102 protein-coding genes, 1 tRNA gene and 1 riboswitch (2 of these 104 running past the window's edge) are annotated in these 114,040 nt (G+C 60.2%); of the genes, 50 read left to right on the top strand and 53 right to left on the bottom strand.

All coding sequences use genetic code 11. The features are described from left to right. Positions 1–287: the final stretch of a methyl-accepting chemotaxis protein gene (locus I6L40_RS16395; RefSeq protein ID WP_216994589.1), read on the top strand. It extends 1,363 nt beyond the left edge of the window; the window shows 287 of its 1,650 coding nt (coding positions 1,364–1,650); its start codon lies beyond the left edge, outside the window; it ends in the stop codon at positions 285–287. Between the two features lie 110 nt (positions 288–397). Here the strand turns inward: I6L40_RS16395 and I6L40_RS16390 are convergent, their stop codons facing one another. Beyond that, entirely contained in the window at positions 398–2,128 is a 1,731-nt protein-coding gene (locus tag I6L40_RS16390) for a formate--tetrahydrofolate ligase (protein WP_216994588.1), read from the bottom strand. 66 nt (positions 2,129–2,194) lie between these two features. Between I6L40_RS16390 and I6L40_RS16385 the strand changes: the two genes are divergently transcribed. After that, a complete protein-coding gene (locus I6L40_RS16385) occupies positions 2,195–2,608 on the top strand; it encodes a hypothetical protein (protein ID WP_216994587.1) in 414 nt (137 codons plus the stop codon). On the opposite strand, the gene I6L40_RS16380 is transcribed toward I6L40_RS16385, so the two are convergent. Further along, the gene (locus I6L40_RS16380; protein ID WP_071910953.1) at positions 2,605–3,501 is read right to left on the bottom strand and encodes a LysR family transcriptional regulator; all 897 of its coding nucleotides are present in this window, start codon (positions 3,499–3,501) and stop codon (positions 2,605–2,607) included. The genes I6L40_RS16385 and I6L40_RS16380 overlap by 4 nt on opposite strands. Positions 3,502–3,610: 109 nt before the next feature. On the opposite strand from I6L40_RS16380, the gene I6L40_RS16375 reads away from it, so the two are divergent. The 4 genes from I6L40_RS16375 to I6L40_RS16360 all read left to right on the top strand — a co-directional run bounded on the left by I6L40_RS16375 (position 3,611) and on the right by I6L40_RS16360 (position 6,579). Beyond that, complete coding sequence (locus I6L40_RS16375; protein ID WP_041208710.1) at positions 3,611–4,171, top strand: YceI family protein; 561 nt, start codon at positions 3,611–3,613, stop codon at positions 4,169–4,171. Continuing rightward, the gene (locus I6L40_RS16370; RefSeq protein ID WP_216994586.1) at positions 4,171–4,908 is read left to right on the top strand and encodes a hypothetical protein; all 738 of its coding nucleotides are present in this window, start codon (positions 4,171–4,173) and stop codon (positions 4,906–4,908) included. The genes I6L40_RS16375 and I6L40_RS16370 overlap by 1 nt, the downstream gene beginning before the upstream one ends. A gap of 197 nt (positions 4,909–5,105) precedes the next feature. Continuing rightward, positions 5,106–6,227, top strand: coding sequence for an adenosylhomocysteinase (locus I6L40_RS16365; protein WP_043851246.1), 1,122 nt, complete (start codon positions 5,106–5,108; stop codon positions 6,225–6,227). 40 nt (positions 6,228–6,267) lie between these two features. After that, positions 6,268–6,579, top strand: coding sequence for a SelT/SelW/SelH family protein (locus tag I6L40_RS16360; protein ID WP_041208704.1), 312 nt, complete (start codon positions 6,268–6,270; stop codon positions 6,577–6,579). A 77-nt stretch (positions 6,580–6,656) separates the two neighbouring features. On the opposite strand, the gene I6L40_RS16355 is transcribed toward I6L40_RS16360, so the two are convergent. Both I6L40_RS16355 and pepT read right to left on the bottom strand, forming a co-directional pair. After that, positions 6,657–8,369 (bottom strand): lysophospholipid acyltransferase family protein, encoded by a 1,713-nt coding sequence (locus I6L40_RS16355; RefSeq protein WP_216994585.1) that lies wholly within the window; start codon positions 8,367–8,369, stop codon positions 6,657–6,659. A 143-nt stretch (positions 8,370–8,512) separates the two neighbouring features. Next, positions 8,513–9,736 (bottom strand): peptidase T, encoded by a 1,224-nt coding sequence (gene pepT / locus I6L40_RS16350; RefSeq protein ID WP_216994584.1) that lies wholly within the window; start codon positions 9,734–9,736, stop codon positions 8,513–8,515. 966 nt (positions 9,737–10,702) lie between these two features. Here pepT and speA point away from each other — a divergent pair. Both speA and I6L40_RS16340 read left to right on the top strand, forming a co-directional pair. Beyond that, entirely contained in the window at positions 10,703–12,604 is a 1,902-nt protein-coding gene (speA, locus tag I6L40_RS16345; RefSeq protein WP_041208699.1) for a biosynthetic arginine decarboxylase, read from the top strand. A gap of 269 nt (positions 12,605–12,873) precedes the next feature. Next, positions 12,874–13,062 (top strand): hypothetical protein, encoded by a 189-nt coding sequence (locus I6L40_RS16340; protein ID WP_201960632.1) that lies wholly within the window; start codon positions 12,874–12,876, stop codon positions 13,060–13,062. Positions 13,063–13,127: 65 nt separating this feature from the next. On the opposite strand, the gene I6L40_RS16335 is transcribed toward I6L40_RS16340, so the two are convergent. The 3 genes from I6L40_RS16335 to I6L40_RS16325 form a co-directional block, all read right to left on the bottom strand. After that, a complete protein-coding gene (locus I6L40_RS16335; protein WP_216994583.1) occupies positions 13,128–13,418 on the bottom strand; it encodes a hypothetical protein in 291 nt (96 codons plus the stop codon). Positions 13,419–13,695: 277 nt separating this feature from the next. Beyond that, a complete protein-coding gene (locus tag I6L40_RS16330; protein WP_216994582.1) occupies positions 13,696–15,702 on the bottom strand; it encodes a methyl-accepting chemotaxis protein in 2,007 nt (668 codons plus the stop codon). 192 nt (positions 15,703–15,894) lie between these two features. Beyond that, entirely contained in the window at positions 15,895–17,190 is a 1,296-nt protein-coding gene (locus tag I6L40_RS16325) for an amino acid permease (protein ID WP_216994581.1), read from the bottom strand. 250 nt (positions 17,191–17,440) lie between these two features. On the opposite strand from I6L40_RS16325, the gene I6L40_RS16320 reads away from it, so the two are divergent. From I6L40_RS16320 to I6L40_RS16305, 4 genes are all read left to right on the top strand, one after another. Beyond that, positions 17,441–17,824 carry a Rid family detoxifying hydrolase gene (locus tag I6L40_RS16320; protein ID WP_203975567.1) on the top strand — a complete coding sequence of 128 codons (384 nt, stop codon included), beginning with the start codon at positions 17,441–17,443 and terminating at the stop codon, positions 17,822–17,824. 22 nt (positions 17,825–17,846) lie between these two features. Then, positions 17,847–19,136, top strand: coding sequence for a serine dehydratase subunit alpha family protein (locus tag I6L40_RS16315; protein WP_216994580.1), 1,290 nt, complete (start codon positions 17,847–17,849; stop codon positions 19,134–19,136). A 65-nt stretch (positions 19,137–19,201) separates the two neighbouring features. Continuing rightward, complete coding sequence (locus tag I6L40_RS16310) at positions 19,202–19,855, top strand: transcriptional regulator (protein ID WP_216994579.1); 654 nt, start codon at positions 19,202–19,204, stop codon at positions 19,853–19,855. A 161-nt stretch (positions 19,856–20,016) separates the two neighbouring features. Continuing rightward, positions 20,017–20,604 carry a histidine phosphatase family protein gene (locus I6L40_RS16305; protein WP_216994578.1) on the top strand — a complete coding sequence of 196 codons (588 nt, stop codon included), beginning with the start codon at positions 20,017–20,019 and terminating at the stop codon, positions 20,602–20,604. Between the two features lie 124 nt (positions 20,605–20,728). Here I6L40_RS16305 and I6L40_RS16300 read toward each other — a convergent pair whose 3' ends face one another. Together I6L40_RS16300 and I6L40_RS16295 are read right to left on the bottom strand one after the other, a co-directional pair. After that, on the bottom strand, positions 20,729–21,478 hold the full coding sequence (locus tag I6L40_RS16300; RefSeq protein ID WP_216994577.1) for an ABC transporter substrate-binding protein: 750 nt from the start codon (positions 21,476–21,478) through the stop codon (positions 20,729–20,731). Positions 21,479–21,486: 8 nt separating this feature from the next. Further along, positions 21,487–22,380: a sugar ABC transporter substrate-binding protein gene (locus I6L40_RS16295; protein ID WP_232097825.1), complete on the bottom strand. Its 894-nt coding sequence runs from the start codon at positions 22,378–22,380 to the stop codon at positions 21,487–21,489. 299 nt (positions 22,381–22,679) lie between these two features. Between I6L40_RS16295 and fabV the strand changes: the two genes are divergently transcribed. Both fabV and I6L40_RS16285 read left to right on the top strand, forming a co-directional pair. Then, positions 22,680–23,873, top strand: coding sequence for an enoyl-ACP reductase FabV (gene fabV / locus I6L40_RS16290; RefSeq protein ID WP_021229323.1), 1,194 nt, complete (start codon positions 22,680–22,682; stop codon positions 23,871–23,873). A gap of 163 nt (positions 23,874–24,036) precedes the next feature. Beyond that, positions 24,037–25,512, top strand: coding sequence for a YfcC family protein (locus I6L40_RS16285; RefSeq protein ID WP_216994576.1), 1,476 nt, complete (start codon positions 24,037–24,039; stop codon positions 25,510–25,512). A gap of 65 nt (positions 25,513–25,577) precedes the next feature. Here I6L40_RS16285 and I6L40_RS16280 read toward each other — a convergent pair whose 3' ends face one another. Then, positions 25,578–26,792: a pyridoxal phosphate-dependent aminotransferase gene (locus tag I6L40_RS16280; protein WP_043851260.1), complete on the bottom strand. Its 1,215-nt coding sequence runs from the start codon at positions 26,790–26,792 to the stop codon at positions 25,578–25,580. Positions 26,793–27,179: 387 nt separating this feature from the next. Between I6L40_RS16280 and I6L40_RS16275 the strand changes: the two genes are divergently transcribed. Then, positions 27,180–27,389, top strand: a complete 210-nt coding sequence (locus I6L40_RS16275) for a DUF1653 domain-containing protein (protein ID WP_033115029.1) — start codon at positions 27,180–27,182, stop codon at positions 27,387–27,389. Positions 27,390–27,663: 274 nt separating this feature from the next. After that, positions 27,664–28,353 carry an aquaporin Z gene (aqpZ, locus tag I6L40_RS16270; RefSeq protein ID WP_033115030.1) on the top strand — a complete coding sequence of 230 codons (690 nt, stop codon included), beginning with the start codon at positions 27,664–27,666 and terminating at the stop codon, positions 28,351–28,353. 80 nt (positions 28,354–28,433) lie between these two features. Here the strand turns inward: aqpZ and I6L40_RS16265 are convergent, their stop codons facing one another. Next, on the bottom strand, positions 28,434–29,210 hold the full coding sequence (locus I6L40_RS16265) for a lytic transglycosylase domain-containing protein (RefSeq protein ID WP_216994575.1): 777 nt from the start codon (positions 29,208–29,210) through the stop codon (positions 28,434–28,436). 271 nt (positions 29,211–29,481) lie between these two features. On the opposite strand from I6L40_RS16265, the gene I6L40_RS16260 reads away from it, so the two are divergent. Then, positions 29,482–29,922 (top strand): GNAT family N-acetyltransferase, encoded by a 441-nt coding sequence (locus tag I6L40_RS16260; RefSeq protein ID WP_042058211.1) that lies wholly within the window; start codon positions 29,482–29,484, stop codon positions 29,920–29,922. Positions 29,923–29,930: 8 nt separating this feature from the next. On the opposite strand, the gene I6L40_RS16255 is transcribed toward I6L40_RS16260, so the two are convergent. Continuing rightward, positions 29,931–30,473: a DUF1439 domain-containing protein gene (locus I6L40_RS16255; protein ID WP_033115032.1), complete on the bottom strand. Its 543-nt coding sequence runs from the start codon at positions 30,471–30,473 to the stop codon at positions 29,931–29,933. Positions 30,474–30,568: 95 nt separating this feature from the next. Between I6L40_RS16255 and cls the strand changes: the two genes are divergently transcribed. Together cls and I6L40_RS16245 are read left to right on the top strand one after the other, a co-directional pair. Then, positions 30,569–32,050, top strand: a complete 1,482-nt coding sequence (gene cls / locus I6L40_RS16250; protein WP_042031325.1) for a cardiolipin synthase — start codon at positions 30,569–30,571, stop codon at positions 32,048–32,050. Between the two features lie 103 nt (positions 32,051–32,153). Beyond that, positions 32,154–33,416, top strand: a complete 1,263-nt coding sequence (locus I6L40_RS16245) for a DUF945 family protein (protein WP_071910988.1) — start codon at positions 32,154–32,156, stop codon at positions 33,414–33,416. 67 nt (positions 33,417–33,483) lie between these two features. Here I6L40_RS16245 and purU read toward each other — a convergent pair whose 3' ends face one another. Then, entirely contained in the window at positions 33,484–34,320 is an 837-nt protein-coding gene (gene purU / locus I6L40_RS16240; RefSeq protein ID WP_041208675.1) for a formyltetrahydrofolate deformylase, read from the bottom strand. A 229-nt stretch (positions 34,321–34,549) separates the two neighbouring features. Then, a riboswitch (FMN riboswitch) is annotated at positions 34,550–34,705 on the top strand. Between the two features lie 106 nt (positions 34,706–34,811). Between purU and ribB the strand changes: the two genes are divergently transcribed. Together ribB and I6L40_RS16230 are read left to right on the top strand one after the other, a co-directional pair. Next, positions 34,812–35,465 carry a 3,4-dihydroxy-2-butanone-4-phosphate synthase gene (gene ribB, locus I6L40_RS16235; RefSeq protein WP_071910991.1) on the top strand — a complete coding sequence of 218 codons (654 nt, stop codon included), beginning with the start codon at positions 34,812–34,814 and terminating at the stop codon, positions 35,463–35,465. A 225-nt stretch (positions 35,466–35,690) separates the two neighbouring features. Next, the gene (locus tag I6L40_RS16230) at positions 35,691–35,933 is read left to right on the top strand and encodes an Lpp/OprI family alanine-zipper lipoprotein (protein ID WP_033115038.1); all 243 of its coding nucleotides are present in this window, start codon (positions 35,691–35,693) and stop codon (positions 35,931–35,933) included. A 133-nt stretch (positions 35,934–36,066) separates the two neighbouring features. Here I6L40_RS16230 and I6L40_RS16225 read toward each other — a convergent pair whose 3' ends face one another. Then, positions 36,067–36,915 (bottom strand): tetratricopeptide repeat protein, encoded by an 849-nt coding sequence (locus I6L40_RS16225; protein WP_071910993.1) that lies wholly within the window; start codon positions 36,913–36,915, stop codon positions 36,067–36,069. Continuing rightward, positions 36,915–37,634: a 4'-phosphopantetheinyl transferase superfamily protein gene (locus tag I6L40_RS16220; RefSeq protein WP_071910995.1), complete on the bottom strand. Its 720-nt coding sequence runs from the start codon at positions 37,632–37,634 to the stop codon at positions 36,915–36,917. Before I6L40_RS16220 ends, I6L40_RS16225 begins: the two co-directional genes overlap by 1 nt. Before the next feature lie 275 nt (positions 37,635–37,909). On the opposite strand from I6L40_RS16220, the gene I6L40_RS16215 reads away from it, so the two are divergent. The 4 genes from I6L40_RS16215 (at position 37,910) to I6L40_RS16200 (ending at position 42,102) form a co-directional block, all read left to right on the top strand. Beyond that, positions 37,910–38,398 carry a C40 family peptidase gene (locus I6L40_RS16215; protein WP_033114246.1) on the top strand — a complete coding sequence of 163 codons (489 nt, stop codon included), beginning with the start codon at positions 37,910–37,912 and terminating at the stop codon, positions 38,396–38,398. A gap of 150 nt (positions 38,399–38,548) precedes the next feature. After that, positions 38,549–39,493: a 23S rRNA (adenine(1618)-N(6))-methyltransferase RlmF gene (rlmF, locus tag I6L40_RS16210; protein WP_043852161.1), complete on the top strand. Its 945-nt coding sequence runs from the start codon at positions 38,549–38,551 to the stop codon at positions 39,491–39,493. A gap of 243 nt (positions 39,494–39,736) precedes the next feature. After that, positions 39,737–40,462 (top strand): MaoC family dehydratase, encoded by a 726-nt coding sequence (locus tag I6L40_RS16205; RefSeq protein ID WP_041208669.1) that lies wholly within the window; start codon positions 39,737–39,739, stop codon positions 40,460–40,462. A 224-nt stretch (positions 40,463–40,686) separates the two neighbouring features. Then, positions 40,687–42,102: a DASS family sodium-coupled anion symporter gene (locus tag I6L40_RS16200; protein WP_041208667.1), complete on the top strand. Its 1,416-nt coding sequence runs from the start codon at positions 40,687–40,689 to the stop codon at positions 42,100–42,102. A gap of 65 nt (positions 42,103–42,167) precedes the next feature. Here the strand turns inward: I6L40_RS16200 and I6L40_RS16195 are convergent, their stop codons facing one another. Both I6L40_RS16195 and I6L40_RS16190 read right to left on the bottom strand, forming a co-directional pair. After that, on the bottom strand, positions 42,168–43,154 hold the full coding sequence (locus I6L40_RS16195) for a DUF481 domain-containing protein (protein ID WP_071910997.1): 987 nt from the start codon (positions 43,152–43,154) through the stop codon (positions 42,168–42,170). Positions 43,155–43,178: 24 nt separating this feature from the next. Next, entirely contained in the window at positions 43,179–44,090 is a 912-nt protein-coding gene (locus tag I6L40_RS16190) for a L,D-transpeptidase family protein (RefSeq protein ID WP_071910999.1), read from the bottom strand. A 398-nt stretch (positions 44,091–44,488) separates the two neighbouring features. Between I6L40_RS16190 and I6L40_RS16185 the strand changes: the two genes are divergently transcribed. Then, positions 44,489–44,578: transfer RNA gene (locus I6L40_RS16185), tRNA-Ser, on the top strand. Positions 44,579–44,664: 86 nt separating this feature from the next. Here the strand turns inward: I6L40_RS16185 and I6L40_RS16180 are convergent. Beyond that, complete coding sequence (locus I6L40_RS16180; protein WP_216994574.1) at positions 44,665–47,799, bottom strand: multidrug efflux RND transporter permease subunit; 3,135 nt, start codon at positions 47,797–47,799, stop codon at positions 44,665–44,667. Between the two features lie 15 nt (positions 47,800–47,814). Continuing rightward, on the bottom strand, positions 47,815–48,972 hold the full coding sequence (locus I6L40_RS16175; protein WP_216994573.1) for an efflux RND transporter periplasmic adaptor subunit: 1,158 nt from the start codon (positions 48,970–48,972) through the stop codon (positions 47,815–47,817). A gap of 155 nt (positions 48,973–49,127) precedes the next feature. Here I6L40_RS16175 and I6L40_RS16170 point away from each other — a divergent pair, with 155 nt between their 5' ends. The 3 genes from I6L40_RS16170 (at position 49,128) to I6L40_RS16160 (ending at position 55,211) form a co-directional block, all read left to right on the top strand. Then, on the top strand, positions 49,128–49,856 hold the full coding sequence (locus tag I6L40_RS16170) for a response regulator (protein WP_216994572.1): 729 nt from the start codon (positions 49,128–49,130) through the stop codon (positions 49,854–49,856). Continuing rightward, entirely contained in the window at positions 49,853–50,938 is a 1,086-nt protein-coding gene (locus I6L40_RS16165) for an ATP-binding protein (protein ID WP_216994571.1), read from the top strand. The genes I6L40_RS16170 and I6L40_RS16165 overlap by 4 nt, the downstream gene beginning before the upstream one ends. Before the next feature lie 436 nt (positions 50,939–51,374). After that, positions 51,375–55,211, top strand: a complete 3,837-nt coding sequence (locus I6L40_RS16160; protein ID WP_216994570.1) for a DEAD/DEAH box helicase — start codon at positions 51,375–51,377, stop codon at positions 55,209–55,211. Between the two features lie 110 nt (positions 55,212–55,321). Here I6L40_RS16160 and I6L40_RS16155 read toward each other — a convergent pair whose 3' ends face one another. Further along, positions 55,322–56,215 carry a DNA replication terminus site-binding protein gene (locus I6L40_RS16155; RefSeq protein ID WP_216994569.1) on the bottom strand — a complete coding sequence of 298 codons (894 nt, stop codon included), beginning with the start codon at positions 56,213–56,215 and terminating at the stop codon, positions 55,322–55,324. A gap of 526 nt (positions 56,216–56,741) precedes the next feature. Here I6L40_RS16155 and I6L40_RS16150 point away from each other — a divergent pair. Both I6L40_RS16150 and astE read left to right on the top strand, forming a co-directional pair. Continuing rightward, the gene (locus I6L40_RS16150; protein WP_005337823.1) at positions 56,742–56,951 is read left to right on the top strand and encodes a DUF1127 domain-containing protein; all 210 of its coding nucleotides are present in this window, start codon (positions 56,742–56,744) and stop codon (positions 56,949–56,951) included. Positions 56,952–57,223: 272 nt separating this feature from the next. Next, the gene (gene astE, locus I6L40_RS16145) at positions 57,224–58,249 is read left to right on the top strand and encodes a succinylglutamate desuccinylase (RefSeq protein ID WP_071911013.1); all 1,026 of its coding nucleotides are present in this window, start codon (positions 57,224–57,226) and stop codon (positions 58,247–58,249) included. A gap of 368 nt (positions 58,250–58,617) precedes the next feature. On the opposite strand, the gene I6L40_RS16140 is transcribed toward astE, so the two are convergent. Both I6L40_RS16140 and gloB read right to left on the bottom strand, forming a co-directional pair. After that, positions 58,618–60,168 carry a LysM peptidoglycan-binding domain-containing protein gene (locus I6L40_RS16140; RefSeq protein ID WP_201929461.1) on the bottom strand — a complete coding sequence of 517 codons (1,551 nt, stop codon included), beginning with the start codon at positions 60,166–60,168 and terminating at the stop codon, positions 58,618–58,620. 70 nt (positions 60,169–60,238) lie between these two features. Next, a complete protein-coding gene (gene gloB, locus I6L40_RS16135) occupies positions 60,239–61,003 on the bottom strand; it encodes a hydroxyacylglutathione hydrolase (protein WP_156853363.1) in 765 nt (254 codons plus the stop codon). A 72-nt stretch (positions 61,004–61,075) separates the two neighbouring features. On the opposite strand from gloB, the gene I6L40_RS16130 reads away from it, so the two are divergent. Further along, complete coding sequence (locus I6L40_RS16130) at positions 61,076–61,798, top strand: methyltransferase domain-containing protein (RefSeq protein WP_041208657.1); 723 nt, start codon at positions 61,076–61,078, stop codon at positions 61,796–61,798. Here the strand turns inward: I6L40_RS16130 and rnhA are convergent. Next, entirely contained in the window at positions 61,786–62,250 is a 465-nt protein-coding gene (gene rnhA / locus I6L40_RS16125) for a ribonuclease HI (RefSeq protein ID WP_043849545.1), read from the bottom strand. The two genes, I6L40_RS16130 and rnhA, sit on opposite strands and share 13 nt — an antisense overlap. A gap of 52 nt (positions 62,251–62,302) precedes the next feature. On the opposite strand from rnhA, the gene dnaQ reads away from it, so the two are divergent. Continuing rightward, the gene (gene dnaQ / locus I6L40_RS16120) at positions 62,303–63,037 is read left to right on the top strand and encodes a DNA polymerase III subunit epsilon (protein WP_043849544.1); all 735 of its coding nucleotides are present in this window, start codon (positions 62,303–62,305) and stop codon (positions 63,035–63,037) included. Beyond that, positions 63,034–64,299 (top strand): TIGR03503 family protein, encoded by a 1,266-nt coding sequence (locus tag I6L40_RS16115; protein WP_071911017.1) that lies wholly within the window; start codon positions 63,034–63,036, stop codon positions 64,297–64,299. The genes dnaQ and I6L40_RS16115 overlap by 4 nt, the downstream gene beginning before the upstream one ends. Before the next feature lie 81 nt (positions 64,300–64,380). Here I6L40_RS16115 and I6L40_RS16110 read toward each other — a convergent pair whose 3' ends face one another. Beyond that, entirely contained in the window at positions 64,381–65,898 is a 1,518-nt protein-coding gene (locus tag I6L40_RS16110) for an HD domain-containing phosphohydrolase (RefSeq protein WP_071911019.1), read from the bottom strand. 322 nt (positions 65,899–66,220) lie between these two features. On the opposite strand from I6L40_RS16110, the gene I6L40_RS16105 reads away from it, so the two are divergent. From I6L40_RS16105 to I6L40_RS16085, 5 genes are all read left to right on the top strand, one after another. Beyond that, entirely contained in the window at positions 66,221–67,024 is an 804-nt protein-coding gene (locus tag I6L40_RS16105) for a siderophore-interacting protein (RefSeq protein ID WP_216994568.1), read from the top strand. Positions 67,025–67,200: 176 nt separating this feature from the next. After that, on the top strand, positions 67,201–68,217 hold the full coding sequence (locus I6L40_RS16100; protein ID WP_071911023.1) for an iron ABC transporter permease: 1,017 nt from the start codon (positions 67,201–67,203) through the stop codon (positions 68,215–68,217). Between the two features lie 7 nt (positions 68,218–68,224). After that, the gene (locus I6L40_RS16095; protein ID WP_216994567.1) at positions 68,225–69,262 is read left to right on the top strand and encodes an iron chelate uptake ABC transporter family permease subunit; all 1,038 of its coding nucleotides are present in this window, start codon (positions 68,225–68,227) and stop codon (positions 69,260–69,262) included. Continuing rightward, a complete protein-coding gene (locus I6L40_RS16090) occupies positions 69,262–70,065 on the top strand; it encodes an ABC transporter ATP-binding protein (RefSeq protein WP_216994566.1) in 804 nt (267 codons plus the stop codon). The genes I6L40_RS16095 and I6L40_RS16090 overlap by 1 nt, the downstream gene beginning before the upstream one ends. A gap of 85 nt (positions 70,066–70,150) precedes the next feature. Further along, a complete protein-coding gene (locus I6L40_RS16085) occupies positions 70,151–71,068 on the top strand; it encodes an iron-siderophore ABC transporter substrate-binding protein (protein WP_216994565.1) in 918 nt (305 codons plus the stop codon). Positions 71,069–71,173: 105 nt separating this feature from the next. On the opposite strand, the gene I6L40_RS16080 is transcribed toward I6L40_RS16085, so the two are convergent. The 15 genes from I6L40_RS16080 to I6L40_RS16010 all read right to left on the bottom strand — a co-directional run bounded on the left by I6L40_RS16080 (position 71,174) and on the right by I6L40_RS16010 (position 89,981). Further along, positions 71,174–71,536: a copper-binding protein gene (locus I6L40_RS16080; RefSeq protein WP_216994564.1), complete on the bottom strand. Its 363-nt coding sequence runs from the start codon at positions 71,534–71,536 to the stop codon at positions 71,174–71,176. Between the two features lie 71 nt (positions 71,537–71,607). Further along, positions 71,608–74,748: an efflux RND transporter permease subunit gene (locus I6L40_RS16075; protein ID WP_216994563.1), complete on the bottom strand. Its 3,141-nt coding sequence runs from the start codon at positions 74,746–74,748 to the stop codon at positions 71,608–71,610. 73 nt (positions 74,749–74,821) lie between these two features. Further along, the gene (locus I6L40_RS16070) at positions 74,822–76,354 is read right to left on the bottom strand and encodes an efflux RND transporter periplasmic adaptor subunit (RefSeq protein WP_216994562.1); all 1,533 of its coding nucleotides are present in this window, start codon (positions 76,352–76,354) and stop codon (positions 74,822–74,824) included. A gap of 272 nt (positions 76,355–76,626) precedes the next feature. After that, entirely contained in the window at positions 76,627–77,127 is a 501-nt protein-coding gene (locus I6L40_RS16065) for a hypothetical protein (protein WP_216994561.1), read from the bottom strand. A 150-nt stretch (positions 77,128–77,277) separates the two neighbouring features. Next, positions 77,278–80,388 (bottom strand): efflux RND transporter permease subunit, encoded by a 3,111-nt coding sequence (locus I6L40_RS16060; protein ID WP_216994560.1) that lies wholly within the window; start codon positions 80,386–80,388, stop codon positions 77,278–77,280. Between the two features lie 9 nt (positions 80,389–80,397). Beyond that, positions 80,398–81,660: an efflux RND transporter periplasmic adaptor subunit gene (locus I6L40_RS16055; protein ID WP_254204045.1), complete on the bottom strand. Its 1,263-nt coding sequence runs from the start codon at positions 81,658–81,660 to the stop codon at positions 80,398–80,400. A 129-nt stretch (positions 81,661–81,789) separates the two neighbouring features. Beyond that, complete coding sequence (locus I6L40_RS16050) at positions 81,790–82,530, bottom strand: energy-coupling factor ABC transporter ATP-binding protein (protein ID WP_216994559.1); 741 nt, start codon at positions 82,528–82,530, stop codon at positions 81,790–81,792. Further along, on the bottom strand, positions 82,517–83,335 hold the full coding sequence (locus I6L40_RS16045) for an energy-coupling factor ABC transporter ATP-binding protein (RefSeq protein ID WP_216994558.1): 819 nt from the start codon (positions 83,333–83,335) through the stop codon (positions 82,517–82,519). The genes I6L40_RS16050 and I6L40_RS16045 overlap by 14 nt, the downstream gene beginning before the upstream one ends. Further along, the gene (locus I6L40_RS16040; RefSeq protein WP_216994557.1) at positions 83,332–84,033 is read right to left on the bottom strand and encodes an energy-coupling factor transporter transmembrane component T; all 702 of its coding nucleotides are present in this window, start codon (positions 84,031–84,033) and stop codon (positions 83,332–83,334) included. Before I6L40_RS16040 ends, I6L40_RS16045 begins: the two co-directional genes overlap by 4 nt. Continuing rightward, positions 84,033–84,611, bottom strand: a complete 579-nt coding sequence (locus I6L40_RS16035) for an ECF transporter S component (protein WP_139395977.1) — start codon at positions 84,609–84,611, stop codon at positions 84,033–84,035. The genes I6L40_RS16040 and I6L40_RS16035 overlap by 1 nt, the downstream gene beginning before the upstream one ends. Before the next feature lie 8 nt (positions 84,612–84,619). Continuing rightward, positions 84,620–85,051, bottom strand: coding sequence for a PPC domain-containing DNA-binding protein (locus tag I6L40_RS16030; protein WP_182925784.1), 432 nt, complete (start codon positions 85,049–85,051; stop codon positions 84,620–84,622). Positions 85,052–85,185: 134 nt separating this feature from the next. Beyond that, entirely contained in the window at positions 85,186–85,992 is an 807-nt protein-coding gene (gene xthA, locus I6L40_RS16025; RefSeq protein ID WP_124251078.1) for an exodeoxyribonuclease III, read from the bottom strand. Positions 85,993–86,107: 115 nt separating this feature from the next. Then, positions 86,108–87,070 (bottom strand): ion channel, encoded by a 963-nt coding sequence (locus I6L40_RS16020; RefSeq protein ID WP_216994556.1) that lies wholly within the window; start codon positions 87,068–87,070, stop codon positions 86,108–86,110. A gap of 61 nt (positions 87,071–87,131) precedes the next feature. Further along, the gene (locus I6L40_RS16015; protein WP_216994555.1) at positions 87,132–88,778 is read right to left on the bottom strand and encodes a response regulator; all 1,647 of its coding nucleotides are present in this window, start codon (positions 88,776–88,778) and stop codon (positions 87,132–87,134) included. Between the two features lie 156 nt (positions 88,779–88,934). Next, positions 88,935–89,981: an FAD:protein FMN transferase gene (locus I6L40_RS16010; protein WP_216994554.1), complete on the bottom strand. Its 1,047-nt coding sequence runs from the start codon at positions 89,979–89,981 to the stop codon at positions 88,935–88,937. Positions 89,982–90,252: 271 nt separating this feature from the next. Between I6L40_RS16010 and azu the strand changes: the two genes are divergently transcribed. Further along, positions 90,253–90,693 carry an azurin gene (gene azu, locus I6L40_RS16005; RefSeq protein ID WP_041208630.1) on the top strand — a complete coding sequence of 147 codons (441 nt, stop codon included), beginning with the start codon at positions 90,253–90,255 and terminating at the stop codon, positions 90,691–90,693. A gap of 84 nt (positions 90,694–90,777) precedes the next feature. Here azu and I6L40_RS16000 read toward each other — a convergent pair whose 3' ends face one another. From I6L40_RS16000 to I6L40_RS15945, 12 genes are all read right to left on the bottom strand, one after another. Continuing rightward, positions 90,778–91,335, bottom strand: coding sequence for a HutD family protein (locus tag I6L40_RS16000; protein ID WP_216994553.1), 558 nt, complete (start codon positions 91,333–91,335; stop codon positions 90,778–90,780). Between the two features lie 86 nt (positions 91,336–91,421). After that, complete coding sequence (locus I6L40_RS15995; RefSeq protein ID WP_041208627.1) at positions 91,422–92,081, bottom strand: YceH family protein; 660 nt, start codon at positions 92,079–92,081, stop codon at positions 91,422–91,424. A 240-nt stretch (positions 92,082–92,321) separates the two neighbouring features. Then, positions 92,322–92,537 carry a YdcH family protein gene (locus I6L40_RS15990; RefSeq protein ID WP_041208625.1) on the bottom strand — a complete coding sequence of 72 codons (216 nt, stop codon included), beginning with the start codon at positions 92,535–92,537 and terminating at the stop codon, positions 92,322–92,324. Between the two features lie 272 nt (positions 92,538–92,809). Further along, entirely contained in the window at positions 92,810–93,421 is a 612-nt protein-coding gene (locus tag I6L40_RS15985) for a hypothetical protein (RefSeq protein WP_071911053.1), read from the bottom strand. A gap of 11 nt (positions 93,422–93,432) precedes the next feature. Then, positions 93,433–94,779, bottom strand: coding sequence for an MATE family efflux transporter (locus tag I6L40_RS15980; protein ID WP_071911357.1), 1,347 nt, complete (start codon positions 94,777–94,779; stop codon positions 93,433–93,435). Positions 94,780–94,900: 121 nt separating this feature from the next. Then, the gene (locus I6L40_RS15975) at positions 94,901–96,724 is read right to left on the bottom strand and encodes a SulP family inorganic anion transporter (protein ID WP_216994552.1); all 1,824 of its coding nucleotides are present in this window, start codon (positions 96,722–96,724) and stop codon (positions 94,901–94,903) included. Between the two features lie 71 nt (positions 96,725–96,795). Continuing rightward, positions 96,796–97,386 carry a nucleotidyltransferase family protein gene (locus I6L40_RS15970; protein ID WP_071911059.1) on the bottom strand — a complete coding sequence of 197 codons (591 nt, stop codon included), beginning with the start codon at positions 97,384–97,386 and terminating at the stop codon, positions 96,796–96,798. After that, on the bottom strand, positions 97,373–97,633 hold the full coding sequence (locus tag I6L40_RS15965) for a GNAT family N-acetyltransferase (RefSeq protein WP_033114285.1): 261 nt from the start codon (positions 97,631–97,633) through the stop codon (positions 97,373–97,375). Before I6L40_RS15965 ends, I6L40_RS15970 begins: the two co-directional genes overlap by 14 nt. 176 nt (positions 97,634–97,809) lie before the next feature. Continuing rightward, positions 97,810–98,994, bottom strand: a complete 1,185-nt coding sequence (locus I6L40_RS15960) for an iron-containing alcohol dehydrogenase (RefSeq protein WP_071911062.1) — start codon at positions 98,992–98,994, stop codon at positions 97,810–97,812. Between the two features lie 17 nt (positions 98,995–99,011). Further along, positions 99,012–99,530: a hypothetical protein gene (locus tag I6L40_RS15955; RefSeq protein ID WP_071911064.1), complete on the bottom strand. Its 519-nt coding sequence runs from the start codon at positions 99,528–99,530 to the stop codon at positions 99,012–99,014. After that, positions 99,511–100,101, bottom strand: coding sequence for a TetR/AcrR family transcriptional regulator (locus I6L40_RS15950; protein WP_071911066.1), 591 nt, complete (start codon positions 100,099–100,101; stop codon positions 99,511–99,513). The genes I6L40_RS15955 and I6L40_RS15950 overlap by 20 nt, the downstream gene beginning before the upstream one ends. An 11-nt stretch (positions 100,102–100,112) precedes the next feature. Further along, entirely contained in the window at positions 100,113–101,558 is a 1,446-nt protein-coding gene (locus I6L40_RS15945; RefSeq protein ID WP_071911068.1) for a coniferyl aldehyde dehydrogenase, read from the bottom strand. 212 nt (positions 101,559–101,770) lie between these two features. Here I6L40_RS15945 and I6L40_RS15940 point away from each other — a divergent pair, with 212 nt between their 5' ends. From I6L40_RS15940 to I6L40_RS15930, 3 genes are all read left to right on the top strand, one after another. Beyond that, positions 101,771–102,064, top strand: coding sequence for a hypothetical protein (locus tag I6L40_RS15940; protein WP_019446630.1), 294 nt, complete (start codon positions 101,771–101,773; stop codon positions 102,062–102,064). Positions 102,065–102,274: 210 nt separating this feature from the next. Further along, positions 102,275–103,258 (top strand): nucleoside hydrolase, encoded by a 984-nt coding sequence (locus I6L40_RS15935; RefSeq protein WP_216994551.1) that lies wholly within the window; start codon positions 102,275–102,277, stop codon positions 103,256–103,258. 126 nt (positions 103,259–103,384) lie between these two features. Next, positions 103,385–103,714 carry a DUF3634 family protein gene (locus I6L40_RS15930; protein ID WP_033114291.1) on the top strand — a complete coding sequence of 110 codons (330 nt, stop codon included), beginning with the start codon at positions 103,385–103,387 and terminating at the stop codon, positions 103,712–103,714. 88 nt (positions 103,715–103,802) lie between these two features. Here the strand turns inward: I6L40_RS15930 and I6L40_RS15925 are convergent, their stop codons facing one another. Both I6L40_RS15925 and I6L40_RS15920 read right to left on the bottom strand, forming a co-directional pair. Then, positions 103,803–105,008 carry a c-type cytochrome gene (locus I6L40_RS15925; RefSeq protein WP_156853386.1) on the bottom strand — a complete coding sequence of 402 codons (1,206 nt, stop codon included), beginning with the start codon at positions 105,006–105,008 and terminating at the stop codon, positions 103,803–103,805. Beyond that, positions 105,005–106,930, bottom strand: coding sequence for an FAD/NAD(P)-binding protein (locus I6L40_RS15920; RefSeq protein WP_216994550.1), 1,926 nt, complete (start codon positions 106,928–106,930; stop codon positions 105,005–105,007). The genes I6L40_RS15925 and I6L40_RS15920 overlap by 4 nt, the downstream gene beginning before the upstream one ends. A 613-nt stretch (positions 106,931–107,543) precedes the next feature. Between I6L40_RS15920 and cyoA the strand changes: the two genes are divergently transcribed. The 7 genes from cyoA to I6L40_RS15885 all read left to right on the top strand — a co-directional run. Next, on the top strand, positions 107,544–108,587 hold the full coding sequence (cyoA, locus tag I6L40_RS15915; RefSeq protein ID WP_082044032.1) for a cytochrome o ubiquinol oxidase subunit II: 1,044 nt from the start codon (positions 107,544–107,546) through the stop codon (positions 108,585–108,587). Between the two features lie 2 nt (positions 108,588–108,589). Beyond that, positions 108,590–110,566 (top strand): cytochrome o ubiquinol oxidase subunit I, encoded by a 1,977-nt coding sequence (gene cyoB / locus I6L40_RS15910; protein ID WP_216994549.1) that lies wholly within the window; start codon positions 108,590–108,592, stop codon positions 110,564–110,566. Positions 110,567–110,570: 4 nt separating this feature from the next. Beyond that, complete coding sequence (locus tag I6L40_RS15905) at positions 110,571–111,185, top strand: cytochrome o ubiquinol oxidase subunit III (RefSeq protein ID WP_198505975.1); 615 nt, start codon at positions 110,571–110,573, stop codon at positions 111,183–111,185. After that, entirely contained in the window at positions 111,186–111,515 is a 330-nt protein-coding gene (locus I6L40_RS15900; RefSeq protein ID WP_201908008.1) for a cytochrome o ubiquinol oxidase subunit IV, read from the top strand. It abuts the gene before it with no gap. A gap of 11 nt (positions 111,516–111,526) precedes the next feature. Further along, entirely contained in the window at positions 111,527–112,420 is an 894-nt protein-coding gene (gene cyoE / locus I6L40_RS15895) for a heme o synthase (protein ID WP_005347202.1), read from the top strand. Between the two features lie 167 nt (positions 112,421–112,587). Next, on the top strand, positions 112,588–113,958 hold the full coding sequence (locus I6L40_RS15890; protein ID WP_216994548.1) for an MFS transporter: 1,371 nt from the start codon (positions 112,588–112,590) through the stop codon (positions 113,956–113,958). 60 nt (positions 113,959–114,018) lie between these two features. Continuing rightward, positions 114,019–114,040, top strand: partial view of a DUF805 domain-containing protein gene (locus I6L40_RS15885; protein WP_216994547.1) — the 5' portion only. The gene runs 353 nt beyond the window's last position; 22 of the gene's 375 nt are visible here — the first part of the coding sequence; its start codon is at positions 114,019–114,021; the stop codon falls past the right edge of the window.

The raw sequence follows: 114,040 nt of genomic DNA, 5'->3' as shown, positions 1-114,040 counted from the left end.
TGAGCCGTCAGCAGATGCAGGAGAGTGTGGGGCTGGCACGGGAAGCGGGACACAGTATCGATACCATCAACGGTGCCGTGGTGCACATCACCGACATGAACACCCTGATCGCTACCGCTACCGAAGAGCAGAATGCGGTGACCGAAGAGCTCAACCGCAGCATCGTCAACATCCATAACGCGGCTGATGAGAATGCCCAGGGGGCGCAGCAGATCGCTCAGGCCTGCATCGAGCTGAGCAAACTGGCCACCTCGCTGCATCATATGACCCAGCGCTTTACCCTCTAAGAGCGTTTGGCAGATAGCAAAAGGCCCCGTCCAGTGACGGGGCCTTGTTGTTTCTGGCAGTTTTTTTATCGCAGACTAATCAGCCGGAACCAGACCCTTTATCCGACCATTCAGCTCAGGCCGACGATGTCGCCGTTATCATCGATGTCGATGTGACGATAGGCCGGCAGGCTGCCAAGGCCCGGCATGGTCATGATGGGGCCCGCCAGTGCATAGACGAAACCGGCACCGGCGCAGAGCTTCACCTCGTCGATGGGCACTTCGAAGTCGGTCGGTACCCCCTTGAGGGACGGGTCATGGCTGATGGAAAGCGGTGTCTTGGCCACGCAGACCGGCAAGTGATCCCACCCCTCGGCAGAGAGTTGTGCCAGCTGCTGGTGCGCTTTGTCCGACAGCTGCACTCCGCGGCCACCGTAGCCGCACTCCACCAGAGTCGCCAGCTTGGCTTCGAGACTCGCCTCGTCGGGGTAGAGCAATTTGACTTTGCCCGGCTGTTCACAGGCGGCAACCACGGCGCGAGCCAGCTCGCTGGCACCGGCACCACCCTGAGTGAAGGCGTTGGAGATGGCCGCGCCACAGGCACCGGCTTGCTGCGCTTCATGGGCCAGCAACGCCAGTTCGGCCTCGCTGTCGGTGGGGAAGCGGTTGATGGCGACCACCACGGGCACACCGTAACGACGGGCATTGGCGATGTGCCAGGCGAGGTTGGCGCAACCCCGCTCAAGAGTCGGCAGATCCTCACGCAGCAGGCTTTCCGGCAGCGGCTGGCCCGGGCGGATATCGAGCAGGCCGCTGTTGGCCTTGAGGCCGCGCACTGTGGCCACCAGCACCACGCAGGAGGGGGTCAGACCGGATTGGCGGCTCTTGATGTTGAAGAACTTCTCCAGCCCCATGTCGGAGCCAAAACCCGCTTCGGTCACCACATAATCGGTGAGGCCAAGGGCCATGCGGTCGGCGATCACCGAGGAGTTGCCGTGGGCGATATTGGCAAAGGGACCTGCGTGTACCAGCACCGGGGTCTGCTCTGTGGTCTGCATCAGGGTCGGCTGCAGGGCGTCTTTCAGCAGCACAGTCATGGCGCCCGCCACTTCCAGTTGCTCGGCTGTGATGGGCTTGCCGTGGATATCACGGGCCAGCTGGATGCGGCCGATGCGCTGGCGCAGGTCTTTCAGATCGCTTGCCAGCGCCAGAATGGCCATCAGCTCGGAGGCGGCGGTGATGACGAAGCGATCGCTGCGCTCCACCCCGTCGGCGGCGCCACCCTGACCGATGGTGAGGTGGCGCAGGGCGCGATCGTTCATGTCGAGGGTGCGTGGCCAGAGAATGTTGTCTGCATCGATATCAAGTCGCGGCAGGCCGGTTTTGGCGCTGAACTGGTCACCGAGTTTGCGCTCATGGAACAGGCGAGCATCGAGGGCGGCCGCCGCCAGATTGTGGGCTGCGGTGAGGGCGTGAAAATCGCCGGTGAGGTGGAGGTTCATCTCCTCCATCGGCACTACCTGGGCATGACCGCCGCCGGCTGCCCCTCCCTTGACCCCGAACACCGGGCCGAGGCTCGGCTGGCGAATGGTGGCGATGCTGGGTTGACCGATATGGTTGAGCCCCATGGAGAGGCCTAGCGTGGTCACCGTCTTACCTTCACCGAGCGGGGTGGGGGTGATGGCGCTCACCAGCACCAGCTTGCCATTCTGTTCGGGCGGCGACTTGAGCAGGTCGAGGCTGAGTTTGCCTTTGTAGTGGCCATGGGGGCTGAGCAGGTCGGTCGGGATGGCGAGGCGCTTGGCCAGTTCATGAATGAGGAGGCGGGGGGAGTGGCGGGAGATCTCGATATCGCTTAGCATCAGCACCTCGTTGGCATGGCGGGCTTAATATGCGGCGCAGTCTAGTGGAATATAATGGGTAATCCAATGACGAAAACGATTTTATTTGGTGGTGGTGAGCAGATGCAGGAGCCTCTTCTGCTGGATCTCAACGCGCTCTATCATCCACCCAAACGGCCCCTGACTGCCCTTGGCATTGTCAGTGCGCTGGTGCCCCTGTTTGGTTTTGGCTGGCAGGCGATGACCGAGGATCCGCAAACCCAGCTGCGCCAGGAAATTGCCAAGCGGGTCAACAATCGCCGCAGTGATGAGGCCAACCTCATCCTGATCCTGCAACTGGCCGCCATGTTCGATTGTCCCGAGGTGACGGTCGCTCTTCCCTATGCGTTGAGCGAACAACAGCTTGCCACCATCCGCACCCGACTGCCGCGCTGGCAGCTGATCCCGGATGAGCTGCAACTGCGGGCACTCCTGTCCCCGGCAACGCCCACCAAGGCTTAAGCTTCCCACTGCTGCGGGGCGAGATAGCGCTCCTGCACGAACTCGATAAAGCAGCGCACCTTGGCCGAGACGAAGCGGCGGTGCGGATAGACCGCATAGAGCCCCACCTCGCCCTTCTCCCACTCTGGCAGCAGGCTGACTAGCCTGCCATCCTGCAAGGCTTCTCCGACGATGAAGGTGGGCTGCAATATGATGCCCTGATCATCACAAGCGGCGCGGGTCAGCGCCACCCCGTTGTTGGCGCGCAGCGGCCCCTGTGGCCGGATGCTCTGCTGCTCGCTTTCCCGTTTGAAGTGCCACTCCGGCTGGGTCAGGGTGTAGACCAGACAGTCGTGTTGCTTGAGATCTTCGGGCTTCTCCGGCCACCCCTTGCGTGCCAGATAGCCGGGGCTGGCGCAAAGCTCGACCCGAATGGTGGCAAGCTGGCGCGCCACCAGCGAGGAGTCGCTGAGGTGGCCGATGCGCAGCGCCAGATCAAACCCCTCTTCCACCAGCGCAACCCGCCGGTCGCTGTACTCGATATCGAGCTTGAGATCGGGGAAGCGCTCGCGAAACAGCGGCAGGGCGGGGGAGAGGTGGAGGTAGCCAAAATCCATCGGCACCGAGAGCTTGAGGGTGCCGTTGGGCTGCTGGTTGTGGTGGGTCAGCTGGCTGTGGGTCTCTTCCAGTTCCGCCAGCAGGGCGAGGGAGCGCTGGTAGTAGAACTGGCCCGCTTCGGTGGGGTTGACCTGACGGGTGGTGCGCGACAGCAGCCGGGTGGCGAGCGACTCCTCCAGCTGCTGCATCAGTTTGGAGGTCATGGCCACCGAGATGCCAAGCTGGTTGGCGGCCTTGGTAAAGCTCTGGCACTCCACCACCTTGATGAAGGTGCGCATGGCGGCGATCTGATCCATTTTCCATCCTCAGTAAATAATGAATTTAATGAATCACTGATTATTCATTCTGACGACGAGGTTAGCATGTCAGCCAACGATGTGAACCCCAAGATGAAGGAACGAACGGATGAAAATGAGCAAAGCCCTGCTGGCCTCCTGCCTCTTTATGGCTGCCCCCCTGATGGCGGCGGAGTACGATGTCGACCCGGCGCACACCACAGTGCAGTTCAAGGTGGGCCACCTTGGCTTCTCCGAGCTGGTGGGTCGTTTCAACACCTTCAGCGGCACTTTCAGCATGGATGATGCCAATCCGGCTGCCGCCAAGGCGAGCTTCGAGGTGGATGCTGCCAGCGTGGACTCCAACCATGAGCCCCGTGACAAGCACCTGCGCAGCCCCGATTTTCTCGACGTGAAGCAGTATCCGAAGATGACTTTCGTCAGCTCTGCTTACGAAGGAACCAAGGATAAAGGCGTACTGAAAGGCACCCTGACCCTGCACGGCGTCTCCAAAGAGGTGGCCTTCAATCTGGTGAAGGTTGGTGAAGGCAAGGATCCCTGGGGTGGCTACCGCAGCGGCTTCAACGCCACCACCACCATCAAGCGCAGCGATTTTGGCGTGAACTACATGGTGCCGAACATCCCGGACGAGATGAGCATCAATCTGTTTGTTGAAGGTGTGCGCAAGTAATGGGCGCTTCACTTCTGCTGCAAACCCTGGCGGCTCCTCTGGGAGCCGCTTTGCTGTCGTGGCGCTGGCCACGGCTGGGCTATCTCTGGGGCGCGCTGGCGATCTGGCTGGTGGGATCCTTGCTGGGCGGAGCCTATGGTCTGCCGGTCAAGGCGTGGCAGTGGCTGCCGCTCGCGCTGCTGGTGCCGGCCATCGCGGTGCAGGTGAGCGATCTGCGTGGTTCGCTGCTGCTCTTTGCCGTGGTCGGCGCCCTGATCTGGTGGCAGGGGCTGGCCTCGGTGCTGACAAGCGAGCCGATGATCTGGCTGGCGCTGTTGCCCGCCATCCTCTGGTTTGGCTGGGTGGGCCTGCGTGGTGACAGCCGCGAGGGGCTTGGTTTTGCCCTTGGTTTCATCTGGCTGGCGCTGGTGATCGGTATCGATGGCAGCCTGTTGATTGCCCAGCTGGCCGGTGCCTTGGCCGCCTTCGCCGGTTTTCGGGCACTGCTTGCCACGTTTGCCGGGGTCAATGTGGCGCCTGCCGGTCTGGCGCTGGCGCTCGCCTTCGTCCAGATGCTCGCCTGGCAATATGTGGAGGTTCCGCTGGTGGTTCTGCTGCCGGTCTGGTTGCTGCCGCTGCTGGAGTGGTTATTGTGCGGCAAGGGAGCACCTCTGCGCTGGGGCGCTCTGATCCTGTTGGCCGGGGTGGGGAGCGGACTCAGTCAGTGGCATGTCTGGCCTGCCGCTTCTTTGTACTGATTTTCGCATGAAAAACAGCCAATTACGGTCATTTTTGCATACCTGCTCATACTCTTGAGATATAAAGATTGAGCCCTCCTATGTGTTTAAGATAAAAAGGATTTTCACTTATCTGGACACACACAGAACCCGGCTGCGCCGGGTTCTGTTTGCTTGCTTTGCAGCACACATTTTGGGGCAAATTAAGGAGGCCACAGTTGCGCAGTCAAGGATCTGAGCATCTGTTTTTTCGCCATTTCACCGGGCAGGGCCGTATCGAAGGTCTCTGCATTCTGCTGGTTACCCACCTGCTTCCTGATCGTCCCCGTTTTATCGAGGCTCTCAGCCAGATTGGCCGTATCGGCGCCATCCTGCCCAAACCCAAATCGGTACACGGCCCGACCCTGGAGTGGGTCTCCCGCCACTATCCGGTCGTACCACTCAATCGCCAGTGGACCAACTGTCCGCAGGGCGTCATCGAGCAGATCGCGCCGCTGGTGGCCCCCCATGAGAGGCTGTTGATCCTCGATATCGGTGGCTACTTTGCCACGACTCAGGTGACCCTGAGCGAATACTTTGGCCCCCGTCTGCTCGGGGTGGTGGAGATGACCGAAAACGGCCATCAACGCTACGAGCAGGAGGTGCTGGCTACCCCGGTGGTCTCGGTTGCGCGCAGCCCCCTGAAACAGGCCGAAGATATCCAGATCGGTCTGAGCGTGGTCTACTCCGCCGAGTCGCTGGCCCGCAATCTCAACCGCACCTTCAACGTCTGCGAGGCGGCGCTGTTTGGCTATGGCAAGGTGGGGCGCAGCATCGCACGCGATCTGCGCTGTCGCAACCTTCACCTCGGGCTGGTGGAGACCGACGTTTTGCGTCAGGTGGAGGCGCTCTCCCACGGTTTTCGTCTCATCAGCAAGGCGGAGGCCCTGAGCCGCGCCGAACTGGTGATCTGCTCCACCGGCAACGGTTCACTCGATCTGGCGGATCTGCAACTGCTGCGCCCCGGCACCATGGTCGCCTCGGTCACCTCCGCCGACGACGAGTTCGCCTTCTCGCTGGCCCAGCTCCCCTGGCCGACGGAGGAGGTGTGCCCCCATGTGCTGGCCCTCAACAGGCCCGATGGCACCCAGATCTATCTGCTCAACCGGGGCGAGGCGGTCAATTTCGTCCACGGCGCCGTCATCGGCGAGTATGTCTATCTGGTGCTGGCTGAGATCATGGAGGGGATCCGCATGCTGGCCGCCGGCCCGCTGGCGCCCGGCCTGTTCGAGCTGCCGGAGTCTACTATGCGTACCATTGCCCGTTACTGGCTGGCCGACTTCCACGGGGTCGAGCAGTGAGCTACCCTGCTCCCTTTCGATGCCCTTGATGGAGAACCGCATGAGCGACATGACCCTTTCCCCAGTTAAACCGCGGATCGAGATCCGTTACTGCACCCTCTGCCGCTGGATGCTGCGCGCTGCATGGCTGGCGCAGGAGCTGCTCTCCACCTTCGACAGCGAGCTGGGCGAGGTGGCGCTGGTGCCCGCCAGCAAGGGGGAGTTCCGCATTCTGGTGGACGGTGTGCTGGTGTGGGATCGGGTGGTCGACGAGGGCTTCCCCGAGGCCAAGGAGATCAAGCAGCGGGTGCGCGATGTCATTGCACCCGAGCGGGATCTGGGTCACTCGGATCGCAAACCTGCTGCCGAGTAAGAGCGGATTGCCGGACAAGATGAGAGAGGGAGGCGCTGGCCTCCCTCTCTTTTTCCTTTGTGGCCTCTCAGCCTCGGCTATTCGCCGGTTTCAGTGCTTGCGAGGGGGCCGATATAGCGTGCCTGTTTGTGGGGCTTGATGCGGCTCACATCGACCCACACCAGGCCATCGATGCAGTGGTTGAAGTCGGGGTCGATGCCAAAGTCCATGAACTGGACGCCGCCCGGTTCGCACAGCTCGGAGTACTGCTTGTAGAGGGTTGGGATGGCGCAACCCAGATTGCCGAGACGCTCCTTGAGCTCCTTGAGGTCGGCGCCGTAGTCGAGACCGGTAAACAGCGCTGGCGTGGCGGGATAGGGGCGGCGAGAGGGGGCGAGCGCCAGCTCGGGAGCAAAGTGCTGGCGGTAGAAGCTCACCAGCAGATCCTTGGCCTGTGGTGGCAGGCTGCCGGAGAGTGACACCGGGCCAAACAGGTAGCGGTAGCGAGGATAACGGGCCAGATAGGCACCTATGCCGAACCAGAGATAATCGAGCCCCCGTTTACCCCAGTAGGCGGGTTGGATAAAGCTGCGGCCAAGCTCGATGGCAAGCTCCAGCCGCGGCAGCAGCTTCTCTTCAAAGCCGAACAGGGTGTGGCTGTAGAGGCCGCCAAGCCCCTTGCTTGCCAGCAACTCGGCCACCGGCGCGAAACGGTAGGCGCCGATGATGTCGAGCCGGGCAGGATCCCAGAGTATGAGGTGGTGGTAGTCATCATCGAAGGGGTCGAGATCCCGCCTTTTGCCCGAACCTTCCCCCACCGCGCGAAAGGCGATCTCCCGCAGCCGACCCAGTTCGCGCAGGATCACCGAGTGGCTCGCCTCGTGGCGGCGGTAGAGGTAGATCCCCTGTCCATCCGGGGTGGTGCCGAGCAGCTCGCAGCTTTCGATGGCCTGTTTGAGCTGGCGACGCTCCTCCGGCAGGGCGATGGGGGCTTCGGTCTGCAGCCGTCCCGGCTTGCCGCGGCCAATCCGGTAGAGGTGGCTGCGCACCAGTTTTGCCGCGCTCTTGGCCGGCAGCTCCTGAAAACCGGTGATCGGGATGCGCGCCCCTATGGTGAGCGGCAGGGTCTGCCCCTGCTGGCGAAACAGCTGGCGCACCAGCAGCAGGGCTGAGGCGGGTTTGTTGAGCCAGGAGGCGAGATAGAAGGCGGCGCTGTTGCTCCCTCCCACGTGGATGGGCACCAGCGGGGTGGCGGTGCGTTTGGCCAGCTTGATAAAACCGCCCTGCCAGGGGCCATCCTTGATTCCGCCGGGGCCGAGGCGCGACACTTCGCCGGCGGGGAAGATCACCAGTGCCCCCTCCCTGGCAAGATGCTCCCCCATGGCCAGAATGGCCTGCCGGTCGGTCTTGCCCTCCATGTTGTCCACCGGCAGCAGCAGGGGGCGCAGTGGCGTCAGTTGCGCCAGCAGCTGATTGGCCACTATCTTGACGTCCGGCCGGATGCGACCGAGCAGGCGCAGCAATGCCAGCCCGTCGATGGAGCCGATGGGGTGATTGGCAACGATAATGACCCGGCCACTGGCGGGAATGTGCTCAAGCTGCGCCTCGTTCACCCGGCAATCTACCGCCAGCTCCGCCAGCGCCTGCTCGACAAAGTCGAGGCCGCGCAGGTGAGGATGGCGCTTGGCAAAGTCGTTAAAGGCGGGTTCGTTGAGCAGCCAGCCCAGGGCTCGTTTGCCGAGGCTGGCAAGCCGGGGATGGCCATTGAGGCGCGGGAAGTGCTGGGCAAGCAGGGTATCGATAGTGAACATCTGGGGGCTCCGGCGATCCTTTGCCCCCAGCATGGCGGGTTACTGTTCCCGGCAGATGTCGATGGGATGACAGTTTGATGGCAAAGAGGGGAGCCGGTTAAGCGGCTCCCCTCTTGGGTGTCACTGTGGTGACGATGGCCGGTTTAGCCGCGCCAGGCCGAGGTGAGGCGCACCAGCTCGACCAGGGTGGCGACCGCTTTTTCCATGGATTGCAACGGGATGAACTCGTGCTTGCCGTGGAAGTTGTGACCACCGGTGAAGAGGTTGGGGCAGGGCAGACCCATAAAGGAGAGGCGGGCGCCATCGGTACCACCGCGAATGGGTTTGATCTTGGGCACTACGTCGGCGGCCTCCATGGCGGTGCGAGCAAGCTCGACGATATGCATGTGCGGCTCAATTTGGCTGCGCATGTTGCGATAGCTGTCGGTCAGGGTCAGCTCGATGCGTGCCTTGGGATGCTCGGCCTGCATGGCGGCCACCCGGCTCTCCATCAAGGCTTTGCGCTCGGCAAAACGCTGGTCGTCAAAGTCGCGGATGATGTAGTGCAGGCTGCTCTCCTCCACGGTGCCGCTCATCTGGGCCAGATGGAAGAAGCCCTCATATCCCTCGGTGCACTCCGGGGTCTCGTCGGCCGGCATGGCGGCGTGGAAGCGGGCGGCCAGGGTCTGGCTGTTGATCATGCTCCCCTTGGCGGTGCCGGGGTGGACGTTGTTGCCGACGAAGCGGATGTTGGCGCTGGCGGCGTTGAAGTTCTCGAACTCCAGCTCGCCGAGCTCGCCACCATCGACGGTGTAGGCCCACTTGGCCGGGAATCTGTCGAGCGGGAAGAGGTTGGCGCCACGGCCAATCTCTTCGTCCGGGGTAAAGCCGACCCAGACATCACCGCGCGGGATCTCGGGGTGCGCCTGCAGATGGTCGATGGCGCTGAGGATTTCGGCGATACCCGCCTTGTCGTCGGCGCCCAGCAGGGTGGTGCCGTCGGTGGTGATGAGGTCCTGCCCCAGATAGTTTTTCAGGAAGCGGTAGTCACGGATGGCGAGTACCTCGTCACCCTTGCCAAGACAGATATCGCCGCCCTGATAGTTCTCGATGATCTGCGGCACCACGTGCTCCGCTTCATAATCGGCGGTGTCCATGTGGGCAATCAGGCCGATGGCGGGAGCATCCGGCTGGTTGCCCGGCAGGCAGCCGGTGAGGTAGCCGTGCTCATCCAGAGTGACCTGAGTCAGCCCCAGCGCTTCCATCTCTTCTTGCAGGGCGCGGGCGAAGATCAGTTGTCCCTCGCTGCTCGGGCAGGCGGGATTGGTCTCGTCAGAGCGGGTATGAAAAGTCACGTAACGCAAAAAACGCTCAAGCAGGGTATCCATTAATCAGCCTCCGGTTGTGAGCGCTCATTTTGCGTCAATCCAGCCCTACCACTCATTGCGTCAGCGCAGGTTTTTCCCATTTTTTGTCTTGGTCCTACCAGCGGGCACAAGCACAGCTGCTGCCGGTTTATTGCGCATAAAAGTCGCCACTTCGGGGATTTTTAATCATGGTCGGCAACGGGGTGTTTGGCCTGCAAGTCTCGCATCACAAGGGCTGCCTCTTTGGAGGGGGAAAAGCGACTCTTTTCATCGCGCATAACGGGGTGGGGCGATCATGCGCTATCCCAGCCCCCGCCTGCCCGCCAGCAAGATTTGAGTGGCTTATTAAAAGAGGATTTTGAGCACTATTTTTTATTGTCACCGCCCGCGGTAAGTGTGTACACTCCGCGCCGATCCGAAGGTAACCCTGAAGCAGGCAGAGCCGCCAGAAACCGGAAGGATCATACGCCTATAGGGCGAGGCACGCAGAAACGACAGACACTGCTGGGGAATGGTTTCTTTAATACCGGTTAGGCTCCGGTATCAGGGAGAACAACAGACACTCATCTTTCTTTTGACCGAGTGGGCCAACGGCTCATCATCTTCCCTTGTCATGGGCGGTCACTGGATATGAGCTGGGCTGTGGTTGTTGTCGTCTATCAACACGCATGCGTGCTGGCGCCTTCGCTTCTCTTCCTTGGAACCCTCTCCTGCTGTCGTGATGGCTGCCGAATGATGAACGGACGACGTGGCTGATGTCGTTTGTCATCAAAGTACCGCGGCGCAACGTAAAGTAGCACCGCATACCGTTGAGCTTGATGTAAAGCCACCAGCCCCACATCAAGACTCGTTACTTCCCAAGATCCACCAGGCAGCCTCTGGCTTGCCGCGATGTGCAAAGCGCAACACTGCTTTGCACAAGATGGTCTGGATGTGATTGAGGGTAACGAAGGCGACTTCCCGTCGCTCATTTGCGAGGCATAGCCCATGACTAACTGGTCCAGCAAGGACTCCTTGAAGGTCTACAACGTTCCCTACTGGGGTGCGGGTTTTTTCAATATCAATGACGCCGGTCATGTGACCGTTGCTCCCGACAAGTCACGCCCTGACGCACAGATCGTGCTTTCTGACGCCATCGAACAGTTGCGCCAGTCCGGGCTGACCACCCCCGTGCTGCTGCGCTTCCCCGACATCCTCAAGAGCCGGGTCGATGCGCTGTTCAATGCCTTCGGTCAGGCCATCGAAAAGTCAGGCTATGAAGGGGACTACCTCTGCGTTTACCCGATCAAGGTAAACCAACAGCGTCGAGTCATCGAGACCATCAGCCAGTCCTACAGCGACAAGCCCCGGCTTGGCCTGGAAGCTGGTTCCAAACCGGAACTGCTGGCCGTGCTTTCCCATCACCATGAGCAAGGCTCGGTGATCGTCTGCAACGGTTACAAAGACCGCGAATATATCCGCCACGCTCTGCTCGGCAACCTGATGGGCCACAAGGTCTACATCGTGGTAGAGAAGCCCTCCGAGCTGGAGATGGTGCTGGACGAGTCAGCTCGTCTCAACATCAAGCCCAATATTGGCGTGCGCGCCAAGCTCGCCTCCACCGGCTCCGGCATGTGGGAGTCGAGCGGCGGCTCCATGTCCAAATTCGGTCTGTCAGCCTCCCAGATCCTGGCGCTGATCGAGCGTCTGCGCAGTGTCGGCAAGCTGGATTGCCTGCAACTGCTGCACTTCCATCTGGGCTCCCAGATCGCCAACATCCGCGACATTCAGGGCGGTATCCGCGAGTGCGGCCGTTTCTACGCTGAACTGCGTCGTCTCGGTGCCAACATCGAAGTCGTTGACGTCGGTGGCGGCCTGGGCGTGGACTACGAGGGAACCCGTTCCCAGAGCCACTGCTCCGCCAACTACAGCCTCTCCGAGTACGCCAACAACGTGGTCTGGGGTATCGGCGATGTCTGCCGCGAGTTCGACTTGCCGCACCCGACCATCATCAGCGAATCCGGCCGAGCCCTGACCGCTCACCACGCCGTACTGGTCACCAACATCATTGGTGCCGAAGGGGTGGAGATGAACGACATCAGCGCGCCGGGCGAAGATGCGCCGACCATTCTGCAGAACATGTGGAAAGGGTGGCAGGATCTGAGCGGTGAAGATCCCTCCCTGCTGGAGATCTTCCACGACTCGGTAGCCGATCTGGCTGACGTCAACACCCAGTACACCATGGGTCTGCTCAACCTCGAACAGCGTGCCTGGGCCGAGATGCTGCACCAGAACACCTGTCTGGCGCTCAAAGAGCTGCTCAATCCGGTCAACCGCAACCACCGTGCGCTGGCTGACGAACTGAGTGAAAAGCTGGCTGACAAGTGCTTTGCCAACTTCTCCCTGTTCCAGTCCCTGCCGGATGCCTGGGGTATCGGTCAGGTATTCCCGGTGATGCCGCTGGCCGGTCTCGAGCGTCCGCTCAGCCGTCGCGGCATCCTGATGGATATCACCTGTGACTCCGACGGTCAGGTCGAGCACTACGTCGACGGTCTGGGGGTCGAGAGCACCCTGCCGATGCCGGTTTACGGCGAGAACGAAGAGTGCCACGTCGGCTTCTTCCTGGTGGGTGCCTATCAGGAGATCCTGGGCGACCTGCACAACCTGTTCGGTGACACCCACTGCGCGGAAGTGTGGCTGGACGAAGAGGGCAAGATGGACATTCGCAACGTGGTGCGCGGCGATACCGTCGACCAGCTGCTGCGTTACGTCAACATCGACCCGTCCGTCATTCGCGAGAACTATCAGCGGATCGCCTCCCACCCGGCGCTGGACGACGCAACCCGTAAAGCCCTGCTCGACGAGCTGGAGCTGGGTCTGCAAGGCTACGCCTATCTGGAAGACGAATAAGCCTTTTGGCTTGCCCCTCGCTTTGGCGGGGAGATGAAAAAACGGCGCCTGCGGGCGCCGTTTTTGTTGTGGAACGCCCGCAATGCTGTCGCGGGGCTTTCCCCATCTTCATTCGGATAGCAATGGGCCACTCCGGGCCGTGCAGGCCACAGATCCGTCAGATATCTGCGGTTGTCAGCCGCTTCTCTTGATCTGCATCAAGTGTGATCCTCGGCGGTTACTTTACGGTCAGAAGTGATGTTGTGGAGATGTAACAAAAGGATGTGAATATGGAACTGGAAAGGGATCCGAGGTGCTATACCGACGTCTGCATCAATGGTAAGTGGTATCACTACGACCACTGCAGCACCAATGTCTACATGTTGATGGGGGGCGCGGCCCCCTGTCTGCAGCTTGCTTATGAGCCGAGCAGCGAAGAGGAGCTGATCGAGATGCTCCGCCAGCTGGCCCGCTGCTGAACTACATTGCCAGCATTGCCTGCGGCCATCGGCAGCTTGCCGATAGCCGCACTTCATTTATCAGCTCAATTGCTCCGCTTCTGCCCCTGCAGTGCCTTGCCGAGCGCCTGCACGGCGATGGCCGCGGCGTAACCAGCGTCCGACTTGCCTATCTCATCGGCCACGTAGATAAAGTTGGAGCGGTACTTCTCCACCGCTTCTTGCGGACTCCGGGCATCGATAAAATCCTCCTCGACTTCAAATCCCTGCGCCAGTAGCGCCTCTTTTTCTGGCAGAAAGGTGGGGGAGGCCATGTCGATAAAGGTGTAGTGCTGCCGGTTGGAGTCCGGCATGGTGAAAAACTGGTACTTCGCCATCTGCGATACCTCGCCTGAACGGGTTTGTCGTGATGTGACCTTCCGCGGGTTGAACTGCTTTTCCACTTTCTTGCCGGTATCTTGTACTTGTGCAGGAAAGAGGTAGCGTTCGACTCTTTTTATTGCATCCGAGCTTACTCTGGCGGCACTCTTGCACGCAACAGCGATGGCGGTTTTTGCATCATACCGCTCGGGGTTAGCGGGGCAGAAGCAGAGCATTAAAAAACCAGCCCGACGAGGCTGGTTTTAACTGATGGCTGACCCGGATCAGGCTGGTTTAGAGGATGAAGCTCTGTACCATGCTGCGCAGCTGCTCGGTAAGCTGGTGGATCTGGCGAGCGGCATCGCGCGCCTCGTTGGCGACCTGCAGCGCCTCGTCACTGCCATCGGAGATGCGCACCACATTGCGCTCGATCTCGTTGACCACTGCGCCCTGCTGCTCGATGGCGCTGGCGATGATGGCATTGGTATCGACCATCCGATCCACCTTCTCGGTGATGGCGCCGAAAGCGTGCTGGGCTTCCTGGGCGAGACCGACCCCTTCCTGCGCTTCGCGGCTGGCGGCAGACATGGCATTGACCGAGGCGCGGGCGCCGGATTGCAGCTGTTCAATCATCTGCTGGATCTCGACGGTGGCCCCCTGGGTGCGACTGGCCAGCGAGCGCACTTCATCGGCCACCACGGCGAAGCCGCGCCCCTGTTCACCCGCCCGGGCGGCCTCGATGGCGGCGTTGAGTGCCAGCAGGTTGGTCTGCTCGGCGATACCGCGTATCACGCTGATGACACCACCAATCTGGCTGCACTGCTGCTCCAGTTGACCAATGCTCTCGGCGGTGCGCAGTACTTCGCGGTTGATATGGTCGATCGCCTTGATGGTGCGATCGACCACGGCCTCGCCCTGACCCACCACCTGCTGGGCTTCCTGAGTCATGCGGGCAGCCTGCAGGGCGTTGCCTGCCATGTCTTGTGAAGTCGCAGCCAGCTCCTTGATGGCGGTGGCTACCTGATGGGTCTCCCCTTGCTGGGCGGCGATCACCTCCTGCGAGCGGCAGGTGCGATCCTCGATCTCGGTGGCGCTCTCCACCACGGTGACGCCGTTTTCCCGTACCCGCCGCATCAGGGTGCGCAGGGTCTCCAGGGTGACGTTGTAATCCCGGCTGATGGCGGCCAGCTCATCCTGACCGACAATCTCGATATGCTGGCTGAGATCCTGGGCGTTGACCCGGGCTGCGATCTCCCGTACCCGGCCCACCGTGTCTCGCAGGGAGAGATAGGCGCCGATCATCAGGTAGATATAGAGCAGCAGGATGGCGGTCAGTGGCGCCGTGACCCACCAGAAGTGGCGCTGGTTGGCTGCCATGCGCTGATGCAGGTCTGCTTCCAGCCGCTGGCGCACCTGGCCTGCCAGCTTGGTGATGGTGTTGTCGAGCCCATCTCCCAGCGCCAGCACCTCCTTGGTTGAGAGCTGTACCAGCTGATCCTTCATCATCTTGTTTTCCATGGTATCGACCCCCTGACGCACCTGTTGCAGCAGGGCGTCGGTCTGCTGACCCAGCTCGGCGCGATAGGCGGGTTCAATCTGGTAGAGCAGGGTCAGGTCGGCTTCCAGCTCCTGCAGGGTGGCGTTGATGAGGTCAAGGCGAAAGCGCAGGCCGCTGTAGCCTTCCGCCTGAAACAGGCCGAAGTCGGCGATGGTGGCGGCGCGATCCCGCACCTGAGCCAGCAGGTCGCGCAGTTGCGGCAGCCGTTCGCTGGTGAGGATCACCATGTAATAGGTGCCGAGTGCCGGATCCTGGATCAGGCTGCTGGCGGCGGTGATGTTCTTGTAGAGGTGGCGCACTTCGGTCAGTAGCTTGTCGTGGCGAAGATTGCTCTGATCAACCTCCAGCTTGCCCCCTTCGCTCTGCAGGGCAGTCCACCCCTGTTTGAGGGCGTCGAAAGCGGGATTTTCCTGACGAGTATCGGCAAAGGCGCGCAGACTATCTTCCACCGCTTGAGCGGCGCCTTTGACCTTATCCTCTCCCACCGGGTTCTGCTCATAGGCGTGCTGGGTGACCAGATTGCGGTGGGTCAGCAGTGCCTGCTCGATGGCGGGCACCGGGGCTAGATTGATGACACCGGCAAGCTCCTTGCGGGCCTGTTCGTTGTCATCCTGCAGCCGTCCCAGCAGATTGGCCATGCTGTAGGCAAGCGGCAGCAGCATCAGACAGGACCAGAGCAGAAATTTGTATTTGAAGGAGAGCTGGTTGCCCAGCCTGATAGCCGGGTTGAAAATCCATTTCATATGAGGCCTCGATACCCGAAAAGACGGGTGCATGCGGTTATGGCTGAATATTACTCCTCGCAGCTGCACTTCGGTCAGGGAGAGGGGGAAGTTGTGATCCCCTTGGCTTTTTGTTCTGTTACCAGCGCAATAGCAATGAAAACGGGCCACCCGAAGGTGACCCGTCTGTTGGCTGTCTGGTTATCTGGCTAATCAGTTGAACGCTAGGAAGGGCGAGACACAGAGCAGCAGGCCGGTGACGATGATGATGTAGAGGGAAGTGCCCTTGTACTTGTGCAGCGCTGGTACCTGATAAACCAGATAGGCCGGGATGAGGCAACCCACCATACCGAAGATGGGGCTGCAGATGGAGGTGAAGCTCAGCACCGGGGCGTTGAGCACGATTGCCCCCCAGGAGAGCATGACGGTGAACACCATGATCCCTTTGCCCACCAACCCCTTGTTGATGCGGTTGTCCGGCAACACCCGGCGCAGCAGGTTCATTGCCAGCCCCTGACAGGCTTCACGAAAGCCCAGATAGACGCCGAAGTAGGCGGTCATTACCGCAAAGATGTTGAGGGTGAGGCTGAGCAGCTTGAGGGTCTGGCCGGGCATCCCCTGTGCCACCATCGCCAGTGCAGAGATGTTCTCCTCGGAGGCTTTGACCGCCTGATCGTGACCCATGGCCAGGGTGAAGGAGACGGCGTAGAAGAACACCACCACAAACAGGATGCCGAAGGCGATATTCATGGCGCGCATCGCCTTGAAGCGGGCAACTTCCAGCGATTTCTCCCGCGAGCGGTAGGAGATCACCATTGGGCTCAGGCTCTGGATAAAGAGAATGGAGGTGAGAGTGAAGGGGAGCATGATGATGGCATCCTTCATCCAGTCACCGGCGGCAGGTATGGCGGTGATGTTGGCCGCATCCCACTTGTCCACCATCATCAGGCCGAGCACGGCCACCACGCTGATCTTGGTCAGCACCATAAAGGTGGAGATCTTGAACAGCAGGTTTTCGCCGCGCGAGGCCAGCGCCACCAGACCGCAAATCAGCACCAGACCGTAGAGGGGATTTTCCGAGAGCAGGCCGTCGGTGACGCCGAAGCTCTGCAGGAAGGAGGCGCTGTCGTTGGTGATGGCGGTGGAGTAGACGAAGACCCAGATCACCAGCATCACGAAGTAGAGGGCGCCGAGCAGCATACCCCAGTTCTTGCCAAGGTAGCCGGTGATGACGCTGGGGTAATCCTTGCATTCGGGCGAGGTGGCCAGGGTATTGATAAAGAGGCGCTGGAACATATACATGGCCGGATAGCCTATTACTGCCGAGAGCAGAAAGACCCACAACCCCATCAGCCCCACCTGTACCGGCAGGAAGACGATCCCCGCGCCGATGGCCATGCCGATGCTCATGATGATCCAGCCCCAGTCGGTGCTGTCGAAGCGAACCGCCTCTTTCCATTCCAGGGTGCCCATCATGGGGCCGTTGAGTGTGGTGCTATGCGCGTCCATTAGAACCTTCTTGTTGTTGTAAGGGTAAGAGCGGGCGCAAATATAGTTGAATGAATGCGTTGCAAACAATGCGTCCGCGCTCTCTTTTATTCAAATCAGGAGGGTGATCACGGTTTACTATGAGACCTAAAGATGCCTTTTTAGGCCATTTTTCTATCTTTTTGTTGAATGGATAAACAAAAAAGCAAATAATGTTGAGCGAAAGTAGAGCTATAAATGCAAAAATAATTGCAATTACGGAGTGGGTAATATGAAAAAAATCATCACTGCGGCCTCGGCTCCCGACGCTATCGGACCTTACAGCCATGGCACTGCCTATGGCGACCTCATCTTTACCTCCGGCCAGCTGCCGGTGTGCAAACAGCAGGGCGGCGTGGTTGCCGGCGGTATTGAGGCACAGAGTCGTCAGGCACTCGAAAACCTGAAAGCGGTGCTGGAGGCGGGCGGCGGCTCGCTGGCGACAGTCCTCAAGACTACCTGCTATCTCGCCGAGATCAGCGATTTTGCCGCGTTTAACGAGGTTTACAAAGCCTATTTCCAGAAAGATTGTCCGGCGCGCAGCTGCTTCGCGGTGAAGGATCTGCCGATGGGCGTCAAGGTTGAAGTGGAAGCGATCGCCCATATCGCTCGGTAACGGATAGAGAAAGGTTCAATCAATGAAACAAGCGTGGCAGCAGTATCTGCAGATTATTCAACAGGTTGTCAAACCGGCGCTGGGCTGTACCGAGCCTATCGCTGCCGCTTATGCCGCCGCAGTTGCCGCCCGGCAACTGGGCTGCGCACCGCGTCGTATCGAGGTGGCGGTGTCGGATAATCTCTACAAGAACTCGATGGGTGTCTATGTGCCGGGTACCGGCAAGATTGGTCTGGCGATCGCAGCCGCGGCCGGCGCCCTCGGTGGCAATGCCGATGGTGGGCTGGAGGTGCTGGCCGCCATCACCGCAGATCAGGTGGCACGTGCCCAGGCCCTGATCGATGCCGGTGGCGTGCTGGTCAGCCGCACTTCTGCCCCCGAGTTTATCTTCTGCCGCGTGACTATTCATGGCTCTGATGAAAAAGGTGAAGAGCACAGCGCCGAAGTGACCCTGTGCGGTGGCCATACCCGCATCGTCGAGCAGCGTCGCGATGGCGAGGTGACCTTCACCGCCGATCAGAACCAGAGCGGTGCCACCGGCGCAATCTGCGATGGTGTGGATATCAGCATCGCCGCCATCTATGAGTTCGCCACCCAGGTGGAGTTCGAGCAGATCAGGTTCATCCTCAAGGCCTCCGAACTGAATGGCAAGCTCTCCGCCGAGGGGATGAACAACCCCTATGGTCTCGAGATCGGTCGTACCATGCAGCAGAACATCGATGCCGGTCTTATCGGCGAGGATGTGATGAACCGCATCGTGATGATGACGGCGGCTGCCTCCGATGCCCGTATGGGGGGCGCCACCTTGCCAGCCATGAGCAACTTCGGCAGCGGCAATCAGGGGATCGCGGCCACCATCCCGGTGATGGTGATTGCCGAGCGCTATGGTGCCAGTGAAGAGCAGCTGGCTCGCGCCCTCATCATGAGCCATCTGGGCGCCATCTATATCAAGTCCCACTATCCGCCGCTGTCGGCCTTCTGCGGCAATACCGTGACCAGCGCGGCAGCCGCCATGGCCATGGTCTATCTGGCGGGCGGCAGCTTCGAGCAATCCTGCTTCGCCATCCAGAACGTGCTGAGCGACAGTGCCGGTATGGTGTGTGACGGAGCCAAAGCCTCCTGCGCCATGAAGGTGAGCACCTCCTCCGGTGCGGCGGTACGTGGCTTCCTGATGGCGCTTAACAGCCACTCGGTGTCGGGGCAGGGGATCGTTTCAGACAACGTGGATCAGACCATTCGCAACGTGGGTCAGATGGTGAAGGACGGCATGTCTGCCACAGACAGCACCATTATTGATATCATGTCCGCCTGAGTGTCCCTGTCGGCTGCTGCCCTGCGTTCATCGCCCGGCAGCAGCCCTTGCAAGAAGGTCCGAATGTGAAGCTGCAAGAGTTGAGTCAGAACGATTTCCAGATCCTCAAATCGATGGAGATCATCGTGGATGGCATCGCCGCCATGTATGGTCAGCACACCGAGGTACTGCTCCACAGTCTGGATGTGCGCAATCCCTCGATCATCAAGATTGCCAACGGTCATATCACCGGCCGCAGCGTCGGCGCCCCCATCACCAACCTGGCGATGATCAAGCTCAAGAGCGGGCAGGATATCTCCAGCCCCTACATGACCAAGTGTGCGACCGGCAAGACCCTGCGTTCGCTCACCACTGTCATCCGCAACGGGGAGCACAAGGCGATCGGACTGCTCTGCATCAACACCGATATGGATGCCCCGCTGCAATCCGTGTTGCGTGCCATGATGCCCGAGTGCATGCATGCCAGCGAGAACCACGCTACCCCCGAGGTGTTTGCCCGCAACATCGACGAAGCGCTCAACAGCACTATAGATACCGTCAGTGCCGAGGTGCGTGGCAATGAGGCCGTACCGCCCTCCCAGAAGACCCGGGTTATCGTCAATCAGCTGCACGACATGGGGATCTTCGAGCTTAAAGACAGTGCCCAGATCGCCGCGCGCCAGCTCGGCATCTCGGTCCACTCCATCTACCGCTACCTGCGGGAGATCAAGAAGGGGTAGGTGCATGACACCTGCCTCCCCATACTCTGCACAAGCGACAACAGCCAGAGTCACAGGCCGTAACGCTGGCTGTGCGTTACCCTGCATGGGCAATGAAAGCCGTTACCGCCCCACTCTGGTTGTCACCTTGTTCCCATCTCGTTGAATCAGCTGGAAATCACATGTCACGAATCATCTATCTGCTGCGCCATGGCCAGACCCTTTTCAATGCCGAACAGCGCCTGCAGGGTCGCTGCAACTCCGATCTGACCGAGAAGGGTCAAGCGCAAGCTATTGCCATGGGGCGGCGGCTACGAGACGAGCTGGCCGATCCGGCACGCTGGAGTGTCTATGCCAGCCCGCTCGGGCGCGCCCGTCAGACCGCCCTGCTGGTGTGCGAGCAGTTGGGTTTTCCCGCCGATCGCATCATCTGGGATGAGCGGCTGATGGAGTTTGGCATGGGGGAGTGGGAAGGGTGCCGGATCCCCGAGCTCTGCCAGGCTCACCCTGAACTCGATACCGGCAGGGGTGATTGGTATCTGCAGGCGCCGGGGGCCGAGAGCGTCCTCAGCATTCAGCGCCGCGCCCAGCAGTGGCTGCTGGATCCGAAGGTCGCCGAGCGCGCCATCGTCATTTCCCACGGTCTGCTCGGCGCCATGCTGCGTGGCGTCTATGCCGACCTCGATGAGGCGGCGATCTGGACTCAGGAGTTGCCGCAGGATGCCTTCTACAAGCTGCAAGCGGGCAAGATCACCCGGATAGCCTGCTGACTGCCTCAAGCGGGGGCACCATTGATCGCTCAAGGTGAAAGGTAGGAGAGAGCGAAAACAGGCGAGGAAACCTGTACCGACGTTGCTGAAGTTGGCCGCGAGAGAAGGTTGAATAGGGATGTGGTCAGGGAATAACAATCCACTCCCGTCTGACCCCCTCATATACCGAGCTCAAACCATACCCTTGCCAGATATCGGCCATGGTATCGCCAAAGACTCCAAGGGAGAGCGATGCACGCAGGCGTTTCACTGTATCGGGCGGGAGTTGTGGATGGCAGGCTAGCCACCTTTCCACCCGGGCAAGGATCATCACTCGCTGGAGCCTGTTTTTATGTCTGGGGGCGGTGATCAGCTCGGGGAGCTCGTCGCTAATCAGCAGGTCGAAGCGCCCGGCTTGCAGCATGGCGATCCCAAGACTGGCCTTGGGCAGCAGCTCGTAGCGGATCGCTGCGTTATCAAGCAGCTCCCTCAGCTCTGCCACATCGATGGCACCAATCCGGTAGTTGCGCAGCGCCTCTATGTTGCTCAGGGGCGGAATAGTTTCTTGCCGGGCGTAGACTGCGAGGGTGATGGGGGCGATGCGCGCAACGTAGCGCAGGGTTTCGGCATTCTCGGCCGAGAAGTGCACACCAAGTCCGCAGCTGTTTGGCTCGGTAGCCACTATCTTGAGCAGGCGCCGCATGGGCTTGGCTTGCAAATTAATCTCTATCCCTTGCTGCTTGGCCAAGCGGGCAAAGACATCGACATAAGGGCCGCTCAGCTGTTCTCCGGTAACCTGAATGAAAGGGGGGTAGGCATCGGCATAGATGTTTAGCACTGGCCCGGCCGATGCAAGTTGGCACCACAATAGCAGCAATACCCACCACCCCTTCATCTAGCCTCCTAAGGATGTGTGACCAGCTCCACAGGGGTTTGCACTATGCCGGGCAGATCGGCTTGCGTTATCTTCTGCGCCAGCGCTTTCAGGGCGAGGTCGAGCGCATATTGTGCCTGCTTGCCCGGATACTGGTCTGCGGTTGCCACCACAGAGCCATCGCTGAGATAGGGGTGGATCCCCGGAATATTGTCATAGCCACCGATCAGCACCTTGCCCTTTAGCCCCAGCTCGGTCAGAGCTTGAGCCGCACCGATAGCCATATTGTCGTTACCGCAGAGCAGCGCCTTGACGTCCGGGGTTGCCTTGAGGAGATCGATAGTGGCGCTCTTGCCCTGAGCTGTGTCCCAATAGCCGCTGCGCACGCCGGCGACAACCATGTCAGCAGCGCGCAGGGCAGCCCGGAATCCGTCACTACGAGCCCGGCTGTTGATGGCACCGGGGGGGCCCTCTATCAGCCCGACTTTACTGCCCGCAGGGAGTTTTTTGGCGACATATTCGCCGACACTGCGCGCACCGGCAAAGTTGCTGGGGCCGACGAAGGGGACATTGACCCCTTCCAGCACCAGTGCCCTGTCATCGAGCTTGTTGTCCATGTTGATGACCAGAATGCCGGCACGAATTGCCTCCATCAGAACGGGCAGCATGGCGACCGAATCGGTCGGTACCACCACCAGGGCATCCACTTTTTGGCCGATCATTTTGCGGATGATCGCCTCCTGACCTGTGACATCCACCTCCTGCTGGATGCCTTCTAGCTGTAGTGTCAGGGCGTCGGGGTGGGCCGTTGCGTAGGTCTCTGCCCCTTTCGCCATCTCGATGAAAAATTCGTTGCGGACCGATTTCAGTACCATGCCGACCGTCGGTTTGGCTGATACCTCACTGGCTGCAAACAGTGCCACAGCCGCCCACAACAAGCATCTTTGCCAACATCTGGTCATGTTACCTCCGCCCTGTTGGGCCAATCATCCAGCGCCACGATGTTGTCCAAGTATATGCCAGTCATGGGCGGGCAATCGGCTTCTGGCAAGTGCCCGAATGTGCCGTGGGGCAACCAAAGCTCTGGGAGGCTATTTCTCTTTCATTTCTGTCGTGGGCTTGTGGATTTTTGTCACCGTTCAACACATCAGAGCACCTTATCGCGGCAAGATGAGGTATCTTATGCCCCGATTTCATCCATTAAACGGATCCGAGACCCCATATGATTATCAAACCCAAGGTTCGCGGCTTTATCTGCACCACCACTCACCCGGTTGGCTGTGAAGCCAATGTTCGTCGCCAGATTGCTTATACCAAAGCCAAGGGCACCATCGAGAATGGTCCCAAGAAGGTGCTGGTGATCGGCGCTTCCACCGGTTATGGTCTGGCCTCCCGCATTGCTGCCGCCTTTGGCTCCGGCGCCGCCACCCTCGGCGTCTTCTTTGAAAAAGCGGGCACCGAGTCCAAGACCGGTACCGCTGGCTGGTACAACTCCGCCGCCTTCGACAAGGCTGCCAAAGAGGCAGGCCTCTACGCCAAAAGCGTCAATGGCGATGCCTTCTCCAACGAGTGCCGCGCCAAGGTGATCGAGCTCATCAAGCAGGATCTGGGTCAGATTGATCTGGTGGTCTACTCCCTGGCCTCTCCGGTGCGCAAGATGCCGGAAACCGGCGAAGTGGTGCGCTCCGCTCTGAAACCGATCGGCGAGGTCTACACCACTACCGCCATTGATACCAACAAGGATCAGATCATCACCGCCACCGTTGAGCCGGCGAATGAGGAAGAGATCCAGAACACCATCACCGTCATGGGCGGTCAGGATTGGGAGTTGTGGATGGCAGCCCTGCGCGATGCCGGCGTGCTGGCTGACGGCGCCAAGTCCGTGGCTTACTCCTACATCGGTACCGATCTGACCTGGCCAATCTACTGGCATGGCACTCTGGGTCGCGCCAAGGAAGATCTGGACCGCGCCGCTGCCGCCATCCGAGGCGATCTGGCTGCCAAGGGCGGCACCGCTCACGTGGCCGTGCTGAAATCCGTGGTGACTCAAGCCTCTTCCGCCATTCCGGTGATGCCGCTCTATATCTCCATGGCCTTCAAGATCATGAAGGAAAAGGGTATTCACGAGGGGTGCATGGAGCAGGTGGATCGCATGATGCGCACCCGTCTCTACGCATCCGACATGGCGCTGGACGATCAGGCCCGCATCCGCATGGATGACTGGGAACTGCGTGAAGACGTGCAGCAGACCTGCCGCGACCTGTGGCCATCCATCACCAGCGAGAACCTCTCCGACCTGACCGATTACACCGGCTACAAGCAGGAGTTCCTGCGCTTGTTCGGTTTCGGTCTGGACGAGGTCGATTACGATGCGGATGTGAATCCGGACGTGAAATTCGACGTGGTCGAGCTCTGAGTCTGACTCAAGTGAAAACGGGGCCCCGCGGGGCCCTGTTTTTTTGGCAAAAATACCGCTAAGTTACGGAATTTTATTATCAGCGATCACCTTTTTCCCATATCAAACCCGCTAGTCTGGCGGTGATCGGATCACATGACGGCATTGCCGAGGTACGGAAGCTATGACCACTCCAAATGAAGCGCCCAAAAAGCGCCAACTCCCCACTGTCTATACCCTGCTTTTCATCATCATCGCCCTGATGGCGGCCCTCACCTGGGTGCTGCCGGCGGGCAAATACAACTATGTGACGGCCAAGACCCAGCAGCCGGTGGCGGCCGCGGCCGTGGCTGACTACAGCGGTGATGAGCGACTGTTGCCGGTGCCCGGCAGCTACACCGAGCTGCCCTCTCATCCGCAGGGGGTATTCGATGTGCTCAAGGCCCCCATTCAGGGCTTTCACAAGGCGGCCGACGTGGCACTGTTCGTGCTCATCATCGGTGGTTTTCTCGCGGTGACCATGCAGAGCGGGGCGCTGGATGCCGGTGTCGGAGCCATTGTGCGCGGCTTTGCCGGGCGCGAACGGCTGCTGATCCCGGTGCTGATCGCTCTCTTTGCCCTCGGCGGATCCACCTTTGGCATGGCGGAGGAGACGGTTGCCTTCTGGGCACTCATCGTGCCGGTGATGATGGCGGCGGGCTTTGATCGCATGGTGGCGGCGGGGATTATCCTGCTTGGCTCCGGGGTCGGGGTGCTAGCCTCCACCGTCAACCCGTTTGCTACCGGCATCGCCTCCGGTTTTGCCGGCATTCCCATCGGTGAGGGGATTGGCCTGCGGGTCATCCAGTGGTTGTTGCTGGTGATCTTCGCCTCCTGGTTCGTGATGCGTTACGCCAAGCAGGTGCAGCAGGATAAGTCCCGCTCTGTGCTGGCCGACATTGTCTATGACGACGAGTTCTCCCAGATGAAGAGCTGCAACCTCGCCTTCACCGGCAAGCAGAAGCTTACCATGCTGGTATTCTTCGGCACCTTCCTGCTGATGATCTATGCGGTGGTGCCCTGGTCAGATCTGGGCATCGATCTGCTGCCTACCCTAGGCTGGTGGTTCGACGAGCTCTCCACCCTGTTCTTCAGCGCCTCCATCCTGATCGCGCTGATCAACCGGATGCCGGAGTCCAACTATGTGGCGACCTTCCTCAACGGGGCGCGAGACCTCATCGGGGTGGCGCTGGTGGTAGCGGTGGCACGCGGCATCTATGTGGTGATGGAACATGGGGTCATCATCGACACCATCTTGCACTGGGCCGAGGGGCTGGTGAGCGGGCTCTCCTCGTCGGTATTTATCCTGATGGCCTATCTGGTGCACATCATCCTGAGCTTCTTCATCCCCTCCACCTCGGGGCTGGCGACTGTCTCCATGCCGCTGATGGGGCCGCTGGCTGACTTCTCCGGCATCTCGCGGGATCTGGTGATCACGGCCTATCAGTCCGCCTCCGGCTGGATCAACCTGTTTGCCCCCACTGCTGCCCATCTGGTGGCTGGTCTGGCGCTGGCCAAGATCCCCTACGATCGCTTCGTGCGTTGGGTGCTGCCCTTTATCATCGGGGTGGCTCTTATCACCATGGCGGTACTGGTGGCCGGTGCCCTGCTACACGGCTGATGGTGCGGATAGAAAACGACAGATAACAAAAAGGCTCCCGCGGGAGCCTTTTTCATGAGCCTTGCTTACTGCTTGTAGCCCTTGAGGAAGCGGGCGAGGCGGCCGATGGCATCCTCCAGCTCCTCTTCCCGGGGCAGGAACACCAGTCGGAAGTGATCCGGCGCCGGCCAGTTGAAGCCGGTGCCTTGCACCAGCAGCAATTTTTCTTGCTGCAACAGGTCGAACACCATCTTCTGGTCGTCGCGGATGTCGTACACCTTGGGGTCAAGGCGTGGGAACATGTAGAGCGCCCCCTTGGGTTTGACGCAGGAGACCCCCGGGATCTCGTTCAAAAGCTCCCACGCTTTGTCCCGCTGCTTGCGCAGGCGGCCGCCCGGCAGGATCAGCTCGTTGATGCTCTGGTAACCGCCGAGCGCAGTCTGGATGGCGTGCTGCATCGGCACGTTGGCACACAGCCGCATGGAGGCCAGCATCTCCAGCCCTTCAATGTAACCGCGGGCACGGCCTTTGGGGCCGGTGATGACCATCCAGCCCTGACGGAAGCCGCAGGCACGGTAAGCCTTGGAGAGGCCGTTGAAGGTCACCACCATCACATCGTCACACAGGGTGCAGACGCTGGTGTGGGAGATATCGTCGTAGAGGATCTTGTCGTAGATCTCGTCGGCGAAGATGATGAGGTTGTGCTGGCGGGCGATCTCGATCACCTCGAGCAGGAACTCGCTGCCGTAAACGGCGCCGGTCGGGTTGTTGGGGTTGATCAGCACCAGGCCGCGGGTGCGCGGGGTAATGCGGGCGCGGATGTCGTCGAGATCAGGGTACCAGTCAGCCCCTTCGTCGCAGCGATAGTGCACCGCATGGCCACCGGAGAGAGTGACGGCGGCGGTCCAGAGCGGGTAGTCGGGGGAGGGCACCAGCATCTCGTCGCCGTTGTTGAGCAGCGCCTGCATCGCCATCACGATAAGCTCGCTGGCGCCATTGCCGATGTAGATGTCGTCGATGTCGACCTTGCGCATCCCTTTTTGCTGGTAGTACTGCATCACCGCCTTGCGGGCGGAGAAGAGCCCCTTGGAGTCGCAGTAGCCCTGGCTCTGGGGCATGTTGAGGATCACATCCTTGATGATCTCTTCCGGCGCATCAAAGCCGAACGGGGCCGGGTTGCCGATGTTGAGCTTGAGAATGCGGTGGCCTTCGTCTTCGAGACGGCGAGCTTCTTTATGCACCGGGCCGCGGATGTCATAGCAGACATCGTCGAGCTTGTGCGACTTGTCGATAGTGAACATGGTGACAGTGATTCCTTCCCCACAGGGACGCATTGGCGAAAAAGGCGGTTTTTAGTATCAAATATCTTTTCCCCTATTCTTCACAGAATTGAATGCTAGAACAATCTTCTTTTTAGTAGAAATTCCTGATTTTTAGCCCAAAAACAGAGTTATTAAAAGGTTAAATTCAGCACGATCGTTTGTGCTTGGCAAGGTTCACCAGTGAAAGATGGGGGAGTGATTAACAAAGCTACTCTACTGTGTTGAAATCTTCACGCTCTCTGGCACGATTGGCTTGTGTAAAAAAGCCTCTTCATCGTCATTTCCGACGAGAAAAAGCTGATACAACTGGCACTGGCCAGCGCATATTTCTCCTTTCCCGTCCTGTTCCATCTGCAGAGGTATCCCATGCATGCACCCACACCCGGCCGCTATCGACACTTCAAGGGGGGTTACTATCAGGTGCTGACCCTGGCCAGCCATACCGAGACAGGCGAGCAGCTGGTGATCTATCAGTCGGAGCAGGATGGCACCGTCTATGCCCGCCCCGTCGCCATGTTCATGGAGTGGATTGAGCATCAGGGTCAGGTGGTCAGCCGATTTTCGCCGATCAAGTGATCCGCTGGTGTGGCCCTGAATTGTTGATCAACAAATAGACAGAACAGGTCTTTGGAGTCACAAGTTGTCGCATGAGGCTCCTTGTTGGCAACAGCCTCTGTGTGGCTTACTACTGATAAATACCTCTATTAATCAACTAATTGTGACCTGAATCACGTTTTGTGACGGCTGGTAACCGGGTTCGCATCGGCCATTGCTCCTCCCATAATGCTGCGCGTGTTAACGCATGGCCCCTTTGTGGGCCTTTTTATCTCATCTTATCGGGAGACATAGTGTGAAACCTGTAGCAGCAGAGTTTTTGGGAACCTTCTGGCTGGTATTGGGAGGTTGTGGCAGTGCCGTGCTGGCTGCAGCCTTCCCCCATGTGGGGATCGGCCTCTTGGGCGTATCGCTGGCATTCGGCCTGACCGTGCTGACCATGGCATATGCCATCGGCCATATCTCCGGTTGCCATCTCAACCCGGCAGTCACCATCGGTCTGTGGGCTGGCGGTCGTTTTCCAGCTTCCGGCGTGTTCTCTTACATAGTGGCGCAGGTGCTGGGGGCAATTGCCGCCGCTGCCGTACTCTATGTGATTGCCAGTGGCCAGGCCGGTTTTGATCTCTCCGCCGGCTTTGCCTCCAATGGCTACGGTGAGCACTCTCCGGGCGGCTACAGCATGATGGCAGCACTGGTGTGCGAAGCTGTGATGACCGGCTTCTTCCTGTTCGTCATCATGGGCGCTACCGACAGCCGTGCGCCAGCTGCGCTTGCCCCGGTTGCCATCGGCCTGTGCCTGACCCTGATCCATCTGGTGAGCATTCCGGTGACCAATACCTCGGTCAACCCGGCCCGCAGCACCGGCGTTGCGCTGTTTGTCGGTGACTGGGCTATCGGCCAGTTGTGGCTGTTCTGGGTTGCCCCGATCGTCGGTGCCATTCTGGGTGCGCTGGCTTATCGCCTGGTGGCGGCTGAGCAGAAGTAATCGTTCGCGAAACAAAGTGTGGTATCGACACGCCCAAGGGCGTGTTTTTTGTTTTCTGGCGGTGGGAAAAACCTGAGGGCCTATAGCCCCTTGGCCTGCAGCATCTCTTTGTATCGCTGATGCAGCAGCTGGACACGCTCCACATAGGCGCGAGTTTCGGCGTAGGGGGGGATGCCGCCATGTTTTTGCACGGCGCCAGCACCCGCGTTATAGGCTGCGGTAGCCAGCGCTATGTTGCCGTCATACTGCTTGAGCAATCCCGCCAGATATTTTACCCCGCCGAAGATGTTCTGCTCTGCCAGCAGGGCATTGCCAACCCCCAGCTCCCGCGCCGTTTCCGGCATCAGCTGGGTAAGACCCATGGCCCCTTTGCGAGAAATCGCCATCGGATTGAAGGCCGATTCGGCGTGGATGAGTGCCCGGATGAGGGCTGGTTCTACGTGATAGGTGTCTGCCGCCGCCTTGATAGTGCTGGCATAGTCATAGAGAAAAAGCTCGGTAGTGTGCCAGTTGACGTCCGATTTCGGGTCGCAGGCGAAGCAGTCGTTAAAGAGCAGCAACTCGTAGTTGCCCTGCTCCGGCACCATGTCCGAGTAGCGGATTACGCCGTTCTTCTGCACCGACTTGTAAACATGGATCTGCTTGTTCCCCTGTTGTGCCTGTGCCTGTGCCTGTGCCTGTGCCTGTGCCTGTGCCTGTGCCTGTGCCTGTGGTTCTGGCTCGGGAGTTGCAAGCGGCAGGCGCAGAGGCGGAACGGGGGCTGCCGACAGAAAAACCACCTCGGCAGGAGGCGGCGCTTCGCACCATCCTGCCAGGGGGATCAACCACAGATGGCCTGCCAGCTTCCATGCTTTCAAACCGCAAACTCCTTCCTCTATGCGTGTGTTGAGTAAAGCATCATGAGGGGGGCAGAACAAGCGGGAAAACAGGGTGAGCGTTGCCGGCAGGTGAGCGGGATCACGGCGTGCAACAGAGCTGCTTCTGCTCTTGCTGGCCTCTGGTGGATATCGACTTTTTTGTTAATGAAAGGCGTGCTATCTTGCTCTCGTCATCTGGTCGGATTAGCAGCAACCACATGGCACTACTCATTGATTGCAAAAGGATTTGTTTGTGGCAAGCTCGCTGGCGATGGAACTCACCTTCGAAGAGTACTGTGACGCCGACCTCTCTCTGATCAGGGACTATTACGAAACGACTTTCTCCCACTACGTGCCGGATCTGGCCGAGCGGATCTTTGTCGTGCGCGATGCTCACTGGCTGGTCGGGGCGGTCAGGGTGCGGGACGAAGAGGATTTTTACCATCTGTGTGGCTTTCGTCTGCTGCCCCACTATCAGTCACTCGGGCTGGGATCACGCCTGCTGCAGCATGCCTGCGACGGACTCGACGACAAGCCGGTGGTGTGTCAGGCCCTGCCATTCGAGAAACCCTTCTACATCAAAGCCGGTTTTGCCGATCTGCCACTGCACAGATTGCGAGGCTCTCTCTTCTCTCTTTTTGAGCGGCAACAGCAACAGGGATATCAGGTGGAGCTGCTGGTGCGGGAGACCACCCAGCCCCTCCCGAATTGAACGTGGGTTCAGCGTTCTTTGGTAAGCAGATGGATCTTTCCCGGTGACAGCTCCAGCCCCAGCAGATTCTCTTTGAGCCATGCCTGCTGCGGATCCTTGTCATTGAGCTTGTAGACGGGCTGGCTCTCCAGCCTTTTTTCCATGCTTTGCAGCAGCATGCCGAGCATCAGACCAAACTTCTTCTCCGCCGCCTCCGGCTCCAGCTTGTACTCCACCAGTTTCATGTTGTCGAGAAACAGTGCACTCTGGCTCTTGTCGTAACGGGGTCTCGCTTCATAGGTCATCTGCAGGCGAGCGTCATATTCGGTGTTGTCGGGCAGGGCTATCTTGAGCTTGCCCTTGCCATAGACCCGGGCAGTATCCGGACGCTGGCGGCCGAGTTGTACATCGCTCTGCTCAAGTTTCACATGGGCCTTGATGATACCGGGCAGCTCCAGCTGTTTGTCGACTTGAACCTGGGATTGCAGGTACTGGTTTATCTGTTGCTCATTGATGTCATATGAGCCTTGGCCTAGCATGGCCAGGCTGAGCAGCATAGATTGCAGAATCATGCGTGCGACCTGATAGAATGGATTTGCCCTACAGCATACCATTCCTGCCGTGTGGGATCTGCCCACCGCCCCTTGTCGATTAGAAGGAGTTCCCGTTGCTCGACGGTCTCGAATACGATCTCCACCTGCTGTTTTCCCGTTTTCTCGGCTGGTTACTGCTGCTGTTTCACACCGTCATCGTCACCGGTGTTTCAATTCGGGTGGTGATGAAGCGGCGCCCCATCGGCGTATCGCTGGCCTGGCTGGCCCTCATCTATGCCATCCCCTTTGCCGGGGTTGGTTTCTACGTCCTGTTTGGCGAGATCAAGCTGGGGCGGCGCCGTGGTGAGCGGGCGCAAGCCATGTATCGCCCTTATGCCATCTGGATCCGCCAGCTGGCTCGTCTCTTCCCCCAGCACTGCTGCGAAGTGGGAGAGAAGGCCCAGCCGCTGCATGACCTCATCCAGGGGCGGCTCGCCATGCCGATGCTCTCCGGCAACCGGATGACCCTGCTCAGCAGACCCGATCAAATATTGCGCGAGATTGCTCAGGATATCCGCAAGTCGACTCTCTCTTGCTATATGGAGTTCTACATCTGGCACCCCGGCGGCGATGCCGACGATGTGTGCGAAGCGCTGATGGAGGTGGCCCAACGCGGCGTGGATTGTCGTTTGCTACTGGATTCGGTGGGGAGCAAGCACTTCTTCCGCTCGGGCTGGCCGAAAAAGCTGCGCAAGGCTGGGGTCAAGCTGGTGGAGGTACTGCCGGTCGGTGCCTGGCGCATCCCCTTCCAGCGCCAGGATTTGCGAATGCACCGCAAACTGGTAGTCATCGATGACCGGGTCGGTTACACCGGCTCGATGAACATGGTGGATCCCCGTTTCTTCAAGCAGGATGCCGGGGTCGGCCAGTGGGTTGATATCATGATCCGGGTGCAGGGGCCCATAGTGCCGCTGATGTGGTCCATCTTTGTCTGGGACTGGGAAGTGGAGACCGGCGAGCGGTTGCTCGACAGCCTGCAGCACGAGCCGGAAGTGTGGCCACAGACCAACTATCGCGCCCAGCTTATCCCGTCCGGCCCCTTCGTCGGTGGCGACTGCATCCAGCAAAGCCTGCTGCTTGCCATCTATCAGGCACGCAGTCATCTGGTGCTGACCACGCCCTATTTCGTGCCGGATGATCCGCTGGCTGCGGCGCTCAGCTCGGCGGCCGCGCGCGGAGTACAGGTGCAGCTGGTGCTGCCGGCTCGCAACGACTCCATCATGGCCAACTATGCCTGCAACGCCTTTATGGAGGAGCTGCTGGCGGCCGGAGTGGAGATCTATCGCTACGATGCCGGTCTGCTCCATACCAAGAGCGTGCTGGTGGACGACGATTTTGCTCTGGTTGGGACAGTCAATCTGGACAGGCGCAGCCTCTGGCTCAACTTCGAGGTAACCCTGCTGGTAGACAACCCGCACTTCGTTGCCCAGATGACTCAGCTGGTGCAGGGTTACATGGCGGAAGCCACGCCAATGACGCTTGCCAGCTGGCAGGCTCGCCCCTGGTACAAGAGGGTGATGGAGAATATCTTCTACCTTTTCAGTCCCTTGTTGTAATGGCCGGTTACAGAAGATTACAGACGGAGCCTCTGATCGGACTTGCCTAGTGCCGAGCTTGCCCCGTAGAGTGCAGCGACAACTCCTGGAGAGACATGGATATATGAAAAAAATAGTGGTCCTTGCCGTGGGTGCGGCACTGGTAGGTGGTGGTTTGGCTGCATGCTGGTACACGGGCAACAGTTTCGACCGCATCATGGCGGAGCAGATCGCCAAGGTCGAAAACGAGAGCGGTCTGGATCTGCAGTGGCAACCCGGCAGCAGCAACCTCTTTACCCGTGATGGGGTTTTGAAGCTCGTGGTCACTCCCCAGGAGCTGGCGGCGCTCGACAGCGAGCTGGAAGGGGGGCAACCCCTTGAGCTGGAGTTTGCCGTGAAGAGCCGCATCATGCCGCTCTATATCAAGAGCCACTTCCTGCTCGACACCAAACAGGGCTCACTGGCGCCGGTCTTCACTGCGCTCGGCATGGAGCAGTGGCAGTTTGGCCTGGAGTCGGTCAGCAGCCTCTGGACCCGGGGCAACAGCAGCCGTTTCTGGGCTGACGAGTTCAAGGTGAAACAGGGGCTGGACGAGTTCCACTTCCTGCCGCTCACCGGTGATTTCCACGGCGATCTGGAGGGGACTGGCCATGTCGCCATGACCTGGCAGGGAATGACGGTGCACGAAGAGCAGAGCAAGATGGATCTGGTGCTGGCCGAGATGAAGGGTAGCGCCGATCTGGCCGAGATCAGCGGGGTCTGGCTCTCTCCGCAAAGCGAGATGAGCCTTTCAGCTCTGACCATGCAACTGCCTGAGGGCGTCAAGGTGTCCCTGCAGGGGATGACTACCGAGACCCAGCTCAAGGGTGACAACGCCCAGACCCTCTCCAGCAGCTACCGGATGAAGCTGGCCAAGCTCAATCTGGAGAACGAGGCAGACTCGCTGGCGGTGACCGACAGTAATCTGGAGCTGCACCTCAACGGACTGGATCTGGAAGGGTATCAGGGGTTGCAGGCTGCCGGCGGCAAAGGGGTGGAGGATACTGCGATCCAGCAAGCGCTGGACAAGATGCTGGCGCGCGGCGCGACTCTGGAGCTGGCGGATCTGAGCGCCAGGTTCAATGGCGAAGTGGCAGCCATGAAGGGAGAGGTAAAACTTGCCTCTACCTCGCTCGACAAGCTCTTCAACGGCGAAGAGGGAATGCAGGCGCTGAGCGGCCAGCTCCACGCCTCACTCAGCGACAAGCTGGGCAAGGTGGTGCCGCAGCTTGCCCCCATGCTGGAGCAGTTGGCTGCCATGGGTTATCTGAAGGCCGATCAGCAAAAGCTCAATGCCGAGCTGAAGCTGGACAAAGGAGTGATGACGGTCAACGACCTGCCGCTCTGACCGGTTTTCACACTAACAACAAAGGCTCCCACGGGAGCCTTTGTTGTTTCCGGATTATCGGGTGTTGTTACTTGAACACCACCGTCTTGTTGCCATAGACGAACACCCGTTCGTTCAGTACCAGCTCCAGCGCCCGGCTCAGTACCGACTTCTCTACATCGCGACCCGCCTTGGCCATGTCATCAGCGCTGAAGGTGTGATCAACGTGGATCACGTCCTGCTCGACGATGGGGCCCTCATCCAGATCGTCGGTGACAAAGTGGGCGGTGGCGCCGATCAGTTTGACCCCGCGATCGAATGCCTGGCGATAGGGGCGGGCTCCGATGAAGGCGGGCAGGAAGGAGTGGTGGATGTTGATGATCTTGCGCGGATAAGCTTCGACGAAGCTGGGGGTCAGTACCCGCATGTACTTGGCCAGGATCACGTAGTCCGGCGCATAGCCGTCGATGATGGCGCGTACCTGCTCTTCGTGTTCGGTGCGGCTCAGCTCATCGTGGCTGACGGTGTGGAACGGAATATCGAACTTGCCGGTCAGTTCGGCGAGGGTGTCGTAGTTGCCGATCACCGCGACTATGTCCATATCCAGCGCGCCGGCGTAGTTCTTCATCAGGATGTCGCCGAGGCAGTGAGTCTCCTTGGTCACCAGAATGACGATGCGCTTCTTGCCCGCCTTTACCAGACGGCGCTGGGCGCCAGCGGGCAGGGCATCATCGAGATCGGCCAGCAGGGTCTCGTCATTGAAACGTCCCTCCAGCTCGGTACGCATGAAGAAGCGGCCATTCTCGTGATCCACGAACTCATCGTTCTTGATGATGTTGAGCTGATGCTTGTAGCAGATGTTGGTGATCTTGGCGATGAGGCCCTTGGCGTCCGGGCAGTCCGTTAGCAGTATTTTCTTTTCCATCTCTGTCATTTTCCGTTTGTGGTGTTGGCGCCTGTCTCTGCGCAGGCTGCGCGTTTTTGGGCACTATGCCACAAACAAATTGTGGCCAGAAAGAAATTCGGTGAGCGTTACAGCCACAAGCGGAGTGCGATGGGACAAGGGGAGAACATCGAATCCGACTGGCAAAGGTTTTTCAGCTTGAGCCGGTTTTTGGCTGGTATCTGCCAGCGCTTTTCTTTAGGCTGTCAGCGCTTATTCTCAGGGCGGGGTGAAATTCCCCACCGGCGGTATCCCGATCTGACTCGGGGAGCCCGCGAGCGCCCGACCCCGGTCTGCCGGGGCGGGGTCAGCAGATCCGGTGAGATGCCGGAGCCGACGGTCATAGTCCGGATGAAAGAGGATAAGACAGACATTGCACTCTCCGCCCCCTTGGGGGCTGGCTGCTGCATGGCCATTTCTGTCTGCCTTTCCATGCCCTGATTCTGGTCCTTTTCTTGTTTGGGAGCTTTACCATGAATCAGTCTCTACTCAGTGAATTTGGTGATCCAATTGCCCGTGTCGAAGCGGCTCTGACTGCCTTGCGGGCCGGTCAGGGTGTGCTGGTGGCCGATGATGAAGATCGGGAGAACGAGGGCGACCTCATTTTTGCCGCCGAATCCATGACCAATGAACAGATGGCGCTGATGATCCGCGAGTGCTCCGGCATAGTCTGTCTCTGCCTGACCGATGAGCGGGTGCGTCAGCTCGAATTGCCGATGATGGTGGAAGCCAACTCCAGCCACTATCAGACCGCGTTTACCGTCACCATCGAAGCGGCGCAGGGGGTCACTACCGGTGTCTCGGCGGCTGATCGCATCACAACCATTCGTGCCGCCATTGCCGATGGGGCCAAACCGGGTGATCTCAACCGGCCTGGCCATGTATTCCCGTTGCGTGCCCGTACCGGAGGCGTGCTGGTGCGCCGTGGTCACACCGAAGCGACGGTCGATCTGATGCAGCTTGCCGGACTGAAACCGTTCGGGGTGTTGTGTGAATTGACCAGGGAAGATGGCTCCATGGCCCGCTTGCCAGACCTGATTTCTTTCGGTCGTCAGCACCGGATGCCCGTGATCACCATCGAAGATTTGGTGCAATATCGCCAATTGCTGTCAGAACGAACAGCCTGAGGCTCATACGAAATTGTAATAAGCGAAAATTTTGGTTAGTCTTTGTCCGTGTCCTCATCACGCGGCACTCATTTTTTAGCCGAATCTGAACAAAAACTGTTCATTCAAAAAAAAATGAGGGTTTTAATGCATTTATCTGTGCTGGGGACTATGCAAAGTATGATTTTTTTGTGCCATAATCACGCCGCTTGCTAAACGTCTGGCGAGTTCAAGGGAGCTTTAAAAATGAAAAAATTGTTGTTGGTAGGTGTTGTTGGTCTGTCCGCTCTGCTGGGTGGTTGCGCAAACACTAGCGAACTGGAAACTTCCGTTCAGAATCTGTCTAACAAAGTTGACCAGCTGGCTCAAGATGTTAGCGCTGTTCGTGCTGATCAGTCCAAGATCGCTGCTGATGTTGCTGAAGCCAAGCAAGAAGCTATGCGTGCTAACCAGCGCATCGACAACATGGCTACTAAGTACAAGAAGTAAGCCATGCGAAAAAAATGGCGCAGTTATGCGCCATTTTTTTTTGCCTGAAATTCCCCATCCCCGTTTTCTCTTTTGACCTCAGAGGTCATGCCGGTCTCCCGGCACGCCCCTTCTTCATCCCTTCAAGACTCGATCAATAGAGCAGGCTATAGAGCTTGCGACGGTAATTTTGTGCCACCGGTGTGCTGCCCATGGTTGCCAGAATGTCGAGATAGGTCTTTCTGGCATCGCCAAAAGCGAGATCCCGCTTGAGGATGGCAAGCAGCAGTCCCAGCGCCTCTTCCTGACGACCTGCCTGGTTGTATTGCACCGCCAGCTCCTGCGCCAGCGCAAAGTCATCCGGATTTTCGGCATGGCGAGCTTCCAGAGCACGCAACTCCGGGCTGTCCGCCGCTTGCAGGGCCAGTGCCAGCCGTGAGGTCAGGGCATGGAAATGGCTATCCTGTGCCACCATCGGAATGTTGCCGAGCCGCTCCTGTGCTTCATCGAGCAGGTTAAGATCGAGCGCGGCCTGAATGAGCCAGAGGCTGATGTCGTGGCGCTCCGGAGCGATCTGATGAGCTTTGCCCAGATGGGCATAAGCCTCGCCGGGCTGGCCATCGGCCAGTGCCTGTTGCCCCTTGGCAAACAGCTCCTCTTCCTCTTTTGGTGCGAAGGCTGCGAAGAACTGGCGCAGGGTCGCTTCATCCTGCGGCCCCTCAATGATCCCCTGTTCATCCGGGCGTCCCTGATGGAACAGCACCAGTGCCGGCAGGGCGCGCAGGCCGAGCTGGCTGGCCAGCGGTTGCAGCTGGGGATTGTTCATGTCCACTTTGGCCAGCGTGACCTGTTCGTTGGCTGGCCCAACCAGCGATTCGATCAACGGCGTCATTCCCTGGCACTCCGGCATCTGCGGCGCATGGAAATAGATGACGACCGGCTTCTTCATGGAGGCATCGATCAGTTCTGCGTGAAAATTCTGGGGAGTAATGTCGACGATCATCAGTTGGACTCTTCCGAAAGGGTGTGGAACAACATGGGGGTGAGGGGATGGCAATTCAAGCGCTCATCCAGCCGGTAGCCATTGACCGCTGTCGTGGCGGCGGCAAGGCTGAGCCAGCCACTGGCAAAGGGCCAATCCTGAACCTGATAGTGCCGTTCATCGAGCTGGTTATCGAGGCGCCACGCCTCGTCAGGGATGAAGCGTACTTTCTCAAGCCCGGCGGCGATGCCGCCACCGTGGGCCTTGAGCACGGCTTCCTTGCGTGACCAGAGCCGGTAGAAGGCGCTCTCCTGTTCATTCTCCGGCAGGGCGCAGAGCCACTCATATTCACTCTGTGCATAAAACCGCCGGGCAAGGGGCAGGGGAGAGTGCCGTCTTTTACCCAGCTCGATATCAACCCCTAGCGGCCCTTGCTGACAAAGCGCCAGTACCAGCCAGGATCCACTGTGGCTGAGATTGAAATGCCAGCGCCCATCTTGCAGCTGCGGCTTGCCGTGTTCCCCGTTGCTAAATTGCAACGCGGATGGCGAAGTGGCCAGTCTCTGTGCCAGAAGCTGGCGCAGCACGGCCCGGCTGACCAGATACTCCTGACGGCGCGAATTGTGGCTCATTTGCTGCCAAATATGGTGTTCATCGGCCGATAACAGCTCGGGCAGGGTAGCGAGTAATTCCTGAGCAATCAGGGCCGGATTTAACAAAAAAAGATCGGTGGCGATCATAATTTTTCACTTAAAAAGGGTGGTGAAGCAGGGATAAATGCCACTTATCTCTGAGCTGGATGGCCGCTTTTGCGATTGTATATTGTTTGGCCATGATCACATTAATTATGAAAAATCGTGCATTTCCTTGCAAAAATGTGAGCCCGATAGGGATTTTCACTTGCCTCGATAGAATTCTTGGATATAGTCGGGTGCTGTTGCCTTATTAATTGCCTTTCGGGGCCGTATTTTAACAAAATTTCTATTTTTGCGGGGATAAAGGATTGCGCCACCTGATGCTACTGCTGGTCGCGCTCGGAATGGTGGGTTGTGCCTCGGCACCCCAAACCGAGGTCGCGAGCAAGATCGAAGTTTCCATGATGGAACCCGTTATTGAACCGGAAGCTTCGCAAACACCTGATGTGAATGAAATCCTGACAGTTTATAAAGAGTGGCGTGGCGTTCCGTACCGGATGGGTGGCAGTAGCCAGCGTGGTATCGATTGTTCCGCCTTTGCCCGTGAAGTGTTCCGCAATGCCGTCGGTGTCGAGTTACCCCGAGACACCCGCTCTCAAGTCCATGAAGGGACTCGTGTTTCCAAGAAGGATCTGGTCGAGGGTGATCTGGTCTTCTTCAAAATCAATCGTCGTCTCAATCATGTCGGCATCTATGTCGGGAATGGCGAGTTTATCCACGCCTCGACCCGAGCCGGTGTGACCCGCTCCAAGCTGGACAGCCAATACTGGCGCAGCAAGTTCTGGCAAGCGCGCCGGATCGATATCTGAGTCAGGCTGGACAAACGGCTCGCAGTACGGACTGTTTTTCCAACCTCACTTGAACCGGGCTCCTGAAGCCCGGTTTTTTATGGCTGCGATTTAGACTTTCGCAGGCCAAATCACTATAGTGTGGGCCCGTTTTTCTTCGGCAGGCCCAGCATGACATCCCGCAATGACCGCAAATCCGGACTCCATCCCCGCAATCGCCATCTCGATGGTTACGATTTTGAGGCGCTCTGCCGGCAGACTCCGGAGCTGGCCACCCATCTCTTTACCAACGACTACGGCAATCTCACCATCGATTTTGCCGATCCCGCTGCGGTCAAGGCCCTGAACCGGGCGTTGCTGGCCCACCACTACGGCATTGTTCACTGGGATCTGCCCGCCGGTTACCTCTGTCCACCCATTCCGGGGCGGGTCGATTATCTGCACCGGGTTGCCGATCTGCTGGCCGAGAGTGCCGGCAAAGTACCTGCTGGCAAAGGGGTGAGGGTGCTGGACATCGGGGTTGGAGCTAACTGCATCTATCCGCTGCTCGGTAGCCGTGAGTATGGCTGGCGTTTTGTCGGCTCCGATATCGATCCGGTATCGGTGAAAGCGGCGGCTCTGCTGGCCAAAAGCAACGGACTTGGCAACCAGATCGAGTGTCGCCTGCAGGGCAATGCCGAACATGTCTTTCGCGGCATCATAGGGCCTAAGGAGCGCTTTGCGCTGACCCTTTGCAATCCGCCCTTCCACGCCTCGCTGGCAGAGGCTAGCAAGGGGAGCGAGCGCAAGCTGCGCAATCTGGGCAAAGAGGTGAAGGGGGCGCCGGTACTCAATTTTGGCGGTCAGAAAGCCGAGCTTTGGTGTGACGGGGGCGAGGCGGCGTTTCTGACCAGGATGATCAATCAGAGCAAGGAGTTTGCCAGCCAGTGCCTCTGGTTCAGCTCGCTGGTCTCCAAGAAGGAGAATCTGCCGGTTGCCAAAAAGGCATTGACCCGGGTCGGGGCACGTCAGGTTCGGGTGCTTGAGATGGCGCAGGGCAACAAGGTGAGCCGGGTATTGGCCTGGACCTTCTTCGATGATGCCGGCATGCGTGAATGGTGGTCAGCCCCGCGCTGAGCTGATTGAACAAGGCCCGTTGCGGGCCTTTTTTGATCGCCACAGGGATAGAAGGGAAGGCGAGATCTCTGTTGGAAATCGATTTCCTCATTGGTAGATAATGCTTTTTGATGTGATATGAGTAGTGACTTCTGCCTTGGTACAGGTGTACGCCGAGATTTTTTTGCACTTTCAGCTGTAACTTTAATAAAATAGGACTGGTTAGACCTCTTTACCGGCATTGAATCACATAGGGATCGGAACATGAAAGTTGTCGATTTTCTGAAGCGCAAGCGCGAAATTCTGGCGCAGCACCCCTTTGAGCTCAAGGATTGGCTCTCTCCGGCTATCCGCGACTACTGGCGTGAGTTTCAGCAAAAGGCACATCTTCACCCTCTGCTGGGACGGGTGCTGGACCTGCAAAGCGAAGCCCAGAACGCACAGCAGCAGAATGCCGACACCGTGGCTCAGGTGGCTAACGGTCAGCCTGCTGTGGCGCAGGATCCTGCCATCGAGCTGGAAGGCGAAGCCGCTGCGCTCTATGCCGAGCTGCAGGGCAAGATCGGCGAAGAGACCCATGTCGGCGAGTGGCTCCATATCAGCCAGCAGATGATCGATCAGTTTGCCGCGGTGACCGGCGATCATCAGTGGATCCACACCAATCCGGAGCGCGCGGCTGCCGAGTCGCCCTTCAAGACCACCATTGCCCACGGTTTTCTGACGCTGGCTCTGCTGCCACAGCTGACCGGCTCGGTGGATGAGTCCACCCCCGAGTTTCCGACTGCTCGCATGGTAGTGAACTTCGGGCTGGATCAGGTGCGCTTCCCGTACCCCATCAAGGTGGAGAGCAACATCCGCGCTCGCACCAAGCTGGCACGGGTTACCCCCATCAAGGGCGGTTTGGAGCTGCTCAAGGAGATCAAGGTGGAGATCGAAGGGATCCGGCGCCCGGGTTGCGTGATTGAGTCGGTGACTCGCATCTACTTCTGATCCCTCGTCGTTGAAGATGAGCAAACGGGTTCGCAATAGCGAGCCCGTTTTCATTTTGGCCGTCAGGCGCGGCATGAACGTTCAGAGACGCTACTTGTGCTTGATATGACTCACAAAATCGCGTTGTATGCGGTTAGCCAGCTCTCATTTTGGCAAGTCCGTTTCCTGAAACGGCAGCATGTTATGCCACTATCGATTTCTCAATCCCTATTCTGGAGACGATAGTGCCCATCAATCACAAGATTATTCTGCCACTGTTGTTCAGTCTCTTTATCCTGCTGATCCCGACGCACTGGATCCCGCTCGAGGGAATTACTGTGGTCGAGCAGCGGGTTGTCGCTATTTTCGTGCTGGCAGCGCTCTGCTGGATCCTGGAGCCCATCCCCATCTTTGCCACCTCTGTGCTGATCATCGTGCTGGAGCTACTGTTGCTCTCCGATAAGGGGCTCTGGTTTATGACGGCAGGCAAGAGCGAGCCCGGGTTTGGTTCGCTGCTCAAGTCGACCGAGGTGATGGCAACCTTTGCCTCACCGGTCATCATGCTCTTTCTCGGCGGCTTTTTTCTGGCCATCGCTGCAACCAAATACCATCTGGATGTGAATCTGGCGCGGGTGCTGCTGCGCCCCTTCGGTCGCAACCCCAGAGTCGTGATGCTGGGGCTGATGCTCATTACCGCCACCTTCTCCATGTTCATGAGCAATACCGCTACCACGGCCATGATGCTGGCCATTCTGGCTCCGGTGCTGGCGGTATTCCCGGAGCGGGATCCGGCCAAGGTGGGATTTGTGCTGGCCATTCCGCTGGCGGCCAATCTGGGCGGAATTGGTACCCCCATAGGTACGCCGCCCAACGCGGTGGCTCTCAAGTATCTTACTGGCGAGCATGCCATCTCGTTTGGTCAGTGGATGGGTTTTGCGGTGCCCTTCGTCGCGCTCTTACTGCTGCTTGGCTGGTTTCTGCTGGGGCGTTTCTTCCCGAGCCCACTCAAACAGATCGAGCTGAAAATCGAGGGGCGCTTCATGCAGACGCCCCGGGCCTGGGTGGTCTATCTCACCTTCATTACCACCATAGTGCTCTGGCTGCTCGGTGATCTGCACGGCATGAACTCCTACGTCGTCGCCATGATCCCGGTCGCCGTATTCCTGACGACAGGGATCATCACCAAGGATGACCTGCACAAGATCTCCCTCGATGTGCTCTGGCTGGTGTCGGGCGGGATTGCGCTGGGTCTGGCACTGGAAGACTCAGGGCTGGCAGAGCGTCTCATTACTCACATACCGTTCCATGAGTACTCCACACTCGCCGTGCTGGTCGGGGCCTGTTTGCTGGCGGTAGTGATGGCCAACTTTATGTCCAATACCGCAACCGCCAACCTGTTGCTGCCGCTGGTGGCTGCACTGGCGGTCAGCATGCCGGAGCTTGCCGAGTGGGGCGGCAGCCATACCCTGATCCTGGCGGTGACCATCTCGGTATCGCTGGGCATGTCGCTCCCCATCAGTACGCCGCCCAATGCGCTGGCCCACGCCACCGGTCTGGTGGAGAGCCGTCAGATGGTGCGGATCGGCGTCATTATGGGGATGGTGGGCACAATGCTGGCGATGCTGTGGATCTACCAGATCGCTGCCTGGGGGCTGATCTAGTTGCCACTCTGTTGGTCTAATAAAAAGGAGGAGCCAATGTGGCTCCTCCTTTTTATTTTTGGGGCCTAGAAACTGGCACCCAGACTGAGGAGGTGCTTGTAATCGGTCTTGTTGAGAGACTGGCTGAACGGGCCCAGGTTTAACTCCCCTTCCTCTCGCTCGACTTCAGTGCTCCATGAGAGGCGCAGATGGTCGTTGAAGTAGTAACGCATGCCAATGCTGCCAGAGATATCCTGGTTGAGAGTGATATAGGGGGAGGGCTGAGCCAGATACTTGGTATAGCTTCCTTTGCTGAACAGCTCGAATGGCTGCTGCCAGAAGGATAGCGGTTGGCGGTAGTCCCAGATTAGCTCTCCAATGGGATAGCTGATGGTATGTGAGCTTGAATAAAATATGGCCACCCACTCATTGTTGCGATAGTAGGCTCGCTGCATGCCACCCTGGGTAATAAGCTCGAGCCGCCGTTTTTTGTCATTCCAGAAGCGATAACCGGGGCCCGAACCAAAATCGAGTTTCAGATAGTTGTCGTCAAGCATGTCATATTCGGCATTGACCGAGCTGCGAATAAACCAGTGTTGATCGAAGAAATAGTCGAGGGTGGGCGTCACCTTGTAGTCATGGCTATCGGTGACGTTGTTGGAGGTCTCGTAGTTATATTCTCCCGACAGGGTGTAACGCCAGTCGAGATTGGCCACTTCGGTCGTGCCTTTGACGTTGACGTTGTTGGTCTTCTTGTCGTTGTCCTTGATCTTGACGTTGAGATCGCCGCTACCGCTCCAGAGCCAGGCATTGCGCTCATCACTCCCATCCTCGAACAGTTTTATGCCTCCCTTGGCTGTCGCCTTGGGCTTCTCCTGCTTTTCGAGTCGCCAGCGTTTTATGGCATCACGTTTGACGGTCACTGACCCGCTATAGGGCAGGGCAATCCGTACCGACTGGTCGGTGATCTCTTCAATGGTACCGGTTAGGCGATCACCATTTTGCATCCATAGGATGTCTTTGGCCCAAAGCGGCGGGCAGGAGAACAGCAAAAAGAGCAGCAGGTATCTCATGGTTTGGGGCAACTCCGCGCAGTGTCAGCCGCTGATGGGCTTGGGCAAGCCATTCTTCAGTGCCAGAGTCTCAGCGACTGCACTCTGTTCTACTTCGGGGGCTGCAATAAATTGTTCCACCTCCGGGGTGAGAACAAGAGGAGCGCCCTGCTCCATCTCCTCCTCCGTGCGTGACAGAGGAGAGTGCACCTCAAGCCAGCGACGACCGTCAGGCTCGATGGCAACCTTGACCGGTTGATTGATGACCCGTACCGGCGTACCGATCGGCACCATCTTGAAGAGGGCCTCGATATCGTCAGGTCGCAGGCGGATGCAGCCCGCGCTCACCCGCAGGCCTACACCAAAATCCTTGTTGGTACCGTGAATGAGATAGTCCCGTTTGCCATAACCGAGGCGCATGGCGAATTTGCCGAGAGGATTGTCAGGTCCCGGCGGTACAACCGCTGGCAGCGTGATCCCCTGCTGCTCCAGCCAGGATTTTCGCACCATGGGGCCGGGAACCCAACTCGGATCGGGATTTTTCTCGATGATGGTGGTGGTCATCTCGGGTGTCTCGCGGCCGATGTCGCCGATCCCGATGGGCAGCACGATCACTTCCTGCTTCCCTTTCGGGAAGTAGTAGAGGCGCAGCTCGGGCAGATTGATGACGATCCCCTCGCGCGGGACATCGGGCAGCAGCATCTGGGTCGGCAGGGTCAAGCGGGTGCCCGGCTTGGGTAAATAGGGATCAACACCGGGATTTGCTTCAAGCAATGCCAAAAAGCCAATTTGGGTATGTTTGCCAACTAGCTCCAGATACTCATCCTGCTGGATGAAGTAATCCTCCAGCTCACCAATCAGGCGGCTACCAGTCGGTGGAAGTGGATAGCTTCTGGCCTGTACGGGCAGTGCAGACATCAGGGCCAGCAGCAGAAAGAGGAGGGGTTTTATCGGCATCGGTATTCCATCGGTTGGCGTGGGGCAAGGTGATTGCGACTAATGCCCCGACAGTCATCTCTGTTCTTTTTTGGCCTTGTTGCGCAAGGCTATTTGCGACAAAAGCGCGTTGAGGCGACAGTAAACCAGCCAAAAGCGGCGACTGTCACCTTTTTTGTCGCAAGGGGCTGATAAACCACGAAAAACTGACTCGAATGGCGAACAGGACAAGATGGATGAATCTTTTCGCAACACGAGCAGGAGGTCCTCTGGCTGGCAATCCTCTCTGGCTTGTTTGGTGTCGACAGGGTTTGCATGGAGAGTAAGGGGAGATTGCTGGCTAAAAAGCATTCACTCGATTGATAAGTAAGAAATTTTCATTGCATTATTCCCCTTGCTTGGGTAAAAAATCATCCCACGGAGAGATGCCGGAGTGGCCGAACGGGATTGACTCGAAATCAATTGTGGCAGCAATGCCACCCAGGGTTCGAATCCCTGTCTCTCCGCCACATACCAAGCCCAACCTGTTTCGCAGGTTGGGCTTTTTCTTTTGGTGATGTGCTGAGGGACTATCCGGCCGCCTGTGTATCTGTGGTCATCGAGCCGGATGAATGCGGTTGGATGCTCGCCGTGCCCGCCAGGCCTGAATGCGCGCCTGGGTGCCGATGACGAAGACGAAGAAGACCGGCACGAAGAAGATGGCCAGCAGGGTGCCGCTGATCATGCCGCCAAACACGCCGGTGCCGATGGCGTGCTGGGTCTCCGCGCTGGCGCCACTGGCGAGCATCAAGGGCACCACCCCGAGGGTGAAGGCTAGCGACGTCATCAGAATGGGGCGCAGGCGCAGGCGGGCAGCAGTGACAGCAGCATCAAGCAGCGAGCGCCCTTCGCCGTGCAACTGGCGCGCAAACTCCACGATGAGGATGGCGTTCTTGGCCGACAGACCGATGATGGTGATCATGCCTACTTTAAAGAAGACGTCGTTGGGCATGCCGCGCAGCATCACGGCCGCGACGGCACCGAGCAGGCCCAGCGGCACCACCAGCATCACCGAGAGCGGGATCGACCAGCTCTCGTAGAGTGCCGCCAGCACCAGGAAGACCACCAGCGCGGACAACAGCATCAGCAGGGGTGCCTGCTCGGCCGACTGGCGCTCTTGCAACGACTGTCCCGTCCAGGACAATGCGAAGCCTGGCGGCAATTGCGCCACCAGACGCTCCATCTCCGCCATCGCCGCTCCGCTGGAGATGCCGGGCGCTGCCCCCCCGGCAATACGCACGGCAGGGAAGCCATCGAAGCGCATCATCTGTTGCGGCGATTCGCGCCATTCCGGTGTCACCACCTCCCGCAGGGGCACCATGCCGCCGCTGGCATTGCGCACCCGCAGGCCGAGCACGTCATCGAGCTGCATGCGCGCCGACGCGTCTGCCTGCAGAATGACCTGCTGCATGTGCCCGCCGTTTGGGAAGTCGTTGACGTAGAGCGATCCCATCGCGGCCGACAGGGTACTGCTTACGCTGGCGAACGAGAGTCCCATGGCTTCGGCCTTCTGTCGGTTGATCTCGAGGTGAATGCTCTCGCCGGGAGGCAGGTTGTCGGGATACACATCACTGACCACCTTGCTGTTGGCGGCCAGTTCCAGCAGTTGGGCCTGAGCGGCCAGCAGCGCGGCGTCCCCCCGGTTGGCTCTGTCTTGCAGGAACAGGGTGAAGCCGGAGGCGGTGCCCAGCTCGTCGATAGCGGGCGGCAGCAGGCTCATTACCGTGCCTTCAGGAATATTTGCCATGGCTGCTTGTGCCAGATCTGCCTCTTCGGCTGCCGTGGCGCCATGACGCTGATCCCAATCTTTGAGCATGGTGAAGGCCATGGCGGCATTGGGGCCAGCGCCGGAGAAGCTGAAGCCCTGCACCACCAGGTTGGTGTCTAGCGTCTCGCGAGAGGCGACGTGAGCCTCGAAGGCCTTGACCACCTCAAGAGTACGCTCGCTGGTGGCGCCGGTTGGCAGCTGGATGGAGGTCATGAAGTAACCCTGATCCTCGTCCGGCAGGAAAGAGGAGGGCAGCTGGGCGGCAGCGAGGGCCAGCACTGCGCAGAGGGCGGCAAAGGTTGCCATCATCCGTCCACTGCGCCCGACCAGCCGGGTTACCCGCGCACCGTAGCCTGCCGTGAACCGCTCGAAACCCCGGTTGAAGGCACCGAAGAAGCCGCGCTTCTCATGATGACTCGGACTGACCGGACGCAGCAAGGTGGCGCAGAGCGCAGGCGTCAGGGTCAGGGCGAGGAAGGCCGAAATGAGGATCGACACCGCCATCGACAGGGTGAACTGCTGGTAGATGACCCCCACCGAGCCGCTGCCAAACGCCATGGGGAGGAACACCGCCGTGAGCACCAAGGTGATGCCGATCACCGCTCCGGTGATCTCCTTCATGGCCTGCGAGGTCGCCTCACGGGGCGACAGCCCCCGGGTGGCCATCAGGCGCTCGACATTCTCCACTACTACGATGGCGTCGTCGACTATGATGCCGATGGCCAGCACCATGCCGAACATGGTGAGGGAGTTGATCGAAAAACCGGCCAGCAGCATCACCGCGAAGGTGCCAAGCAGAGCGATGGGGGCGACGATGGCCGGGATCAGGGTGTAGCGCAGGTTCTGCAGGAAGAGAAACATCACCAGAAACACCAGCACCATGGCTTCCAGCAAGGTGTGGATCACCTTTTCGATGGAGACCTTGACGAAGGGGGCCGAGTCAAACGGGATCGAATAGGCCATGCCCGCCGGCAGCGTGGGGGCGAGCTGGGCGAGACGGGTGCGCACCGCATCTGCGGTACGCACGGCGTTGGCGCCGGGGGAGAGCTGGATGGCGGCGCTGGTGGCGGCCACGTCGTTCTCCCGATTGGAAAAGGCGTAAGATTGCGCCCCCAGCTCGACCCGGGCGACATCACCCAGCACCAGCTTGGCGCCATCGCCACCGGCTCGCAGCACGATGGCGGCGAATGCCTCGGGGGTCGTCAGTTGGCCTTGAACCGTGAGGGGAACCGTCAGGCGCTGTCCCGGCAGGGCGGGTTCATCACCGAGGCGCCCCGGTGCAATCTGGATGTTCTGCTGCTCGATGGCCTGCGCCACCTCGCTGATGGTCAGCCCATAGGCGGCGAGTTTGGCCGGATCTACCCAGATGCGCATGGCCTGCTCGGCGCCAAACAGTTGCACTCGTCCTACCCCGTCGATGCGGCGCAACTCCGGCACAATATTGCGTGCCATGTAGTCGTTGAGGGCAACCTCATCGAAGCGGCCATCCGGTGAGGTCATGCCGACCATCATCAGAAAGCCGGATGTGGCGGACTCCACCTGCAGGCCGGTTTGCCGCACCGTTTGTGGCAAGCGAGGCTCGACCGCCTTGATGCGGTTTTGCACGTCCATCTGGGCCAGCTCCGGATCGGTGCCCGGCTTGAAGGTGGCGGTGATCTGCGCGCTGCCCGAGGCGTCCACAGAGGACTCGAAGTAGAGCAGGTTCTTCACTCCCGACAGCTCGCGCTCGATAAGGCTCACCACCGCATCGTTCAGGGTCTGCGGTGTGGCGCCCGGATAGGCGGCATAGAGGGTCACCGACACCGGCGCCACCGAGGGATAGTGGGAGATGGGGAGCTTGGGGATGGCGATGACCCCTGCCAGCACGATGAACAGGGCGATCACCCAGGCAAACACCGGGCGATGGATAAAAAACTGCGGCATGGATAACTCTCCGATTCAGCGAATGCCACCGTCAGCCGGTTGGCTGACAGCGGGTGGTTGCCAGGGGGAAGCTGTGACCTGAATCCCCGGGGTCAGACGGTCGAGCCCTTCGATCACCACCTGTTGCCCGGCACTGAGCCCGGACGCGATGCGGTACTGGCTATTCACCAGTTCAGCGGTGTTGACCGGAACCAGTTGTGCCTGCCTCTGGCCATCCACCACCCATACGCTGGTCTGGCCCGATGTGCGCACCACCGCCTGCTGAGGCACGCTCAGGGCGTTGGCATAGCGGGCACGGGGAATGCGCGCCTGTACGTAGAGGCCGGGCAAGAGCCGCCGCTCCGGGTTGTCCACCAGTACCCGCAGCAGTACGTCACCGGTACCGGCATCCACCTCGATGCCGGAGAAGAGGATGTGCCCCTGCATGCCGAGCGGCTTGCCGTCGCTGCCGAGGATGTCCACCGCCAGTTCCGGTGCCGTCGAGCCAGCTTGCTGGCGCAGGGTGTCCAGCACAGAGGCCGGTTGACGCACATCGACGTAGACCTGATCGATCTGCTGGATCCTGGCCATGGGGGTGGCGTCGGTGGGGGACACCAGGGCCCCTTCACTCACCAGAGCCTGATCGATGCGCCCGGTGATGGGGGCTTCCACGCTGGCAAATTGCAGGTTCAGCTGGTGCCGGGCCAGGGTCGCTCTGGCCTGAGCCACGTCGGCGGCCGCCTGATCCCGCTGGGAGACAGCATCGTCATAGGTCTGGCGGCTGATGGCCTCGGTGCGCAGCAGCGGCACCAGACGGTCAATCTGGATACGGGCGCGGGCCAGCACGGCCTCCGCGCGCTGCAATGCTGCGGCGGCGCTGTCGACATCCGCCTTGAAGGGGGCTGGATTTATCTGGAACAGCACGGTGCCTGCGCCGATTTCGGCGCCCTGCTCGAACAGGCGGCGCTGCACGATGCCGCTAATCTGGGCCCGAATTTCGGCGCTTCGCACCGCAGCCACCCGGGCGGGCAGATCCTCGCTGATGACCAGGTCCTGACCTGCCAGCGTCATCACCGACACCTGAGGAAGGGTCGGCGCATCTTGCGCTTGCGTCGCCCCATCGCAACCTGCCAACCCGAATGCGGCAATGACGGCGAGCAGGGTGCCCGCATACCGCTGTTTGACAAACATCATACTCACCTCGTTAAACCGTCTCCCCGGCATGGTGTTGCCGCGAGAGCACATCGAGCGGGCATTATGGAGAGGGGCTATTGCGAATGATTCGAGGCTTTGTGGAGAATCCATGGAGGCGGTGATAAAGTTCAAGCCCACCATTTTCGAGGCCGACCATGTCGTATCTTCCTGCTTCCGCCAACCCGGCGGCCCAGTCACTGGTTCTGATTGCAGAGGATGAAGCAGAGATCGCCGACATCCTCGCCGCTTACCTGCAACGCCACGGATTGCGCACTTTGCATGCCGCCGATGGCCGCGAAGCCCTGGCCATGCACCAGACATGCAAACCCGATCTCCTGCTGCTGGATGTGCAGATGCCGCAGCTCGACGGCTGGCAGGTGCTCAGCGAGATCCGGGCCCGTGGCGACACGCCGGTGATCATGCTGACCGCCCTGGATCAGGACCTCGACAAGCTGATGGGGCTGCGCATGGGGGCGGATGACTATGTGGTCAAACCCTTCAACCCGGCCGAAGTGGTGGCTCGGGTACAGGCGGTGCTCAGACGCAGCCAGGCTGCGAAACAGACCACGGCCCGGGTGCTGCGGGTCGGCCAGTTCCAGATCGATCTGGAGAGCCACGAGGCCAGCATTTGCCGCGATGAGGGGCAGCAGGTGCTGGATCTGACCCTGACCGAGTTCAAGTTGCTCGCCTCCCTGATGCGGGCGCCGAAACGGGTGTTCAGCCGCGCCGAACTGCTGACTCACTGCCTGCCGGAGGGGGATACCCAGGAGCGTACAGTGGATAGCCACATCAGCAAGTTGCGCAAAAAACTGGAGACACACGGCATTCAGGGGGTCCCCGCCAGTGTCTGGGGCGTTGGCTATCGCTTCGGGGGCGATGCATGAAATTGACACCAGGCTTGCGCAAGCAGATCATTCACTCCCTGGGGCTTATGGCGCTATGTATCATCTCTCTTGAAGTGATTGGAACCTATGTGTTCTATGCCGTCACTACGGCGTATTTGCCTAACAGTATCTCCGAGACCTGGGTACCTTCGAGAGTCGAGATGTTATGGATCGGCTCTACCATCCTGCTTTCATTGGGAATGGCGCTGTACGTGGCGGTTCGCCTCTCTCGCCGCATCCTGACTCCGCTCAACTCGGTTGCAACCAGCCTGCGCGAGGTAGCCGAGGGCAAGCTCGATGCGCGCGTGCCGGAGGATGAGCAGGCGATCGGGGAGACGGCGCAACTGGTGCGCGACTTCAACACCATGGCCGAGCGGCTGCAGAACATGACCCGCGAGCGGGAGTTCTGGAATGCCGCCATTGCCCACGAATTGCGCACACCGGTGACCATTTTGCGTGGCCGCTTGCAGGGGCTGGCCGAAGGGGTATTTCCTCCCAGCAGCGAACTCTTCGAGGGGTTGCTGCGTCAGGTGGAGGGGCTCAATCACCTGATCGAGGATTTGCGGGTATTGAGCCTCAACGACAGCGGCCATCTGGAATTGCAGCGGACCGAGGTCAGGTTGGCCGACGAGCTTGCCGTGGTGCTTGAGGCATTTGCCAGCCCTCTGGCGGCGAGCGGATTTGTGTTGCAGCGGGAGCTGGATAGCGAACTTCATGTTTGCTGCGATCTGTTTCGTATCCGTCAGGCCCTGATGGCGCTGTTGGAAAATGCCCAGAAGCACGCGCTGCCGGGCCTGCTGACCGTGCGGCTGCATCGCTCGGAGAGTGTGTGCGTTCTGAGTGTGGAAGATGAGGGGCCAGGCATCAGCGAGGAGATCGCCGCCTGTATCTTCGATGCGTTTCGTCGGGGAGATCCGTCACGCTCGCGCAAGAGCGGTGGTAGCGGACTTGGGCTCGCCGTGGTCAAGGCGATTGCAGAGGCGCACGGCGGCAGCGCGGTTTGCCAACCGACCGGTCGTGGAGGCAGCCGATTCGTGCTCTCCTGGCCCATATCGGCCATTTCCGGTTGCCCTGAAACATAGCCAGCGGGTAGCAGGTTATGGCGAAGCTATGCTTCTGACCGCTGCCTACACAGTGGCATTCGACAAGCTAGTGCCATACAGACTTTCCACCGCTTGTGCAGGGGGAACAAGGGAGGTTGGTGCATGGCTCATTTGGTGCGAAATCATGGTTTCTTGCTGTCAAAAATTGAAACCGTTTTCAGAAATCCTTTTCAACTGTGATCCGCTTCAAAGCTTTTTGAAGCGCCAACCTCTAGCATTGGCTCCACGAATTAGGGGCTAGCGCTCCCGATTTTCCCGCTGTGGGAGATAACTGGTAAATCCGGCTATTTCCTTCGTTACTTTCGACGGTCATCACGGATGGCCGTTTTTTTTTTTGAGTTATTTCACTGTAAAGGGTCGAGTGGCTGGCGCTTTACCGTTAAAATTCCGCTTTTGCATCTGCCCGTGAGTTTTGATGTCTGCCTCCACCCTCTCTTCGGATAGTTATCTCCTGCTCAGTACCTTGCAACTGCAGCGTGTCGCCAGTACCCGTCTGTTACAAGAGACGCTGGAGGCGGGCCATGAGCTCGCCAGCCTCCTGACCCGGCTCCATGACGCCGGCCTTGTCAGATTGCGTGGGGAGCAGCAGTGGAGCCTGACTGCCGAGGGGACGCTGGCGCTGATCCTGGGCGTGCGGGCCGGTGTGTGCGCCGCTCCAGACTGGAGCCGGGTCTCCTCGGTGACCGGTCAGGATCTGGTTCACGGAGTGGTGCGCGAACTGTGCCGGGGCAAGGCGGGCGAGATCCCGGCCTTCTTCTCTCCCGGCGATCTGCTCACCCTGCTCGATACCCCCGATGCCCATCAGCTGCTGGCCGGCTCCAGCCCTGCCTGGCAGCAACTGCTGCTGGAGCACTTCTCGCTGCAACTCTTGCTCGATGCCCCCTATGAAGAGCGCTGGCCATTGGCGAGTGCTCTGACCCGCTGTGCCCCCGAGGTACAAGCGCAAGGGCGGGCATTCGAGGCGGAGTGGCGCTGGCTCTGCGGTGATGGCGAGAGCTCCGACTCCAGTCTCTTGTGGCCTGCCTTGCAGGCGGTTGCCTCGCAAGGAGAGAGCGGCCCGCTGGGTGAGCGGCTGCTCACGGCCCTTGGCCAGTGGCAGGCCGAGGGTCATGAGGGGCAGTGGCCCCGAGCCTTCAGTGCCCTGCTCTGGCTTGGCTGGCTGCAACAGGCTGACCCCGTTATCGCCAGCGAGCAGCGCAAGAAGTGGCAGCGCAGCCTCGGCGGGCAGTTTCCGCTGCTGGCCGACTTGCTTAGCCAGTGGGCCGGGGAGCGGCACGGTCAGGCGGTCGGGCTGTTCGATACCCTGCAACTGCCGGTAGAGGAGCTGCACTGGGGCTACCTCTGGCTCGATCTCTGCGCGCTGGCCCGTCACGGTGCCCAGAGCGCGCAGGTGGCCATGCTGCACAAGTGGGATCTCTCCCACCTGCTCGATGCCGAACCCCATCATCGGTTGATGGCGTTTTGTCAGGATCTGCTGCGCCTGCTGCTGGGCGAGGCGGCCACAGGGGCGCCGCTTGGCCAGCTGCGCAGCAGCGATGCCGATGATGACGCGGAAGATGAAGATACCGGCGAGGAGAAGGGGGCTGCCTCCGCCAGCTGGCTCAACTGGCTGCAGGGGCTGGGCCGCGCCAGTGGCGTTCGCAAGCCGCAGGAGCGGCTGGTGTGGCTGCTCCACGCCGATGGCCCCGAGCTGGAGTGCAAGATCCAGAAGCTCAGCACCAAGGGGGAGTGGACGGCGGGCCGCCGGGTCGATCCCACCCTGCTCTCCACCCAGTATGCAGCGCTGCTTGATGAGCACGACTGGGCGGTGGTTCGCACCCTGCCGCGGGTGATGGGGCGCTTGCCCCGGGATGTCTGGGCGCCGCTCGCCGACCATCCGCGCCTGTTCAACGCCAAGGGGCAGAAGCTGCAGCTCGCCATCACGGCGCCGCTGCTGCAAATTGTGGCGACCGAAGAGGGGATGAGCGCTTTGCTGATCCCCGCTGCAGCCGCGCGCGGCGCTCACATCATGCCGCTGGCACAGGATCTGTGGCAGCTCATCCTCACCCCGCAGCCGCTGCTCGACCGCTTGCCGGCGCTCGAATCCATCCCGCTGTTGCCCGCCGAGGGGATGAGCGAGTTGCAGCGCACCCTTGACGGGATCGCCGATCTGCCCTGGCACAGCCAGGTTGAGGGATTGCACGGCAATGCCGAATTGGCCCCCTGGCCGGGCATTCCTTCGGTGCAACTCGATTGGCAGGATGGCCAGCTGGCGGTCAAGCTGGTGACCCGTTTTGACGAGCTGCCTCCCCAGCCTCTGGGCAAGGGGGAGACCATCATCCGTCAGGGGATCAAGGGCAACCACTACTGGCAGCGCGATCTTGCCGCCGAGAAGGGGCAGGCCCAACTGCTGCGCAACCAGCTTCCCATCGATCTGCCCGGCAGCGAGTGGCGCCTCGAAGGCGAGCAGGCACTGGCGCTGGTCAATGCCCTGCCCGAGCTGGTGGATGCCGGTGTGGTCATTCACTGGCATCAGGACAGCGCGCGCCTCAAGAGTCTCGATGAGGCGGCCCTGAGCCTGCGCATCGAGCGGCGTCAGGACTGGTTTCAGGTAGAGGGGGCGCTCGCCCTTGATGAACACCAGATCCTCGACTTGCGCCTGATCCTGCGCCAGCTGACCCCGGGCCAGCGCACCGTCCAGCTCGACGAAAAGACCAGCCTGATGCTGAGCGACAAGCTGGTGGAGCGGCTCTCCATGCTGGGGGCCATGCTCGACGACGAGCAGCGGATCAACCACAAGCTGGCTTACCCGCTCACCCGTCTGCTCTCGGTCATTACCACCGAGGGGGACGCGGCGTGGCAATCCCTGCAGCAGGAGTGGCAGCAGGAGGTGGCCTGTCCGCCCGAGCTGCTCACCGCGCTGCGGGATTACCAGAAGGAGGGGGTGCGCTGGATGGCGACCCTGGCCCATCACGGCTTTGGCGCCTGTCTGGCCGATGACATGGGGCTTGGCAAGACGCTGCAGGCCCTGATCGTCCTGCGGATGCGCCAGCATCTGGGGCCGGCGCTGGTGGTGGTGCCCAAGTCGGTGGTCACCAACTGGCAGGAGGAGGTCGCCCGTTTCGCCCCCGAGCTGGAGGTGGTGATCTTTGACAATCCCGCCGAGCGCGAGCGCATTATTCGCAATGCCAAAGCGGGGCAGGTGATCCTCATCAACTACGGCATGCTCGGCAGTCTGGCGGAGGCGCTCAAGGCGCGGCGCTGGTCCTCCATGGTGCTCGATGAGGCGCAGCAGATCAAAAACGCCGGTACCCAGCGCGCCAAGCTGCTGTTCCAGCTCGACGGCGATTTCCGCCTTGCCCTCTCCGGCACCCCCATCGAGAACCATCTGGGCGAGTTGTGGAGCCTCTTCACCTTTATCAATCCGGGGCTGCTCGGCAGCCTCGGCGAGTTCAAGCGCCGTTTTGGCAAGGCGGTCAAGGATCCCCAGCACATGGCCTTGCTGCGGGCGGTGATCAGCCCCTTTATCCTGCGCCGTCTCAAGCAGGAGGTGCTGACCGAGCTGCCGGACAAGACCGAGATCATCCACCACATCAGCCTCTCCCCCGAGGAGCGTCAGCTCTACGAGGCAACCCGGCGCGAAGTGGTGCAGCAGGTGCAAAGTGCCGATGGCCGTGCCCTGATGCACGTATTGAGCGGGTTAACCCGACTGCGCCGGCTCTGCTGTTCGCCGGAGCTGGTGATGCCCGAGTGGTCGCAGACCAGCAGCAAGCTGGATGAGGCGATGGCGCTGCTGGAGGAGGCGATCGATGGCGGCCATCGGGTGCTGGTGTTCAGTCAGTTTGTCGATCTGCTGAGCCTGCTGCGTGCCCGCATCGAGCAGAAGTCCTGGGACTACTGCTATCTGGATGGCGGCTGTTCGGCCAAGGCGCGGCAGGACTCCATCCTGCGTTTTCGCCACGAGGCGGTACCGCTGTTTCTTATCAGCCTCAAGGCGGGGGGCACCGGTCTCAACCTCACCCAGGCTGATACCGTGCTGCACCTCGATCCCTGGTGGAACCCGGCGGTGGAAGATCAGGCGAGCGATCGGGCCCACCGGATGGGCCAGACCCAGCCGGTGACCGTCTATCGGCTGGTGTGCGAGCAGACGGTGGAGGAGAAGATTGTCGCCCTGCACGACGAGAAGCGGGCGCTGGCCGATGGTCTGCTGAGCGGCCAGTCCGAGGTGCGCGGGCTGGATGTGGAGAGCCTGCGGGCCCTGCTGATGAGCTGATCCGCTGTAGCACCAGCGACATGGCCATGCCATATGAAAGAGGGGAGCACATCTTGCCGATGTGCTCCCCTCTGTCGTTTCTGCGTGCCGGTTTTAGCAGGCTCGTCGCGTCAGCCCTGATAGAGGTAGAGATGCAGCCGCTCGATGATGGGCTCGCCGCCAATCTTGCGATCCCGCCGCGCCTGCCGGCTCTTGGGGGGATAGTTGCCCAGATGTGTGACCGCGGGCTGGCTGTCCGAGCAGAGCAGCAGCGGCAGGCTCGCCTTGATCTGCTGCTTGCGCGGGGTGCGATCCTGCCAGAGCAGGTTGATCATCGGGTGGGTCTTGACCGGGCGGCGGATCCGCAGCTCGGCATCGGCGGGCAGGCGGCGAATGTCGTACACCTCCTGATCCACCATCTTGCTCCACTCCTCGTTGTTGGAGAGAGCCGGTATGTAGCGGCGACTGCGCTCCAGCATCTCCAGCACCTGTTCGCGGGTGAGGCGATTGATGGTCTGCTTGTCGGCCCAGGTAAAACCGAGGGAGTGGAGCTCTCCATGTAGCCACGTCAGCTTGCGGTAGACCTGCAGGGTGATCACCCCGGGCAGGGCGGTATGTACCAGCTCGAACTTCTCGTCCCGTCCGCCCGCCTGCTGCACCAGCGCCTTGAAATCGAGCTTGCGCTGATTGATCTCCTCAACCAGCGGCTGGATCAGCGGGGCGGCGGCGGCGGGAAAGCGCAGCCAGCCCGGCAGACGACGGGTGGCCTTGGTGGAGCAGCCGGGGCGGGCGCTGTGATCCCGATAGGCCGACAGGGTGGTGGCCAGTGCCTCGTCGCCGCTCAGGTAACCCACCTCAATCTGGCTGATGGGATCGTGCTCTTCGCCCTGCGCGACCGGGGGGAGGGGATAGACATGGGCCTCCTGCAGTTCGAGCTGGCCGAGCAGGGTGGCCAGCTGATCCAGAGAGGCTTCAATGGCCTCCATCTGTTGACGCAGGGCGGCGGTAGGGGTAAAGGTATCCATCGATGATCCTGTGGTCTGACCCGCTGTTGACGACATCAGGTATGACATCGCTGCGGGTAGCAAAACTACTGTATAAATAAACATACCAGTATGCGGCTGGAGTGCCAAGAGGCACTTTGGGGAGGGGGCAATGTGCGCCTCTGAATGGGGATGTGGTGATGGTTTTATTTATGTTTCATGGTGTTAAATAAAGATCGCTACAAGATCATTAAATTAACAATTTCGTGTAACTCCGCTGTTGCCAGCTGTTCACACCTTGCTCGTCCCTGCATATGTAAAGCAGTAAAATGCATATATAGATGGGTGCCATGCAGCACAATATGCTGTGCGACTCCGCTGGCCAACCGTTAAAATAATTAGTTGTTTAAAATCAAAGCGTTAAAATTAAATCCTGCCGTTTTTAGACATTAGATTTACTAATGTAACGTATCAAAATTCGTCAATTGAGTCGGTCTGACTCCCTGACTAAGCTTTGCGCATCAAATTGAAGCCCAGTGCGTAAACAAATATTCAGAGGAGCCACATCATGGCCAACATGACTTATACCGAAACCGGTTACCAGCATTCCAGCCAATTGAATCTGGTTGCTCGCGTTAAAATGACCGTTCTGACCTGGCTGGAGCGCAGCCGCAGCCGTCGCCAGCTCTCCGAGCTGCCCGAGTACCTGCTCAAAGACATCGGCCTGAACGAAGCTGACCGTTATCAAGAGACCACCAAGCCGTTCTGGCGTGGTTGATCAGCCGGGCATGGATGCCTCGTTTATCTGCTGATACTTGTATGCTGACGGCCGGGTGACATCAGGCCACCCCGTCAACCCTGTTGTTGTTTGCCCCGCTATTGCTCTCTCATCCCCTCTTTTATATCCCTCTGTTGTGCCACCTATTGCTGCTGTTTTACCTTGCCGCTGTTTGTATCGTTAATGTTTGAATTTGTTTAAAAATCGGTTTTAAGCCGCAACGCCTTGCGTATAATCCGGCCATAGTATTCCAGCGCAAGAGGGTGAGACGGATGATTCCCCAGCACGATTTTTTGGCCATGACCCGCAGTCATGAGTGGCAGCTCGATCCCTTTGATTTTGCGCTGCTGGATGGCACGCAAGTCAGCGTCTGGGATACCGGTGTCATCTGTCTGGAGCCTGTCAGCGGAGCGGGCGGCCAGCCCGGAGGACGCAAGGATATCGTCCTCTCCTGCGGTATTCACGGCAACGAGACCGCCCCCATCGAGATCTGCAACCAGCTGCTGAGCCGTCTGCTCTCGGGCGAGCTGAGCGCCCGCCATCGGGTGCTGTTCCTGTTTGGCAATCCGGCGGCGATGAACCTCGGGCTGCGGGAGGTGGAGGAGAACATGAACCGCCTCTTCTCCGGCGCCCACAGCAAGGGGGAGGGACTCTGCAACCGGGAGCGGATCCGTGCCATGCGTCTCGAGCAGTATGTGAGCCGCTTCTTTGCCGATCCGGCCCGTCCCCGCTACCACTACGACCTGCACACCGCCATTCGCGGCTCGCGCCACGAGAAGTTTGCCGTCTACCCCTTCCCCCACGAGCGGCCCCACTGCCGCGAGCAGGTGCAGTTCCTCGGCGCCTGCGGGGTGCGCACCATACTGCTCTCCGCCAGCCCGACCACCACCTTCAGCTACTACAGCTCGCGCCAGCACGGCGCCCACGCCTTCACGGTGGAGCTGGGCAAGGTGCGCCCATTTGGCGAGAACGACATGACCCGCTTTATCGAAACCCGCCAGGCGCTGCAGGAGCTGGTGACCCAGGACGAGGTGGCGCTGGAGCCGTGGCGGGCGGATGATTTCACCCTGTTTGCCATCGATCGGGTGATCACCAAAAAATCGGAGCAATTTCGCTTTCTGTTTGCCAGCGATGTCGACAACTTCACCGAATTCCCGCAAGGGTTCGTGCTGGCCGAGGATGGCGAGCTGCGCTACACCGTCGAGCAGCCCCGCGAGGCGGTGGTCTTCCCCAATGCCAACGTGGCGATTGGTCAGCGTACCGTGTTGCTGGTGGTACCGACCCGGCTCTGGGAATAAGCCGTGCAATAGCCCTTGGGGCGGGTGTGAATCGTATGCAGACGAGCGGGCGAATGGGGTTTTCCGCTCGCTTTCGGCCGGTTTGGTCATGTCATGGGATGAGAGGTGCGGTATAAGCAAAAGTTGGGGCATTTTGGGAAATGCCATAAATCCAGCTTATAGTGACCAGCAAGCTCTCCGCGAAGGCCACAGAGAGTGCCTGCAAGGCCGCTCAAGGGGTTGGCCGATCTGATGGATATGGTGGTTGCAGCGCTTGGCCAACGCAGCGAGGGGGGAAGGGAGTGAGTTTTGTGATGGGAAATAGAGGGAATAAAAAAACGGAGCCAGTCATCTGACTGGCTCCGTTTTTTAATGGCGTTGGCGGGGGATCAGCTGTTGTTCTTCACAAACAGGGTGATCTCCTGGCCCGGCTTCAGGTAATCCCCTTTGTCGAGCTGGTTCCAGCGCATCACATCGTTGATGGCGACCTGGAAGCGCGCGGCGATGGAGGAGATGGAGTCACCACGGCGAACCTGATAGACCATCGACTTGCCGCTCTGCTTGCCACCCTTGGGGTAGACCACCAGCTGCATGCCCGGCTTCAGGGCCGACTTGGCGTTCAGGCCGTTCCACTTGGCGAGCTCCTCGTGGGAGACGCCGTGCGCCTGGCTGATGCTCCACAGGTTGTCACCTGCCCGCACCTTGTAGCTCACCTTGCCTTTCTGGCTGCTGCCACGGCTGGCCAGCTGCTGCGGGGCTGCACTTGCCTTGCTGCTCACGGCATGGCCGCTGGTCGGAATGACCAGACGCTGACCGCGACGCAGGCTGTTGCCACGCAGATTGTTGGCCAGTTTCAGCTCGCTCACGCTGACGCCGTGATTCTGGGCGATGCGTGACAGGGTGTCGCCACTGGTGACCTGATAAGAGCGGGTACGGATACGCTCGCTCTTGGGCAGATCGGCCAGTGCCAGCTCCAGGGTATCGGCATATTCAACCGGTACCAGCAGGCGGTAGGGGCCGCGCGGCGACATCACACCACGGCTCAGGGCAGGATTGACCTCCTTGAGCTGCGAGGTGCGCACACCGGCCAGCTGGGCCGCCACGTTCAGATCGATCTGGCTGCCGGTTTCCACCACCCGCAGCTTCGGCTCGTTGGCGAGCACCGGCAGCTGGACGTTGTACTTGTCGGCATTGCTGATCATGTCAGCCATGGCCAGGATCTTGGGCACATACATCTGGGTTTCGCGCGGCAGGTCGAGCGACCAGTAGTCGGTCGGCTTGCCGGCACGCTGGTTACGCTGGATGGCGTTGCGAACCCGTCCTTCACCGGCATTGTAGGCGGCCAGCGTTTGCAGCCAGTCACCATCAAAGAAACGGTTCAGGTATTCCAGATAGTCGAGCGCCGCATTGGTGGAGGCCAGCACATCGCGCCGTCCGTCATACCAGTTGTCGTGGCGCAGACCGAAGTTCTTGCCGGTGGCGGGCACAAACTGCCACAAACCGACGGCATTGCTGCGGGATCGGGCATGAGGATCAAACATGCTCTCGATCATCGGGACAGTAATAAGCTCCATTGGCAGCTCACGCCGTTCAATCTCCTCTACCATCAGATAGAGGTAGGGTTCAGCCCGGCTGGCAATGGTCGCCAGATGCTTATCATTGCGCAACAGCCACTCACGTTGTTGGCGGATGCGCGCATTGTCCGGAGTTTCCAGTTGCATATCATCGCTGATACGCACCCACAGATTGTCCGTATCTTCCATTTCGTCCAGCTGTTCATCGCCAAACAGAAATCGTGAAGAGTGTTTTTTATGCGCTTTTTTGTTGACCTGGGGGGACTTGATCGGCTCGATTGCCGTTAGCGCCCGGTCATCCTGATGGCTCAGGTTTTGGCAGCCGCTGAGCAACAGCGCTGCCAATAAGGCCGTTCGTACCTTCATCTCGTTCCGGTCATTTTTAAGAAAAACAGCTCGCATCATAAGGGGCAATCCCCCCCTGATCAAGGTTTGTTCAAAAAACATCCTTCCATTGGCGCAGGATCGTGAAGGTATCTACCGGATTTTCCACGCATTTTAGCCCCTGCTTTTCAGCAGAAAATTTCACTGAATCGAGCTCGCAGCGCAGAAAAACATTAAACCTGCGCTCATCCCCCAGTCGGCTGGGCAGGCTTGGCAGCCCCTGTTGCCGCAGTTTGCTGATCAGCCCGATCTGATCACGGATCGCCGGATTGTCCGGCTCGACCGCGTAGGCGAAGCGCAGGTTTGACAGGGTGTATTCGTGGGCACAATAGATGAGGGTGTCATCGGGCAGGGCGGCGAGCCGTTGCAGCGAGTGATACATCTGCTCCGGCGTCCCTTCAAAGAGGCGACCACAACCGGCCGAGAAGAGGGTGTCACCGCAAAAGAGCATGCCGCTGCCATGGTAGGCGATATGGCCGCGGGTATGGCCGGGCACATGGATCACCTCGAGGGCAAGACCGTGCCAGTTGATCTGATCGCCATCTTCCAGCCACTGGCCATGATGGGCTGGCATGGGGTCAAGTTTGGGTCCATATAGCCGGGCGTGGGGGAACTGTTCGAGCAGTTCGCCAACCCCGCCCACATGGTCGTGATGATGGTGGGTCAGGAGGATGGCATCGAGCACCAGCCCCAGCGCCGAGAGCCGCTCCAGCACGGGGGCCGCTTCGCCCGGGTCGACAACCAGACAGTGATTTTCGTGTCTAATCAACCAGATGTAGTTGTCATTAAAGGCAGGAACTGTGATCACTGGATACATGAGTCTGCTTCTCTTTAGGGAGGGTATCTTATATAACAGGATGGCGTTCGAAACCGCGAGTTGAGCCCTATTATGCAGGTGGCACGTACCGAACAACAAATCGAGATCCCGACCAGCTGGTCCGCGTTGCCTATGGGGGACTGGGTTGCCGCCGAGATCCAGGAGCGGCTCGACAGCTGGTGTCCCAACCTGTTTGGCTATCATTTGCTCAAGATTGGCGCCCTGAGTGCCGAACTCTCCTGCAAACGCTCATCCATTCGCCATCAGGTAGGCGTCGCTTCCGAAGGACGGCTGCTCGACATGTATGGCGATCCGCTGGCATTGCCGGTGCGTACAGGCAGTGTCGATGCCTGTCTGCTGGCTCACTGTCTCGATTTCTCGGCCGATCCCCATCAGGTGTTGCGCGAAGCCGAAAGGGTGCTGACCGACGATGGCTGGCTGATTATCAGTGGCTACAACCCCATGAGTCTGGTGGGCATCGGCCATTGCATCCCTTTTTTGCGGCGCAAAGTGCCCTGGTCGGCGCGGATGTTTACCCCCGGGCGAGTCACCGACTGGCTCCATCTGCTGGGGTGCGAGGTGATGTTTGACGAGCGCTTCGGTTACTCGTTTATGGGCAAACAGAGTTGGCACAGCTGGTGGCAGGAGAGTGTAGGGCGGGACTACTGCCGGGCGTTTGCTTCTGTCTATGTGATTGCCGCCCGTAAACGGCGCTTTCCGCTCATCCCGGTGCGCCGCCGCTGGCAGCTGCCAAAGTCCCTCGCCACACCGGGTATGGCCCGTCAGGGCTGGTAGCCGGTATCCTCGGCCAGCTCCTTGCCGCAGGCCGCCTCGCGGGCCAGTTCGTCACAGCGTTCGTTCTCCGGATGGCCCGAGTGCCCTTTGACCCAGAGCCACTCGATCTGGTGACGGCTCACTTCCGCATCCAGCTCTTTCCAGAGATCGACGTTTTTGACCGGCTGACGGTTGGCGGTCATCCACCCCTTCTTCTTCCAGCCGATGATCCACTGGGTGATCCCCTGACGGACATACTGGCTGTCGGTGGTGAGGCGCACCTGGCAGGGTTCGTTTAGGGTGCGCAGGCCCATGATGGCGGCCATCAGCTCCATCCGGTTGTTGGTGGTGAGGCGAAAGCCGGCCGCAATCTCCTTGCGGTGCTTGCCATAGACCATGACGGCGCCGTAACCGCCCGGGCCCGGGTTGCCGAGGCAGGAACCATCCGTATACAAATCAATCTGTTTTAACATGAGGCTTGGGGTAAACTAGCGAGTAAAGCCGAAGTTTGACATAGATTGGATCATGAACACACCCCAACTGAATCGCCAGATCATCCTGGATACCGAAACCACAGGTATGAATACCGGTGGCGGCCCTGTTTACCTTGGCCACCGCATCATCGAAATCGGCTGTGTGGAGGTGATCAACCGCAAGCTCACCGGTAACCACTACCACGTCTATATCAAGCCGGATCGGTTGGTGGACCCGGAAGCCATTCAGGTTCACGGGATTACCGACGAGTTCCTGCGCGACAAACCCTCTTTTAGCCAGATTGCCGACGAGTTCCTCGACTTTATCCGGGGCGCCGAGCTGATCGCCCACAACGCGCCGTTCGACGTGAGCTTCATGGACTACGAGTTCAGCAAGCTCGGACTCAACTTCAAGACGGCCGATATCTGCACCATCACAGATACCTTGGCGATGGCGCGGGATCTCTTCCCGGGCAAGCGCAACAACCTGGATGTGCTCTGCGATCGTTACGGTATCGACAACTCGCACCGTACCCTGCACGGGGCTTTGCTCGATGCGGAGATCCTGGCGGATGTCTACCTGCTGATGACCGGCGGCCAGACCAAACTCAATCTGGCCACCGAAAGCAGTGAGAACGAGAGCAGTCAGGACACCAGCATCCGCCGTCTGGAGAGCAACCGACCGGCGCTCAAGGTGATCAGAGCGGGCGAAGAGGTGCAGGCGCTGCACGAGGCAAGACTGGATCTGGTGCAGAAGAAGGGAGGGAGCTGTCTGTGGCGGCAATGAGCAAGTGGCTGGCCTCTTTTTTACTGTTGGGGTCGCTCGGTGCTTCGGCGACCGAGGTATTTGCCCCTTCCGATATTCCGCTGCTGGATAACCGCTTTCGCATCGATTACGGGGTGAAGGAGATCACCTTCATCATCAAGCGCAAGCCGGGTACCCCCTCGGTGATCCTGGTGCGCCCAGATGGCAGCAAGCTTTACGTGGGCAAGGTCAAACCGGATGATGTGGGCTGGCTGGCGCTGCCGGAGCATGACCTCATTACCCTGCGCAATCCCATGCCGGGCCCGTGGCAGGCGATTGGCGAGGTGGATCCCGACAACCGGGTGCGGATCCTCTCCGATATCCGGATGGACATCGCCGCCTTGCCGATGCAGCTCTATCAGGGAGAGGTGGTCAAACTCAAGGCGTGGCTCTCGATCGATGGCCAGCCCCCCAAGGACAAGTACTACCTCTCCGATCTGGGGATGAAGGTCAAACTGCAATCCTTCAGCGATGCTGGCAAGCAGAATACGGTGCTTGATCAGGAGATTGGCCACTACCTTGACGACGGCAAGGGGCTTGATGAGGTGCCGGGTGATGGCGTCATGACGGCGGAGGCGATCCTGCAGGATATTCCGGCGGGCAAATACCGCGCCATGTTCAGTACCGGCAATCAGGTGTTTGTCCGGGCGCGTTATCAGGAAGTGCTGCTTTATCCTTATCCCTTTACCTACAACCTGGCGCCTCCCTCCGAAGAGCTGGGTGCCAAGTTGTCACTGCTGGTCGACCGTGACGAGCTGGATCCCGCCTCTGTGGCGCTCAAGGGCACAGTCACCAGCAAAACCGGTGGCTACTACTCGTTTAGCGAGGTGGCGACAGCGCCCAAACTGGATGTCGATTTTTCCGTCATCAAGGAGCCTGGACAATATCAGGTGGAGGCTGCGCTCTACGGCACCACCCGCCTTGGCCGTGAAGTGAAGATCGCTATGCCGGTGAAAACCTTCAATGTCTTCCCGCCGGCACCTCCACCTCCGCCGCCGGTCTCTGCTGCCGAGCCAACCTCCAGCGCCAAAGCGACCGGGAAAGCGGAAGAGAAGGGGGGAATGGGCTGGTTGATTTGGGCGTTGGCCGGTGGTGGCGGGCTATTGGTTATTCTGGGCGGGGTCGGGTTTATCATCCTGCAAAAACGCAAGGCGTTGAAACGCGCCCTGGCAGCAGCTCAAGCGGAAAGCCAGCAAGCAGAACAACCCGCCGCCAAGCTGGATCTCAACTTGCCCGAGCAATAACGGCAAGTTCAAACAATAAAAAAACCGCCCTTGGGCGGTTTTTTTATTGTGCATTCTCGAATGTCAGTTGGGAAAGCAGGGCTAGTGTTCGCCGATATAGACATCTTTGTTCTGCTCACGGATCTCGAGGAACTTGTCGAGATTGGCCATCATCAGCTCGACCAGCTGGGGATCGAAGTGCTGTCCCTTCTCCTCTTCGATGAGAGCCAGCACCTTTTCCAGCGGCCATGCCTTCTTGTAGCAGCGATCAGACCCCAGCGCATCGAACACATCTGCCAGCGCCACGATACGCCCCTCCAGCGGGATATCCGCCCCTTTCAAGCCACGTGGATAGCCGCTGCCATTCCACTTTTCATGGTGATTGCCCGCTATGGTGGCGCCGATCTGGAACAGTGCCAAGTCGCTGCCGGAGAGCATGTCCTGCCCAAGCTGGGCATGGGTTTTCATTATTTCCCACTCTTCCGGAGTGAGCTTGCCCGGCTTGTGCAAGATGGCATCGGGGATGCCGACCTTGCCGATGTCGTGCAGCGGTGAGGCGCGTTTTATCAGCTCGCTCTGCTCTTCGCTCATCCCGAGCAGATGGCAGAACTGCTCGGTATAGAGCGCGACCCGTTTGACATGCAGTCCCGATTCTTTGGAGCGGGTTTCGACCAGCTCACCGATGCGGTAGATGATCTCGCGCTGGTTATCGGCGATCACCTCATTGAGACGGATGTTTTCCAGCGCCACTATGATGTTTTCGGTAAAGAGAGTGAGCAGGCTGGTATCGATCTGGCTGAGCTGGCGCGTTGTCTCGATATGGAACAGCAGGTGGTGACGCGGGTTCTGGCAGTAGAGCACCATCTGGTTGGTACCGTAGACGTTGCTGCTTTGTGCCATGGCCTGGCGCAGGATCTCGGGAGCATCTGTCAGTCGCATCGCGGCATGGCCCGGCAGCAGGGGTTCAAGCAGCTGATCCTTTACCTCGTAGGTGTATTGTTTTACGTCGTAGATCTGGGTTTCACCCAGATGGAGCAGGGCGCTCAGCTGCTCTTGTGCTCCCTCAACAAATTGGCGCAGGGCCCGCTTCTCGAAAATTCCCTTGGAGGCTTCGATAACTTTTTCGAGCCCCTGCCGGTTGCTCTCCAGAGTGCGGATATCTCTATATGAACGCAGACTGGCACGCAGCAGGGTTCGCAGCTTCTGGGAGGTAAGCTCGGTCTTGTCCTTGTAGTCGTTGATGTCGTAGTTGGTGACCACGTCATCTTCCGGTGCCTGACCGGGCTGGCCGGTTCTGAGCACGATGCGCACCATCTTGTTTTGCAGATCTTCGCGGACGTATTTGACGACGTCGAGACCGGCATGGTCGACTTCCATCACCACATCCAGCAGCAGCAGGGCGACATCCGGCGTAGTCGCCAGCAGCTCCTTGGCTTGTGCTGCGGAATAGGCGTGCAGAAAGTCGATGGGGCGATTGTCAAACTCGAACTTGTTCAGGGTGATCTTGGTGATGCGATGAACCTCGGGTTCGTCGTCAACGATCATCACTTTCCAGCCCGCTTGCTGCACATCGGTGAGAGCAAGATCGTCGTCATCAATAATCAGGATTTCGTCATCCATCATACAATCCTGTTTGGCATCCTGTGCTTACATTAACTGCTCAACTAAGGATAGGAAACTTATTGAGAAATAAAATTTGATCTCGCAAAACTATGGTCGAAATAAGCAAATGGAACCCTTTGGCCAATCCAGGTTAGGTGCGAGCTTTTTGTTGTGAATCAAGGTGTCCCAATGCACCACCTTGTGTCCCTCGCCCGGTTGAGCCGCATGAGGGAAAAAGCCAATCCGGTTCGGGTCGAGGGTGAAGGCGAGAACAGATCTTATTTGATAATAATTCCTATTTAAGGGTAGCATGCAGGCTGATTCGAAGAGGAGTTTATTCGTGACCCAGAGCCTGCCTCCCAATCGCCCCCGTCCGGTGACGGTCAAGCGAGTGCAACAACTTACCCCTCATCTGCGGCGCATCACGTTTGGCGGCCGTGAACTGGCCGATTATCCCTTTACCTGCGGTGGTGCCCATATCAAGGTGATGCTGGCCCAGCCTCACCAGAGCGAACCCGTCATGCCAGCCATGACGGCGGGCGGCCCGCGCTGGAGCAATCCGGCGGACAAGCCGGTCATCCGCACCTACACCATCCGTGCATTTCGCCGCGATGAGCTGGAGCTCGATATCGACTTTGTTCTTCATGGCGATAGCGGGCCAGCCAGTGCTTTTGCTACCCACGCCAAGCCGGGGGATAAGGTAATCCTCTCCGGGCCGGGTGGCCCCAACCCCATGCTGCAACCGGCAGAGCACTACTGTCTGGTGGGCGATCTCACCGCCTTGCCCGCCATCATGGCGATGTGCGAAGTGATGCCTGCCGATGCCTGCGGGGAGATTGCCATCCTGTTGCCGGATCAGGCGGATGCCCAGCCGCTGACACTGCCGGTCGGCGTACACTGCCACTGGTTTGTGGGAGAGCCTGCAACCAGTGGCATTCTGGAGCATGTGCAGGCCTCGCCTCTCTCTCGGGATGGCGGTTTCTTCTGGCTAGGCGGGGAAGAGGCGCTGGTGCTGCCGCTGCGTCGCCATTTTCGTTCCGTGCTCGATGTGGAGCGCCAGTCGCTCTACGCGGTTCCTTATTGGCGCAGAGGCAAGAGTGAAGAGGCCTATCATCAGACCCGCCATGATGTGATGGATAGCTGAGCAGAAGAGAGCCTGTCACACATCAAAACTTGCAAATAAAAATGATTTGCATTTAGTATTGCGCCGTTCGGGTATTTGTCCGGGCGGCGTTTTTATTTCCGTTGACACAAGAGTGCCCTGTTTTCACGTCGGTTTGGCTGCATGTTGTCAGACCCCAACGCAAGGAGTCGTAAAGGGTGGTTAAGTACCAGACCCCTCTGTTCTGGCTGGCATTGTTCCTTCTCTGCACGCTGTTTTGCCTCTCGCTGGCCACCGGGGCCGGCGTCTATGGTGTCCGCGAAGTGTTCGGGTATCTGACGCACAATCCCCTGTGGGTCAGTGACGAGAAGTTGGCCATGGTGCTCAATACCTTGCGACTGCCGCGCACCCTCTGCGCCATGGTGGTCGGCGCCTCTTTATCTCTGGCTGCCTCCTTGTTGCAGAGCGCGACCCGCAATCCGCTGGCGGAGCCCGGTCTGCTCGGGGTCAACGCCGGGGCCGTCTTTGCGCTGGTGGTGGGGCTCACCTGGTTCGGGGTGGAGTCCGCCTACGGCTATCTGCTCTGGGCCGGACTCGGCGCGCTGCTTGGTAACGTGATTGTGCTGGGGCTTGGCATGATGATTGGCCGCTCCAACCCCCTCAAGCTCATTCTGGTCGGGGTGGCGCTCTCCGCTACCTTCGGCGGTTTCTCCAGCTTTCTGCTGCTCTCCAACAAGATGGTGCTGGAGCAGTACCGCTTCTGGAACCTCGGCTCCCTGTCGGCGGCCAATCTCGATGCCATCATAGCCGTGCTGCCCTTCGTGCTGGTGGCGTTTGTCATCACCTTGCTGCTCTGTCGCCAGCTGACCCTGATGCAGATGGGGGACAGTCAGGCCCAGGCGCTGGGGATCCGCCCCAACCGGGTGCGAATTGGTGTACTGCTTGCCGCTACCCTGTTTACCGCCAGTGCCATCGCCATCGCCGGTCCCATCGGCTTTGTCGGCTTTCTGGCCGCCTACTGTGGCCGACTGGTGGAGCCGGTGAAGCTGTCGGTGCAGGTCTGTTTCTCCGCCCTGTTCGGCATGCTGTTTCTGCTGTTGGCCGATATTCTGGCGCGTTGGCTGATCCAGCCGTTCGAGCTGCCCAACGGGGTCATTCTGGCCCTGATCGGTGCACCTGTGCTGATCGCCATTGTTCATCGCGGGGGCTTTCGTACCCTGCTGACCGTCAAGTGAGGGGCTGATGCGTGCACCTACCGATATGCTCTGTCTGCGGGCCGGCAACCGCTCTTTGCTGATCCATCTGCCAAGCTGGCGCTGGCTGGTACTGCTTGCCGTGGCGCTGCTGGCGCTTGCTCTGCTGGCCCTGAGCGTTGGCGGCGGCAAGCTCGGTTTTGCCGGGGTGGTCAACACCCTGCTGGGGGAGGGGACGCGGCTTGAGCAGCTCACTCTGTTCAAGATCCGGTTGCCGCGCATCCTTGGGGTGGTGGTGGCGGGAGCGGCCATGGGGCTCTCGGGCTGTCTGGTGCAGACTCTGGTTCGCAATCGGCTGGCCACACCCGACATGGTGGGGGTCAACAACGGCGCATCCCTTGCCATCATCGTCTTCTCCCTCTATCTGACCGTGGGCAGCTGGCCCTGGTGGGCGGCACCCATCGGCGCCATCTTCGCGGCGCTGGTGCTCTATGCCCTCTGCCGCAAACCGGGTGAGCAGGGCTATCTGTTCGTGGTGATCGGCATCGGCCTCTCCGAGTTGTTCGAGGCGCTCGGCCAGTTTGTGATGTCCACCCAGGCCCTGCTGCACCTGAGCTCCCTCTATCTGTGGAACATGGGCAGCTTTATCGCCGTGGGGTACAGCACCATCACCCCCATCGCCATCCTGTTGCTGCTGCTCTGCCCCTGGATCGTCTATCTCTCCCGATCACTGGCGGTGCTGCGCTTTGGCCCCGAGATGGCCAGAGGGCTTGGCGTCAACGGCGATCGGGTGCAGCTGGGCGTTCTGGCGCAGGCCATTCTGGTGGCAGCGCTCGGCACCGCCATCGGCGGCCCCGTGGTCTTTATCGCCATGGCGGCCCCCATTCTTGCCTCCTGGCTGGTGAAAGACCGGGTGGTGCCGCTCTGGCTGGCGGCGCTCAGCGGCGCCCTGTTGCTGCTTGCCAGCGATACCCTGGTTCGGGTGCTGGCCAGCCCCCACGAGGTGGCGACCGGCATCATGACCCGCATTCTCGGTGGCCTGTTGCTGCTGTTTCTTCTTGTTAACGATCGCCTGAGGGCTGACTGATGACGCTCACCGTAAATCGCCTCCATTTTGCCTATCAGCAGACCCCCATTTTGCGGGATATCTCCTTCAGCGTGCCGAAGGGCAAGCTGGTGGGGATCGTTGGCCCCAACGGTTGCGGCAAATCGACCCTGCTCAAGCTGCTCTCCGGCCAGATGAAAGCCCAACGCGGCGAGATCCTGCTCAAGGGCAAGCCGCTCGCCAGCTACCCCATGAAGGGGCTGGCGCGGGAGCTCGCCTATCTGCCCCAGCGGCCGACCCTGCCTGCCGGCATTCTGGTGGAGCAACTGGTGCAGTATGGCCGCCACCCCCATCAGGGCTGGTTCAATCAGTGGGGCGAGGAGGATGCCCGCATGGTGCGTATTGCCTGCGAGCGAATGCAGCTTGAGGGGATCTGGCAGCAGAGCGCAGCGTCCCTCTCCGGCGGGCAGGCACAGCGGGCGTGGCTGGCGATGATCCTGGCGCAGGATAGCGACATGGTGCTGCTCGACGAGCCCACCAGTGCCCTCGATATCGGTCACCAGACCGAGGTGATGGAGGCGATCCATCGCATCACCGCCGAGGGCAAAACCGTGCTGCTGGTGATCCACGATCTGGCGATGGCAGCCCGCTACTGTGACGAGCTGATCGCCATCGGCAATGGCGAGATTGCCGCCATCGGCCCGGCCCGGGAGGTGGTGACCAAGTCCCTGATCGACCGGCTCTACCAGACCAGTGTCGACATTCTGCATGCCCCCGGTGACGGGGCGCCCATTATCGTGCCGCGCCGCCATGACCAAGTCAGCCAATGGCGGTCGGCCAGCTGAGATTGTGCGAAACCGGTATCGGCCTGTTTCGCGAACCTTCCCACCGCTGACTTGCATGCAAGCAGCACAACACAGGAGTGAAATGATGAAGCGTTTTGCCGCCCTGGCAACAGCCATCCTGATGCTGGCCGCGCCGCTGGTTCAGGCGCAGGAGATGCGTGAAGTGACCGATGCGTTTGGCCAGAAGGTACAGGTGCCGGTCAAGCCACTGCGAGTTGTGACCTTGAGCGAGTTCGATCTCGATAGCGCCCTGACCCTGGGGCTGACCCCCATCGGTGCCGTCAATGGTCGTGGCCAGCCCACCATGCCACGTTACCTGCTGGAGAAAGGGGTAAGCGATATCAAGGTGATCGGCGATCTCGACAGCCCCAATCTGGAGTCGCTGATTGCGCTGGAGCCCGACCTTATCCTGACCGGCCAGACCCGCCCCGAGCTGCTGACCCTGCTTGGCGAAATCGCGCCGACCGTGGTCACCGGCAAGTGGGGCGAGCCGTGGCAGCATATGTTCCGCCGCACCGCTCATACCCTCAACCGTGACAAGGAGGGGGAGGCCTTCCTCAAGCGTTATGAAGAGCGGTTGGCAGAGGCGCGCAGCAAGCTGGCCAACCATCAGGGGGAGAGCATCAGCATAGTGCGCTGGAACCCCAAGGGGCCGAGCTTTATGTATCAGGGCACCTTTGCCAGCAGCGTGGTGGAGTCGATGGGGCTGGTTCGCCCAAGCAAGCAGCAGGGTACCGGCGCCCCTCACTCGCCGCCCCTGAGTCTTGAGTCCCTCAACCTGCTGGATGCCGACTGGCTGGTGATCGGTACCCTGAGCGCTACCGGCGATGCGGTGGATGCCATGCGTCAGGCGGAGCAGACCCCGGCGTTCCAGCAGCTGCCGGTGATCAAGGCCAAGCGCTTTGGCGCCGTGGATGGGTCGCTCTGGACCTCCAGCGGTGGCCCGCAGGCAGCTCTCAAGGTGATCGAGGATGTGGAGCAGTTGCTGGCAACCCGCAGCTGAGTAGCCATTGCACAACTGGGGTTGATCAAAAAATTGGCCAAGAGATAGAGGGAGGCCGATGCCTCCCTCTTTACTTATCCGCGCGGCCCGGAGCGAGCCGGGCATTTACTGCGGCTGGATTTGGGTGATGGTGAGCTTGCCGGCCGGGTTCTCGGCGTGAAAGCGTACCGCATCCCCCACCTTCAGATCCTTGAGCAGGGCCTGGTCAGCCACCCGAAACACCATGGTCATGGCGGGCATCTTGAGGTTGTCGATCGCCTCGTGCTTGATGCCGACTTTGCCGTTGGCCGCGTCGATGCGAGTGATGACCCCCTTGGTCATCATCATATCGCCCATCTCGCTCATGCCCTCCATTGTCCCCATCTGGCTCATGTCGTGGCCCTGATGGCTCATCATCTCGGCAGCCTGCAGGCTGGTGTGGGTAGCGAGGCCCATCAGCAGAGTCAGTGTCAGCGTCTTGTAGTTCATTTTGGTTTCCTTGTTTGGCTTATGGAGTTGCAACGGGGTTGCTGTTTGTCCGCTTGAAAATGATCTGTTCATCAGTGTGATGACTCCTGCTGATCCGCGGAGGTCAGCTGCTGCACGCTTCGGCTGCGCCATAGGTAGTAGGCTGCGGGCAGTACCAAGAGGGTCAGTACCAGTGCGCTCACCATGCCGCCAATCATGGGGGCGGCGATGCGCTGCATCACCTCGGAGCCGGTGCCGTGGCTCCACATGATGGGCAAGAGGCCGGCTATGATGGTTACCACCGTCATCATCTTGGGGCGCAGGCGCAGGGCGGCGCCGTGGATCACCGCCCGGTGCAGGCCCGCCTTGTCCGGCTTGCCGCTGGCCACGAGGTCATCCCAGGCGTGGTTGAGGTAGACCAGCATCAGGACGCCGGTCTCGACCGCCACCCCGGCTAGAGCGATAAAGCCCACTCCGACCGCCACCGAGAGGTTGAAGTCGAGCAGCCAGAGGGTCCAGATCCCGCCCACCACCGCCAGCGGTAGGGTGGTGAGAATGAGCAGCACCTCCTGAGCGCGGCGAAACGCCAGATAGAGCAGCAGCACGATAATGGCGACGGTTAATGGCACCACGTAGGCGAGGCGCGCCTTGGCCCGCTCCATGTACTCGTATTGGCCGGACCATGTGAGGGCGTAGCCCGCTGGCAGTACAAGTTGTTTGCCCACCTCGGCCTTGGCTTCATCGACGAACGAGCCGATGTCGCGGCCACGAATATCGACGTAGACCCAGCCGTTGAGGCGCGCATTTTCACTGCGCAGCATGGGGGCCTCATCGCTGATGTAAACCCGGGCCACGTCCGCCAGGGCGATACGAGCGCCACTTGGAGTGACCACCGGCAGCAGCTCGAGGCTGGCCACCGAGTCGCGATAGCTCTGGGGATAGCGCAGGTTGATGGGGTAACGCTCGCGCCCCTCGATGGTCTGGCCCACCTCCATGCCGCCCACCGCGGTGGCGAGCACCGCCTGCACGTCTGCGATGTTGAGGCCGTAGCGGGCCGCTTTCAGCCGGTCGATATCCACCTTGACGTAGCGGCCACCGGCCACCCGCTCGGCGTAGACCGATGAGGCGCCCTCCACCTTGCCGACGATCTGTTCCAGCTGCTGGCCGAGCTGCTGGATCACCTTGAGGTCCGGCCCCGCTATCTTGATGCCGACCGGAGTCTTGATGCCGGTGGCCAGCATGTCGATGCGGGTCTTGATGGGGGGCACCCAGGCGTTGGTGAGACCGGGGAAGCGGATAAGGGAGTCGAGCTCTTCTTTGAGCTTCTCTGGGGTCATGCCGGGGCGCCACTGCTCCTTCGGCTTGAGCTGGATGCTGGTCTCCATCATCACGAGATCTGCAGGGTCTGTGGCCGATTCGGCGCGGCCCGCCTTGCCAAACACGTTCTGCACCTCGGGCACGGTGCGAATCAGCTTGTCGGTCTGCTGCAAAATCTCCCGCGCCTTGCCCACCGAGATATTGGCTGCGGTGGTGGGCATATACATGATGTCCCCCTCATCGAGCGGCGGAATAAACTCGGAGCCCAAGTACTTGAGCGGCCAGAAGCCCGCCACCGTTACCACGGCGGCGATGGCCAGGGTGGTTTTCGGACGGGCCAGCACGGCCTTGAGCAGCGGCACATAGCCCTGGCTTAGCCAGCGGTTGAGCGGATTGGCCTGTTCCGCCAGCACCTTGCCACGGATGAAGTACCCCATCATTACTGGAACGAGAGTGATGGCGAGCCCGGCCGCCGCCGCCATGGCGTAGGTCTTGGTGTAGGCGAGCGGGTGGAACATCCGCCCCTCCTGCGCCTCCAGCGCGAACACCGGCAAGAAGCTGATGGTGATGATCAGCAGGGAGAAGAAGATGGCGGGCCCCACTTCTATGCTCGCCTCGGTGATGATGCGCCAGCGGTTCTTGTCGGTGAGCGCCTCCCGCTCCATATGCTTGTGGACGTTCTCGATCATCACGATGGCACCATCCACCATGGCGCCGATGGCGATGGCGATGCCCCCCAGCGACATGATGTTGGCGTTGATCCCCTGCAGGTGCATCACGATAAAGGCGGTCAGGATGGCGATGGGCAAGGAGATGACCACCACCAGCGACGAGCGCAGGTGGAACAGGAAGGCGAGGCAGACCAGCACCACCACCGCGAACTCCTCCACCAGCTTGCCGGAGAGGTTGTCGATGGCGCGCTGGATAAGGTTGGAGCGGTCGTAGACGGTGACCACCTCCACCCCCTCCGGCAGGCTGCTCTTCAGCTGGGCGAGCCGCGCCTTGACCCTGTCGATGGTGTGCTGGGCATTCTCGCCATAGCGCATGACGATAATGCCGCCCACCACTTCTCCTTCGCCATTGAGCTCGGCCAGACCGCGCCGGCTCTGGGGGCCGGTGACTACATCCGCCACGTCACCCAGCAGCAGCGGGGCGCCGCGCACATTGGTACCGAGCGGGATCTGCTTCAGATCCTCGACGCTTTTCAGATAGCCGTTGGAGCGCACCATGTACTCCGCTTCCGCCATCTCGATGACGGAGGCGCCGGTCTCCTGATTGCCCTGCTTGATGGCGGTCTCGATAAGGGAGAGCGGGATGCCGTAGGCGCGCAGTTTGTCCGGATCGACCCGCACCTGATACTGGCGCACCATGCCGCCCACGGTGGCGACTTCGGAGACCCCGTCCACCGTCTGCAACTCGTACTTGAGGAACCAGTTCTGCAGTGAGGTGAGCTGGCTGAGGTCATGCTTGCCGGTTCTGTCCACCAACGCGTACTGATAGACCCAGCCCACCCCGGTGGCATCGGGGCCGAGCTGGGGGCGGGCTGAGGCGGGCAGGTTGGGCGCAACCTGGCTCAAATATTCCAGCACCCGGGCGCGGGCCCAGTAGAGGTCGGTGTTGTCGTCAAACAGCACATAGACGAAGGAGTCGCCGAAGAAGGAGTAGCCGCGCACCGTGGTTGCCCCCGGCACCGCCAGCATGGCGGTGGTGAGCGGGTAGGTGACCTGATCTTCAACTACTTGGGGCGCCTGGCCCGGATAGGAGGTCTTGATGATCACCTGCACGTCGGAGAGATCCGGCAGGGCGTCCACCGGGGTCTGTTTGACCGACCAGAGCCCCCAGGCGGTGAGCATGAGGGTCAATAGCAGCACCAGAAAGCGGTTGCCGATGGACCAGCGAATAATCGACGGGATCATGGTTTTGCTCCTTGCTCATTTTGTGCAGAGAGCTGAGCCTGTTTGTTGGCAACGTAGCGAATGATGGAAGGGATCATGACTTCTTCTCCATCTCGGGCATCGCCATCTGATGCTGGCTATGGTCCATGCCTTCCATCTTCTCCATCTCATCTGTTGCTGGCTTGGCTGTGTCGCCGCTTGCCGGCGTTTGCTCCTGATGGATGGTGGTGATGCGGTACTCATCCCCCTCCTGCATCACTTGCAGATGCAGGGTTTGCCCTTCGGTGAGCTTGCTCATATCGACCCCTTCGGCGACGGTGAACTCCATCTCCATTGCGGGCCACTGCCACTCGGGGATGGGCTGGTGGGAGACCATCAGGGTACGGTTGGCCAGATCGATGCTTTCAACCTCACCCTGGGTCCACACCTGGGCGGGGCGCACAGCCGTCATGCGCTGGAAGTCAGAATCGATGGCCGATTCGGAGTCGAGCAGGAACTGGGCCGAGCTGACGATGTTATCCCCAGCCTCTACCCCTGCCTTGATGGCGACCTTGTCGCCAAACTGGGGGCCCAGAGTGACGGCTACCGATTTGAAGCTGCCATCCCCCAGCGCCAGCACCAGCCGGTCCTGGCTGCCGGTGCGGATCACCGCTTCGCTCGGTACCACCAGCCGGGGTTCTCCCTGCCCGGTGCGAATGCTCACCTTGGCAAACATGTTGGGTTTCAGGAACTCATCCGGGTTGGCGAAGCGCAGCCGCACCTTGAGGGTGCGGGTGGTGGCATCCAGAGTCGGGTAGAGGTAATCGACCCGGCCCTGCCAGTGGCGGCCGGGGGCATAGTCGAGGGTCATGGTGACCGGATCCCCCACCTTCAGCTGGGCCGCCTGACGTTCGAACACCTCGGCGCTCACCCACACCTGCTTGAGGGTGCTGATGTTAAAGAGCGCTGCGGCGGGCTCCACATACTGGCCTTCGCGCACTTTCAGCTCGGAGACATAACCGCTACTCGGGGCATAGATACGTACCGTCTCCTGCACCTGGCGGGTGCGCTTGAGGGCCCCTATCTGATCTGCCGGTACCTGCAGGGACTTGAGCTTGCCCTCGGCGGCGCGCAGCAGCAGCGGGTTGGCAGTGTTGAGGGCCAGCAGGTATTCGTGCTGGGCGTTGACCAGATCCGGGGCGTAGAGCTCGTAAATCAAGTTCCCCTTGCTCACCTGCTGCCCTTCGCTCTTGATGGCGAGGGTGCGGATCCAGCCTGCCATGCGGGCGTTGACCGCCTCCAGTCGGTCTTCGTCATAGCCGACGTAGCCCACCGTCTCGATCTGCTGGTGGATGGGGAGTTTCTCTACCTTGGCGAGCCGCACCCCCAGGTTCTGCTGGATCTCGGGGCTGATGGTGACGGTGCCCGGAGAGCCACCCTGTTTTTCCTCATAGACGGGGATAAAGTCCATTCCCATGTTGTCCTTGGCGGGGCCATCGCGCTTGTCGCGCGGATCCATGGGGTTGACCCAGTAGAGCGGCGTCTTCTCCTTGGCCACGGTGCCAGCGGTGGTCTGTTTGGCGGCCCAGTAGCCGCCACCGGCGCCGAGGGCCAGCAGCAGGGCCGATACCAGCAGTTTCTGGCTCATCGCACACCTCCACTTAGTGGCTGGGTGGCAAGGTTTTTGGCGGCGATAAGGCCAGTAACAGGGGCAAGTGACATCATATCTCTTCTCTTGTGTAGGCCGCCGGATAGGAGATGGACAAGGCATCACCCGAGGTATTGGCGGCAAACGGGGCGCAGCTGTGTCAGCGCGCACGGCTCCCTGTGAGCGGACCGGTTTGGTCGGGGCACAGGGTCAGGCAAGGCGGCAGGATACGGGCAAGCCGAGGCTTGCCGCTGCCGCAAGAGAAGATCTTTCTAGTGGCGCAGCACCGACAACATCAGGTGTCGGCGTGGCCAGGAGGGAGGATGGGTACCACGGGAGCGCAGGAAGGGATCCCGCAACCAGTTATCAAACAGTGACGCTGCGACGTTGCTGCCAAGCAGCAGGGGGAAGATCAGCAGGGCGACCAATACACCCAGCAGAGCCATCGCCCCGAAGGAGAGGGCATTGACGCCAGTTTGCATCTGGCACTCATCGCCCATGGCTGACCCATCGTCCCCCTGATGGCAGGAGAGGGTCATGCCATCGCCCGGGTGACCCATGGTGGCCATCGCATGAGAGATCTCGCCATCCGCCATCGCCATGGATGAATCAAACATCACCATCGGAAGGGGGCTGTTTTGGGTTGTCTCGGAGGAGAGGGGAGAAGCATGCCAGCTGATGCAGAGAGTCAGATTGCACACGAGCAGCAGCGCCAGCAACAGCCGGGCCAGTGCAACGCAGGGTAATCTTGCAGCAAGCTGGATGAGTGACAAACTGGATATCCTTCTGGATCAGATGGTTGGACTGTAAACCTTGCCACAGGGATAAGGTCAAGGCGCGCTCGCAGGCCCCATGGGGGATGAAGAGCTAAAAAATACCCCCGCAGGTGCGGGGGTAGGGGTTATCAGTGAACAGGCTCGGTCTTACTGCTTCGCGCCTTTTTCCGAGCCTCGCATGATAAGGCGGAAGAAGAGCGGGATAAAGAAGATAGCGATAAAGGTCGCGGCCAGCATGCCGCCGATGACCGGCCAGCCAAGGGCATGACGGCTCGCTGCACCGGCGCCGCTGGAGGTGACCAGTGGCACACAGCCGAGGATGAATGCGAGCGAGGTCATCACGATGGGACGAAAACGCAGGCGCGCCGCCTCCAGTGCCGACTCGATGAGGCTCATCCCCTCTTCGTGCTTCATCACTGCGAACTCCACGATCAGGATGGCGTTCTTGGCCGCCAGCCCGACGAGCGTCACCAGACCGATCTGGAAGTAGACGTTGTTGGTCAGACCCACCAGCCAGGTGGCCAGCAGAGCGCCGAACAGGGCGAACGGCACCGCGGTGATCACCGCAAACGGCAGGCTCCAGCGCTCATACTGGGCGGCCAGAATGAGGAAGATCATCACGATGCCGAAGCCAAAGGCCATGCCTGCGCTGCCGGCGGCCGCCTTCTCCTGATAGGCGGAGCCGGTCCACTCCAGCTTGGCGTCGTTGCCAAGGGTGTTGTTGGCCACCTCTTCCAGCGCGGCGATGGCCTGACCCGAGCTGTAGCCCGGCGCCGGCTGCGCCATGATCTTGGCCGCCTGGAAGATGTTGAAACGCTCGACCAGCTCGGGGCCGGTGGCGTCACGCACCGTGACCAGACTGCTCAGCGGGATCATCTCCCCCTTGTTGGAGCGGACATAGACATTGCGAATGTCGCTCTTCTTGGCGCGGTAGTCTGCCTCGGACTGCAACTGTACCCGGTAGGTACGGCCGAACTGGTTGAAGTCGTTGACATAGACCTGACCAAAGGTGGCCTGCATGGTGTCGAACACCGCGTTGATGGGCAGCCCCAGCGCCTTGGCCTTCTCCCGATCCAGGTCGAGATAGACCTGCGGCACGTTGGCGCGGTAGGTAGTGGTCACGCTGGCGAATTCGGGGCGCTCCTTGGCCGCTTCGAGGAAGCGCTGCACTTCGGCCGAGAACTCCTGGGCATTGCCCGAGCCGCGGTTCTGCAGATACCCCTCAAGGCCGCCGGTGGTGGACATCCCCTGAATGGGCGGCGGGTTGAAGGAGGCAACGAAACCGTCCGCCAGCCCCATCATGCTCATCCCCTGCAGGGTTTTGGCCAGCGAGAAGGAGTCGGCCCCCGCCTCTTTGCGCTCGCTCCAGTCCTTCAGGGTAATGAAGGTGAGGCCGCTGTTACTGACGATGGCGCTGGAGAGGATGTCAAAGCCCGAGAAGGTGATGACATCCTTCACGTTGGGGTTGGCCATGGCGATCTTGTCGAACTGGTTGGCGACCGCCTGGGTACGGGTCATGGCGGCGGCATCCGGCAGCATCACTGCGGAGATGAGGTAACCCTGATCTTCGTTCGGGACCAGCTCGCCCGGCACCTTTAGGAAGAGGCCGTAGATGGAGAGCAGCAGGACGGCTATGATGCCAAAGGCCACGGCCACCCGACGGTTGAGGAAGGCCACGCCACGCACATAACCACGGGTCAGCTGATCAAACTTGTCGTTGAACCAGACGAAGAAACGGGCCGGTTTGTGGTGCCCCTCTTTGAGCAACACGGCGCAGAGCGCCGGAGAGAGGGTCAGTGCCACCAGACCGGAGATGGCCACCGACACGGCAACCGTGATGGCGAACTGCTTGTACATCACCCCCGTCATGCCGCCCATAAAGGCGACCGGCAGGAATACGGCGCAGAGTACCAGCACGATGGCGACCACCGGACCGGAGACCTCCTGCATGGCGAGAATGGCGGCCTCTTTGGGCGAACACTTCTTCTCCTGCATGATCCGCTCGACGTTCTCCAGCACCACGATGGCGTCATCCACCACGATACCGATGGCGAGCACCATGCCGAACAGGGTGAGCAGGTTGATGGAGAAGCCCAGTACCAGCATGCCGGCGAAGGTACCGATCAGCGATACCGGCACCGCGATGCAGGGGATCAGGGTGGCGCGGAAGTTCTGCAGGAACAGATAGACCACCACGAACACCAGCACGATCGCCTCGAACAGGGTGTAGACCACCTCCTCGATGGAGATCTTCACGAACTCGGTGGTGTCGTAGGGGATCTGGTACTCCACATCCTGCGGGAAACGGGCCTTGAGCCGCTCCATGGTGTCGTGCACCGCACCGGCCACCGCCACGGCGTTGGCGCCCGGTTGCAGATAGGTGGCGATACCGATGGCCGGTTTGCCGTTGGCCCGGGCCAGGACGTCATAATCCTTGCCGCCGAGCTCGACCCGCGCCACATCCTTCACCCGGATCTTGGAGCCGTCAGGCGTGGAGCGAACGATGATGTTTTCGAACTCCTTGACGTCCTCGAGGCGCCCCTTGGTCTGCACCGTGTAGGTGAAATCGACCGGAGCCGAGGTGGGCTGGGCACCGATCTTGCCGGCCGCAAACTGGGTATTCTGCTCGCGAATGGCGCCGATCACATCGCTCGGAGTGAGTTCGAGCTGGGCCAGTCGATCCGGCCGCAGCCAGATGCGCATGGCGTAGTCGGTACCGCCAAACAAGGTGGTATCACCGATGCCGGGAATCCGCTTGAGCTCGTCAATGATGTTGAGCAGGGCGTAGTTCGAGAGATAAGTGGTATCAAACGAGCCGTTCGGCGATTGCAAAGTCACCACCTGCAGGATGGCGGTGGACTTCTTCTTGACCGTGACCCCCTGCTTTTTCACCTCTTCCGGCAGCTGGGCCATGGCGGCCGAGACCCGGTTGTTGACGTTGATGGTGGCCTGATCCGGGTCGGTGCCGATCTCGAAGTAGACGTTGAGGTTCATCTGACCGTTGGAGGCAGAACCCGACTGCATGTAGATCATCTGCTCCACGCCGTTGATCTGCTGCTCAAGCGGCGCGGCAACGGTCTGGGAGATCACCTCGGGGGTGGCGCCCGGATAGAAGGCGGTCACCGAGACCACCGGCGGGGTGATCTGCGGGTATTGCTCGATGGGCAGCGATCGCATCGCCGCCAGCCCGCCCAGCACGATAATGATCGAAATCACGCTGGCGAAGATGGGGCGTTCGATAAAGAACTTGGAAAACATGCGAACTCCTTACTTGGCCGCGGACTGTCGAACCAGCTTGGCACTGATGGCCTGCATCTCTTCGGCAGAGACCGGCTTGACCACGCTGCCGGGGCGGGCCTTCATCAGCCCCTCGACGATGTAGTGCTCGCCCGGCTCAAGACCACTGTCGATCAGCACGCCATCGGCAACTACTGCCCCCAGCTTGACCGGACGGGGAACGACCTTGTTGTCGGCATCCACCACCATCACCATGCGGTCAGCCTGGGACTGAACGATGGCGCGCGGCGGCACCACGATGGCGTTTTTGCGAGTACCCAGATCGATGGTCATGCGGACGAACTGGCCCGGCATCAGCACGCCATTTTTGTTGTCGAAGATGGCGCGGGCACGGATGGTGCCGGTCTGCGGATCGACCCGGTTGTCGGAGAAGTTGAGCTTGCCCGCCTCGGGATAGACGGAGCCGTCAGCCAGACGGATGTGGGTGCGCCAGTTGGTGGCATCCTTGGATTCAATCAACCCTTTTTTCACCGAGTTCTCGAAGTTGAGGCGATCCTGCTCCGAGTAGGAGAAGTTGACGTAGAGCGGGTTGTACTGGGTGATGGTAGTCAGCAGGCTGCTGTCACCGCTGGTGGAGATAAGGCTCCCCTCGGATTGGGAGCTCTTGCTCGCCATGCCGTCGATGGGGGCGGTCACCTCGGTGTAGCTGAGGTTGAGTTCGGCCTCTTTGACCTTGGCCTGAACGGCCTGCAGACTGGCGACGGCCGCCTCGTAGTTGGCGAGGGTATCGTCATAATCCTTGCGGCTCACCACCTGACGCTTGAACAGCGGGATGATGCGATCCCGATCGGCGCGCGCCTTGTTGAGACGGGCCTGCTCCTGGGCAAGGGAGCCCTTGGCCTGTTCGAGGGCCACCTTGTAGGGCTCGGGGTCGATGAGGAACAGCTGCTGACCGGCGGTGACCGGCTGGCCCTCGACATAGGTGCGCTTGAGCAGAATGCCGCTCACCCGCGAACGCACTTCAATTTCACGAAAACCGGCGGTCTCGCCCACCATCTCGGTGGTGAGCGGCACATCGGTCAGGGTCACTTCATTGACCACGACAGGGAAGGCCGGAACACTCTGGGCCGCCGGGGTGGATTCACCGCCACAACCGCTCAGTCCGCCGAGCAGTGCCAGAGTCAGCAGGGCGCGCTTGAGCGGGGCATCTGCACCTGCCCTGCCAATCTCTTTGCTGGCACCATAGCGGCGAGGGTGTCCGGTATTTTTCTCCATCTGGATCATTAACGTCATGATAAAAAACAGCTTCTCTTGGGGTGGAAGGGGGATGATAGGCGGGCAACCTTGAACCGAACCTTCTCAAGGGGACAATTTGTCCCCAAATGGCGAGGTTTCGTGCTGTTTTGATGGAAAAAGAGGGAGTTAGCTGCGCTGGTCGAGCGCGGCCAGCAGCATGGCACTACTGTGGTGGGGGCGGTAACCGTTGAGGGCAGCAAGTCGTTCGCTGGTGTGGCCGTGGCCAATCAGACGCCCTGCTTTCAGCTCGATCAGGGTGGTGAAGTTGCGTCTGACAAATTCGGCGTCGTGACTGATGGCCACTATGGTGGTGCCCTTCGCCCGCTCGCTGGCCAGCCAGCGTTCCAGAATGGCCAGCCAGCGGGGATCGAAATCCCGGCTCGGCTCGTCGAGCAGCAGCAAGGCGGGCTGCATGGCATGGAGGCAGGCTACCGCCGCCATGCGCCGCTGACCGGCATCGAGATCGAGCGGATGGGAGGCCGCCCACTTTGTCAGCTCACACTCTTCCAGCGCGGTGGCGACCCGCAGCCGGATCTCCTCGCGCGGCAGTTTCTGCAGGCGCAGGCCAAAGGCGATTTCATCCTCGACCCGACTGTGAAACAGCTGACGCTCAGACTCCTGAAACAGAAAGCCGATTTGACTGGCACGGGCCAGTGCCCGCTGCTTGCAGAGCGCCTGTTGTTGCCAGCTCACCGTGCCCGAGGTGGGGGCCAGCAGACCTGCCGCCAGTCGCAGCAGGGTTGACTTGCCTGCGCCGTTATCCCCGACGATGGCGACCTGTTCCCCACCGGCAATTTGCAATGTGATGTCGTGCAGGCAGGGATTGTCCGGTGCCCATGAGAAGCAGAGGTGGTCAAAGCTCAGCATAAAACTCCCGCAACATGGCCAAGGGGTAGGGGTGATGGCGCGGGTCGCGCACCTGTAGCGTCTCGCGCAGGGAGTCCGGCAGGATCACCCGCCCGGTCAGATGGGGCAGTACCTCGCCCAGCTCACCGCAGGCCAGCTGGCGGCCATGGTCGAGCAGCAGGAATCGCTCGCAGAAGTGAGCGGCCGGAAAAAGCCGCTGTTCCAGCAAGATGACGCTGCAGCCGTTTTCCTCGCTGTAGCGGCGGATCTGCCGCAGCATGGTCTGGGTTGCCGCTGGAGTCAGACGGCTGAAAGCCTGATCGAGGATCAACAGCTTGGGAGCCATCGCCAGGGCACAGGCCAGCACCACGCGCTGTGCCTCGCCTCCCGACAGGTCGAGGGGATGGCGGGCTGCCAGCGCCTCGCAGTGACAGAGCGCCATTGCATCGGATACCCGCCGGTTGACTTCATCGGGCAGCAACCCGAGATTGGCCGGACCAAACGCCACCTCATCGGCGACCGAAAAACAGCAGCCGGAAAATTGCAGATAAGGGGATTGCTGTACCCACTGACGCACAGCCGCATGGTGATTGAGCTGGCCGCTATCATGGGGCTGCCCGAGAATGACGCCCTCTCCCGCCAGCGTGTCGAGGTGCAGCTGGGACCAGCCCCCCGTCAGCAGCTGGGCCAGCAGGGATTTGCCTGCCCCGTTGCCACCCAGGATGGCCAGCCATTCGCCATCTTTCAGCTCGATATCGAGTGGGCCCAGTTGAAAGTGGTCAGGGTGGGCCGCATGGCCGATGGTCACCCCTTGCAGCGAGATCATGGCCACCACCTCCAGACAATCTCCAGCACTACCAGCAACAGCAACAGATAGCGCAGTAGCGGCTCATAACGTTGCTGCGGGATCTCCGTCATGCGGGTGCGAGCCGGCTGGCAGCGAAAGCCGCGCAGATCCAGCGCCATGCTGCGGGTGGCCAGCTCGCTCAATGCCTGCCCGACCAGCGGCGAGAGCAGCGGGAGCGTGGCCTTTAGCCGGGCCAGCGGATTGCCGTCAAAGGGTACGCCGCGGGCTAGCTGGGCCTCCCTGATAGCGCGCAGCTGGTGGCCAAGCTGCTCTTTGAGCAGCAGCGGGCCGCAGCAGAGGTAGGAGAGGGCGATGGGCAGCCGGCTGGCAAAGAGCGCATGAACAAACCGCTCGGTCGAGACCGCCCAGAGCCAGAGCTGGGCGCTGGCCAGACAGGCGAGCAGCCGGCACCAGAGGGGCAGAATGGGAAACGCTTCGCTGGCTGGAACCGCTGACATGCCGAGCAGGATCCGCAACCAGGGGCCGTGCACCAGATAGAGCCCCAGTCCCAGCGGCAGCATTACCGCCAGCACCAACTTGAGCCGGGCGCGGGCCCCCGGCAGCAGCACCAATGCGAGCAGCGGCAGCAGGCTCCACCCCCATAGCCAGGGGGGCGGCAGCACGCTGGCCGTGACCGAAAACCAGAGCCAGAGTGCGAGGGAGGTAAACGGGTGCATCAGCGCACGGCGGCCATCTGTGGGAAGTGGCGCAGGGTGCGCTGCGGCAGGCGGCGTACCAGCCCCCAGGCGATCAGCGCGGTCAGCAGCTTGTCCAGCAGGTTGGTACCCAGCACGGTGACGGCGACCGATTCCTGCAGATCGCTACCCATGGCGTGCAGATAAGCAACCACGAAATCAGCACCGCTGCCGGTGGCGCCACCAAACAGGTAGGAGCGGATGGGAATGGCCACCAGGGTGAGCGCCAGGGTGATCACCACGCTGCTCACTACCACCTTGGGCAGATTGTTGAACCAGCCGGCCCGCGCCAGCAGACCGGCACTGAGGCCAATCATCATGGCGACCGGGGCAAAGGCCGCGGCGATGGGGCCGGTGAGCAGGCCCCACAGCAGGTTGGTGAGCAGACCGGTGGCGACTGCCATCCAGGGGCCCGCCAGAATGGCGCAGAGCACAGTCCCGATGGAGTCGAGGAAGATGGGCAGCTTGAGCATGGAGACGGCCTGTCCCGCCACCATGTTGATGGCGATGCAGATGACCATAAAAGCCAGGTTGTAGCTGGAGAGTTTACTGACGGACATAGTGATCCTCACAAGGTTCTGGGGGTAATGAGCAGCTCTTCATAACCGGATTGGGGGCAGGGGGCACGGCCAAAACGGTACGCCTCCAGCTCTCCGACTACCAGCTCGAGGGTGGTGCGCACCCGGCAACCGGGCAGCACGTGGCCGCCGCGCATCAATCCCTGCTCGTCAGAGATGGAGAGATGCAGGTGTTCGCACTCCGGATCCAGGGTGCCGCCGAGGGCGATCACCTCGAAGGCCCCCTCCAGCAGGGTGCCATCGGGCTGGGCGGCATAGCGCAGGTTGGCGTGGGTCAGGCTGCCGACCGCCCCGGCGATCCAGGCCGCCTGCAGACCGTGTTGGACCATATGGGCGCGCAATCCGGCGATAAGATCCTCTCCCGGCAGCAGGCGCAGGGCCAGAAAACGGGCGGGGGAGAGAGGAAGGTGAGTTGGGGTCACTGCTGGCACTCCTTGCTGCAAAAAGAAGGTGCCCTGAGGCACCTTGTCTGGATAGGCTGTTTACGCCCTTTTATCGCAGGCAACCGCGAGCTGCTTCACAGATTGGCGATATCATTGCGGCATCCGGCGCCACATCAGGCGAAGCAGGCCCAGATGGGGGCGTGGTCGGAGGGTTTCTCGATGCCGCGCAGCTCGTAGTCGATGCCGGTCTCGGTCACCTTGTCCTTGAGAGCATCGGAGGCCATGATGAGGTCGATGCGCAGGCCACGGTTCTCGTCAAAGCCCTTGGAGCGGTAGTCAAACCAGGAGAAACGCTCGCACTCGGTGGGATTGGCGGCACGGAAGGTGTCGGTCAGGCCAAACCCTTTCAGCCGCTCCATCCACTCCCGCTCGATAGGCAGGAAGGAGCACTTGCCATCCCGCAGCCAGCGCTTGCGGTTCGCTTCGCCGATGCCGATGTCGAGATCGGTGGGGGAGATATTCATATCCCCGATCAGCACCAACTGATCGCCCGGGGTGTGGTGGGTCTCGAGGTAGTGCTGCAGATCCTCGTAGAACTTCTGCTTGGCCGGGAACTTGGTCTCGTGATCCTGGCTTTCACCCTGCGGGAAGTAGCCGTTCATCACCTTGATGAGGGAGCCGTCTTCACGCTCGAAGGTGGCCATGATCATCCGGCGCTGGGCCTCTTCGTCGTCGGTGGGGAAGCCTTTCTCCACCTTGACCGGCTTCTGCTTGCTCATGATGGCGACCCCGTAGTGGGCCTTCTGGCCGTGAAACTCTACGTGATAACCCATGGCCTCCACATCGGCCAGCGGGAAGGCTTCATCGTGCACCTTGATCTCCTGCAGGCCGATCACATCGGGCTGGTGCTTGTCGATGATGGCTTGCAGCTGGTGCAGACGGGCGCGCAGGCCGTTGATATTGAAAGAGATGATCTTCATGTCCGGGATGCTCATGTCATTTTTATAAGTCGCTATTGGACTAGGAATCGGCGGTGGATGCAAGTTCGGGGCGCGGGCCTGCGCCAGTGGCCGGCCCGCTTGGCAGGGAGAGACGTCAGCGGGTCATCTTCTTGACAAACACCACCACAAACAGCGCCAGCGTGAAGCTGCCGGTGAAGGCCTCGAAGGCGGCAAAGAGGCGTGAGAGGCCGATGGGGGTGAAGTCGCCGTAGCCCAGGGTGGTGAAGGTGACCACGCTGTAGTAGAGGCACTCCAGCAGAAAGATGGCGTTCTGCTCGAAGGGGGCGCCCGGGTGATAGGCGAGATGGTTGCCGTTGAAGCTCAGGCCAAAGAAGAAGTAGAAGATGCTGCAGATAAAGATGAGCAGCAGGGAGAAGAGCACCACCCGCATCGGGGCTTCACCGTAACCGCAGAAGAGATCGACTATCCATGAGGTGAAGCGCTGGCTCGACCAGAACGGCAGTTGCAGCCGGCGCATGGTGAGCTCCTGCTGGATATAGTTGCCGGACATGGTGAAGATCCCCTGCGCCTCCGAGGCTTTGCGCAGATCCCGGTAGGTCTCTTCGGCCTCCTTGAACCAGACCCGGGCCTGCTCGGGATCCCGCTCGCGACGCCCCTTGCGATCCTGCATCACCCGTTTGCCGGTCTGCATGTTGTCGAGCCGGGTATTGTGCCAGCGAATACCGAGCAGGTTGACGTCGTCTAGGATGGCGCAGTGCAGGTTGGCATCGCTGAGATCGGCCTTCATCAGGCTTCCCCCCTTCATGCGCAGGCCGTAGAGGTGACCACCCCGCAGGTTGGCGCGATAGAGGTTGCACTGCTCCAGCAAAAATCCCTGTTTGGACCCCTTGTTGACCAGATTTAGACCGGCCAGATTGGCGCGGGCCAGCTGCAAACCGTGGCAGAGGCCGCCAGCACGGACATACTGCTCAAGTGCCTCTGCGGTGTGGGGATCCTGTTTATTGGTATGCGGGTCGTGCCAGTGGCAGAGATCGTGCTCGCCAGCCTCCTCGTTGCAGTGGCGACCATCGGCCACCAGATAACGACATATCGTCATCCTTGTTTCCCCTCTGCTGCCAGTCTGGTTTCAGCATAGGCGCCCCGAGGGGAGTGCGGGGTCAGCTGAACTGGTTGAACTCCTGACGCAGCTTGCGAAAACGATCCTGTTGGGCAGGGTTGAGTGGGATGCCGTCGAGCATGTCCAGAGTGTCCTTGCACTCGGTACCAAACTCCGGGCTCTTGCGGTTTTTCTGCATCAGTTGCAGCAGCACCTGGATCTTGTTGAGGGCTGCACCGGTATTGGCTGGCGCCCGGCGCAGCGCCTCGCGAAAGTGACCGAGCGCCTGCTCCAGCTCGCCCGCCTGATAGGCCTTGATGCCCAGTTCGTTGAGCTGCTGATAGCGCTGACGGCGCTCGAGCACCGTCTTGTCATCCCGGGTCGCCTGAATGCAGGTAGTGAGCAGGTGATCCTCATCCTCGGCCAGCAGGCTCTGCAGGCTTTCGGCATATTCGAACTCACCGAGTTGATAAAGGGCGAGGATGGTTTCCCCGAGCAAAGTCGGGGGCATGGTGGCCGGTTCGTCGAGCCAGTTCTGGTTGGCGCGATAGAGCATCTTCTTGCCCTTGAGCAGCTCCCCCAGCGCAATCTGCACCCGCGCCTGACAGATCTGCTCGAACACCGGGTAGTTGAATTCCGACATCATCAGCGAATCGCGGATGCGCGACAGGGCCGAGTTGACCTGCTTTTGCAGGTTGGCGATGTGATAGCTGTCGTTGCTGTTGAGGGCGTAGAGGGTCAGGGTCTGGATATAGGCCCCCAGATAGTGGGGGGTGCGGTGAATCGAGTTGCGCGACAGATCGATGAGAGAGAGCAGTACATCCTTGGCCTGAGCGTAGTCGTGGCGCAGCAGGCATACCTCGGCCAGTCGGCGAGCCAGCTGGACTGACTGGGGCGAGATGTCGACGGCCCGCTTGAGCTCCTGCTGGGCGACCTCATCGTTGCCAAGAGCGAGCTGGGACTCTGCCAGCCAGCGGTAAGCCTCCACCATCAGGGGGGTATTCTTCAGGGTCGCCTGCAGGTGGCTGACCGCCTCTTCATGGAGCCCCAGAGTGTTGCACGCCTTGCCCAGTGTCAGGCGGGCCCAGCTGTTCTCCTGCCCGGCCAGCAGCTGGCGCATCAGGGAGCGCGCCTCCTGAGCCTGACCCAGCTTGAGATGGGTATCTGCCTGCAGGCAGCGGCAGTAGTTGGCATAGCGCGGAACCGTATCGGCCCGCTCGGCGCAGGCGGTAATCAGCGCGGGCAGGTCATCTTCCGCCATGGCGCTAAAAACGCTGGCGAGTGCCTGACGGCGGGCGAGGGCCCGTTTGATGCGAAACGAGAACTGCTCCTGAGAGAAAGGCTTCATCAGGTATTCGTCGGGCTCGGCTTCCAGCGCGCTCAGCACCATGGCGCGGGAGCTGTCGCCGCTCACCATGATCACCACGCTTTGGGGAGGAACCAGGTGCTGATCCCGCAGGCTCTCCAGCAGCTGGCGGCCATTCTCGCCGACCCCCAGATCGTAATCGATGATATAGATGTCAAAACTGCCTTTCTGGCAGCGGCGGCGCGCATCCTCGGCGCTGTTGGAGAAGGTGATGTTGCTGATGCCGATATTGATCAGCATCGCCTTCATCATGACCTGAAACGAGCGTTGCTCGTTGACCATCAGAATGCGCTGGGGCTTGGCTGGGCTTTTCTTTTCGGGCTCGGTATCCGGTATCTGCATCTGTCTGGTCGAGGCGCTACGGGCTGATAGGGAAAGTGTGCCACCAAAGCGGCTGAAGAGGCAATTGGCCAAGTTGTCGTTTGTATACCTTGCTCTGCTGTCGTTGCGGGAGAAACGTCGGGAAACAGAGAGGGCCCGGTTGTGGGCCCTCTCTTTTTATTTTTTCTTCTCTGCCAGATAGGGGGCAAATTGGGGCGTGTGGATGGCCTCGAATCCCTTGTCCGTTTTGACGATGAGATAGACCGCAAGTCTGTGCTCCTTGGCAAAAGCCATCGCCTCAGTGGGGCCCATCACCATCAGGGCGGTATCGAGGGCATCGGCCTCCAGCGCCGTGGGGGTGATGACACTCGCCGAGACCAGCTTGTGGGTGATGGGCTGGCCGGTAGCGGGGTCGATGATATGGGAGTAGCGCTGGCCATCGAGCTCGTAGTAGTTGCGATAGCTGCCGGCAGTGCTGAGTGCCATGCCGTTGGGGATGACGATGTCGGAGAAGGCACCCGGCTGATCGGAGGGCTCGACGATGGCGACTCGCCACGGCGAGCCCTTGCTGTTGTGGCCCTTGCTGCGCACAGCACCCGCCACCTCGATGAGGTAGTTGTTGACCCCCTTGCTCTCGAGCAGGGCGGCGATTTCATCCGAGGCGGCCCCTTCACCGAGGGTGGAGAGGTCGAGATAGAGGTCAGGGATAGACTTCTCAAGCAGGAAGTGATCCCCCTGTGGCGTCAGGGTCAGCTTGTCGATCCCCACCTTGTGGCGGGCGGCGGCGATGGCTGCCTCATCTGGCCGTTTGACGGGGCGCTTGTCCGGACCAAAGCCCCACAGATTGACCAGTGGCCCGACCGTGACATCAAGCTTGCCATTGGTCAGGTGACCTGCATCGATCCCCTGCCGGACGATTTTGGCCATGGCTGCGGGGATGACGAACGGCGTGTTGGCCGGCCCCTTATTGAAGCGGGAGATGAGCGAGTCGGGGTCATAGGTGGAGATCTCGCTGTTCATCCTGGCCAGCAGGTTCTCCACCTCGCTCTTGAGCGCGGGTTCGCCACCGGGGAAGGGATCGCTCAGGGTGACCACAAAATAGGTGCCCATAGTTTTGCCCTGAATGCGGGTTTGGGCCGGGGGCTCGGGTTGGCAGCCGGTGAGCGTCAGCAGCAGGGTCAGCAGCAGGCAGCGCAGGGCGGTAGCGGGGGTTATGGCCATCATCAGCAGGTCTCTTGTTGGCGAAGGGCTGGTCGGGGCGCTAGCTTAGCCAAGGGGCTGGCGACGGGCGAGCCCCACCCGGCGAAAATGGCGGAAAAAATTAAACAGACTTTGCTTATTCTGGTGAGCTGGCCCACAGCTTCGGGCTAAATTCATAGCCGATTGAATACAGGTGAGTAAAATAAAGGTCGATTTTGACAGCATCTTTGCGGCCATTCTTGAAGAAGTGTTGCGCAAACCTGTTGCCATTCATTGCCAATCAAAGGAGAAGATAATGAAAAAGGCGATTACCCTGCTGTTTCTGAGTACCCTGGCTGCCCCGGTACTGGCCGATGAGTGCGCATTGGTCATCGAGGGCAATGATGCCATGCAGTACAACCTCAAGGAGATGAGCGTACCTGCGACTTGCAAAGAGGTAACCGTCACCCTGAACCACACCGGTAAACTGCCGGTTACCGGCATGGGCCACAACTGGGTGCTGGCCACTACTGCCGACTATCAGGCCGTGGCGACCGCCGGGATGAGCGCTGGTGCCGAGAACAACTATTTGCCCAAGGATGATCCCCGCGTACTGGCTCACACCAAGCTGATTGGCGGTGGCGAGAGCACCAGCGTGACCTTCAAGACCGACGGTCTGGCCGGCAAGGATCTCACCTTCTTCTGCTCCTTCCCTGGCCACTTTGCCATGATGAAGGGCACCTTCAAGGTGAACTAAGGCTACGACCGGCATCGCGCCAGGCGCCTGAATAGAAAAAGCCGGGATAGCCCGGCTTTTTCATGCTCTTTTGCTGTCCCGCCGCTACTTCCCTTGCAGGGTAAAGAAGGCAATGGTGCTCTTCTTCTGGCAGTCGAAGTGAATGCTCTCCTCGCCATTTACCACCAGCGTCTCGTTGATAGCGACCACTTGCCCCTGCACCGTGAGCTGGCCGCTCAGCAGATGGCAGAGGTAGGTTTTCTCTGGCTCGAGGGTAAGCGTCAGGGGGAAGGGGAGGTTCAATACCCGCACGTTGGCGGTAATCTTGTCCGGGTGGTAGATAAGGCCGAGGTCGGTCACCTCTTTTTTCAGCAGTTCGCAGTGGGTCTCCTCGTCACCGCCAAAATGGGCCGCTTCAAAGGTGGCGTAGGGGTGGCCGTTCAGTACGAAGCCAGCACCGCTCACCGGCAGCAGAATGCGCTGATAACCCGGGAAAGTAGAGAAGCGGCCGGCCTCCTTGATGGGGGCGGAGCTGAGCCGGTAGTCAAAGTCGAGCTTGTCGAGGCTCGCTCCCTTGGGGGAGATGAGGATCTGGGCTGTGGTGCCCTGCTTGTTTTTCCAGGGCATCTTCTGGTGGTCAGACTCTTTGATCAGGGTGATCACGGGCACTTCCTCAGCATGAAAAAACAGAGGGAGCCTGGGGGTTGGCCCCGGCTCCCTGATAAATAGACAGTTGGCGTGGCAGGGTATCAGCCCTGACCATCCAGCGCCGCCAGCCTGGCTTCCATGGCGGCGAGACGGCTCTTGAGTTCGCTCACCTCCTGCTCCAGCTCGCTCAGGCGATCCGCCGCAGGAGAGGCGTAGGCTGCTGCCGGAGCGGCTTCCATCATCGCCTGAATATCCACTTCACCGCTAAAAAGGTGGGCGTAGCGGGATTCGCGCTTGCCCGGTTCACGGGGCAGTTTTACCACATAGGGGCCGCGTTCGATGAGCTGGGTCAGCACCGCATCCACTTCGGTTACATCATCAAAACTGCACAGTCGATTGGTGCGCGAGCGCAGTTCACCCGGGGTTTGCGGGCCACGCAGCAGCAGCTCGCAGATGATGCCGAGCTCCTGAGCGCTGAATTTGAGTTCGCCAAATTCGGTGTTGCAGAATCTGTGTTGATAGCGAGGCACCCGGGCGTTGAACCCGGCGGTATTGACCACCAGTCGCCGGCGGATCAGCTCGTCAACCACGGCGCGGATGTCGAGCTCGGCAAGCTCCAGTACCGGCTCGCGGTTGCTCTTCTGGTTGCAGGCATTGACCAGTGCATTGAGGGAGAGGGGATATTGATCCGGGGTGCAGATCTCTTTTTCAATCAGGCACCCGATGACACGGGCCTCCAGCGGGCCAAGTACTAACTCCATTTCCTACTCCCTAGCAAATCACGATATCAAGAGCCCCTATCTTAGCCATGACCTCTGCTCCGTCCAGTTTTGTCCGCCATTTTTGCGAGCGTGCAGAGGGGTTGGCGAAACCGTCGCCAGCAGGAGGAGCCATTTGATTGCTATTTCTTGGCATGGAGTGAGGTTGAGTGGGTAATGAAAAGCCCGGCTCTCTGGCCGGGCTGAAGGATAAGTTGCTTATCCTGATATTCGTCGAGGCATCTATTGTGGATGTTGCTTGAGGATCTCGTATATCTCCTCTTTCAGTTTAAGTTTCTGTTTTTTCAGATCCTTCACCTCGGAGCTGTAGTCACTGGCGTGATGCTTTTCCAGCTTCCTAATCTCCTCATCCAAGTCGTTGTGCAAGTCAAACTTCTTCTGGAAATGGACATCACTGCTCTTCAGTCTCGAGATGAGTTCTCTGTACTCTGGGAACATGTAATGGAGCCTCCTTGGTTTCGTTTGATTGTGCCTGTAAGACCAAGCTACCCCTTAGCGACGGTGATAAACGTGATCATGATCGAATTTAGGGGCAATGATTGGATATACTTGAAAGGCTATTTTTAAGGCATTGAATTGATTCGGAATAAATGAGTTTTCAATTCAAGGCATGGGCCAAAACGTGGCTCGGATCACATCACTGGCATGAGGTCGGCGAGCGGCAGATAGCAAAAAGGGGCCTTGTGGCCCCTTTTCAGTGATGAGGGGAATCACCCCTTATCCTTGTCAGTCTGATCTTTCTTCTTTTTCTTTTCCGGCAATGGCTTGCCGTCGCGATGGATCACCTTGCCCGCTTCGAAACCGATCTGGGCGGCCAGCTCTTCGAGATCAGGCGACTTGGCCTGATCGCCAACGGCGTAACGGTAGTTGGCCACCGAGAGGCGCTCGGCCACCGGGGTATTGGCAACAATCGGCTCACGCCAGCCCTGCCCGATGTGAGCTACCAGAGTGCCGTTCATCAGCAGCTCACCGACGATCTCCTGAGTCGGGTTGCCCTTGCCGTAGGTGAGCCCCTGCGGGTGCTTCTTGCCGACCAGCGGTTCGCTGCTGGCGGGGATCAGCTTGGTGCGGATCAGCCACTTGGGATTTTTGGTGTTGCCCACCGCCTTGCCGGTCTGGTACTCGTTGATCTTGATGGTCTTGATCATCTGGGCCATGAAATCCTTGGTCAGCGCCTTCTGGGCCTCGCTGCTCTCATCGATGACGATGGGGGCCACATACCAGGTCATGGTGGCTTGAGTCTTGGGGGCTGCGGGCGCGGTTTGCGCCATGGCCAGAGGGCTGAGCAGCAGGGCAGTCAGCAAGAGTCCGATTTTCTTCATTCTGATTCCGCTTATGTTTCAACTAGGATTTTGTTTTGCCAGCGACGACTGCGCCAGCGCCAGAACATGGCCAGACCGCGAACCCACTCGTCGCAGGCGAGCGCCAGCCAGATGCCTACCAGTCCATAGCCCTGCATGATACCAAGGAAATAGGAAAGGGGTACGGCAATTCCCCACATGGAGAGCAGTGCCATGTAGAGGGGGAAGCGGGCATCACCCGTCGCGCGCAGGGCGTTGATCACCACCAGATTGAAGGTGCGGCCTGGCTCGAGGATGAGGCTGATGAGAAAGAGCTGTGCCACCTGGGTGATGATGTCGGGGTCATCGGTAAAGAGGCTGATGATGGTGCGGCCATTAAGCGCCGCCGCCACGGCGATGACGCAGGTGACCGCGAGCCCGAGCTTGAGGCTCTTGAGCAGCTGTTGATAGGCACGGTCAAACTGTCTGGCGCCCGCCAGATGGCCGATGATGATCTCGTTACCAAGACCGATGGAGAGGCCAAACAGCAGGATGAACAGGCAGATCTGGAAGAAGTAGGACTGGGTTGCCAGCGCCTTGTCCCCCAGCAGGCCGACAAAAGCGGTCACCACCATGAACTGCAGCATCCAGGAGAGGTTCTCGCCGGCGGCAGGCAGGCCGATATGGAGCACCTTGCCCAGCATCTCCCGGCTGGGGTGAACGATGTCGCGGATCTTGAGGTGAATGCCGGTTTTGCGGGCCACCAGCCAGACCAGCATCACCACGCCAACCAGACGGCCAGCCACGGTGCTGATGGCAACACCCGCCACGCCCATCTGGGGCAGGCCGAACCAGCCGTAGAGCAGCAGCAGGTTGCCGACAAAGGTGATGAGGTTGACGATGAGAGTCACATACATCGCCTGACGGGTATGGCCGTGGGCGCGCAGCGTCGCCGCCAGACAGAGCGCCGCCGCTTCCGGCAGCAGGCAGAGGCCGATGATCTGCAGGTAGAGGGTGCCATCGCTCATCAGGTTGGCTGGCAGGTTCATCAGCGCCAGCATGGTACTGGCACCGGCCATCACGCCGATAGCCGCCACCAGACCGATCAACAGGTTGAAGCCGATGGCGGTGTGGATCACCACCCGGCTGCGCTCCCTGTCACCTGCCCCCAGATACTGGGTGATCACCACGCTGGTACCGATGCTGACGAAGCTGAACAGGGTGATGGCCAGATCGAACACCTGATTGCCGACCGCCAGTGCCGCGACCCCCTGATAGGAGACATGTCCCACCATGAAGGTGTTGAGAGCGCCGGTCAGAAAGTGGAGGGCGAGATCGATAAAGAGCGGCCAGGTCAGCGCAAAGAGCGTGCCCGGGCCTGCGTGGGATTGAGTTTGCATGACATGTCCAACAGCTGGGACGGCACGATCTGGTGCCATCTGGTCGGGCATTTAACACCAAGCGCGGAGCAGGTGCAATCCTTGGCCGGAGACTCTCCGGCCAGAGGAGCTGGTCGGCAGATCAGGCCGGCGTGGTGCCCGCCTCCTGCTCGCAGGGGAGGGTAAGACGTGCCGAGTCGGGCAGGGCATAATCCTGTGGCCAGCGGGAGAGGATGGCATCCGTGGTGCTTTCGACCACATCGTCATCCCTGAACACCGGCTCGCGGTAGCAGCGGGTCATGCGCAGCGCCTGATACATGTCGGGACAGAGAATGATCCCCTCATCGCCCACCCGCACTCCCGCCTGCTTGAGCCAGTGGGTCATCTGGCCGTGGCGCCCCGCCATCACCATATGGATGCCGCGCCGTTTCAGATCCTTGTGCAGCTCTCCCACCATGCTCATCACGCTGATGTCCTGATGGGTAAAGCAGGCGACGGCATCGATTACCAGACACTTGGGATTGTGGGGATCCTGCACCAGCAGGGCCATGACTCGCCGCTTGAAGTAGGGGGCGTTGAAGTAGGTGAGCGGCGAGTTGAAGCGATAGACCAGAATGCCCGGGATCGCCTTGGCCTGCTCGTTATCCCCCAGGGTGCGCACCACCCCTTCGTCATCCATGCCGAGCAGCTGGTCGGTGGGACGCATCACATTGCGCAGGAACTGGAACAGCCCCAGCAACACGGCAAGAGTGATCCCCGGGATCACCCCCATGGTGAGCACGCTGATAAAGGTGACCAGTGCCAACCAGAAGGCGGCGCGGTCGGAGTGGCGCAGCGCCCAGAGGCCGCGAAAGTCGGTGAGCGACAGGGATGCCATCACCAGCACCACCCCGAGGGCTGCGGTCGGGATGTATTGCAGCGGCGCAGTCAGGTAGAAGGTGATGAGAGCGATCACCCCGGCGGCGATGATGGAGACCAGCTGGCTCTTGCCGCCGTTGGCGTCGTTGACCGCGGTGCGCGAATCCGCGCCACTGATGGCAAAGCCCTGGGAGATGGCCGAGGCGAGGTTGGCCATGCCGAGCGCCCGGAACTCCTTGTCCGCATCGATTTCATAGCCGTTCTTGGCGGCAAAGCTGCGGGCAGTCAGCATCATGGAGACGAAGCTCACCATGGCGAGGTTGAGAGCCGGCAGCACCAGCTCCCGCATCAGTCCCGGGGGAAATTCCGGCATCTGGAAGGCGGGCAGGCCGGAGCCCACCTTGCCGAGGGTAGCTATATGGTACTGACCGAGGTTGAGTGCCCACACCAGTGCGGCGGTGATCACCATGGCCACCATGGAGGAGGGCCAGGCTGGCCGGAAGCGTTTGGCCAGCAGCAGGGTAGCCAGTGCCACCAGACTCATGGCCAGGGTCGGAAGATGGGTCTGGGTGATGTAGGTGGTGCCGTTGACGATCCGCTCGATGAGATAGCGCTCGCTGAAGGTGAAGCCGAAGATCTTGGAGAGCTGGCCCACCATGATGGTGATGGCCACGCCGTTGAGCAGCCCCATCAGGATCGGGCGGGAGAGAAAGTCGGCCAGCACCCCCAGCTTGAAGCGGCTGGCAATCAGACACCAGAAACCGGTCATGGCGGTCATGGTCATTACCAGTTGCCAGTGGCGGGTCGGGTCACCTGCCGCCAGCGGCGTCACCACGGCAGCGATGACCGCGCAGGTGGCGGCATCTGGGCCGACGATCAGCTGGCGGGAGGTACCGAACAGGGCATAGACCAGCATGGGCAGAATGCAGGAGTAGAGGCCGACAATGGCGCCGACCCCGGCGAGCTCGGCATAGGCAATGGCCACGGGCAGGGCCACCGCAGCGACCGAGAGTCCAGCGCGAAGGTCAGGCATCAACCAGGCGCGCTGGTATTGCAACAGGGCAGCGAGGCCCGGTAGCCAGCGTTCGAGAGAGAAGAAGTCGCGCATTATTTAACCCATTGAGTTACAACCAGCTTTTCCCCTAGTGTGCCCAAGGTTATCGAAAGATTGCAATCAGGTTATGGCCAGTTTACCTGAAGGTCAGGCCAGAGGGTCTGCCACTGCTTCTCCTTGATGCGCTGGGTGAAGATCTGTTTGTCCTGGCGGCATCTGGGGTTGGCACTCACTTGCAACGACCAGTTGATGGCAAAGCCATAGGGGGCAAGCCACTCGAACTCGCCATCTTGGGTCAGGCGCACGCCGATGCAGGTGGGCACCTCGACCCAGTGGCTGAGCGCTTCCAGGCTGCTGGCAAACGGCGCCACCAGCTGGCGAGTGTGCATGCGGGCCTGATTGCGCACTTCCCACTGTTGGCCGGGCAGCCGTTTGGCGAGCCAGGCTTCGTGCTCTGCTTCGGCCAGCCCTTGCGGGTCGCTGCTATCGAGGTAGATAAGGTCGATATCGTTGAGCGGGGTTGACTCGGTTTTGTGGTGGAGATGATCCCAGATGAGGTTGCGGATAAAGCCGGCCCCCAGCGCCCAGTCGGGCAGATTGAGCTCGGCGGCGGCCTGCAGGCAGGCCATCCGCTGCGGATCGGCCCGCAGCAGCGCTTCGGTTTTGGCTTGGAAGGCGTGTTCTTGCTTGGGATCTAATGGCTCAACTATTGGCATTTCGGCGTAACCAGACGTCAATGTAACTGCAGCTGGGCACTATAGTGAGCCCCTCTGCCTGAGTCCAGTTGAAGAGGGCGCGGGCCAGCTGATCGGCAATCCCCTGCACCCGCAGCTCGGGGGGGACAAAGGTGCTGTAGGCATCGATGGTCTTGGCATCGAGGCGCCGGTAGCGCAATCTCGACTCCTTCCCCTCCACCATACAGATGAATTGCTGCTGGTTGGCCTGATGAATGATGTCGCTCATGGTGGGCACCTCTGGCATGAAGATGGCTGTCTGCACAATAACTGTTAGCCAAGGTATAGAACAGATAACGGCAGCATGGGGTCAATATCCTCCCCTGATGTGCCCTCTCTGCGTCATATCGGGATCCTGCTCAAAAGATACCCGGCGCTCTGCCGGGTATCTTTTGTCTGCGTGGTTCAGGCCCAGGCCCGCTCCAGCAGAGTGAGCAACTGCTCACGGTCGGCATCCTTGCGATTGAACAGCATGGCGCCGTCGTTGACGGCCAGATCCCGTATCTCCCCGAGTAGTGAACGATCGCTCACCCCCGCCTCGCTCATGGTGCGCGGCAGCTTGACCGCCTGCCACAGGGTATCGCGCAGGGTACGGATGGCGGTGATGGTCGCCTCGGCCCGCTGGTGGGCCGGGGTGGCGGCAAAGCGCTCGGCTCCCACCAGCGGCAATAGCAGGCGGGCCAGCTCGCCATCCACCTCGGGGCGGTTGTAATCGAGCACGGTAGGCAGGAAGAGGTTCATGCACAGGCCGTGGGGCAGATGGCAGCGTGCCCCCAGACTGTGGCCGAGGGCATGCACCAGCCCCACCATGGAGTTGGAGAAGGCCATGCCCGCCAGTGTGGAACCTTCAGCCAATTGCAGCCGCAACTGCTTGTTTTGCGGATCCTTGAGGATGAGAGGCAGGGCATTGGCGATCTTCTCTACCGCCATCAGGGCCAGCGCATCGCTCACCGGATTTTTGGCGGTGCCGATAAAGGCCTCGATGGCGTGGGTCATGGCATCCATGGCGGTAGCGGCGGTGATGTTGAGGGGCAGTCCCTGAGTCAGACGGGGGTCTAGCACCGCCAGCTGCGGCAGCAGGAAGGGGGAGGTGAAGGGCACCTTGCGCCCGCTCGCCTCATCCTTGATCACCGCTACCAGCGTTACCTCGGAACCTGTGCCCGCCGTGGTGGGCACTACCGCCAGTGGCTTGAGGGGGCGGGTGAGGCAGCCCGCGCCCGAGTAGTCGAGCAGGTGTTCACCGCCCATGGATGCCAGGATATTGACCGCCTTGGCGGTATCGATGACCGAGCCGCCTCCCAGTGCCACCAGACTGTCACAGTCGAGCTCGGCGTAGTGCTTGGCGATCCGCTCCACCACCGCAGTGGAGGAGTCGGCCGGGATCTCGTCCCAGATGGTGGCGACCGGCAGCTCCCCTTCGGCCAGTACATTGGCCAGCAGGGTGGCAAGACCGGTGGCATTGACCCCCTTGTCGGTCAGCAGCAGGGGGCGGCGAGCACCAAGGCTTGCCAGCTCGCTGGCCAGCTGCTCCAGCGCCTGTTCACCGGCCAGCAGTTTGACCGGACAGAAAAAATCGTAATAGCGGCTCATATCAAGGCTCCTTGCGCTCAGCCGGTTACCAGACCCAGATAAATGTTGCAGGCACGGCCAAGCTTGTTGCGCTGGGCCGGATAGTGGCGCAGCAGCGGCCGCGCGATAAAGGCAGGCAGGATCAGGGACTGCAACTGCTCAAGCCCCCGCACCAGATGCATGGCGGTGGTCAGATCCCCCTCCACCAGCAGCCGGTTTTCACTGAACGCCTGATTGACCCCGAGCCGAAAGCTCAGGGCGCGAAACGCGATATTGGGGTGCTTGAAGCGCACCCGCAGCGGATGGATGGTGGCATGGGGTGCAGCCGGCTCACCGGGATACCAGCGCCCTCCTTCTTTATGCATGTTCATAGCGTAATCAAGCCCCCCCACCTCAAGGCGAATGGCCAGGCCATCCGGCAAGGGGGCCAGTTCGCGGCGCACCGCCTCGTCGATACGGGCGGCGCGGCAGAGGGTACGGCCCACCACCCAGAGCAGAGTGGTGATCCAGAGGCGGCGGCCCAGTGTGGCCAGAGATTCAACGGTCGGAGTTGTCATAAGGGTTGGCTCCTGAGATGGCTGACCAGAAGAGGGCAAAGGCACTGGCTTGCCAGTGGGCATCCTGCCCAAGTTCGGGTTGATCGACAAAGAGTGATGCGCAGGCGAGGAACTGGCCCTGACACACTTCCAGCAGCAGCGGCGCGGGGGCCTGCATCAGCTCGCCGCTGGCTTGCCCCTTGACCAGCAAAGCGGGCAAAAAACGCAGAGTGTCATTCAAGATCTGGCTGCGGGCCGGGCGGGCCAGCAGGGGGGAGTGAAAGAAACCCAGCACGAATTTGAGCTCGTTGGGGTGGGCCAGCATCCAGCTCATCGCCTGCTGCCAGTAGTGGTGGATCTGCTCGCGCAGTGCCAGATCGGGATCGGCTTCGCAGATGGCAGCGCCCATCCGGGTCTTCACATCCTGATAAAGCTGGAGGATGAGTGCCTCTTTGCTCGGGAAGTGGTGGAACAGGGTGCCGTTGGCGACCCCGGCCGCCTTGGCAATGCGGGCGGTGGCTGCCCCCTGCAGACCATCTTCGGCGCAGAGGGCGAGGGCGGCATCCAGAATTTGGCGGCGCTTGTCGGTCATGGCGGGCTCCGTCAACGCAGGAAGAAAGCCATCATCAGCTTCTGGATCCAGCTGTTGTAGGGCGGATGGATCAGGGAGCCGGTGGTGAACTTGCCGCGGGTCAGCACGGTTTTCGCCTTGGAGAAGGTGAGAAAGCCTTCGTGTCCGTGGTAGTGGCCCATGCCGGAGGCGCCGATGCCGCCAAACGGCACATCATCGGCTGCCACCTGGAACAGACTCTCGTTGATGGCCATGCCGCCGGAGTGGGTCTCCCGGGTCACCCGCGCCTGCAGCTCGGGATCGAAGCTCATCAGGTAGAGAGCCAGCGGGCGGGGACGTTCGGCGATATAGGCGAGCGCCTCCTCCAGCGTGTCGTAGGGGATAAGCGGCAGCAGCGGGCCGAAGATCTCCTGCTGTATCACCTGACAGTGGCCCGGCACCCCGGTCAGCAGATGCGGGGCCAGAAGGCGGCGCTGATCATCCCGCGCCGGAGTGGCGCAGGGGTGGAGCTGGGCACCCGCTTGTTTGGCCTCATCGAGCCAGCTGACCAGCCGCTGATACTGGCGATCGTTGATGATGGCGCCGTAGTCGGGGCTGGCGAGCCCGGCAGGGTAGAGCTTGGCAAAGTGGTTGCGATAGGCGGCGATAAAGTTCTCCACCTCGCTGCGGGGCAGCAGCACATAGTCGGGGGCAACGCAGATCTGGCCGGCGTTGAGGCTCTTGCCGAAGATCATCCGCTCGATGGCGGTCTCAACCGGCATGTCGGGGGCGATGAGGCAAGGGCTCTTGCCACCCAGCTCAAGGGTGAGCGGGGTGAGCTGGGGCGCGGCGGCGGCCATCACCAGCTTGCCAACCATGGTGGAGCCGGTGAACAGCAGGTGATCGAAGGGGAGCGAGCTGAACGCGGCCGCCATCTGGGCATCCCCCTCGATGACAGCGATCTCGTCCTCGTTGAAGGTGGTGGTGAGCAGGGTTCGCAGCACGGCGTTGGTATGGGGAGTGAACTCGGAGAGTTTCAGCATCGCCCGGTTACCTGCCGCGATGGCGGTGATGAGGGGGCCGAGGCTCAGCATCACCGGAAAGTTCCACGGCACTATGATGCCGACCACCCCGAGCGGCTGGAAGTGTACCTCCACTTTGGCGGGGGCGAGCAGCAGACCGGCATGGCGACGATGGGGCTGCATCCAGCGCTTGAGCCGCTTCTGGGTGTAGTTGATCTGCATGATGCAGGGGAGAATGTCGGCGATTTGGCTGTCGTAGTGGCTGCGCTGGCCATAATCCTGCGCCAGCGCCGTGCAGAGCAGCTCCTTGTGAGCCAGCAGCGCCCGCTTGAGTTTGGTCAGCTGGGTTCGCCGCTCGGCCAGCGTCGGCATGGGGTGTTCCCGGCTCGCCCGTTTGAGCCGCTCCAGCTGCTCGGGCAGGGCCAGCTTGATGGCGAGGATATCCTCCGGACTGTGCTGATGCGGTGCGACTCCCATGATCTTCTCCGTCTGAAAAACAACCGACTGATTGGTCGGTCTAAATCTAGTCGTTTGTTGCGCAAGTGTAAAGCTGGCATCATCTGCCCCTGTCACCGGCGGCTGGACGCAAGAGAGAACTGTGTTCCTCCCCACACTTTTGTGGTTTGCTCGTTGGTGGCTTATCTAATAAGAGGTAGTTTTTGGCTATTCACATGCACGGAGGGAGCACTATGACCAGGGAATTGAACAGCTTGTTGACCCGGCTTGAAGATGTGGTTGAGCGGATGCCGGATTGCTTCAACACTTACGAATTTGCCCAGAAGCTGGCGCTGCAGTATCAGCCGGAGTTCTTTGCCGCCGGCCACTCGCTGGCCGAGCATGAAGGCAAGGTGTTGCGGGTGCTGCACCAAAAGATTGCCGAGGCGTTGGCCAGCTGCGATGCGGTGATTGAAGGGGCTCTGCTCCCCTGTGTGACCCCCTGGGGAGAGAAGTCCACCTCGCCGCGTTGGCACCGTAAACGCTGAGCGGCAATGCCGGGAACCTGGTTCCTGGGCAATGAGATAATGAATCGTCATGGCGCGGCCCCAAGTGGCCGCGCCATTTTTTGTTGTGGGGGCGTGGATCGTTGATGCGATGCCGGAAAGTGCAAACAAAGGTTCAGGGTGTGATCCCCTGCCGGGATAAAGGGCGGCGAGCCCGGTAGACTCCCCCTTTTGTCGTTGCAGGGAGGTCATATGACTGACAAGATCCAGACTCACAAGATTATTCTCGACACTGATCCGGGCATCGACGATGCCATGGCCATCCTCTTTGCCGAGGCCCATCCCGCCATCGAGCTGCTCGCCATCACCACTGTCTTTGGCAACGCCACCATCGCCAATGGCACCCGCAACGCCCTCTGGCTCAAACAGAAGTACGGCATGAAAGCGGATGTGGCCAAAGGCGCAGCGGCCCCGCTGCTGCGTGATCCGGTCGGCCCCACCACCATAGTTCACGGCCCGAGCGGCTTTGGTGACCTGGAGGCGGGGGAGGTGAATATTGCGCCCGATCCCCGTCCCGCCTGGCAGTACATTGTCGAGGCGGTCAAAGCGGCGCCGGGGGAGATCACTCTCGTTACCATCGGGCCCCTGACCAATCTGGCGCTGGCGCTGCAGCAGGCGCCCGAGATTGTTTCACTGGTGAAACAGGTGGTGGTGATGGGGGGCGCTTTTGGTATCAATGGTCATCGCGGTAACGTCACCCCCTATGCCGAGGCCAATATCCACGATGATCCCGATGCTGCCGACCGGGTCTTTACTGCCGACTGGCCAGTGGTGATCATCGGGCTGGATGTGACCCAGCAGAGCTTTTTCAGCGGCGACTATCTCGATGCGCTGCGTGACGAGGCGGGCGAGCCGGGCCAGTTCCTGTGGGATGTCAGCCGCTTCTACCTGCGTTTTTACTCGGAGAAGCTGGGGCTCTCCGGCTGCCATGTCCACGACCCGTCCGCCATCGCCTATGTCATTGACCCGACTCTCTTTACCCTGCGTGAGGGGCCGGTGCGGGTGATCAACAGTGGCCCGGCCATCGGTCATACCCTACAAAAGTTCGATGGCAAGCGACACTCCCACGATGGCTGGGCCGAGTTTCGCCCGCAGCAGGTCGGGGTGGCTGTACGTGATGAGGCGCTGCTCGCCCTCTATCGCGAGACGCTGGTGGCCTGGGGCAAGCGCCGTTAAACGTCCCCGACGGTCTGGCGGTGATCCTTGGTGGCGCGCGTTGCGTTGCGGCTGTGATCCCCGCCAAACAATCGCGGCGCACAGGCGCTTATACTGCCTGATATCAAGACGTTAGGAGGGATTGGGATGGCCTGGATTTCCTTGATAGTGGCGATTGCCCTGATCTGGTGGTTGATGAAACTGGGGCGTGGTGCCCTGTTCGAGATCCGCCTTGCACCCGGCAAGGTGGTGGTTAAGCAGGGCAAGGTATCGCCCGCCTTTATTGAGCATGCCAAGCAGATCCTGCGCCACGAAACAGTGCGTGGCCGCATTGTGGGACATCGCGATGGCGATGGGGTCAAGCTGGTCTTCTCCCGCTCCATCCCCGAGCCGGTGGCCCAGCGTTTTCGCAATATCTTCCCCTATGGCGACTATCGTCACGTCGCCGCCCCGGGCGCCAAGCCGCGCAAAGGGTAAATCAGTCCGAGTGCATCAGATAGCAAACGGGCCTCCAGTGGAGGCCCGTTTTTTTTATGGCGCTTGGCCAAGCGAGAGCGGCTTGCCCTTACTCCTTGCCGTGCAGCTCGCGCTGGGCCTTGACGGCTGCAGCCTTGATCGCCTGCCCCTCGTTGCCCCAGGAGGCGCGCAACGTATTGACCAGCTCGGCGATCCGCTCGTCATCCATGGTCCAGCCGTAACCCGGCATGTGGTAGCCGAGATGACCGCGGGTGATGGGCGTCTCGGCACCATGCAGCAACACGTTGAGCAGGCTCGCCGGATCGTCCGCCAGCACGGTTCGGTTGTTTACCAGCGAGGGGATGACGTGGTCATTGCCCTTGCCATCGACCCCGTGGCAGGTGGAACAGTACATGGCGTAGTCCGCCTTGCCGCCGGCACTGGCATAGGCGCGGGCACCTTTCGCTACCGCCGGCTCCGCTTTCAGGTCTGTGAGGTAGGTGGCAATGCTGGCCAGATCGGCGTCGCTGAAATACTGGCTGCTGTGAGTGATCACTTCCGCCATCGGGCCTGCGACGGCCTGATGCTGGCTGCGGCCGGTTTTCAGCAGGTCGATCAGCGCCTGCTTGTCGTAGCGGCTGCCGCGAATGTCGGGGGCATACCAGCCGTCGAGGGCGGCACCGCTCAGGTAGACGGGATCCGCCTCGGTCAGCGCTTTCTCCTGCATGCCGAGGCCGCGCGGGGTGTGGCAGCTGCCGCAGTGACCGGCACCCTGTACCAGATAGGCGCCGCGGTTCCACTCTTCGCTCTTGCCAGCGACCGGGGTGAAGCGACTGTCGTCGTGATAGACCCAGTTCCAGCCCATCAGCGGCCAGCGCATATTGAGCGGCCAGGGGATGTCGCTCTCCTTGTTGGCTACCGCCAGCGGCTGCACATCCTGCATCAGGTAGTGGTAGAGGGCGGTGAGATCCTCGTCGCTCATCTTGGCGTAGGCAGTGTAGGGCATGGCCGGATAGAGGCGATGCCCATCGCGGGCCACCCCTTCGCGCATCACCTTGATGAACTCCGGCAGGCTGTAATTGCCGATGCCGTGACTCTTGTCGGGGGTGATGTTGGTGGCAAACACGGTACCGATGGGGGTCGGGAACCCTTTGCCGCCAGCCAGCGGTTTGCTTGCCTCGCTGGTGTGACAGGCGGCGCAATCGCCCAGCTTGGCCACATACTCACCGGCCGACATGGCGGGAGCCGCGTGGGCGGCAAGGGCGGGCAGCGCCAGCAGCAGGGCGCTGGCAGTCAGTGACAGGGCGCGGCTCATTGGGCACCTCCCTTGGTCATGGCGACCAGCTCGTTGACGGCGCGCCATGCCTCGTCGATGGCGGCGTGGGCATAGGGGCTCCAGCCCGAATCCGAGTTGGCGATGGTGATGTTGCCGACCGGTTTGCGACCCAGCTCGATCCACTTCTCGCACTGCTCCTCGTCATCAAACAGGGTGTTGGTGACATAGGAGTAGCCGTGGGACCATCGGTTGACCGTGATAGCGAGGATATCCTGCTCATGGTTGAAACCGGCGCTGCCCAGCATCCCCTGCAGCTGTTCGCGGATCATCTGTTCATGCTGCTCGAACGGCATGCCAAGGATCATGGCGCGCCCCTTGCGGGACTGTTCGCGGGCCGACAGGCCGCTGCCCGGCAGGGTCGGGACATAGACCATGTGCAGGCACATCGGCTGATCCGGGCTCTTGGGATGCTCATAGCCACCCATGCTGACCGGATAGTCGAGCTTGACCCGGCTGTAAGGGGCTGCCGGAGAGTAGACCTCGTGCACCCCGAGCTTGACGAAGGCTTGCCAGTTTTTGATCACCACCTTGGTGTAGACCAGCGGCGCCTTGACGTTCTGGCGCAGCGCCTCCTTCTGGGGCTCCGGCATCTCGGGCACCATGTAGGGGATCATCATGTTGTAGCCAGCCATGATCGACTGCCTGGCGCGCACCCGGTGCAGTTTCCCTTCTTTGATATAGGTGACGTCCACCGCCAGCTTGCCATCGGCGAGGCGCACGTTTTTCGCCTGCAGGGCGGTACTGCCAAGGCGCAGCTGCACCTTGTGCTCCGGCAGATCGAGCTTGCTGTAGTCAAACTTGGCCAGCACCACATCCTGCATGGTGTGACCCGGCGCCACCTGCGGGATGAGCTTGCGCACCATCAGGCGGGTGAGGCCAGCGTTGCCATCCGGGAAGTGGAAGATGTAGGGATCGTCGAGCTCGGCCTGCTCCTCGGCATCGAGCGGCGTCAGGTTGAGGCCGCCAAAGCCGGGCAGGGCACAGAGGCGGGCGTCGGCGCAGGCGGTGGCATCGATGCCGACGGCCTGAAAATCGTTGGTACGTTGCTGGAAGTAGGTGATGGCTCGTTCGCTCAGGCCCACCTTGTCGCGCAGGAAGGTGGTGTAGCTGTTGCGGGTGATCCACTCATCCTGCTGCTCGCGGGTCATACCGCTCAGGTAGTCGGTCTTCTCCTCGTGCAGGGCCAGCAGGGCGGCCTTGTCGGCATCATCGAGCGGGAAGTCACCGATAAACTCCGCCAGCGGACGGCCATTCAGGCGATCGCGCGGGATGTCATCCGCTACGTTATGGCCCGGATCACCGTTCACTATCTTGTTGACGCCAAAGTGCTTCTCGTCGAAATAGACGCCGCGGCTGAGCCCCAGATCCGGATAGAAGCTCTGTTGGAAACCGGCGGCCAGCTCGTCGATGTTGACCTCCAGCGCCTTGAGCAGACCGAGCGCCACCGGGCTGTAGACCGAGCGCGGCGATTGCAGAGATTCACTGCCGCCGTAGCCCAGCCGCAGACCATCGGGAGTAGTGAACTCGTTGCGCTTGGCGTGGCCGCCGAAGTCGTCATGGTTGTCGAGCAGCAGGATCTTTTTATCCGCGCCGAGCAGTTGCTGATAGAAGCAGGCGGCGGCCAGACCGCTGATACCGGCGCCGACGATCACCAGATCGTACTCTCCCTCAAGGGGAACATTGGCAAAGTCATACTGTTTGCCATCGCGGGCGATGCTGTGGGCCGGTTCGAAAGAGCCCGGGTGGTTGCCGCGCAGGCCGGTGAGGGCGGGCGGGTAGACCAGCGTCTTGTCAGCCAGCGCGCTGCCGCCTTCGGCAGCCTTGAGCAGGTTGATGGGGGCGATGCCTGCTGCGATGGTGATGGCGACGCCATTGAGAAAATCTCTGCGTGTGATGCTCATGGCAATCCCTGTTGTTTGAAGCGTTGAAAAAAAGCACAGAGCTGAAATGGTAGCTGGCAAGCAGCAAGGGGACGCAACCTACCGTCATATCCCGGTAGAGTCCATGGCTTTGATAATAACTTATTAAACAAAATGATGAAGCTTGTAATGGCCAAAACAGGGGTAGATGTCTCCACTTTGCATATTTATGAGACAAAACCTTGCCGAATCCATGGAATTAATTTGAACTCATTCTGATTAATTATGGTTTTGATTGAGTTCTTTTTCGTTTTTCATATTTCCAGAGGGCACAAAAACCGTGCGGAAATAGTGCATGTATTTTATGCAGATAGCCAAAATCCCGTTATTTGACCATGAATAGTACAAGGTTAATTGCCGCTGGTTTTGTCTCTTGAACTCAAAATTGATTGAAATAAAAGCAGGGTGCGATGAATTAATGAGCGGCCGGTTCTATGCAGCCGGTTATTGGTCACGGGTTAACAACTGTTACATGCAAACGCCAACCTGGGCACAACATCGAGATTAATTTTTCATGTTGTTCACATAGTCAGGTTTTGTTCAGAATGATGCGTTTTTTTTACAACTTTAGCCTTGCGAAGATAAAGGACGCTGCATGAAACCTTTTGCATTAAAGAGGGGTTTGGGTGCTTTGCTGTTGCTCGCGGCCGCCGGCATGCTGACTGGCTGTGACATGGCTCTGATGAGCCCCAAAGGGCAGATTGGTCTGGAACAGAAATCACTGATACTGACGGCCCTTGGCCTGATGTTAATCGTGGTGATCCCTGTAATTATTATGGCTGTGGTATTTTCTCGTAAATACAGAGCTTCGAATACCGACGCCAAATATACCCCTGACTGGTCTCACTCCAACAAGATTGAAGCGGTTGTCTGGACCGTCCCCGTCATTATTATCGTTATTCTTGCCACTATTACCTGGAAAACATCTCACGAACTGGATCCCTACAAACCGCTGGATTCCACGGTGAAACCGATTCAGGTCGATGTTATTTCCCTCGACTGGAAGTGGTTGTTTGTCTATCCAGAACTGGGTATTGCATCGGTTAATGAATTGGCCTTCCCGGTCAATACGCCGGTCAATTTCCGGGTCACCTCCGATACCGTGATGAACTCCTTCTTCATTCCGCGTCTGGGCGGCCAGATATATGCGATGGCGGGTATGCAGACCAAGTTGCACCTCATTGCCAACGAGCCGGGCCAATATGACGGCATCTCCAGCAGCTACAGCGGTGCCGGTTTCTCGGGCATGAAGTTCAATGCCATCGCTACTCCGGATCAGGCCGGTTTTGATGCCTGGGTTGCCAAGGTAAAGGCGTCGCCAAAACAGCTGATCACCATGGATCAGTTCAATGCGCTGGCCAAACCGAGCGAGTTCCATCCGGTGGAGTACTTCTCCAGTGCCGATCCGAAACTGTTTGTCACTCTGATCAACAAGTTCATGGGTGACATGAAGCACGGCCAGCATCAGGGGATGACCCACGAGATGCCTATGGCACAGGGGGAGACCATGACCCATCAGGGGATGGATCACTCACAGATGAACCATGGCGACATGGCGCAAGACGAACACATGGATCATGCCGGCCATATGAAGATGGCAATGGATGACAACTCTGTGAAAGCGGGATCCGAGGAATAATGATGTTTGGAAAATTAACGCTCGACGCCATTCCGTACCATGAACCCATCATCATGGTGACGGTGGCCGGAATCATTCTGGGGGGGCTGGCTGTCGCCGGTCTCATCACCTATTTCGGCAAGTGGCAATATCTGTGGAAAGAGTGGCTCACCTCGGTGGATCACAAGCGCCTCGGGATCATGTATCTCATCCTCGGCATGGTGATGCTGCTGCGCGGCTTCGCCGATGCGGTGATGATGCGGACCCAGCAGGTGATGGCCTCGGCCGGCGGCGAGGGCATACTGCCACCGCACCACTATGACCAGATCTTCACCGCCCACGGCGTCATCATGATCTTCTTCGTGGCGATGCCGCTGGTGATCGGTCTGATGAACATTGTGGTGCCGCTGCAGATCGGCGCCCGTGACGTGGCCTTCCCCTTCCTCAACAACGTGAGCTTCTGGTTCACCGCCGCCGCCGTGGTGCTGATCAACATCTCCCTCGGGGTTGGTGAATTTGCCCAGACCGGCTGGCTGGCCTATCCGCCGCTGTCGGGGCTGGAGTACAGCCCGGGGGTCGGGGTCGACTACTGGATCTGGAGTCTGCAGATCTCGGGGTTGGGCACTTTGCTGACCGGCGTCAACTTCTTCGCCACCATCATCAAGATGCGTGCCCCGGGCATGACCATGATGCGTCTGCCGGTGTTCACCTGGACGGCCCTGTGCGCCAACATCCTGATCATCGCCTCCTTCCCGATCCTGACCGTCACGGTGGCCCTGCTCACCGCCGACCGTTACCTCGGCACCCATTTCTTTACCAATGACATGGGTGGCAACATGATGATGTACATCAACCTGATCTGGGCCTGGGGTCACCCCGAGGTGTACATTCTGGTGCTGCCGGTGTTCGGGATCTTCTCCGAAGTGGTGGCCACCTTCAGCAAGAAGAAGCTGTTCGGTTACACCTCGCTGGTGTGGGCGACCGTCGCCATTACCGTGCTCTCCTTCATCGTCTGGCTGCACCACTTCTTCACCATGGGCTCCGGCGCCAACGTGAATGCCTTCTTCGGCATCACCACCATGATCATCTCCATCCCGACCGGGGTGAAGATCTTCAACTGGTTGTTCACCATGTACCGCGGTCGCATCGAGTTCACCTCGCCCATGTTGTGGACCGTCGGCTTCATCATCACCTTCAGCATCGGCGGCATGACCGGGGTACTGCTCTCGGTACCGGCGGCCAACTTCGTACTGCACAACAGCCTGTTCCTGATCGCCCACTTCCACAACGTCATCATCGGCGGCGTGGTGTTTGGCTGCTTCGCCGGTATCACCTACTGGTTCCCGAAAGCGTTCGGCTTCAAGCTCAACGATGTGTGGGGCAAGCGCGCCTTCTGGTTCTGGATTGTCGGCTTCTTCGTCGCCTTCATGCCGCTCTACGTGCTGGGCTTCATGGGCATGACCCGTCGCGTCAGCCAGCATCTGGAGCCCCAGTTCCATGGCTGGCTGGTAGTGGCTGCCTGTGGTGCCGCGCTGATTGCCGTGGGTGTGTTGTGTCAGGTGATCCAGCTGGTGGTCAGCATCCGCGACCGCGAGCAGAACCGCGATCTGACCGGTGACCCCTGGGGTGGCCGCACCCTGGAGTGGGCAACCTCTTCCCCGCCGCCCTTCTACAACTTCGCCATCGAGCCGAAGATCAAGGGGCTGGATGCCTTCTGGGATGCCAAGCAGGACGGTTCTGCCTATCAGCAGCCCGAGCACTACGACCCGATCCATATGCCCAAGAACACCGGGGCAGGGGTCATCATCGCAGGCTTTGCCACCGTGTTTGGTTTTGCCATGGTCTGGCACATCTGGTGGATGGCCATCGCCGGCTTCATCGGCATGATTGCGAGCTGGATCATCCACAGCTTCAACGACGACGTGGATTACTACGTGCAGGTTGACGAGATCGAGCGGATCGAGCGTCAGCATTTTGAAAATATCAACAAGGTGGCGTGAAGCAATGGCGACCGACGTTCTACATCACACTCACGACGGTGCCCATGACCATGGGCACCACGATGCCGGTGCCAACAAGGTATTCGGTTTCTGGATCTACCTGATGAGTGACTGCATCCTGTTTGCATGCCTGTTTGCAACCTATGCAGTCCTGGTCAACGGAACCGCCGGCGGCCCGAGCGGCAAGGATATCTTCGAACTGCCGTTCGTGTTTGGCGAAACCATGCTGCTGCTCTTTAGCAGTATCACCTTCGGTTTTGCCATGCTGGCGATGAACAAGAACCAGCTATCCGCCGTCAATGGCTGGTTGCTGGTGACTTTCGTGCTGGGGGCCGGCTTTATCGCGATGGAGATCTACGAGTTCCATCACCTGATCGCCGAGGGCTATGGCCCGGATCGCAGCGCCTTCCTCTCCGCCTTCTTCACCCTGGTCGGTACCCACGGTATCCACGTGACCAGCGGCCTTGTCTGGATCATCGTGATGATGGTGCTGGTAGCCAAGAAGGGGCTGACCGATCGCAACCGCTCCCGCCTGATGTGCCTGAGCCTGTTCTGGCACTTCCTCGACGTGGTGTGGATTTGCGTCTTTACCGTGGTCTATCTGATGGGGGCAATGTAAATGAGTCATTCCGTTGACAATCACGGCGCCAGCCACGGCAGCGCCAAGAGCTATCTGACCGGCTTCGTGCTGTCAGTCATTCTGACCGCGATCCCGTTCTGGATGGTGATGGATGGCTCTGCCTCCCACGGAACCGTGCTGGCCACTGTGGTCGGCATGGCGGTGGTGCAGATCTTCGTCCATCTGGGCTACTTCCTGCACATGAACACCTCGTCCGAAGAGCGCTGGAACTTGGTTGCACTGGTCTTTACCGTGCTCATCATCGCCATCGTGATCGTGGGTTCCCTGTGGATCATGTACAACCTCAACATCAACATGATGGTCCACTGAGCAGGCTGGCAATGATGATGAAGCAATACCTGCAAGTGACCAAACCGGGCATCATCTTCGGTAACCTCATCTCGGTTATCGGGGGATTCCTGCTGGCCTCCAAGGGGAGCATGGACTTGCCCCTGTTCATTCTGACCATGGCCGGTGTATCACTGGTGGTCGCCTCCGGTTGCGTGTTCAACAACTACATCGACCGGGACATCGACTGCATCATGGAGCGTACCAAGAACCGTGCTCTGGTGAAGGGTCTGATCGCCCCCGGCGTATCGCTCTGGTACGCCACCGCGCTCGGCATTGCGGGCATTGCACTGCTCTACTTTGCGGCCAATCCGTTGGCCGCCCTGCTGGCGGTGCTGGGCTTCATTGTCTATGTGGGGGTCTACAGCCTCTACATGAAGCGTCACTCGGTCTACGGCACCCTGGTCGGCAGTCTCTCCGGTGCTGCGCCACCGGTCATCGGCTATTGTGCGGTGAGCGGTCAGTTCGATTCGGGGGCGCTGATCCTGCTGGCGATCTTCAGTCTGTGGCAGATGCCGCACTCCTATGCGATCGCCATCTTCCGCTTCAAGGATTATCAGGCGGCCAACATCCCGGTATTGCCGGTGGTGAAGGGGATCCCGGTGGCCAAGCTCCACATCACCCTCTATATCCTGGCCTTTATGGTGCCGACCCTGATGCTGTTCCTCGGTGGTTACGCCGGTTACAAGTATCTGGTGGTAGCCACTGCGGTGAGCGTCTGGTGGCTTGGGATGGCGCTGTCTGGCTACAAGCAGCTGGTGGATGATGCGCTCTGGGCCCGCAAGCTGTTCATGTTCTCCATCGTCACCATCACTTGTCTCAGCGTGATGATGTCGGTGGATTTCCAACCGGAAGCAGCTCCCGTGCTGGTGAGCATGCTGCCCTGATAGTGTGACTTGTCCCCCTAAAATGCATGAAATCCAGAGCCGGGAACTTTCCCGGCTCTGTTATTATGGGGCCGCCCCGTCGGGCACTTTTCCCGTATATCGGGTGTGGCATGGCACCTGTCGGCCACCCCGTTGCTCTTCTTTTTCTCTGACCTATCGAGGCCATCATGAATGATTTCACCATGACGAGGGGCGAGCGCCGTGCCACCTGGGCGCTCGGCTCCGTCTTCTCGTTGCGCATGCTCGGCATGTTTATGGTGCTGCCGGTGTTGACCACCTACGGCATGTCTCTCGCAGGGGCCTCCGAGGCGCTGATTGGCCTGGCCATCGGCATCTACGGTATGACCCAGGCGCTGTTCCAGATCCCGTTCGGCCTGCTCTCCGACAAGGTGGGCCGCAAGCCCCTCATCGTCGGCGGCCTGCTGATGTTTGCCCTCGGCAGCGTGATCGCGGCGCTGACCCACTCCATATGGGGGGTGATCCTCGGCCGCGCCCTGCAGGGCAGTGGCGCCATCTCCGCCGCCGTGATGGCGCTCTTGTCTGATCTCACCCGCGAACAGAACCGCACCAAGGCGATGGCTTTTATCGGGGTGAGCTTTGGCATCACTTTCGCCATCGCCATGGTGACCGGCCCCCTCATCACTCATGCGCTGGGGCTCTCTGGCCTGTTCTGGCTGATCGCCCTGCTGGCGCTGGCGGGCATCGCCGTCACCCTCTGGCTGGTACCGACCCCGAGCGACCACCTGCTCAATCGCGAGTCCGGCATGGTGAAGGGAGGGATGCGCACCGTGCTGACCAATCCGCACCTGCTCAAGCTTAACTTCGGCATCCTCTGCGTGCATACCCTGCTGATGTCGAGCTTCGTGGCGTTGCCGCCGCTGCTGGAGCGCGCCGGTTTGCCCCGCGACAGCCAGTGGCAAGCCTATCTGGTCACCATGCTGATCGCCTTCGTCAGCGTGGTGCCCTTCATCATCTATGCCGAGAAGCGCAGAAAGATGAAGCTCGTGTTCCAGATCTGCGTGCTGGTGATGCTCGTCGCCGAGCTGGTGCTCTGGCAAAGCGGGCTGCAGCTGTGGGGCCTGCTCGCCGGCCTGCAGATCTTCTTCATCGGTTTCAACGTGATGGAGGCGCTGCTGCCCTCTCTTATCAGCAAGGAGTCGCCCCCTGGCTACAAGGGCACCGCCATGGGGATCTACTCCACCAGCCAGTTCATCGGGGTGGCCATCGGTGGTAGCCTCGGCGGTCTGCTCTACAGTTTGGGTGGCGCCTCGCTGGTGTTTGGCGGCTGCGCCGCGCTGGCGTTGCTCTGGCTCGGGGTCAGTCTCACCATGCAGGAGCCCCCTTACGTGAGCAGTCTGCGCATCGTGCTGCCGGAAGGGGTGGAGGCCAATACGGCTCTGGAGCAGAAGATCCGCGCCTGCGACGGGGTGAGCGACGTGCTGCTGGCCGCTTCCGAGCGCTCTGTCTATGTCAAGGTGGACAGCAAGCGCATCAGCCGCCGGGATCTGGAGCTGCTGGTCATCGACGGCTGGCACTGATCGCGCTAAGCTCGGTTCGGATCTGCAACTACTTGTTTTTGAAAACAGTCTGGAGGCGAAATGAACTGGTATATCTCGGTAC

This window comes from Aeromonas sp. FDAARGOS 1410 (genome assembly GCF_019048745.1).
GTDB classification, from domain to species: domain Bacteria; phylum Pseudomonadota; class Gammaproteobacteria; order Enterobacterales; family Aeromonadaceae; genus Aeromonas; species Aeromonas jandaei.
The sequence above is the reverse complement of the archived record's forward strand: the minus strand, read 5'-3'. Positions and strand labels throughout refer to the sequence as shown.

Excerpts from the sequence above, each read along its gene's own strand:
- I6L40_RS16390 (WP_216994588.1), bottom strand. The coding sequence starts at position 2,128 with ATGCTAAGCGATATCGAGATCTCCCGCCACTCCCCCCGCCTCCTCATT.
- I6L40_RS16385 (WP_216994587.1), top strand. The coding sequence starts at position 2,195 with ATGACGAAAACGATTTTATTTGGTGGTGGTGAGCAGATGCAGGAGCCT.
- I6L40_RS16380 (WP_071910953.1), bottom strand. The coding sequence starts at position 3,501 with ATGGATCAGATCGCCGCCATGCGCACCTTCATCAAGGTGGTGGAGTGC.
- I6L40_RS16375 (WP_041208710.1), top strand. The coding sequence starts at position 3,611 with ATGAAAATGAGCAAAGCCCTGCTGGCCTCCTGCCTCTTTATGGCTGCC.
- I6L40_RS16370 (WP_216994586.1), top strand. The coding sequence starts at position 4,171 with ATGGGCGCTTCACTTCTGCTGCAAACCCTGGCGGCTCCTCTGGGAGCC.
- I6L40_RS16360 (WP_041208704.1), top strand. The coding sequence starts at position 6,268 with ATGAGCGACATGACCCTTTCCCCAGTTAAACCGCGGATCGAGATCCGT.
- I6L40_RS16355 (WP_216994585.1), bottom strand. The coding sequence starts at position 8,369 with ATGTTCACTATCGATACCCTGCTTGCCCAGCACTTCCCGCGCCTCAAT.
- pepT (WP_216994584.1), bottom strand. The coding sequence starts at position 9,736 with ATGGATACCCTGCTTGAGCGTTTTTTGCGTTACGTGACTTTTCATACC.
- speA (WP_041208699.1), top strand. The coding sequence starts at position 10,703 with ATGACTAACTGGTCCAGCAAGGACTCCTTGAAGGTCTACAACGTTCCC.
- I6L40_RS16340 (WP_201960632.1), top strand. The coding sequence starts at position 12,874 with ATGGAACTGGAAAGGGATCCGAGGTGCTATACCGACGTCTGCATCAAT.
- I6L40_RS16335 (WP_216994583.1), bottom strand. The coding sequence starts at position 13,418 with ATGGCGAAGTACCAGTTTTTCACCATGCCGGACTCCAACCGGCAGCAC.
- I6L40_RS16330 (WP_216994582.1), bottom strand. The coding sequence starts at position 15,702 with ATGAAATGGATTTTCAACCCGGCTATCAGGCTGGGCAACCAGCTCTCC.
- I6L40_RS16325 (WP_216994581.1), bottom strand. The coding sequence starts at position 17,190 with ATGGACGCGCATAGCACCACACTCAACGGCCCCATGATGGGCACCCTG.
- I6L40_RS16320 (WP_203975567.1), top strand. The coding sequence starts at position 17,441 with ATGAAAAAAATCATCACTGCGGCCTCGGCTCCCGACGCTATCGGACCT.
- I6L40_RS16315 (WP_216994580.1), top strand. The coding sequence starts at position 17,847 with ATGAAACAAGCGTGGCAGCAGTATCTGCAGATTATTCAACAGGTTGTC.
- I6L40_RS16305 (WP_216994578.1), top strand. The coding sequence starts at position 20,017 with ATGTCACGAATCATCTATCTGCTGCGCCATGGCCAGACCCTTTTCAAT.
- I6L40_RS16300 (WP_216994577.1), bottom strand. The coding sequence starts at position 21,478 with ATGAAGGGGTGGTGGGTATTGCTGCTATTGTGGTGCCAACTTGCATCG.
- fabV (WP_021229323.1), top strand. The coding sequence starts at position 22,680 with ATGATTATCAAACCCAAGGTTCGCGGCTTTATCTGCACCACCACTCAC.
- I6L40_RS16285 (WP_216994576.1), top strand. The coding sequence starts at position 24,037 with ATGACCACTCCAAATGAAGCGCCCAAAAAGCGCCAACTCCCCACTGTC.
- I6L40_RS16280 (WP_043851260.1), bottom strand. The coding sequence starts at position 26,792 with ATGTTCACTATCGACAAGTCGCACAAGCTCGACGATGTCTGCTATGAC.
- I6L40_RS16275 (WP_033115029.1), top strand. The coding sequence starts at position 27,180 with ATGCATGCACCCACACCCGGCCGCTATCGACACTTCAAGGGGGGTTAC.
- I6L40_RS16260 (WP_042058211.1), top strand. The coding sequence starts at position 29,482 with ATGGAACTCACCTTCGAAGAGTACTGTGACGCCGACCTCTCTCTGATC.
- I6L40_RS16255 (WP_033115032.1), bottom strand. The coding sequence starts at position 30,473 with ATGATTCTGCAATCTATGCTGCTCAGCCTGGCCATGCTAGGCCAAGGC.
- I6L40_RS16245 (WP_071910988.1), top strand. The coding sequence starts at position 32,154 with ATGAAAAAAATAGTGGTCCTTGCCGTGGGTGCGGCACTGGTAGGTGGT.
- purU (WP_041208675.1), bottom strand. The coding sequence starts at position 34,320 with ATGGAAAAGAAAATACTGCTAACGGACTGCCCGGACGCCAAGGGCCTC.
- ribB (WP_071910991.1), top strand. The coding sequence starts at position 34,812 with ATGAATCAGTCTCTACTCAGTGAATTTGGTGATCCAATTGCCCGTGTC.
- I6L40_RS16230 (WP_033115038.1), top strand. The coding sequence starts at position 35,691 with ATGAAAAAATTGTTGTTGGTAGGTGTTGTTGGTCTGTCCGCTCTGCTG.
- I6L40_RS16225 (WP_071910993.1), bottom strand. The coding sequence starts at position 36,915 with ATGATCGTCGACATTACTCCCCAGAATTTTCACGCAGAACTGATCGAT.
- I6L40_RS16220 (WP_071910995.1), bottom strand. The coding sequence starts at position 37,634 with ATGATCGCCACCGATCTTTTTTTGTTAAATCCGGCCCTGATTGCTCAG.
- I6L40_RS16215 (WP_033114246.1), top strand. The coding sequence starts at position 37,910 with ATGCTACTGCTGGTCGCGCTCGGAATGGTGGGTTGTGCCTCGGCACCC.
- rlmF (WP_043852161.1), top strand. The coding sequence starts at position 38,549 with ATGACATCCCGCAATGACCGCAAATCCGGACTCCATCCCCGCAATCGC.
- I6L40_RS16205 (WP_041208669.1), top strand. The coding sequence starts at position 39,737 with ATGAAAGTTGTCGATTTTCTGAAGCGCAAGCGCGAAATTCTGGCGCAG.
- I6L40_RS16195 (WP_071910997.1), bottom strand. The coding sequence starts at position 43,154 with ATGAGATACCTGCTGCTCTTTTTGCTGTTCTCCTGCCCGCCGCTTTGG.
- I6L40_RS16190 (WP_071910999.1), bottom strand. The coding sequence starts at position 44,090 with ATGCCGATAAAACCCCTCCTCTTTCTGCTGCTGGCCCTGATGTCTGCA.
- I6L40_RS16180 (WP_216994574.1), bottom strand. The coding sequence starts at position 47,799 with ATGCCGCAGTTTTTTATCCATCGCCCGGTGTTTGCCTGGGTGATCGCC.
- I6L40_RS16175 (WP_216994573.1), bottom strand. The coding sequence starts at position 48,972 with ATGATGTTTGTCAAACAGCGGTATGCGGGCACCCTGCTCGCCGTCATT.
- I6L40_RS16170 (WP_216994572.1), top strand. The coding sequence starts at position 49,128 with ATGTCGTATCTTCCTGCTTCCGCCAACCCGGCGGCCCAGTCACTGGTT.
- I6L40_RS16165 (WP_216994571.1), top strand. The coding sequence starts at position 49,853 with ATGAAATTGACACCAGGCTTGCGCAAGCAGATCATTCACTCCCTGGGG.
- I6L40_RS16160 (WP_216994570.1), top strand. The coding sequence starts at position 51,375 with ATGTCTGCCTCCACCCTCTCTTCGGATAGTTATCTCCTGCTCAGTACC.
- I6L40_RS16155 (WP_216994569.1), bottom strand. The coding sequence starts at position 56,215 with ATGGATACCTTTACCCCTACCGCCGCCCTGCGTCAACAGATGGAGGCC.
- I6L40_RS16150 (WP_005337823.1), top strand. The coding sequence starts at position 56,742 with ATGGCCAACATGACTTATACCGAAACCGGTTACCAGCATTCCAGCCAA.
- astE (WP_071911013.1), top strand. The coding sequence starts at position 57,224 with ATGATTCCCCAGCACGATTTTTTGGCCATGACCCGCAGTCATGAGTGG.
- I6L40_RS16140 (WP_201929461.1), bottom strand. The coding sequence starts at position 60,168 with ATGAAGGTACGAACGGCCTTATTGGCAGCGCTGTTGCTCAGCGGCTGC.
- gloB (WP_156853363.1), bottom strand. The coding sequence starts at position 61,003 with ATGTATCCAGTGATCACAGTTCCTGCCTTTAATGACAACTACATCTGG.
- I6L40_RS16130 (WP_041208657.1), top strand. The coding sequence starts at position 61,076 with ATGCAGGTGGCACGTACCGAACAACAAATCGAGATCCCGACCAGCTGG.
- rnhA (WP_043849545.1), bottom strand. The coding sequence starts at position 62,250 with ATGTTAAAACAGATTGATTTGTATACGGATGGTTCCTGCCTCGGCAAC.
- dnaQ (WP_043849544.1), top strand. The coding sequence starts at position 62,303 with ATGAACACACCCCAACTGAATCGCCAGATCATCCTGGATACCGAAACC.
- I6L40_RS16115 (WP_071911017.1), top strand. The coding sequence starts at position 63,034 with ATGAGCAAGTGGCTGGCCTCTTTTTTACTGTTGGGGTCGCTCGGTGCT.
- I6L40_RS16110 (WP_071911019.1), bottom strand. The coding sequence starts at position 65,898 with ATGGATGACGAAATCCTGATTATTGATGACGACGATCTTGCTCTCACC.
- I6L40_RS16095 (WP_216994567.1), top strand. The coding sequence starts at position 68,225 with ATGCGTGCACCTACCGATATGCTCTGTCTGCGGGCCGGCAACCGCTCT.
- I6L40_RS16090 (WP_216994566.1), top strand. The coding sequence starts at position 69,262 with ATGACGCTCACCGTAAATCGCCTCCATTTTGCCTATCAGCAGACCCCC.
- I6L40_RS16085 (WP_216994565.1), top strand. The coding sequence starts at position 70,151 with ATGAAGCGTTTTGCCGCCCTGGCAACAGCCATCCTGATGCTGGCCGCG.
- I6L40_RS16080 (WP_216994564.1), bottom strand. The coding sequence starts at position 71,536 with ATGAACTACAAGACGCTGACACTGACTCTGCTGATGGGCCTCGCTACC.
- I6L40_RS16075 (WP_216994563.1), bottom strand. The coding sequence starts at position 74,748 with ATGATCCCGTCGATTATTCGCTGGTCCATCGGCAACCGCTTTCTGGTG.
- I6L40_RS16070 (WP_216994562.1), bottom strand. The coding sequence starts at position 76,354 with ATGAGCCAGAAACTGCTGGTATCGGCCCTGCTGCTGGCCCTCGGCGCC.
- I6L40_RS16060 (WP_216994560.1), bottom strand. The coding sequence starts at position 80,388 with ATGTTTTCCAAGTTCTTTATCGAACGCCCCATCTTCGCCAGCGTGATT.
- I6L40_RS16055 (WP_254204045.1), bottom strand. The coding sequence starts at position 81,660 with ATGACGTTAATGATCCAGATGGAGAAAAATACCGGACACCCTCGCCGC.
- I6L40_RS16050 (WP_216994559.1), bottom strand. The coding sequence starts at position 82,530 with ATGCTGAGCTTTGACCACCTCTGCTTCTCATGGGCACCGGACAATCCC.
- I6L40_RS16045 (WP_216994558.1), bottom strand. The coding sequence starts at position 83,335 with ATGATCTCGCTGCAAGGGGTGACCATCGGCCATGCGGCCCACCCTGAC.
- I6L40_RS16040 (WP_216994557.1), bottom strand. The coding sequence starts at position 84,033 with ATGCACCCGTTTACCTCCCTCGCACTCTGGCTCTGGTTTTCGGTCACG.
- I6L40_RS16035 (WP_139395977.1), bottom strand. The coding sequence starts at position 84,611 with ATGTCCGTCAGTAAACTCTCCAGCTACAACCTGGCTTTTATGGTCATC.
- xthA (WP_124251078.1), bottom strand. The coding sequence starts at position 85,992 with ATGAAGATCATCTCTTTCAATATCAACGGCCTGCGCGCCCGTCTGCAC.
- I6L40_RS16020 (WP_216994556.1), bottom strand. The coding sequence starts at position 87,070 with ATGACGATATGTCGTTATCTGGTGGCCGATGGTCGCCACTGCAACGAG.
- I6L40_RS16015 (WP_216994555.1), bottom strand. The coding sequence starts at position 88,778 with ATGCAGATACCGGATACCGAGCCCGAAAAGAAAAGCCCAGCCAAGCCC.
- I6L40_RS16010 (WP_216994554.1), bottom strand. The coding sequence starts at position 89,981 with ATGATGGCCATAACCCCCGCTACCGCCCTGCGCTGCCTGCTGCTGACC.
- azu (WP_041208630.1), top strand. The coding sequence starts at position 90,253 with ATGAAAAAGGCGATTACCCTGCTGTTTCTGAGTACCCTGGCTGCCCCG.
- I6L40_RS15995 (WP_041208627.1), bottom strand. The coding sequence starts at position 92,081 with ATGGAGTTAGTACTTGGCCCGCTGGAGGCCCGTGTCATCGGGTGCCTG.
- I6L40_RS15990 (WP_041208625.1), bottom strand. The coding sequence starts at position 92,537 with ATGTTCCCAGAGTACAGAGAACTCATCTCGAGACTGAAGAGCAGTGAT.
- I6L40_RS15985 (WP_071911053.1), bottom strand. The coding sequence starts at position 93,421 with ATGAAGAAAATCGGACTCTTGCTGACTGCCCTGCTGCTCAGCCCTCTG.
- I6L40_RS15980 (WP_071911357.1), bottom strand. The coding sequence starts at position 94,779 with ATGCAAACTCAATCCCACGCAGGCCCGGGCACGCTCTTTGCGCTGACC.
- I6L40_RS15975 (WP_216994552.1), bottom strand. The coding sequence starts at position 96,724 with ATGCGCGACTTCTTCTCTCTCGAACGCTGGCTACCGGGCCTCGCTGCC.
- I6L40_RS15970 (WP_071911059.1), bottom strand. The coding sequence starts at position 97,386 with ATGCCAATAGTTGAGCCATTAGATCCCAAGCAAGAACACGCCTTCCAA.
- I6L40_RS15965 (WP_033114285.1), bottom strand. The coding sequence starts at position 97,633 with ATGAGCGACATCATTCATCAGGCCAACCAGCAGCAATTCATCTGTATG.
- I6L40_RS15960 (WP_071911062.1), bottom strand. The coding sequence starts at position 98,994 with ATGAGCCGCTATTACGATTTTTTCTGTCCGGTCAAACTGCTGGCCGGT.
- I6L40_RS15955 (WP_071911064.1), bottom strand. The coding sequence starts at position 99,530 with ATGACAACTCCGACCGTTGAATCTCTGGCCACACTGGGCCGCCGCCTC.
- I6L40_RS15950 (WP_071911066.1), bottom strand. The coding sequence starts at position 100,101 with ATGACCGACAAGCGCCGCCAAATTCTGGATGCCGCCCTCGCCCTCTGC.
- I6L40_RS15945 (WP_071911068.1), bottom strand. The coding sequence starts at position 101,558 with ATGGGAGTCGCACCGCATCAGCACAGTCCGGAGGATATCCTCGCCATC.
- I6L40_RS15940 (WP_019446630.1), top strand. The coding sequence starts at position 101,771 with ATGACCAGGGAATTGAACAGCTTGTTGACCCGGCTTGAAGATGTGGTT.
- I6L40_RS15935 (WP_216994551.1), top strand. The coding sequence starts at position 102,275 with ATGACTGACAAGATCCAGACTCACAAGATTATTCTCGACACTGATCCG.
- I6L40_RS15930 (WP_033114291.1), top strand. The coding sequence starts at position 103,385 with ATGGCCTGGATTTCCTTGATAGTGGCGATTGCCCTGATCTGGTGGTTG.
- I6L40_RS15925 (WP_156853386.1), bottom strand. The coding sequence starts at position 105,008 with ATGAGCCGCGCCCTGTCACTGACTGCCAGCGCCCTGCTGCTGGCGCTG.
- I6L40_RS15920 (WP_216994550.1), bottom strand. The coding sequence starts at position 106,930 with ATGAGCATCACACGCAGAGATTTTCTCAATGGCGTCGCCATCACCATC.
- cyoA (WP_082044032.1), top strand. The coding sequence starts at position 107,544 with ATGAAACCTTTTGCATTAAAGAGGGGTTTGGGTGCTTTGCTGTTGCTC.
- cyoB (WP_216994549.1), top strand. The coding sequence starts at position 108,590 with ATGTTTGGAAAATTAACGCTCGACGCCATTCCGTACCATGAACCCATC.
- I6L40_RS15905 (WP_198505975.1), top strand. The coding sequence starts at position 110,571 with ATGGCGACCGACGTTCTACATCACACTCACGACGGTGCCCATGACCAT.
- I6L40_RS15900 (WP_201908008.1), top strand. The coding sequence starts at position 111,186 with ATGAGTCATTCCGTTGACAATCACGGCGCCAGCCACGGCAGCGCCAAG.
- cyoE (WP_005347202.1), top strand. The coding sequence starts at position 111,527 with ATGATGATGAAGCAATACCTGCAAGTGACCAAACCGGGCATCATCTTC.
- I6L40_RS15890 (WP_216994548.1), top strand. The coding sequence starts at position 112,588 with ATGAATGATTTCACCATGACGAGGGGCGAGCGCCGTGCCACCTGGGCG.